This is a genomic window from Arthrobacter sp. M2012083, assembly GCF_000281065.1.
GTDB lineage: Bacteria > Actinomycetota > Actinomycetes > Actinomycetales > Micrococcaceae > Arthrobacter.
Window position 1 is genome coordinate 1 of sequence record NZ_AKKK01000003.1, and the last position, 112220, is coordinate 112220.

The following is a 112220-nucleotide window of genomic DNA, read 5'->3' on the forward strand; positions in this document are numbered from 1 at the left end:
GGGTGGGGTTCAAGGGGGTGGGGGTGAGAGAGGGTGGGGTCCAAGGGGGCGGGGGGTGAGAGAGGGTCCCAGTTCTCCCTACCCCTGGTAGGGAGAACTGATGATGCCAATTCCGGGAACGTGCGAGCCCACTCAGATCAGTTGGGCCGTGTAAGTGAATGTTTTAGGTTTACTTCCTTCTCGACAGCAAAAAACCGGCGGTTCCTACCCCCTGAGGAGTAGTAACCGCCGGCCTTCTACGATCTGGATCAGAAGTGAAGCCTAGGACAGGACGTCCGCGAATTCCTTCTCGAAGAACTGCTTCGGCTTGGCACCGATGACAGTGCTCTTCACTTCTCCCCCACTGAACAGGTACACGGCCGGGATGGAAGTGATGCCATATTCGGCTGCGATGGAGGGGTTGTCGTCGACGTTGAGCTTCACAACGTCAACCTTTTCGCTGTACTCAACGGAGATCTCGTCGAGGATGGGACCGAGCTTGCGGCAGGGGCCACACCACTCTGCCCAGAAGTCCACGATGACAGGCTTCTCGGAAGCCAAGACATCCGTGCTGAAGCTTGCGTCAGTAACGTCTTTTGCGTTGCTCATAACTTTTCCCTTCGTATGGTTGCTTGGATGCAGCTTAGGAGTGCAGGTCTGCGAGGTAGTGCTCTACGTCAAGGGCAGCCACACAACCCGAGCCCGAAGCCGTGATGGCTTGGCGGTAGGTCGGGTCGATGACATCGCCCGCGGCGAAGACGCCCTTGATGTTGGTCCGGGAGCTACGGCCTTCTACGGCGATGGTTCCCTCGGGGGTCAAATCAACCTTGCCCTTGATGAGATCCGTGCGGGGGTCGTTGCCGATCGCCACGAACACGCCAGTGACTGCGAGTTCGGACTCGGTACCGTCCACCAGGTTCTTCAGCTTCAAGCCGGTGACCTTGTCTTCACCCAGAACATCTTCAACGGCGGTGTTCCAGACAAAGTTGATCTTCTCGTGAGCCTGGGCACGGTCACCCATGATCTTTGAAGCCTTGAGGGTATCGCGGCGGTGGACAACGGTAACGGACTTCGCGAACTTGGTGAGGAACAGTGCTTCCTCCATGGCGGAGTCTCCACCACCGATAACGGCGATGTCCTGATCCTTGAAGAAGAAACCGTCGCAGGTTGCACACCAGCTAACGCCGTGGCCGGACAGGCGCTTTTCGTTGGCCAGTCCGAGCTCGCGGTATGCCGAACCTGTGGACAGGATGATGGCCTTCGCCTGGAAGGTCTCCCCCGTTCCGATGGTCACAGTCTTGATGTCGCCGTCGAGGTCCAGCTCGGTGACATCCTCGAACTGGATCTCGGTGCCGAAACGGGCGGCCTGCTTTTCGAAGTTCTCCATCAGGTCCGGGCCCATGATGCCCTCCGGGAAACCCGGGTAGTTTTCCACGTCCGTGGTGTTCATCAGTTCGCCACCAGCAGTGACGGAACCGGCAATGAGCAGAGGCTTCATGTTGGCGCGGGCGGTGTAAACGGCGGCTGTGTAGCCGGCAGGGCCTGAACCTACGATGATGACGTCACGCACCTGCGATGCGCTGTTTTCTGCAATGCTCACGTGGCGTGAACCTCTTCCTTAGTCGATGCTGCGGCTTTCGGGGCAGCCACCTGACTCAACCCCTGTTGCTTTCCAAATATTCCGTTGGAGTTGGGGACCCTAAAAGCCACCATCATTCAGGGTACCGTCTGCAGGCATGCCGAATCGAAGCGGTGACGCCAATGCAGGTAGCAGTAGAGGCCGTTCTGACGGGTTCAAAACGGCCTCTACTGCTACTTCGGTTTGGTTTGGCTACTGGACCGTGACCTCAGCCAGGCGAAGCCCGAATCCGAATCGCGTCTTCGGCGCAGCCAGCTTCGGGAGTGCGCTGATGACTACGATGACGTACTGGGTCTGCGTCGGTGCTGCAAGCGGCATGGTCAGTTCCGGGGACGTGAAGCTGTTGGTGCCAACCAGTTTTGCGCCGTCCATCGCAGGACGATCGTTGGTGTAGACGCTGATGCTACCGCCGGAGCCACCCAACTGGTTCAGCACTACGGACTTGACCTCGGTGGGTTCCTTGAGCTGAACCACAAGCGGCATGTCTTCGAAGAGGCCACCCCAGTTTGCCGAGGCGAATTCCATGTCCGACCAGTAGCTGGCAGCGTTACCGTCAAAGGCCCTCGCAAGGTCCTTGTCATAGGTGGCGGCGAAGGGGAAGTCGCCGAGGCGCGTGATGCCTTCGATTTCCGGCGGTGTGGCCGGGGCCGGAGCTTCAGTGGGCGCAGGCTCCTCGGTTTCCGCGGCGGAAGATTGAGGGGCAGGCGTGCTTTGTGTCGCGGCAGGGGCGCCACTGGGCAGGAGGCTGCCGAGATTGGTCACCGCAAGGACGAGTCCCACCACCAAGACTGCGGCGAGAAGGCCGCCTACCAGCCACCGCAGGGAACGCGGTTCCTTCTCAGGAGCTTCGTCTTCGTAAACGTCCTCGTCATCGTAATCGTCCGTAACAGCCGACGACGCCGGGAAGCTGCTTGCCGCGCGCTCGTACCCGGAGTCGGTGCCCCGGTTTGTTACACCGGAACCAGCAGCTGCACCGGCATCCGAGCCGCTAAAGCCGTAATCCTCTTCGGACCACAGGGAAACCTTCGGCTCCGCAGCAGGCTCGCGGCCGGCAGGCTCGCGGCTAGCCGGCGGTGAAGAGACAGGAGCAGTGGAAACGGGCTGCGACGAAACGGCTTGGGTGGGCGGCTGCGAGGCAACAGCAGGCGACGCTCCGCCCGCGGAGCCGGGGCCGGCAGAACCAGCGCCAGCGTCGGCAGAACCAGCTGCGGCAGCACCGGCGTCGTTGTTCTTGGAACCCGCATGCTTCAGCGCTGCAGCGGCAGCAACACCGGTTGCCCCGGCGCCGGCAGCGGCCGCAGCCAGCTTCCCCGCGATCCCGCTCTTTGTCGAAGAGGGGCTGGACGAAGGCATGGGCGGTACGTGCGGGGCGGTGCGTGCCGGCGCTGCAGGCTCAGGCTCACCGTTGGACTCGGACGGGAGGGGGTAACCGTTTTCGTCGTACTGGATGTACTCGGCGTCGTGCTCATCATCCTCGTACAAGCCGTCATAAGTTTCAGGCTCATAGGTGCGCGGCTGGCCGAAGATCTCACTTCCGAGTGTCTCCGTGAAGAAAGGCTCGATGTACGGCGGGTTGGTGGCGACCACAAGGTCCAGCAGATCCGGGGCGGTGCTGTGGTTGGTGATCAGGTACGTGGTGTTTTCACTGATGCCCAGGTCCAGGATCTGAACGTGGCCGGGCCTCTCCCCAGTGGCTACTTCGCGGGCGCTCTGAGCAACCTGCTCGGCATTTCCTGGACCGGCAACAAGGATGCTCACGGGACGGTTGAGGACCTGGTCCACGCCGTCGAGCACCTGATCTTGGTCATGCGAGGTCAATACATTGGCCGTGACCTTGTAGCGGCCGCCAAGTACTGATCCGACGTCGATCGGGTGGGACACGTGTTCCTCCTAGGCTGTCCGGGAGCTGCGGTCCTGCACATGGCTCCCCCGGCGAGCCGGTTGAGCCCTTTTGCAACTACCTATATTCGTTTCTAGCCTAGCGGATTGAGGCCCGCCGCCCATGTTGGCGCCACCGGCTTACTTCCTGTGGCTGCCCTTGGCGGGGAAGTACGGATTCTGCCCGGCGTCACCTTGGTAGGTGCGCCGACCCGGCAGGGGGACCTGCGGACGGAACTTGCCACCGCGTGCCGTGCTGGGGGTTTCTTCCTCGGGTAGGTAAGTCTTGGGTGCGCCCGGTGAGTCCTCAGTAGCGGGTTCGGCCGTCCGGTGCGGAGCCAACGCCGGACCGGCCCTGAACGAGGTGGCGTCGAACTCGCCGGAGATGCGCGGAATCAAACCGGTATCGTCCGAAACCGTGGCGCGTGCCGGCGTCGTGGGTTCCGGTGCTGCGCCGGTAACCGGTGCCGGTGCGCCCCTACCCAGGCGACCCATCAGCGGACGCAGGAGGTCGCGCAGTTCGGTGACGTGGAAGACGCGAAGAAGGACCAGGTACGCGAGCAGCATGACAGGCCCGACGACGACGACCGTCACCAGGGCGGCCGGGCGGCTGCTCCATGCGAAGCCGTCGGCACGGTAGCTACCCAAAAGCCACAAGGCCCCAGCCCCGGCAAGTGCAGATCCCAGGCCCGCGTAGCCCATGCGGATGTACGAATTGGCGATGCGGGGACCGTCGAGGTGGCCCAGCAGGCGGCGCAGGAACACGACGCTGATCACTACGGAGAGGATATTGCCCAGCGTGTAAAGGATGGCGATTGCGTAAATGATCTGGCCGACGGGCAGGAACTGGATGAAGAATGCGCCCACCACATAGATCACGGCCAGCCACAACTGGACATACAGGGGCGTACGGGCATCCTCGTTGGCGTAAAACACCCTGGACATCATGAAGTTCGCGCTCAGGAACGGCGTGCTGAGGGCAAGGATGGTGAGCGTTTGGGCCAACATGACGCCGTCCTGCGGCTGGCCGCCGGAGAAGAACATGCCCAGCGGACCAGCCAGGGCGAAGAGCGCCAGGGCACCGAAAACCGTGGCCACGGCCATGGTGCGGAGGCCATGGGAAAGGGCGTCCCGCAGTTCATCTTTGTTGCCATCCTGCGACGCGCGTGTCATGCGGTTGAAGAGGACGGTGGCCAAGGACAAAGCGATGATCGAGTGCGGCAGCAGGTACAGCTGGCTTGCGACTTCGAGGACGGCGTTACCGGGCAGGACGGCAGCAGCGGCCGTCTCCCCTGCGTTGTCCAACCGGAGGCGCTCAGCGCCGGGAATGGTGGCGATCCTCATGATGTACAGGAACGCCAACTGCCCGACGGCGGCAGTCGCCAGCGTCCAAACGCTCAGCTTGGCTGCCTGGCCCAGGCCGACTCCGCGCCAGCCGAAGCGTGGACGCAGGCCAAGGCGCAAGCGCAAGACAGGAATGAGCAGGATGGCAGTCTGCGCCACCACACCAAAAGTGGAGAAGCCGGCAATCAGGAGCGTCTGGGTGGGCCCCCAATTGTCCAAAGTATGGGGGTTGTGGATGTTCTCGCCCAGGATCCAAATGAACATGCCCAAGCCCGCAATGGCTACAAGGTTATTGAGGATGGGGGCCCACATGGCTGGGCCGAACGCTCCGTGGGCGTTCAGCACCTGCGTGAGGAGGGCATAGAGCCCGTAGAAGAAGATCTGCGGCAGGCACCAGAAAGCGAACGTGACTGCGAGGGCTTTCTGTTGCTCGGAGTAACCCTGGGTGGTGAGGTCGATGACCAAGGGTGCCGCGAGTGTGACCAGCGCGGTCAACGCCAGCAGCACCAGGACTGCCAGTGTCAGCAGGCGGCTGATGTAGTCCGCGCCTCGGTCCGGTGCCTTGCTGGCCTTGATGATCTGCGGGACCAGGACGGCGTTGAACACGCCGCCGGCTACCAGCAGGAAGATCAGGTTCGGCAGGTTGTTCGCGTTAATGAACGTGTCATTAATCGTGGAGCCAAGGCCGAGGGCGGCGCCGAGCATCCACGTTTTGGCGAAGCCAAGGAACCGGGAAACGAGCGTTCCTGCTGCCATGATGGCGCTGGAACGTGCTTCACCGGACTGAACGGACTGGGTTGTTTTGGCTTCAGACATCGCCTTTATCGTCCCATGTACCCGGGTCAGAGGTGTTCGGGCAGCACTTCCCGTGCCAAATCGGCGATTCGGCGCTCATTCGGGAAGGACAATTTTCGGGCCAGTTCCTGGATGGGGACCCACGCGGCATCCACGGCTTCCTGGTCAGGATCATTCTCAATGGTCAGCTCGCCGCCGGTTGCCCGGAGCAGGAAATGGTGCACGGTCTTGTGGACGCGGTGGCCGCTCACGGTAAACCAGTAGTCGATGCTGCCGAGGGGCGCCAGGATGCTGCCCTCGATGCCGGTTTCCTCGGCGATCTCGCGAACAGCGGCTTCCTCGTTGTTCTCGCGGCCTTCCGGATGGCCCTTCGGGAGGCACCACTCAAGCCGGCCACCCCTGTTAAGGCGGGCGATAATTGCAACCCGGAGTTCGCCGTCGGACGTGTCTACTACAACGCCGCCAGCTGACACTTCCTCCACAGTGGGAAGCGAGGCCTGCACCGGGTGCTGCTGGGCAGGCGCGACGTGTGCACCGATTGCCGACGGCAACGGTGCGTTTGTCCTCCTGCCAGGAGCGCTCGGGATCGGGTTGGCCATGAGGTCCACTCTAACGACTCTTGCCCTCGAGTGATGACCGGGACATGGCCACAAGATGGACTGCAGGAGATGGTCCGTGGACGCATGCCTGATTTCGCATGGAACAGTGGCCCAATGCTGAGCAAAAATCTGCCAAGCTTAAGGGACTATGGCGCACGTATTGGACAGCTCTTCAGTTAACTTCACCATCGATCCGGTGGTGCTCGACCTCGGGCAGCGCTTTGTCGATGCCGGCTTCGAGCTGTCCTTGGTGGGTGGACCCGTGCGCGACCTCTTCTTGGGGAGGACATCCCCGGACCTCGACTTCACCACCGACGCCACTCCGGACCAGACCATCTCCGTCATCAAGAAGTGGGCGGATAATTTCTGGGAAATCGGGCGCGCCTTCGGCACCATCGGTATGAAGAAGAATGGCTTCCAGATCGAAGTCACCACGTATCGGGCGGAGGCTTACGACCCCGATTCGCGAAAGCCGGTGGTGGCGTTCGGCAGCTCCCTGACCGACGACCTGCTGCGCCGCGACTTCACCATCAACGCCATGGCGCTGCGGCTGCCAAGCCTGGAACTCGTGGATCCGTTCGGCGGCGTCCGCGATCTCCACGCGTCGGAGCTCGCCACGCCAGGCGCCCCGGAGGCCTCTTTCTCCGACGATCCCCTGCGCATGATGCGGGCGGCCCGGTTCGCTTCCCAGTTGGGCGTATCGGTTCACGACGACGTTCGGCTCGCCATGTCCCAGATGGCCGACCGCATCAAGATCATTTCCGCTGAGCGGGTCCGGGAAGAGCTGGTCAAGCTCATTAACGGAGCGCACCCGCGGGTAGGCATCGACCTCCTGGTGGACACTGGGCTCGCTGAGTTCGTGCTCCCTGAGGTTTCCGCCCTGCGCCTCGAAGCCGATGAACACCACCGGCACAAGGACGTGTACCAGCACTCGCTGCAGGTCCTTGAGCAGGCAGCCGCATTGGAAACGGGTCCTGACGGCCCCGTGCCCGGCCCCGATTTTGTGCTTCGGTTTGCGGCGTTGATGCACGACGTCGGTAAGCCGGCTACGCGCCGTTTTGAACCGGGCGGCGCGGTGAGCTTCCGCCACCACGACGTTGTGGGTTCCAAACTGACGGCTAAACGCATGAAGGCGTTGCGTTTCGACAATGAGTCCATCAAAGCGGTTTCCCGTCTGGTCGAATTGCACATGCGCTTCTACGGTTACGGCGATGCCGGCTGGAGCGACTCCGCAGTCCGCCGTTACGTGACCGACGCCGGTCCCCTGCTGGAACGCCTGCACCGGCTCACCCGATCCGACGTCACTACGCGTAACCAGCGCAAGGCCGACCGCTTGTCCTTCGCCTACGATGACCTTGAGCATCGCATTGCGGCGCTTATGGAGCAGGAATCGCTGGCGGCCGTTCGGCCGGACCTTGATGGAGCGCAGATCATGGCGCTTTTGGGACTCAAGCCCGGCCCTGTTGTGGGGCGGGCTTACAAGTTCCTGTTGGAGGAGCGGATGGAACATGGACCACTTTCCCCCGAGGAAGCCGAGCGGAAACTCTTGGCATGGTGGGAAGCGCAACCCGAGTCCGCCGTCGTCGAGCCTTTGACCGAAACCGAGGAGTCCTAATTGAACGCTGCCATTTCCCCGCGTCCGCAACTCTGGATCCTTCGTCATGGCGAGACCGAATGGTCCAAGAGCGGTCAGTACACCGGCCTGACAGACCTTCCCCTCACTGTTGAGGGTGAGCAGCAGGCCGTTGAAGCCCGCAAGGTTCTGGAAAGCATCGATTTTGACCTCGTCCTGACCTCGCCCCTCCGCCGCGCCCGCCGCACGGCAGAACTCGCGGGCTACCCGGAGGCCGTCCATGAGCCGCTGGCCGTCGAATGGAACTACGGCGACTACGAAGGCATCAGCTCTGACCTGATCCGCAAGGACAACCCGGACTACCTCATCTGGACCGATGGCGTACCCAACGGGGAGACCCTGGATGAAGTCGCCGCCCGGGCCGACAAAATCATTGGACGCGTCCTGGAATCCGGGATGGACAACGTCCTGATAGTGGCCCACGGTCATTTCTCCAGGATCCTCACCGCCCGCTGGCTGGAAATGGACGCCCGCGAAGGCCGGCACTTTATCCTGGGAACGGCGAAGGTCTGCACCCTTGGTTGGGATAAGCGGACGCCTGCAATTGTGCGTTGGGGACTCTAAAACACGAATTTAGAAAAACTTTTGGTGAAATAGCTAATTTCGCTGGTCAAACTCCTTCTTCATGAGGTAGCTTATATCTTGTTCCCAGAGCGACCCGCCGGGAACAAGGCGCGCATTCCCTGGTTCAGTCAGCCGGGACAATGCCACAGCAGGCTGCTTATCAGCCAGAAAAGGAGGTTGGGAAAAATGATTACTTTGACTAGCGGACGGAAGTTGACCGTCACTGCTACCCCGGCCTCTGCTGATGATCGACGCCATTTTTGCTCTCTGACCCACTCCTGAACTACCGGACCGGCTTGTCGCCGGCGGTGTTTCTTGGCGGCCTTCCTTTCTGTGGATGGCTGAGTAGTCAGTTGTAGGCGCGGACCCACGCAGCATGCCGCGGGTGCGCAGTTTCCCCATAGTTCGGAACCAGCTTCTTGTTGGGTCGACTGCCGGAAGCACGCGCTATTGCACGACGAACCCCTTTGGTTCAGTCCGCAAATCCATTTATTAGCTTCGGCTTTTTACGCCTCATTAGGCCTTGATTTCATTCGAATTCAATAGGCTCTAATTGCTGTGCCTAAATTCCGACTTTTCCTTTACGAAAGGAGGTGAACCATGCGAAAACGCCCCGAAGACATGCGCTTCTACAAGAGTACCGATGCTCCCAAGGACCGCACCCTGTTCAACGGCCAGCTGTTGGACCAGCGCCGTGAAGACGTCTACGTTGTCCTGCACCAGATGGGACTCATCCGCTGATTCCCTTCAGCCAGACCGAAGGAGTTCAGGTGCCACACATTCATGCTGAACCTCAAGGAGCCCACGCGGCTACGCGTGGGCTCCTCCCCTTTAACCCGGTGACCCTCCAACCCCGTCAGCCTCGCAGGACTGTAAGCTCGATCGCATGCAGGAGACGAAGCCTCACCGGCTACAAAAACGTGCCCGCTTAGTGGTTCCAAGCCGCAGCGATGCCCTGCTTCGTAACTTCACGGAACTCGTGGGCGGCCCCTTGGGCAAACACTCCTCGCCCGGGAAGATTTCACCGGCTCCGTTCACTGTGGAACGGGTCCTGATCATCCTCACTGTTGTGGCAGCACTGCTCGGAGTACTCGCAAAGGATTATTGCCGCGTCCGTGGCTGGGAGACTCCCGGCCAGTTCTATGCAACCTGCTATTCCGACTTCCCTGAGCTCTTCCGGAACCGGGGTCTCGGTGAGGGCATATTCCCCTTCTTCACCCAGGGAAGCCTGTTCGAGTATCCAGTGCTCATGGGCATCATCGCCGGTGTGACAGCTTTACTGGTGCCCGGCCAGGGGCTGGGGAACGAACGCCTCCTGGGTTACTTCGACGTCAACGCAACACTTGTAGTCGCGGTTTGGATCGTTACCGTCCTCCTGACTGCAAGAATCAATAGGCGCCGCCCGTGGGACGCCGCCATGGTGGCCGTAGCCCCCGGGATCATTCTGGCCGGATTCATCAACTGGGACATGTGGGCTGTGGGGCTGCTGGCCTTGGGGATGTACTTTTTCTCGAGGGACAAGCTGATCCTGTCCGGCCTTGTCATAGGACTGGGAGCGGCCACCAAGATGTACCCGGTCCTCATCCTTGGTGCCGTACTGGTACTGAGCCTGCGAACCGGCAAGCTACGCGCCTTCTCCATCACCGCTGGAGCGGCCTTAGTATCCTGGTTGGCGGTGAATTTGCCCATCGCAGCGATGAACCCTTCGGGCTGGCGATACTTCTTTGAATTCAGCCAAGATCGCCCTGCCGGGTACAGCTCGCCCTGGTTCGCTTACAACCTGGTGGCGGACAGGGTTCGGTGGGCGCAGGTGGATGGCGCAACCATCAACACGCTGGCCCTGTACCTGTTCGTCCTTGCGTGCGTGCTCATTGGGGCCCTGGCCCTGTGTGCCCCACAACGACCCCGTCTGGCCCAACTGGTGTTCCTGATAGTTGCCGCGTTCATCCTGACGAACAAGGTCTACTCGCCCCAATTCGTCATCTGGCTTATCCCGCTCCTGGCTCTGGCCCGCCCGCGCTGGCGAGACTTCCTCCTCTGGCAAGCCGCCGAGGGGCTGCATTGGGCCGCAGTCTGGATGTATCTGGGCCAAACGACCAGCGGCGGTTCGGTCCAGCACAACATCGATATGTCCTACTACGTGCTGGCCGTGGGCTTACATATGGTTGCAACGGTATATCTCATGGTGCGGGTGGTTATTGATATCTGGGATCCTGCCCAGGATCCACTACGCGCGCATGGCCAGGATGACCCCCACGGCGGACCATTCGACGGCGCCGGGGATTGGTTACGGCTCGACGTTTTCCACCCCTCCCGGTCAGTGCTGCCGTGGCGTCGCCGGGCTACGGTGGAGACTACCGATCCCAAAGCACCCCAGCATATGGAGGTAAACAGCGATGGTTGATGTCGCCGTCGTCGGCGCCGGCCCCAACGGCCTGGCCGCCGCAGTGGTTATGGCCCGCGCGGGCCTGAGTGTTCGTCTCTACGAGGCAGCTGATGCGATCGGTGGCGGGTCCCGGACCAGCGAGTTGATCGAACCCGGCTACCTTTACGATGTCTGTTCGGCCGTGCATCCCATGGCTGTGGCATCGCCCTTCTTCCGCGCCTTTGAGTTGTCGCAGCGCGTGGACCTGAAGGTACCGGAGGTGCAGCACGGCACGCCATTGGACAGCGGAGGGGCAGCCCTTGCCTACCAGTCGCTGGATCGGACGGTGCAGGAGCTGGGTGTCGATGGACCCGCCTACCGTCGGCTACTTGAACCCTTGCTGGATCGGGTGGACGGGGTGGTGGACTTTACGTCCAACCAACTCCTGCGTATACCAAAGGATCCTTGGGCGGCAGCCAGGTTCGGACTGGCGACATTGGATCAGGGGACTCCGATGTGGATGCGCCGCTTCCGGGAAGAAGCCGCTCCTGCACTGCTGACGGGTGTGATGTCGCATGCCCTCGGCTCGCAGCCGTCCCTTAGCTCAACGGGTGCCGGGCTGTTGCTTAGCATTCTGGCCCACGCTGGCGGCTGGGTGATACCTGTTGGTGGATCCATGTCCATTGCACGGGCCATGGCTGATGATCTTACTGCGCACGGCGGAACCATCCACGTGGGTGAACGCGTGAATTCGTTGGATCAGGTCCGGCCGGCGAAGGCCATTCTCTTGGATGTTGCCCCACCAACTTTGGCGCGTTTGGGTGGATCGGAAGTACCCGAACGCTACCGTCGGGCACTTGAAGCATTCCGCTTCGGGAATGCAGCGTGCAAGGTCGACTTCATCCTGTCCGGACCTGTGCCGTGGCGTGATTCCGGACTGGCACGCGCCGGGACCGTCCACGTTGGTGGCTCACGGCGGGCGATGGCGGAGTCCGAGAACCTGGTGGACATGGGCAAACATCCGACGCAACCATATGTCCTGGTATCCCAGCCATCCGTGGTGGATTCGACCCGGGCTCCGGACGGCCGTCACGTTTTGTGGTCATATTGCCACGTACCAGCCAATTCGACGGTGGACATGGCCGAGGCCGTCACGGCACGAATCGAGCGTTACGCGCCAGGTTTCCGGGACGTTGTGGTGGCATCAAAGACCACGACGGCGGCGGAATTGTCCGCGTACAACGAGAACTATGTTGGTGGAGACTTCAGTGCAGGACTGTTGGACTTGCGTGGTCTGGTGCAGCGGCCGGTTGTGTCCAACGTGCCATGGCGAACGCCTATGGAGGGCGTGTACCTGTGTTCCTCGTCGACGCCCCCTGGTCCCGGGGTCACGGGAATGCCCGGGTACCACGCGGCGAGATATGCGCTCAAGGACATGTTCAAGATGCGGGTACCCGGGCTGGGCGTTGGGCTTTAGGTTATGAGTTAGCGGCGGTGAAGCGGGCGCGGCGGTGAGCCGGGCTCTCGATCTCGTCCAGCATGGCTACTGCGTAGTCCTGAGTGGAGATGCTGTTGCCGGCCGGTGAATCCTTTGCAACGGTGTATTCACCGGTGCGCTCACCCGGCTGGATGACGGGAGCGGGAGCCAAAACCGTCCAGTCGATGGTCTCCGGCGTCTGCTTCACAGCTTCGAAAGCCTTGGCGGCAGTAGTGGCCTCGGCCTTGTAGGCCTCGGGGAAGTCAGGGGAGTCGAGTAGGCGGACGCCATCAATCTCCAAGGTGCCGGCGCCGCCGACGATCATGAGGCGGGTTCCTTCGGCATTGCTGTAGGCGGAAGCCATCGCATCGAGCCATTCGCCGTGATCGCCGCCGGTGCGGCTGGGGCCCGTAGCCAGCACGACGACGTCGTGATTCTTCGCGATGGAGGCGAAGGCCTGGGCGTCAGCCAGATCGGCTGCCTGGGCAGCGGCTCCGGGAACCTCTGCGCCCTTGCGGGAGATGGCCGTAACCTGGTGGCCGCGGGTGATGGATTCGTTGACGATCTGGCTGCCGACCATGCCCGTTGCGCCGTACACTGCGATTTTCATAGCTCTCCTTGAGGTTGGTATCCTTGCAATAACCCCAAAGGTATCCACCGGATACTGATAGCTTCAAAGGAACCTAGTTACCTTAGGGATACTGATATCTCGTGGACAATACCGAAATCCCCGGAAACATACTGGACCCCAACTGTCCTTCGCGGGTGGTCTTCCAGCGCATCGGCGATAAATGGGCTTCATTGGTGATTCAAGTGCTCGGTGACGGGCCGGTCCGTTTTTCGGAACTACGCAAAATGGTGAACGTAGTTACTCCCAAGGTGCTGACGCAAACTCTGCGTGCCCTGGAGCGCGATGGGCTGATCACTCGGACCGTCCATGCCCAAGTGCCGCCGCGGGTGGACTATGAACTCACGGCGATGGGTGAGTCATTGCTGCAGCCGCTGACAATGTTGCGCCACTGGGCCGAGAGTCACGTGCCCACCATCCTGGAAGCCCGCGACGCCTATGACGAAGCGCAGGACGAAGCTCTCCTCGGCTCCCCTTAGTTGGATTGCGCGGACGGGACCAGGGCGCGGCTGATTCGTCCGTCCCGCATTGTGGCGACTGCATCGGTGAGCGGTAGGAACTCGGTGTCGTGCGTGACCATCACGGTGGCCGTCTGGAACTCATCGGTTACCTGACGCAGAAGCCGGACGATCGACTCGCTCCGTTCGTGGTCGAGCGCGGCTGTGGGTTCATCAACCAGAAGAACTGTGGGGCTGCCCATGAGAGCCCTCGCAATGTTCACCCTCTGACGTTGGCCGCCGGACAACTGGTGGGGCCTCTTGTGCGCCACGCCGGAAAGTCCGACGACGTCCAGCATCTCCGCCGCCTTCCCCCGCTCTTCGCGCACCCGCTTGCCCCGCAGATGCTCGCGAATCAGCAACTGCTCGACGGCGGTCAGGGCCGGCAGCAGGTTAGGTTGCTGGAAGATGATGCCCACCTTGTCCCGGCGAAGGGCTGTGCGTTCGGCCTCCATGAGCGAGGCGACGTCTTGCCCATCGATGACGACCAGCCCGGCAGTGGGTTTCACCAGAGTCGCGGCGACGGCGAGCAGCGATGACTTACCGGACCCGGAGGGACCAACCAATGAAAGAAACTCACCCCTGCGCACGCTGAGGTTGACGGCATCGAGGGCCTTGAGCGTAGCGCCTCCGTCGGGGTATTCGAGGGAGACGTTGGCGAGGTTCAGCGTTATCACGATATATGCCTTTCTAGGAATGTATTAGTTGCCGCCGAGGGCCAGCAGAGGATCCACCTTGGTCACGTTTCTGACCGCCAGGACCGCGCCAGCCAAGCCAAGGAGGATGATCCCTGCAATGGGTGCCAGCGTGGTCATAGGCGTGATCAGGAAAGGTGCAGCCTGCGCCGCGAAGATACCGCCCGCCAGACCAACAAGACCGCCAACTGAGGCGCCAACCAGCAATACCAGGGCCGCCTGGGCGAGGGCATCCCGCACTACGTAGCCGGACGGTGCCCCTAAAGCTTTGAGCACGGCGATGTCACGTGTGCGCTGCACAGTCCAGACGGTCAAGAAGGCGACGATCACCAAGGCTGAGATGCCGTAAAGAAATGCCTGCATGAGCATGAGTGATCCGTTCTCACTCTTGTACGAGCCCAGCGCCTGAAAAGAGCCCTCGGGATCGGTGCTGACCGTGCCAGCCGCCGTATTGGCTGCGTCGAGGTCAACGGTGGATCCGGCGTCGTGCTTTACAGCGAGGACAGTGGCAGTGCCGGGTGCCGCGTGCGCGATGGTCCGCCAGGTGTCGAGCGTCGTCCACACCACTCCGGTGTGGGAGTACCACTGGTCCTCCACAACGTCCGAGACCTTGAGGTCCGTCCCGCCAACCCGGACGAGGCTACCGGCCTCCAGCGATAGCTCCTTGGCCAGAGTTTCGCCCACGACGACGGTTCCGTCCTCCACAGCAGACGGTGCCAAGGAGCCGCCAAAGACTGCAGCATTCGCCGTGCCGCTCGGAGTGCCACCCCCACCCAAAGACTGGAAGCGCGTCTGGCTGATTCCGAGTGCCTGCGCCGAAGTCACGCCCGGCTGTTCCCGCCAGGTCTCAAGCTGTGCCGTGGAAACCTCGGACTCTGTGTACGACGCCGTGGCCTCACTTCCGGCGGGAGCGCCAAAGACAATCTGCTGAGCGGGCAGGACCTCAATGGCCGACGTCGATTGGTTGCCCAAGCCCGCCGTTAGCCCGGAAAGCATGACGAGCAACAAGGTGATCAGTGCAACGACGCCGCCCATGAGCGCAAAACGGCCCTTGGCAAAACGGATGTCGCGGATGGCGAGAAACATCGGATTCCTTCGATTCAATGCGGGCTTGGTCCCGGCACTATCAACTCTTTCGGGGATGGCTCCAAGGAGCATCGGGAGCCGGGTGGATTACCTGGCGTCGAGGGGTTGAACCGGCGATCATCCAAATGGTTGATTCCCGCCCTGGAGCGCTGAATCCGGGGCGGTTCGCACAACGCCGGGGATACGCTGGGAAGCATGCAGTCTCCCGCTGGCGCCGCCACAATCCTCCGCGTGCTGCGCGTGAGCCTGCATGTCGGTTTCGCGGTCCTGCTGCTGGTGGCAGTCGTTCGTTTGCTGACTGGCGTGGGAACCGCCGGGACGCCCTCGCCGGTGGCACTGACCGCCGGTTTGGGGCTTTCCGCCCTGCTGGCTGCCGTCTATCTCGCCGGAACCGTTCTGGAGAAGCGCCATTCAAGCGACCCCTCGCGGTTCAACCCCTCAAAGTACGCACGCTGGTGGCTTGCCGCGGTGATGCTCTTGTGGTTGCTCCTCCTCCTGGTCAGCAGCGACTTCGCATGGGTGGCGTTCCCGCTCTTCTTCCTGCAATTGCACCTGCTCCCCCGTGGACTCGCGTTACCCGCGATTGCTGTGAGTACTGCCCTTCTGGTGGGCACGCTGTGGTTCCACAGCCGGGGATCGTCCGACGGCGGCCTGCAGCTTTCGATGATCCTGGGACCGGTGTTCGGGGCCGTCTTTGCGGTGGTTACAGGGCTGGCTTACCGGGCACTGTTCCTGGAAGCCGAAAACCAACGCACAGTTGCCGACGAGCTGCGCAGGACACGCGCCGAGCTTGCCCGAACCCAGCACGACGCCGGAATGCTGGCTGAACGTGAACGGATCGCCCGGGAAATCCACGACACCTTGGCTCAGGGCTTCTCAAGCATTGTGCTGATGGGCAGGTCCGCGGAGAAAGCCTTGGAGAGCAGCGATGTGGAGACGGCGAGGGAGAGCTTGAAAATCGTTCAGGACACAGCATCGGCCAACCTTGCCGAAGCGCGGAGCTTTGTGCGCGGCTTGCGTTCACCGGATCTTGAGCAATCGGGACTCGTGGACACGCTCCGACGACTCTGTGAAAAAACGGAGACGGAAGCTGCCGCCCGGGGTTCCGCGTTGCGCTGCCGCTTCGAGCTGGTGGGTGCGCCCGTAGAGCTGCCGAATACGTACCAGACCACCCTGCTCCGGGCGGCCCAGGCTTCCCTCGCGAACGTGTGGGCGCATGCCCACGCTCGGGCCGCCGTCGTGACGCTGTCCTTTCTGGGCGCGGAGGTGACGTTGGATGTTTTCGACGACGGCATAGGTTTCGAACCGTCGACGGCGGCAGGTACAGCGCGTGGCGACGGCACCGGCGTCGGGCTTCAGAGCTTGCGTGAGCGGCTGGCCGCGCTGGACGGCCGCTTGGAGATCGAGTCGGCGCCCGGTGAAGGGACAGTTGTTGCGGTTCGCGTGCCGCTGCCGGCGGATGAAGGTGCTGCGTGAGTGATATCCGTGTCTTGTTGGTGGACGACCACCCGGTGGTTCGGGCGGGGCTGCGGGCAATGCTCGCCGACTTCCCGGGTGTCACGGTGGTGGCTGAGGCGGCGAATGGTGACGCTGCCCTGGTGGAACTCAGCAGGCTGCAAACCCTTGGCGAGCCCGTGGACCTGGTGCTCATGGATCTGCAAATGGGCAGCGGCATGGACGGTGTGACGGCCACGGAGAAGATCAAGGCCGGCGAGGGCGGTAATCCCCCGCCACCCGTGTTGATTCTGACGACGTACGACACCGACGCCGATATCCTCGCCGCAGTGGAGGCTGGCGCCAGCGGCTACATGCTGAAGGACGCCCCGCCGGATCAGATCCGCCAGGCAGTGTTGTCCGCAGCTGCCGGGCAAACCGCACTGGCACCCGAGGTCGCTGCGCGCCTCATGGGACGCATCCGGAACCCCTCACCGGCGTTGAGCGGCCGGGAAGTCCAACTGTTGGAGCTCTTGGCGACGGGAATGAGCAACCGCGCCATGGCCAAGCAACTCTTCATATCCGAGGCCACGGTGAAGACTCACCTAGTGCATATCTACTCCAAGCTCGGGGTGGACAACCGTACGGCAGCCATTGCCGTCGCTACGCAGCGCAGGATTATCCGCGGCCACTGACTCCCCTAGGTGGATAGGCAATTTTGGTGAAACGGTTGACCTTTGGCCTTTTTGCAGTGACGATTAGTGCACGTTTCGCTATGAGTTAGATCACAAACAGTCACTCGTCGAAAGTTGGCCCCACATGTCCGCACCCTCCTTGGGCTTATCCGGCGCTGTCCCCCACAGCTCCGGAGACCGCAGAAAAGGTTCGCTAGCCAGGAAGGCCGCCTCCCTCGGCCTCGCCTCGCTGCTCCTCGCCGGAACCATCCCCGCACTCACCTTTGCCTCAGCTGCCAATGCCGCTCCCGGCGACCCGGCATCCATCAAAACCGTCACCCCCGAAGTCCCAGTCGATGCCGCCGGAGTACCCCTCGGAGCGGTGACCGGGTTCACCCAGTCCGGAAACGTCGTCGACCTTTCCGCTGAAAAGGGCGCCATCAGGGTCACGTTCCTGGACGACGGCAACTTCCGTTTGGAAGCTGACCCCAGCGGAAAGTTCACCGACCCGGCCAACACCGACCAAGGCGACCCTGCCAGGACTGCCAACATCGTGGTGGGCAAGGACAAATTCCCCGGCAGCACGCCCACCGTAACGGATGGCGATTGGCTGGTTTTGAAGACCGCAAAGATCAGCGTCGAGATCAGCAAGGCCACAACCCAACTCCGCGTCCTCAGGGCTGACGGCTCGCTGGTCCTGGAGGAGTCCGCGCCCATCACCTTCGGCGCCAACTCGGCCACACAGCACCTCGCCCAGCAGGACGGCGAGCAGTTCATCGGTGGCGGCATGCAGAACGGCCGCTCCGTCCACACCGGCGCTCTGATCAACATCGCCAAGAACTTCGACTGGGACGACGACGGCTACCCCAACGCTGTGCCCTACTACATGTCCTCCAAGGGCTACGGAGTCCTCCGCGACACGTTCGCCCGCGGCTCCTACAACTTCGCTGGCCAGCCCACCACTACGCATGAGGAAAAGCGTTTTGACGCCTACTACTTCGTGGGTGACTACAAGCAGTCCCTGGGCGCCTACACCACGCTGACCGGCAAGCCGATGATGCCCCCGGTCTACGCTTTGGAGTACGGCGATGCTGACTGCTACAACCGCTCCAACCCGGGCTACTCCTCCTCCGGTTACGGCGATCCCGACGGCGCCAAGCAGAAGACCCCCGACGCCATCAAGACCGCCCGGAAGTTCGTTGAGAATGACATGCCCGCCGGCTGGATGCTGGTCAACGACGGCTACGGCTGTGAATACCAGCAACTTCCTGAAACCGTGAGCAACATCGAGGAAGAAACCGACCTCAAAGTTGGCCTGTGGACGCAGCGCTCTTTGACCAACCAGGAATACGAAGTGGGCGAGGCCGGTGTCCGGCTCCGCAAGCTGGACGTCGCGTGGGTGGGCCAGGGCTACCGCCAAGCGCTCACCGGTTGCGAAGCGGCGCACGGAGGCATCGAACAGTACTCAAATGCCCGCGGCACCTCGCTGATGGTTGAAGGCTGGGCCGGCTCCCAGCGCTGTGGCATGCAGTGGACGGGCGATCATTCAGGAAACCTCGACGCCGTCCGCTGGCAGGTCTCGGCCCTCACCGGCGCCGGCAACTCAGGTTTGGCGTTCACCACCGGTGACGTTGACGGCATCTTCGGCGGCTCTGCTGAGTCGTACGTTCGCGACCTCCAGTGGAAGGCTTTCGCCCCGGCGCTCTACTCCATGTCCGGCTGGGCGGCGACGGACAAGCGTCCGTGGCTCTACGGCGACGAGGCGACTGCCATCAACCGCCAGTACCTCCAGCTCCGCCAGCAGCTCATGCCCTTCATTTACACGCTGGCTCAGGAGTCATCCTCAAGCGGGGTTTCCATGATGCGTTCCATGGCCCTTGAGTTCCCTGACCAGGAATGGTCCTACGGTGCCGAGGCGAACAACCAGTTCATGCTCGGTTCCGATTTCCTTGTGGCCCCGGTCTTCACCCAGACCGATGTCCGCAATGGCATCTTCCTCCCCGCAGGCCAGCAGTGGGTGGATTACTGGACCGGCAAGCTCTACCAGGGCGGCCAGATCCTCAACGGTTACAACGCACCGCTGGACAAGCTGCCGGTCTTCGTTCGTGCCGGTGCGGTGATCCCGCAAGGCATCGTGGCCCGCAACGCCTCGTTGGTTCCGGAAGATTCCATGATCACCTTGGACGTCTACGCCAAGGGCCAGAACACCTTTACTTTGTACGAGGACGACAAGGTGACCCGCGAATTCAAGGATGGCAAGTCCTCCAGCCAGCTCTTCTCCGTGGATGCCCCAGGCACAGGCAACAGCAGCGTCAAGGTGTCCATCGGTGAGCGGAAGGGTGAGTACACCGGCAAGGCGGCGGCACGTCCCTATGAATTGAAAGTCCACGCCGGCGCAGCGCCCAAGGACGTGAAGATTGGCGGCACCAAGCTGGCCCAGCACTCCACGCAGGCAGCCTACGCCGCGGCAACCACCGGCTGGTACTTCGATGAGGCCAACAACGGCACCATTTGGGTGAAGACGGGCTCCATCGCCTCCAACCAGTCCGCCACTGTCCAGCTACAGCAAGCCGGTCCATTGGGCGGCAAGAGCCAAGAGGACGTTGCAGCTGAGGTTCGCGTGACAACCGGCCAGCAGGTTTTCCAGGATCAGGAAACCACGGTCACGGCGGCGTTCGTGAACACCGGAACCAAAGCCAAGACCAACGTCGTCCTGACCCCGATCCTGCCTGAGGGCTGGACTGTGGTGTCTTCCTCCGGCGCAACCGCGGCGAAGGTCGACGGCGGCGCGACGGCCACGGCTACATTCGTCATCAAACCCGGCTCCAGCGCAAAGGCGGGCCAACAGACTGTGCGGGTCTCGGCGTCGTACGTTGCTTCGGACGCGAACCAATCGGTGTCCGGCGGCAACCAGATCTACGTAGCCTTTGGTTCTCTGGCCGCGGCGTACAACACCGTTTCGGTCACCACGGTGGCAGGTAAGGCGCTTGGAAACTTCGACGGCGGCGGGGCCACCTTCGCTGCCGAGCAGCTGGCCGCCGCCACGGTTCCTGCCGGCGGAGTCCGGCCGGGCAGCACGGTGACAGTGGACGCCGGAAAACCGACGCAGGTTGACTACACGTGGCCGGCCGTCGGACCCGATGTCCCCAACTCGGTGGCGTTGTCCGCGCAAACCATTGCCGTCAAGGGCAAGGGAACGCACTTGGCAGTCCTTGGATCTGCCGCGGTGGGTAATGGCACGAGCCCGGTGTTGACCCTGGCGTACTCAGATGGGACCACCGAGCAGCAGTCCATCTTCTTCCCCAACTGGTTGCAACCGTCCGTCCTCAACGGGGCTGTGGTGGCCGTTTCCGAACAGGGACGCAACAATGCCAACGGGCCGTCGCCGGAGTACACCCAATACAAGTACCAGGCTTTCTCCAACATGGTCCGGCTCAACCCCACCAAAGAGCTGGTATCCGTCACCCTGCCCACCGACAGCCGCGTGAAGTTCTTCGATTGGAAGGTGACATCGCAGCCCCTGCCGGATGTGCCGGTTGGTTCTGTATACGCCTCCGAAACGCCGTGGGTTCAGGCTCTGAACGGTTATGGCGTCATCGGGAAGAACGTCGCGAACAAGGACTCGGCATCGTCCCCGGACAAGCCGCTGGCCATCAACTACACAGACCCCGCGACCGGTCAGCAACCCGTGTTCAGTAAAGGATTGGGCGTCCACGCTCCGTCCAAGATCACCTACTATCTGGGTGGCAAGTGCACATCGTTCACCTCCCACGTGGGACTTGAAAGCGGCTTCGGGGGCAACATCATTTTCAAGGTCAATGCCGACGGCGTGAACAAGTACCAGTCGCGCACGTACACACCGGGGTTCGCCCCTGAATCGGTGTCCGTGGATCTTACGGGTGCTGCATATGTGGAATTGGTAGTGGACCCCTCCGGATCCATCAATGGAGCGCATGGTGTCTGGGGTGATGCCAAGTTCACGTGCACTCCTTAGCCTGACTTTGCGGACCGCCGTCGCTCGCCACCTCCGTCCGGGGGTGGTGGGCGGCGGCGTCCGCCTGCTGGCCGGGACAAGAAACTGTCAGGGGAACCGGGCATAATGTCGCAAATGGGGAAATTGAAGAAACATCGTCTTGTCCTTGGTCTTGTATCACTGGTGATGGCTGGCTCATTGACCGCGTGCGATGACGGCCGCGCCGGTGCGGAAGGAGCAGCCAAGCAGCTGGCCTCCTCGCTTGCCGCGCTCGACGTCGGCCAACTAGCTGTTGAGGGCAAGGACGCTGCCGCGGCCAACGATCAACTCAAAGCCGTCTTCGAGGGACTCGACGCCAAGCCGGCGGTCGCATCCGGAGACGTAAAACTCGACGGCGACACCGCAACCTTTCCCCTTAATTACACCTGGAACATTGGCTCGGCCAAGTGGGAGTACAGTTCCGAGGCCACGCTGAAGAAGTCCGGCGACAAGTGGGCTGTCCAATGGACCCCTGCACTCCTGGCTCCGGAGCTCTCCGAGGGCGAGACCCTGTCGGTCAAGACCGTCCCCGCCCAACGCGGTCAGATCCTCGGCGCCGGCGAGGCTCCGATCGTTGAAGATCGGCCCGTCTTCCGGGTGGGCATCGACAAAACCAAGGTTCCTGCAGACCAAACCGACGCTTCCGCCCGTGCCATGGCGGCGCTGCTCGGGCTGGACGCTGAAGAGTACGCCAAGCAGGTTGCCGCGTCAGGCCCGCAGGCTTTCGTCGAGGGCATCGTGCTGCGCGCTTACACTGCGGAAATCACCGAAGCGAAAATCGAGGCCATTCCGGGCGGGTCGAGCATTCCGGACTCCATGGCCCTGGCGCCCACGCGGACCTTTGCGAGGGCTCTGCTCGGCAGCGTTGGCCAAGCCAGTGCCGAACAGATTGAAAACTCCAACGGTGCGCTGCGTGCCGGCGACACCACGGGTACCGGCGGCCTGCAGCAGAAGTACGACTCATTACTGCGAGGTAAGGACGGCGTGGAAGTTCTTGCCACGCCCGAGGCGAAGTCTGAAGGGGAGACGCGAGGCACCAAGGTGTTCTTCTCGTCTCTCCCGTCCCCCGGCACGACGCTCAAAACCACCCTTGACCTGAAACTCCAGCAGTTGGCCGAAGAGACACTGGCCGGTGTTGGACCGGCATCGGCGATTGTGGCCCTCAAGCCGTCCACCGGAGCTGTCCTCGCTGCTGCGTCGGGGCCTGGAAGTAACGGGTACAACACGGCTTTGCTTGGTCAGTATGCGCCAGGGTCCACGTTCAAGATCGTCGATTCCCTGGCGATGTTCCGCAATGGCACCACGCCGGACTCGAAGGTTGAGTGCCCCTCCACGCTGACTGTGGACGGCCGTACGTTCAAAAATGCCGAAGGCTATCCGGAAAGCTCCCTCGGCTCGGTGACCCTGCGGGACGCGTTCGCACACTCCTGCAACACTGCCTTCATCAACGCCCGTGATGCCGTCAGCCAGGACCAGCTCGAATCCGCAGCCCAGGCCCTTGGCGTAGCGGTTGAAGCTCCCAAGCTTGGCGCTGACGCGTTCCTGGGTTCTGTTCCTGGCGCTGCCGAAGGTACCGAGCATGCTGCTTCCATGATTGGCCAGGGCAAGGTGCTCTTTTCCCCGCTCTCTGCCGCGGTCATGGCTGCTTCCGTTGCCAACGGTGCGCCCGTTTCGCCGCAGCTCGTGTTGAACGCCGACGCCGCCCAAAATCAGGCCGACACCCAGGACCCCAGCACCAGTGCCACGCCCACCGAAAGTGGCACCGCATCCCCGTCGTCCGCTTCAGTCAGCGCCGTTCCCGTATCACCGGCGTCCACCAAGCCGATTACCAAGGAGGAAGCCGCTGCGCTCTCAGACATGATGAGGGCCGTGGTTACCTCCGGACACGCTGGATTCCTTGCAGAAGTCCCCGGGACGCCAGTAGGGGCCAAGACAGGTACCGCGGAGTTTGGCAATGACAACCCGCCCAAGACGCACGCGTGGATCGTAGCGACGCACGGAGACCTGGCAGTTGCCGTGTTCGTGGAAGAAGGCGGCCTGGGTGCCACCACCAGCGGACCCCTGCTGAAGTCCTTCCTCACTGCGGCCGGCTGACAACGCTTGGGTGCGGAGCCGTCCGCGCCTTCCAGAGCAACAGGGCTGTTCGTGGGATAGGCCCGAGAAGGGCCAACGCCAGGACCGGTACAAGGAAAAGTCCGACATCGGGAAACTGGCGGACGATGACCGCCAGGTTCGTATCAAACCTGGCGGGTGCATAAACGAAGCACAACCACAGTGCGAATGCATCCAAGCCAAGCGCGCTGAGAACCAAGGCGAGTGGCTTCCACTTCCGGGGTAATGTGCGGCTCCTGAGCAGGATGGAAAGTGCCAGCCACAAACTGAGCAACTCTGCGAGCAGCAACGCCAGTGCGACGGCCCAGCTGTAGCGCTGCAGCCAGTCCTCGTGCACCACTGTGGGCACAGGGGGCTGTCCGTGCAGGATCCGCAAGACGTTGGTATCCACGGCCTTCAGCCGTGAGGGCGCAGAAGTGTCATTGGCGTTGATAAGCAACGCGACGCCAATTCCTGAAGCGGGAATCATTGCCAGGTACGTGTGCGAGTTGCCCCATTCACCCTGGTGTTCCAGCAGCAGCGGCAATTCTCCGTCCGGTGGTTGCCTGGAAGGATCTGCGGACTCTCCAAGTGGACGGCTGAACCACCCCATGCCGTACTCCTTGGAGCCGTCCACCTGCACGCGGGGCTCAAACATCGCATGCACGCTGTGTGGCTGGAGGATGCGGGCGTCGCCGTACCGACCCTGCCCCAGCAGAGCCGTTAACTCGTGGCCCAAGTCCTCGGCGGAGGAGTACATGGTGGTGGACGGCATACCAGTGGCTGGCGCTGGCGCATCCGTCTGACGCCAGACCGAGCCAAACCACAGCGAATATCCGGCAGCAACATTGTCAGCGCGGGCGGCCGCCTTTGTCGGGTGGCTGTGGATCATGTCCAAGGGTTCGAAGACGTGCTGCTTCACATAATCGCCAAAAGGCTGGCCTGAGACGGTTTGAACCAGGAGACCCAGGATGTTGTAGTTTGCGTTGGCATACCCGAAGGCTTCGCCAGGTGACCTGGCCAGAGGGGCCCCTGACAGTGCCCGGACACCTTCTTCCAGGGCTTCTGGATTTTGGGTGTCGCTCCCTTCAAACGCCGTACCCGCCGAAGCCATTCCGCTGGTTTGGTGCAGCAGGTGGCGGACTGTCATCGCGGACGCGCGGCTATCCTTCAACGCAAACCACGGCAAGTACTTCTGGACAGGCTTATCCAACTCCAGCCTGCCCGCCTCAACCTGCTGCATCACGGCAATTGCTGTGAGTGACTTGGTGGTGGAGGCCAGGAGCACAGGCGTCTCAGCGGTCATGGGCCTTCCGGAGTCGTCGGCGCGGCCAAACGCAGCTGAATGCACCTGGACGCCGTGCTGGACAACCACGACGGCGGCACCGGGAACCCCCAGCGTCTCAAGCTGATCTCGGAGGAAGGCGTCCAACGCCCCATAGGCCGATCCGGGGATCTCCGCAGTCGCTGCCGGGATTGCGGTGTTGCCGGCTCCCGGAGGGCCAAGGCTTCCCACCATAGTGGCGGCCAGCAGGCACGCGAGAAGGCTTCGCGATGACCCGAAACCACTGTGCATGCCATCACCTGCCTTGGGCCGATTGTCTCTTCACGGTAGCTCTTCACGGCAGAGGGGGACAGAAAGAAAAGCATTCACCGCCAGCCGGACGTAAGTCCCGGCGGGTACGCAAGCCGGGTATCGCCGTCGAGCACTATTACGCCGCCGTGGGAGGATTGAAACGTGGCCCATATTGACGTTTCCGGCATTGACTACTTCCTCTCCGACGGCACCCAGCTGCTCAATGGGGTGACTTTCAAGGTCCCCGATGGCACCAAGACGGCACTCATCGGACCCAACGGAACGGGCAAGACCACCCTGTTCAAGATCATTTCCGGCGATCTCACCCCCGACGAGGGCGTGGTGGGCCGTTCCGGGAACATGGGCATCATGCGGCAGTTCGTGGGTCAGGTACGTGACGAATCCACCGTCCGGGATCTCCTGGTTTCTACGGCACAGGCCGGCCTCGCCGCCGCTGCCAAGGCCGTGGAGGACGCCGAGCTGGCCATGATGGAGCACGACGACGAGCCCACGCAGATGAAGTACGCGCAGGCGATCGTGGACTGGGGAGACGCCGGCGGGTACGACGTCGAGACCGTCTGGGATGAAGTCTGCATGGCAGCCCTCGGAATCTCCTTCGACAAGGCACAGTTCCGCCGCGCCTCCACGTTGTCAGGTGGCGAGCAGAAGCGCCTGGTGCTCGAAGCCCTGTTTGCGGGTCCGGATGAGCTCCTGCTCCTCGACGAGCCGGACAACTACCTGGACGTCCCCGGCAAACGTTGGCTGGAGGGGAAGCTCAACGAGTCCAAGAAAACCGTGCTGTTCATCAGCCACGACCGCGAGCTGCTTAACAACGCCGCCGGCCGCATCGTCACGCTCGAACCGGGCATCAACGGTGCCGGCGCATGGATTCATGGCGGCGGGTTCGGATCCTACGTTGAGGCCCGTGCGGACCGTAACGCCCGATTCGAGGAACTCCGCAAGCGCTGGGACGAGGAGCACGTGAAGCTCAAGGAACTCGTCAACATGTACAAGAACAAGGCCGCCTTCCGCTCGGACATGGCTAACCGGTATCAAGCAGCGCAAACCCGCCTGGCCAAGTTCCTCGAAGCCGGCCCGCCCGAGGCCTTGCCCATCGAGCAGAACGTCAAGATGCGCCTCAAGGGTGGACGGACGGCCAAGCGTGCTGTGGTGGCCGAGAAGCTCGAACTGACCGGGCTCATGAAGCCGTTCTCCACCGAGATCTGGTTTGGCGATCGCGTTGGTGTGCTCGGATCCAACGGTTCAGGCAAGAGCCACTTCCTGCGCCTCCTTGCCACCGGCGGCACAGACCCCGAGCGCGAGCACCTGCCGGTGTCCGACGTAGTGATTGCCGAAGTGCCCCACGAGGGCACCGTGAAGCTTGGAGCTCGTATTCGGCCCGGCTTCTTTGCCCAGACGCATGTCCGCCCGGATTTGTTGGGCCGGACGTTGCTGGAGATCCTGCACCGCGGCGATGAGCACCGCTCCGGCCTTCCCCGTGAGGCTGCCGCTGGTGCCTTGGATTCGTACGGTTTGGCTGCCCAGTCCGAGCAGAAGTACGAGTCTTTGTCCGGCGGTCAGCAGGCGCGGTTCCAGATCCTGCTGCTGCAACTCTCCGGCGCCACCCTGTTGCTGCTCGATGAGCCCACGGACAACCTGGACCTGCACTCGGGCGAGGCCCTGGAGCGGGCAATCGATGCTTTCGAAGGCACCGTGCTGGCAGTCACGCACGACCGTTGGTTCGCTAAGTCCTTTGATCGGTTCCTGATCTTCGGCTCGGATGGGAAGGTTTATGAGTCTGAGGAACCCGTCTGGGACGAGAAGCGGGTGGAGCGCGCCCGGTAGTTCCGACGCTCTCTCACACAACAGCCCTTTCTGGCCGACGCTCTTGCAGTTGCTGCAAGAGCGTTTCCCTTTAAGCCATGGGATGTGAGAGAGCGTTGGATGCTCAAATGATCACTCACGGTGATTAAATGAGCAATCCTTGCTACGGTTGAAGCATGGGAACTGCTGACCGCCACCGGCTCATTGGCGAGCTGTTGCGCACGCGCGAAGAAGCCACGGTGGATGAACTCGTCCAAGCCACGGGAGCTTCCGGGGCTACCGTCCGAAGGGACCTCGAGATTCTCGCAGCCAACGGAGTGCTGAAGCGAGTCCACGGTGGCGCCCGCAGCTTGCTCGCACGCGGGGACAACCCCGGCTACGGGCAGCGCGAATTGGAAGACCGGGAAGCCAAGGTCCGAATCGCGTCGGCGGTAGACCAGCTGATCAAGGACCGCGAGCACGTGTGGCTGGACAGCGGATCAACGGCGACGGAGATTGCACGGCGCCTGAGCACCCGGGCACTCACGGTCATGCCCATGTCACTGCATGGCGTCGAGGCGCTGGCAAGCAACAAGGATGGCCACGCTCCGGAACTCATCCTGCCTGGTGGCCGCCTCACTCCTGGGGAACAGTCGTTCAGGGGACCCATGACTGAAGCCAACGTTCGCTCACTGAGGTTCGACACCGCCGTCGTAACTCCCTGCGCGCTGAATCTCAAGGACGGCCTGCTGGCCCACGACCTCGAGGACGCCGCCGTCAAGCGCGCCGGCCTGGAATCTGCAACGAGGGTGTTGGTGGCTGCCTCAACAAGCAAATGGAATGCCAACGCGCTGGCACTCGTTGCAGCCATGGACACCGTGGCAGTCATCGTGACAGACCAGGAACCATCCCCCGAAGACCTTGCCCGGCTCAACAAACTCTCCGTGGAAGTTGTGATTGCATGACCACCAACACCAGAAGCACCACCAACGTCAACGCCGCTGCGGTGGCGACGTTCCTGATCTTCGGCATGAACGGTTTGGTCTTCGCCAGCTGGGCTGCCCGCATCCCTGCCGTGACCGAGGCACTCAGCCTGACGTCCGGCCAGATGGGCACTCTGTTGCTTTGCACGGCCGTCGGGTCTTTGTTGGCGCTTCCATCAGCCGGATGGGTGGTGGGCCGGATCGGTACAGCCAATACGGTCCGGATGGCCGGGATCGTGGCGGGTGCCGCGGGTGCCGCCATTGCCTTCTCTTTGATGGCCGCCTCCGTGCCTGGTACGGCGGTTGCCCTCTTCTTCTTCGGTATCGGTATCGGCCTGTGGGATGTGGCACAGAACATTGAGGGCGCGGACGTCGAGCACCGTCTTAAGCGCACCATCATGCCGCAGTTCCACGCCGCCTTCAGCGGGGGCGCCTTCCTGGGCGCATTGATCGGTGCAGGTCTCTCCCAGCTGGGTGTCGGGTTGCCGGAGCACTTGTTGGTCATCGCGGCCATCGCCGTCGCCTTGGCGCTGACGGTCCCCAAGTACTTCCTGCCGCACGAGGTGGAAGAAATACACGACGGCGGCCTGGCGGCGGAGAAGGGTCCCACTGCTTGGCGGGACGGCAGGACGCTGCTTATCGGCGTCGTGGTCCTTGGTGCCACGCTCACCGAAGGCGCAGGCAACGACTGGATCGCGAAGGCTGCAGTGGACGGGCTTGGCGCTTCGGAATCCACTGGCGCGCTGCTATTCGCGCTCTTCGTCCTGGCCATGACCGTCATGCGCTTCCTGGGCGGCAAGGCGATCGACAAGTTTGGACGAGTGAACGTCCTCCGGGCCAGCATGGCCGCAGCTGCCGTGGGCCTGGCCTTGTTTGTGTTCGCCGGAAACGTGATCCTGGCCGGGGTTGGTGCAGCGCTCTGGGGCATCGGTGCCGCATTGGCCTTCCCCATGGGAATGTCGGCCGCAGCGGACGATCCCAAGCATGCAGCTGCACGCGTGTCAGTGGTTTCCACTATCGGCTACATAGCATTCCTGGCTGGCCCGCCGCTGCTGGGCTACCTGGGCGACCACACTGGAATCCACATGGCCTTGCTGGCCATCGGAGCGCCTATTTTGCTTGCCCTGTTGCTTGCCGGCGTCGCGAAGCCTTTGCCGCGCAAATAGTCTGTCCGTCCGCTTGAGCATTCTCCTTTGTGCATATGTCGCGAAAACGCCACCACATCAGCAGGACAATGCCGGCGGCGAGGCAGGCGCCGCCCAGTACGTCGCTCAGCCAATGGGCCGACAGATAGGTGCGGCTGATCATCATGGCGATGACGCCAATGACTGCTATCAGGGCCATCCACCAACGCCCCATCAGGAGGGAAAGCACCAGCAGGAAAGCAGTTGTCGCAGAGACATGCCCCGAGGGGTATGAACCAGTGTCGGTCAGCACCTTCGCGGCTTCCGGCCTGTCCCGACCCACCACGGCTTTGGCAAGCTGCGTTAGTGCCAGCACAGCGATACCGCTCATGGCGGCGAAGAGCGCCGCCATGGGTCGCTGCCAAACGACGAGCGAAATCGCGAGCACCACATGGAAGGCCAGCATCCCCGCGTAGCCGGCCCAATTGAGGACCACGTTCACGCCATCCCAAAAGGGTGAATGCAGGCTGAAGGCGTAGGCCTGCCAGGTGGTGTCCACGCCGTTGAAAGCCGGCTCGCCTTGTCCGGCCATAATCAGCACCCCGGGAACTGCGAACGCACAGAGCAGGAGTACTCCGGGCGTGACCAGCTGCCAGCTGGGAGGTTGACGCGGATGGAGTACACGAATCATCCATTCATCGTAGCCACGGCAGCTTGGCGGCACCCGCAGGCGTTAGTGTGATGGGATGCGAGGCTTCTTGGGCAAAGGCCCCAAACGGGTTGCGAGATTCGATCATTTCCTGGTCCGGGCTGTGTCGCGGCAGCCCCAAGGAGATCACGATGTGTTCTTCCGCGAACTCTCTGCTGCGGCCACCAAAGGAAAATTGTGGTTCGGTATCGCAGGGATCATGGCTACGTTCCCTGGAAAGCCCCGAAGGGCAGCCCTGCACGGGCTCCTTGCTTTGGGCGTTGCCTCCGGGGTTACCAATCTGGTCTTCAAAACGGCGCTGCCGCGGACCCGCCCACTGCCTGAGCACTTGCCTATCTTCCGTTTTGTTCACCCCCAGCCGGTCAGTTCTTCCATGCCGTCCGGTCATTCCGCGTCCGCGGTGGCCTTCGCAGTAGGCGCCGGTATCGTCTCCCCGACGCTGGGCGCCTTGTTGGCTCCCATCGCCGCGGGCGTCGCCTACTCGCGCGTGCACACGGGTGCCCACTGGCCCTCCGATGTGGTGTTCGGTTCCGCCCTGGGTGCGGGAGCAGCCCTGCTGACCCGCAAGTGGTGGCCAGCTCGACCGCCCGAACCGACTCCCCGGCGGACCCCTGCGGAGGCACCGGCAATTGCCGACGGCGAAGGGCTGAGTATCGCGGTCAACGTCCTGGGTGGTTCCTACTCCCCCGAGACAGCGGAATTGTTGAAAGTCATATTCCCTAAGGCCTATATACGGGAGATTGCCGAGGGCGAGGACGTCGCGGCCGAGATCGATGCGGCGGCAACCCGGCCAGGCACCGCTGCGCTTGGTGTCTGGGGCGGTGACGGAACGGTTGGCACGGCCGCGGCCGCCGCCGTCGAGCATTCACTACCCCTCCTGGTGCTTCCGGGTGGAACCCTCAACCACTTTGCCCGCGACCTCGGCACCAGCTCGATCGACGACGCGATAGCCGCTGTGACCAAAGGACATGCAGCGTCCGTCGACCTGGGACATGTGGTGGTGCAGCGGGGCCTTCCTGAGGCACCGGAAACCTCGGAGTTGGCCATGTTGAACACCGCCAGCGTAGGCGTGTATCCCAACTTGGTGAGGCGGCGGGAGCGGCTCCAGCCTGCCATGGGTAAACCTCTGGCCGGTTTGGTGGCATCACTGCGTACGTTCGGCGTGAACTCCCCCACCACACTCCTGGTGGATGGGGTGAAGCACAAGCTCTGGATTCTCTACCTGGGCCGGGGCAGGTTTTATCCCAGCGACCACGCACCGCTTCGCAGGCCGGTGCTGGACGACGGTGTCTTCGATCTGCGCATGATCACCGCGGACGAGCCGTTCGCCCGGGCGCGATTGCTCTGGGCGGTAGTGACCGGCACCGTTGCCGCCTCCAAAGTCACCCACTTGACGGAGGCCACCACCATCACGGTGGAGGCTATCGGGCAACCATTGGTCCTGGCCGTTGACGGGGAGCCGAAGCCGGGGGTTCGGAGTGCCATCTTCACTGTGAAGCCGCGCGAGCTCACCGTGTATTCGCCGCTGCCGGCGGACTGAAGCAACTGCTTTGAGGGTCATCCGCGAGGACTACCCTGACTGAACCCTGAATCATCCCTGAGACAGGCGATTTACCTCCCCTCCGTGAGTAGCGTTGTAGGTACATTCAAAACTCACTTGCACACACATGTGCTCCGAGGAGGGAACGCTTCCATGATCGAAGCAAAAGGCCTGACCAAGGTCTACGGCGAGAAGACCGCCGTTGGCGGCGTCAGTTTCACTGTCCAAGCCGGACGGGTGACGGGCTTCCTGGGCCCGAACGGTGCCGGCAAGTCAACCACAATGCGCATGATCATGGGACTGGACGCTCCGACGTCGGGCTCTGTAACGGTGAACGGTGAGCCCTTCGCCCAGCACAAGGCGCCGCTGCGAGAGATTGGTGCACTCTTGGACGCCAAGGCTGTCCACACGAGCCGCACTGCCTACAACCACCTTCTCGCCATGGCAGCGACGCACAGCATCCCCAAGAGCCGGGTTCGTGAAGTCATCGAAATGACCGGCCTGGGTGATGTTGCCAAGAAAAAGGTCAAGGGATTCTCACTCGGAATGGGCCAGCGCCTCGGCATTGCCGCCGCACTGCTGGGTGATCCGCAGACCATCATCCTGGACGAGCCGGTCAACGGCCTCGATCCTGAAGGCGTGGTCTGGGTTCGCAACCTCGTCAAGTACCTGGCCTCAGAAGGCCGCACAGTTTTCCTGTCCAGCCACCTCATGAGCGAGATGGCACTGACGGCAGATCACCTGATCGTGATCGGTCGTGGCAGGATCATCGCCGACGCACCCATCGCCGAAATCATCACCGGCAAGGGCCACGCACGTACCCGTGTCCGCACCGATCAGCCGGAACGCCTCATGCAGCTCCTTGCCGGAACCGGTGTTTCCGTGGAGGTCCACGAACGCGAACTGCTGGAGGTTTCAGGCCTGGATCCCCGCGGCATCGCCCGCGCCGCCTTGGACAACCAGGTCATGCTCTACGAGCTGACGCCGCTCCAGGCAAGCCTGGAAGAGGCTTACATGGAACTGACCAAGGACGAGGTCGAATACCACTCGCACATCACCACCGGGGCCTCGGTTCCCGCTCAGGCCGGAGGGAAATAGACATGAGCACCACCACTTTGGACCGCAAGTCCATCCGTAACTCCGTCGGTCCCGGACCGGCGTTCCACCGCGTACTCAATTCCGAATTCATCAAGTTCCGCACGTTGATGTCCACGCTGATTCTCCTGGCCTCCACGGCACTGGTCATGGTGGGCTTCGCAGCCCTCGCGGCATGGGGAACCGGACAGTTCGCCGAGCAAGCCACGCAAGACCCCCAAGCTGCAGCAGCCATCGCGGCCCAGGGCGGAGACCTTGCCGTCACCATTCCCACCTCAGGCATCGCGTTCGCCCAGCTCATTCTCGGCTCCCTGGGCGTATTGCTTATGAGTTCCGAGTTCACCACCGGCATGGCCCGCTCCACCTTTGCTGCCGTACCCAGGCGGCTGTCACCACTCCTGGCCAAGCTCATAGTCGTGGTTGTGAGCGCTTTCCTGTTGACTGCTGTGTCCACCTACATCGCGGGGCTCGTGTCGCTTCCCATTGTTGACAACTACGGCCTCAAGCTTGATCTGGGCAGTTCGCAGTCCATCAAGCTGCTGCTGGTCAACAGCATTTATGTTGCCGCCGTAGCTGCTATTGGCATGGCCTTGGGAACGATCATCCGCAACTCCGCAGGTGGCATTATGAGCCTGGTGGGTATCTTCTTTGTCCTGCCTATTGCTTTCCAGCTCATCCCCGGCGACTTCTTCAAGGAAGCCAGCAAGTACCTGCCCACCAACACGCTTAACCCAATGACCGCCGTCGAGCATGTCCCGGACACGCTGGAAGCGTGGCAGGCTGCGCTGGTCTTGGGCGCCTGGGTGGTTGTACCGGTGGCCCTGGCCATGATCCTTCTCAAGAAGCGGGACGTCTAGGACGGGTTGCCGTCTAGGCTCAATTCATGATTGAAGCACCACAGGTGAGGGACGCGTCAGCCACCACAGCTGACGCGTCCTTCGCTGAAATTGCCCAGCGCCGCAGGGGCCGGATCCGGCGCTACTTCTACAAGCGGCCCCGTGCCATGGATGCCGTGGTGATCCTTTGCTACGTTCTGTTGGCGTTGCCCACCATCATTACCTCGATCATCGATGGCAAGTGGCTCGTGGTGGCAATCCTGCTGCTGATCGCCATCGCGCTGATCTTCAGGCGGCAGTTTCCGCTTCAGGTGGTGCTCGCCGTCGCGCTTCTGGAAATTGCCGCCACCATCCTGAACCCCTGGGGATCGAACGTTTCTGCGGGTCTTTGGTTTGCACTCTATGCAGTGGCGTCCCTAAGGAAGCGTGCGCTGACGCTGGTGGTCTTTGCCGCAGCCAGCCTGCCCCTGAGCCTTCTCTACTTGTTCATGTGGACGAGTCCCAGCGAGATGGACAACCTGCAGGACGTCCCTGAAAACTTCCACCTCATCAACAACATCGCCACTGCCGTAACCATCATGCTCTCCAACCTCCTGGCCACGGGCATAGGCATTTCGGTACGGCAGCGCAGGGAACATGAAGCGGAAATCGCGGCGTGGGCCGCGCGGACAACGCAGCTCGGCAAGGTCACCGAGCGCAACAGGATCGCCCGCGAAATGCACGATGTCGTGGCGCACTCGCTGACAGTGATGATCAGCCTCTCGGATGGGGCTGCCGTAGTGGTCAAGAAGGACCCGGAGCGGGCCGGCGACGTCCTCGGCGAACTGTCCCGCACGGGCAGGGCCGCGCTGGCCGATATGCGCAGGGTACTCGGGGTTCTGCGGGATGACTCCGGGCGACCGGCACCGCTGACGCCCCTTGAATCAGGGCAGAACCTGGCCAAACTCTTGGACGGTTTCCGCACCGCCGGACTGCCGCTGCACTACGCCCATACGGGTCCGGGCCTCCCGGCCGACCCCGCCTTTGAACTGACCGTCTACAGGATCGTGCAGGAGTCGCTGACCAACGTCCTGCGGTACGGACGTTCGCTGAGCCGCGTTGACGTGCACGTGGCCCGCGACGGCGATTTGGTCACCATTGACGTGCTCGACGACGGCCGCGGAACCCGCGAGGGCAGCAACGAATCCGTGGGCAGCCTGGGGACCGGGCAGGGCATTGCGGGAATGAATGAACGTGCCGGAATCTATGCTGGAATCGTTACTGCCGGTCCAGGAAAAAGGGGAGGTTGGGCAGTCCATGCCGAGCTCCGCTGGAACGGCGAAAAGGGGGAATCATGACCGAAGACAACATCAAAGTGCTGCTGGTGGACGATCAACCACTGCTGCGGATGGGCTTCCGGCTCATTCTTGAAGGCCAGGAAGACTTCCACGTTGTGGGCGAGGCTTCCGATGGGATTGAGGCCGTGCGCCAGGTGGAGGCCCTGCAACCGGACGTCGTGCTGATGGACGTACGCATGCCCGGCATGGATGGCATTGAAGCAACGCGTCGGATCTCGGATTCAGGCTCCGATGCACGGGTCATCATCCTGACCACTTTCGACCTTGATGAGTACGCCTTCACCGGGCTACAAGCCGGGGCCTCCGCTTTCCTGCTCAAGGATGTTGCTCCCGCTGAGCTGGTCCACGCAGTGCGACTGGTGGCCAGTGGCGATGCAGTGGTGGCGCCGCGTGTCACCCAACGGCTGCTGGAAACGTACGTTCGCGGCGCCGTCGTGCCCGGTCATTCACCGAGTCCGCACCGCGATCCGCTCTTGGACGAGCTCACGCCACGGGAAACGGAAATCCTCACCACTATCGCGGAGGGCCTCTCAAACGCTGAGATCGCCCACAAGTTCTTCCTATCCGAGGCCACAGTGAAGACCCACGTCCGCCGGATCCTGAGCAAGCTGCAGCTCCGGGACCGGGTGCAGGTTGTGGTCTACGCCTACGAAACCGGGCTCGTGGTGCCGAGCAACCCGGACTACTGACACTCAGTCTGCCCTCCGAATAGCTTGCTACCAAGCGGGCCGAAGGAGTAGCGGCAACCCCAACCTAGCGTGCGTTATATACATTCATAAATGCATTTAACGATCATTCAGGCTCGATTCTGTGTTACCTTCGTCACTACAAGCGCCGCTTCGGCTCCGTACACCGAACGTCTCGGCGCGCCGTTCGCACCTGTCACTTAACGGAGACAAGACATGGAATCTTCTACACCCCTGAAACTGGACTATCCATCCGATCCCCTTCCGGCCCCGGTGGAAACCGGCCTGCGCCGGTCAATGGGACCACGGCACCTGATCATGATCGCAATGGGAGGCGTCATTGGCTCAGGCCTGTTCCTGAGCTCCGGTTACACGATCTCCCAAGCAGGCCCCCTGGGCGCAGTCATTGCCTATCTTGTGGGAGCCTTTGTGGTCTACCTGGTGATGGCCTGCCTTGGAGAGTTGGCCGTTGCTTACCCGGTCTCCGGCGCCTTCCACATTTACGCTTCACGTTCCATCGGTCCGGCAACAGGCTTCGCCACCGCTTGGCTTTACTGGCTCTGCTGGGCCGTGGCAATCGGATCTGAGTTCACAGCCTCCGGATTGCTCATGCAGCGTTGGTTTCCAGACGTTGAGGTCTGGGTGTGGTGCCTCGTCTTCGCTGCGATGCTGTTCGGGTTCAACGCCTTTTCCTCCAAGTTCTTTGGAGAATCCGAATTCTGGTTCTCGATCGTCAAGGTGGGGGCCATCATTGCCCTGATCGTCTTCGGCGGGGCTGCCCTGTTCGGCTTCCACCCATTGTCGGAGTCCAACAACCACCCGTTCCTCTTGGAAAACTTCAACACCTCGGGTGGTCTATTCCCCAACGGCTTTACCGGCGTCCTGGTTACTGCCCTGGCCGTCTTCTATGCCTTTTCCGGCTCGGAACTCATCGGCGTAGCGGCCGGGGAAACCAAGGATCCAGCCAAGAACATCCCCAAAGCGATGCGCAGCACCGTCATCCGCCTCCTGATCTTCTTTGTGGGCGCCATTGCAGTTATCGCGGCTACTGTGCCCTTCGACCAGGTAGGTCTGGACGAGAGCCCTTTCGTCACGGTCTTTTCCTCCGTTGGTATCCCCTTCGCAGCGGACATCATGAACTTTGTCATCATTACCGCGCTTTTGTCCGCCGGGAACAGCGGTCTGTTCTCCTGCGCGCGCATGCTCTATTCGCTGGCAGATGAAGGACATGCTCCTAAGGCCCTCAAGAGGCTGACTCGACGTGGAATACCCCTTATTGCCCTTTCAGTCAGCATGGTGGGCGGGATGGCATCGCTGGTCAGCAGTGTGGCTGCACCGGAGACCGTCTACCTGGCCCTTGTTTCCATCGCCGGCTTCGCCGTGGTTGGCGTATGGATGTCCATTACCGCATCCCATTTCTTCCACCGCAGGGCTTTTGTCCGCAATGGTGGGCGCGTGGTGGATTTGGCTTATAAGGCCCCGCTTTTTCCCCTGGTGCCCATCTTGGCCTTTATGCTCTGCCTGGTGTCTTTGGTGGGTATAGCTTTTGACCCTTCCCAGATTGCCGCCCTGTACTTCGGTGTTCCCTTCGTGGCCGCCTGCTACCTGTTCTTCCACTTCCGGTACGGCCGGAAGTCCAGGGCAAAGCGGCCCGCTTGATCTGACTCCTTCACCAAAGCTTCGCGGCCGGGCGAGTTGTCCGGCCGCGAAGCGTGTTTGCTGGCAAGCCGCAATGACCTTGCGCTAACGCGCGCGTGTGAGAATTGCGTGAACGCTTGGTGGAAGGAGCGGTTTCGTGGATGTGTCACCAGAAGCGTCGTCATTGGCGCAGGGCCTTCGTCTTGTTCGCTTGGTAACGGACCGCGAGAAGCAGGGCCGCCAACTCTTGGGAGTGTCGCAGCTGGCGGCGGAGCTGGACATGGAGCAGAGCCGGGTGTCCCGGTTGGCTCAGGAGCTGTGTGAGCTGGGACTGCTCGATCGCGTAGACCGCGGTCCGTTTCGGACAGGACCGCGGTTCTTCAGTCTCGCTGCCGCCCTCAATACCGGTTGGGTTCTTCAGTCACGTGCTGAGCTGGAGGAGCTGGTGTCTGCTTTCGATTTGAGGGCCCGGCTCTCGGTGCGCGACGGCGTCAGGGTTCTCTTGTTGCGTTCGTCCACCAATAACTCGGTGCTGGGTGGGTTCGCAAAGCCCGGCATGGTTACCCCGGTATGGTGCACGGGTTCAGGGCGCGCATTGCTGTGGGATCACTCAGCCGCCGAGTTGGAGTCCTTGCTCAGCGAGGTCAATTTCATTGGTGTCGGAGGTCCGGCTGCAGCGCATTCGGCAGCGGAGGTCGCAGGACTCATGGAACGCGATCGACCCCAGGGTTTTGTGCTGGCCGCCGAAGAGTTTGAACACGGAGTATGGGAGTTGGCTGTCCCTGTCCGCGAAACGGGCGGCCGAATTGCGGCGGCCCTCAGCGTCCTGGGAAGCCGGTCAAGCCTTGAGGCGGCCGCTCCGGAGATTGCTGCGGTTCTCCAGGCCGCTTCAATGAGGCTGGGTGCGGGGGCAGAGCTCGCTGTTCAAGGTTGAATGAGGGGCGACACCCGCCCGCCCACCTGGACCTCAAGCCACTCACGCCACGAGCCGAGCGCTATGGCGAATGCCTCCCGTTGGGGTTCGATGCGTGCTTTGGGCCCAACGATCTGCAGCGCTGCTGCAACGTCCCCCTTGAAGTCCCTGATCGGGGCGGCCAGTGAATAAAGTCCTGGCTCGGCTTCCTCATCAACAATCGAGTAGCCCCGGGTGCGCGCTTTGTTGAGCCGTTTCAGGAAGTCGTCGACGGATACCGGCGTATTGGGCCCGTGCTTGACGAACTCCACCTCATCAAAGATCTTCCGTATCTCAGCGTCGTCGGCATCCCAAAGGAGTGCTTGGCCGGCGTCACTGCAGTAGGCGGGGTAGGGGCGGCCAAGCCATGAACCCACCAGATTGGCACTGTCCGGAACTTGCTCGCCGATGGTAACCGTGCTGTTTCCGCTGAGCACGCCCAGAAAGCAGGCCTCGTTGGTTTCGGACGCCAGGCCCTCCAACGCAGTGAGCCCGTCAGTTTTCAACCGTTGCTCAGTCACCAATTGAGCGTCCGTCAGGATGGACCAGTCCAAGCTGTATTCCCGCTGGCCAGTACGCCTGAGGAAGCCTTCCTGCTGTGCACCTTTAAGGCTCCGCGACACTTGGCTACGGTCCCTGCCCAGGCGGGCTGCGATGTCAGCCACCGTGCCGCCGTCGAATCCCTCGGCATGGCGTGCCCCCACTGCAAGGAGGGCCATCATTCCACGGCCCATGCTGGAGGTCTTTGACATGGATCGATTCTAGCCACCCGGCTAAGGCATGAGTGAAAGTGACGGACAGGTTTAGTGGATGGAGAAGACCCTGGCCGGGAAGCCGCTTCCCTCAAGCGGCTTTGCCCACGTTGCGATGAGAACGGCCCCCGCCTCAGGAACCTGATCCAGGTTGGCCAGTAGTTCGATCTGCCACTTGTCCTTGGCGAGGACGTAAGTTTCCAAGCTGAAATCCTGACGGGAGGTGGCCATGCCAGGGTCGGTGTCAGTTTGTTCATGGCCGACGGCGGTGACTTGGCACTCTTCTAACAGGTACTCCAGGACGTCCCGGGACCACCCGGGAGTATGGCTTATTCCCGCGTCGTCGACGTTCGCCATGGCCGCGGTGTCCGGCCAGCGGCGGCTCCATCCCGTGCGCAGGGCTACGAATGCACCTGCCGGGATGGCGCCGTTACGCGCTTCCCACTGGCGGATATCCTCCATGGTCGGCGTGGCGTCCGGATCTGCCAGGACCCGGTTGGTGATGTCCAAGACCACCAACGGCAACACCATGTCCTCGACGGGAAGCTGATCGAGCGTTCTCCCTCCACGGACAAAATGCGACGGCGGATCCACGTGGGTGCCCCATTGGCCCACGATCGAATACCTGTGGGCAGTGAACCCATCGCCCTTTTCCACATCGAAGAGGGTCTCCCTGGACTCGTCCGGGAATGCCGGAAAGTGGGGCTGGCCCGGATGAAAGGCATGGGTCAGGTCCGTGAAAGTTCTGTTGAGGAGAAGTGGCGCCAAGTCCTGCCATAGCGGGGCGCTCATGATGCCAACCGCGTTTCGACCTGAACGGCGCTGCTGGAGACGCTCAGTGGTCCCGAGACTTCGATGACGGGAACTTCCCACGGGTGGATGTCGACTATTCGTTGAACGAGTGCTTGGACAGCGGACTCATCCAGGGAGTCGTCAAAGTAGGTGGTGAACACGAACGTGGGTGAGATCGTGCGCTGGCCTACGGTGCCAAGCGTGGGGTTGGCGCCTTCGGCCACGGTGAAACCTTCGAAGCCTGCGGAAGACTCGAAAACGTGGTGATAGTTACCGAAGCCGCCCAGTTCGGGTGTGGCCTCTAGTTCATCCAGCAGGGATGTGATGCCTACATCCGTGTTCAATGCCTGGAGGTCGCCGCCTGCCAGTTGCGTCATCGTGTCCGCTGCAATGGGCCAGTGAATGCGGAGCTTGCGCACCGCTTTGAGTTCGATGTTCATGGGGGAGCCTTCCGTCAGTGGGTCTTCGAGATATCGTGCCACGAGGTGATGAGCATTACAAGCATATTGAAATGTTCATATTGCACATAGTGCCCGCATTTTCACAGTCACAGCACAGTTTCCCCATGTACAACCCATAGGCGCGGCGCGTTTGATGGATGCATGAATACTCCTCACCCCAACCATGATCGGGGTCTTGAATTCGATCTCTCCACGCTCCTGAGTCGACGTCGCAGTTTGGGGGTTCTCCTGGGTGCCGGAACGGCCGCAGCCCTCGCGGCCTGTACGCCGGGTACGGCAGGCGGCAGTGCATCGCCGTCGAGCACGGCCACAAATACCGCTTCGGCAGCAGAAGGCACGACGGCGGCCGCGTCGCCTTCCGCTACGAGCACCGTGACCCGTGCCTTCGCGGAATGCGGAGTGGAGATCCCGGAGGAGACTCTTGGGCCCTACCCGGGCGACGGTTCCAACGGACCCAACGTGCTGGAAGCGTCCGGAGTGGTCCGTCGCGATATCAGGTCCAGCTTTGGCACCTCCACCACCAAGGCCGAGGGCGTGCCGCTGACAGTGACCTTGACGCTCCTGGACAACGCGAATGGTTGCGCTCCTCTGGCCGGTGCCGCCGTGTATGCCTGGCACTGCGACAAAGACGGGAAGTACTCGCTTTACGATTCGGGCCTCGAGAATGAGAACTACCTTCGTGGCGTCCAGGAAGCCGACGCCAACGGGCAACTCACCTTCAGCACCATCTACCCGGGTGCCTATAACGGCCGCTGGCCCCATATTCACTTTGAGGTATTTGAGTCCATGAGCAACACAACGGCTGGCGGACAGGTGCTCGCGGTCTCTCAAATCGCCCTCACTGAGACGGCGTGCAAGGCGGTCTACGCAAGTTTCGGCTATGAGTCCAGTGCCCGAAATTTCCCGAATACCACCCTGACCTCGGATAACGTCTTTGGCGACGATGGCGGAATATACCAGCTGGCGACTATGTCCGGTTCAGTCGCGGGCGGTTATACGGCCGCGCTGAACGTCACCGTCTGAACCGCCCAGCAACCAAAGCGGGGCTAGACTCGGGGGCATGCCTTCGAATGCCACCGCAGCAGTTGACCACATCAAGGACCTGGGCGAGTACGTATCGGCGTCTCCGTCGAGCTTCCACGCGGTGCACGAGGCGGCGCGGCGGCTGGACGCCGCAGGCTTCACCGCGTTGGATGAATTGCAGCCCTGGGACGGCGGAGCAGGCAAGTTCCATATCATCCGCGATGGTGCGCTCATTGCGTGGGTGACCCCCGGAAACGCAGGCCCAACCACTGGTTTCAATATCCTGGGTGCGCATACCGACTCGCCGTCATTCAAACTCAAGCCGAAGCCAACCACCGGTAAATTCGGCTGGCTACAAGCGGGGGTAGAGGTATACGGCGGCCCCTTGCTCAATTCCTGGCTGGACCGTGAATTGCAGTTGGCCGGCCGATTGGTGCTGCGTGACGGCAGTCAGCACTTGACCGCGACGGGTCCACTCCTTCGCTTCCCGCAGCTTGCCATTCACTTGGACCGCGGGGTCAACGACAACGGGCTGCACCTATCCAAGCAGCAGCATATGAACCCCATCTTCGGCCAGGGGGACCCTGCCGGAGAGGACCTCTTGGGACTGCTCGCCTCACGTGTGGAAGGCATCACCGTTGATGCTGCGGACATCGGTGGTTACGACGTCGTAGTGGCGGACACGCAGGCGCCGGCAGTTTTCGGGGCCAAGGGTGAGTTCTTTGCCTCCGGCCGCTTGGACAACCTTTCATCCACACACGCGGGCCTGGTCGCGTTGATAGCGCACGCCTCTACTGCGCCCACGACCGGTCCGATCGCCGTCCTGGCTGCGTTCGATCATGAGGAGATCGGCTCCAACTCGCGCTCCGGTGCCTGCGGACCCATCCTCGAGGACGTTTTGGTGCGCATCTCCGACGGACTGGGGGCCTCAGCGAGCCAAAGGCGGCAGGCCATAGCGGCGTCGTTCTGTGTTTCGGCGGACGCCGGCCACGCTGTCCACCCGAACTACGCGGAGAAGCACGATCCCGCGAACAGGCCGGTGCTGAACGGGGGTCCGCTGCTCAAGATCAATGCCAACCAGCGCTACGCCACGGATGCTACGGGCGCGGCTTTGTGGGCCCGGCTCTGTGATGAGTCCGGCGTTCCGTATCAAGAGTACGTTTCCAACAACGACCTCCCGTGTGGTTCCACCATCGGGCCCCTGACTGCTACCCGCCTCGGCATCCGAACGGTGGACGTGGGTATCCCGCTCTTGTCCATGCACTCCGCGCGCGAGCTGTGTGGCGTGGAGGACGCGAAGAGTCTGGCGACTGTAGCTGAGCTGTTCTTCCGAACACCGGCCTAGCCAGAGCCTCAAGCAGTCATTTCAGGGGTATTACAAAAGTTTCCTATAGGAAACTTTGGATTCCTCAAGGTTTACATTTTGTGCGCCCATCTCTTTTCATCCCGCGCAATTTGTTCAGCTGCACAGGATGCGCGTCGGGGTAGGAGGTTAACGTGAATTAGTCATGTGGCCCGTGGCACACCACTGCGGCCAACCTCAAAACCTAAAAGGACGGCGCCGATCCATGCACGCTGACCAACAGCTTTCAAAGTCCCTAAAACCAAGACACTTGTCCATGATCGCCATCGCCGGCGTCATCGGGGCAGGCCTGTTCGTTGGGTCCGGGGCCGCTATCCAGCAGGCGGGACCGGGCATCCTGGTGGCCTACCTTGCTGCCGGCCTCGTGGTCATCCTCGTCATGCGCATGCTTGGTGAAATGGCCGCAGCCAACCCTGAGACCGGTTCGTTCTCCACCTATGCTGACAAGGCGTTGGGCCGTTGGGCCGGGTTCAGCATTGGCTGGCTCTACGCTTGGTTCTGGATTATCGTGCTCGGCATCGAAGCCACTGCCGGTGCGGCCATCATGCATCGCTGGGTGCCGGGTGTTGACCAATGGGTCTGGGCACTCATTCTCATGGTGCTCCTCACGCTGACCAACCTCGGCTCGGTGAAGTCCTACGGCGAGTTCGAATTCTGGTTCGCGTCCATCAAGGTAGCGGCAATCGTCATCTTCCTGCTTGCCGGAATCGTCGCCATCCTCGGCTTCATGCCGGGCGTCTCAGCGCCGGGCGTAGCCAATCTGCTGGAGCAGGGCGGCTTCATGCCCAACGGTCCCGGCGCAGTCCTAGCGGGCATCCTCGTGGTGGTTTTCTCCTTCTTCGGCGCGGAGATCGCAACCATTGCTGCCGGTGAATCAGAGAACCCGGTGGACGCCGTCAAGAAGGCCGTGAAGTCCACTGTGTGGCGCATCCTGATCTTCTACATCGGCTCCATTGCCATCGTGGTGACCTTGCTGCCTTGGAATGACGCCTCCGTCGCCAAGAGCCCGTACGTTGCAGTCATCGAGCTCTACGGAATCCCGGGCGCCGGCACCATCATGGACATTGTTGTCCTCACCTCGGTGCTCTCCTGCTTGAACTCGGGCCTGTACACCGCCAGCCGCATGCTGTTCTCGCTCTCGCAGCGCGGCGACGCGCCCAAGTCCTGGATGAAGATCTCCAAGCGTGGCGTGCCCGCCGCGGCAGTGCTCGCTTCCACCGTGGTGGGATTCCTCACCGTCGGCGCGAACTACATTGCCCCGAACTCGGTGTTCCTGTTCCTCGTGAATACCTCGGGTGCCATCGCATTGTTTGTCTGGTTGGTCATCGCAACCTCGCAGCTCATTCTGCGCAGGCGAATGGGCGCGGCAGCCAAGGATCTCGACCTCAAGATGTGGTTCTTCCCGTACCTCACGTGGATCGCGATTGGCGCCATCGTGGCACTCATCATCGGTATGGTCATCATCGAATCCACCCGTGAATCGCTGTTCCTGTCGCTGGCCTTGGCTGCGGTTGTAGTGGGCATCGGCGTGCTTCGCTACCGCAATAAAGGCAACACGCCCGCCACTCCGGTGCTTGGCGGGGAAGCCGAGCGCGCCAAGATCGGTTCCTGACCGCCGTCGCTTGTTCTGCAGCGGGACAGCCGCCGTCATTGCTCGACGGCGGCTGTCCCGTTTCGCTTTATTGTTCGGCTTGCTCATGGCGTTTCTTGTCGGCCTGCAGGATGCCGTCCCGGACGCCTGCACGAACCACGAAGTACAGGAAATAGAGGGCGATCGCTGAGAAGACAACGGTCAGGACCAGGGCGTTAAGGGGCGTGGCATCCATGGCCCCAACACTAGTGGTGGGCTCCCGGGGCAACAGGAATCCACGGATTGCCGTTCTTCGTGTTAGGGTTTTTGACGCTGTCAAGGAGAATAACGAAACACGTTCTCCTGATCACCTTGCGCGGGTGGCGGAATGGCAGACGCGCTAGCTTGAGGTGCTAGTCCTCGAAAGGGGGTGGGGGTTCAAGTCCCCCTCCGCGCACAAAGAAACCCCCGGAAGTTGATCTTCCGGGGGTTTTGACGTTCCTGGGACTCGTTCCGGGCTACAGGCGCCCCGTTAAGCCGTCCCGCTTTAGGCGCCCGGTCGCGGAGCAAACATGATGACGCCCACCCCAACCAGGCATATGGCGGCGCCGATGACGTCCCAGCGATCCGGGCGAAAGCCATCAATGAGCATGCCCCACGCAAGTGAGCCGGCGATGAACACGCCGCCGTAGGCCGCCAGGACCCGACCAAAGTGCGCGTCCGGTTGGAAGGCCGCGAAGAACCCGTAGATTCCCAACGCCACGATGCCTAGTCCTGCCCACCACCAGGCTTTTCCTTCGCGCACGGACTGCCAGATCAGCCAAGCACCGCCGATCTCTGCAACGGCGGCCAAAACGAAGAGAATGATGGACTTCAGGACGGTCATTACCCCAGTATTCCGTGCTGCAGGGCACCGTTATCCACATACGTAATCCGACCGGTTCCAGTCCACCGTCCCGCCGAATAGCTTTGAGTGCAGGAGATGCACTAAGATATTGAAGTCTGTGTTACGCCCTCTTGCCGTGTTTTCGGCCGGGGAGCGCCAACGCAGCATCGCAAATGAACCTCCTGTTACGGAAATACCGTAACCGCTTAGCCCAAAGGAGGTGGGTTCACATATGCGTCCTTACGAATTGATGGTAATCATCGACCCCGAGGTCGAAGAGCGTACCGTAGAGTCGTCGCTTCAGAAGTTCCTCAATGTCATCACCACCGATGGTGGAACCATCGAAAAGGTAGACATCTGGGGCCGTCGCCGTCTGGCGTACGACATCAAGAAGAAGTCCGAAGGTATCTACGCCGTGGTGAACTTCACCGCAGCACCGGCTACCGCCAAGGAACTTGATCGCCAGCTGTCTCTCAACGAGACGATCATGCGCACCAAGATCATCCGCCCTGAAGACCAGAAGGTCGTTGCTGAGTAATCAGCCCCTTCCAGATCTTTACCCCGAAGGAACGAACAAGGAGGCAGTAGATGGCAGGCGAAACCACTATTACGGTCATCGGTAATCTCACCAATGACCCCGAGCTGCGGTTTACCCCGTCTGGCTCAGCAGTAGCGAACTTCACCATCGCTTCTACTCCCCGGACCTTTGACCGCCAGTCCAATGAGTGGAAGGACGGGGAAACCCTGTTCCTCCGCGCATCGGTATGGCGCGAAGCAGCCGAGAACGTGGCGGAGTCCCTCACCAAGGGCATGCGCGTCATCGTTTCCGGCCGTTTGAAGAGCCGTTCCTACGAAACAAAAGAAGGCGAGAAGCGTACCGTTATCGAGCTTGAGGTCGACGAAATCGGCCCGAGCCTGCGTTACGCAAACGCCAAGGTCAACCGTACCCAGCGCTCCGGCGGTGGGCAGGGCGGCTTCGGTGGCGGTAACGCCGGTAATTCCGGTGGCTTCGGAGGTGGCGCTCCTGGTGGAAACCAGGGCGGCGGCAACTCCGGTGGAACCTGGGGCGGCAACCAGCCCGCACAACAGCAGGATGACCCTTGGGCCACGCCCGGTGTCAGCAATGCTGGCGGCTGGGGCAACGGCCCGGATTCCGAACCTCCCTTCTAAACACCAAATAAACGTCCGACGCCGGACGCTCGCCGGAAGTGCCGAAAGGCACCATGGCGACAACCGCCGTCGAACACCACCATCCCGTGGATCAATATCCACGGGCTCCATAGAAAAGGAGCTCCACGATGGCTAAGGCTGAACTCCGTAAGCCCAAACCAAAGTCCAACCCCTTGAAGGCCGCTGACATCACTGTCATCGACTACAAGGACGTAGCATTGCTGCGCAAGTTCATCTCCGACCGCGGAAAGATCCGCGCTCGTCGCGTCACTGGCGTTACCGTTCAGGAACAGCGCAAGATCGCCCAGGCAATCAAGAACGCCCGCGAAGTTGCTCTGCTGCCTTACTCCGGCGCTGGCCGCGGCTAAGGGAAGGGATTAACTAACATGGCAAAGCTCATTCTGACCCACGAAGTAACCGGTCTCGGTGCTGCTGGCGACGTTGTGGAGGTCAAGGACGGTTACGCACGTAACTTCCTGCTGCCCCGCGGCTTCGCTCTGACCTGGACCAAGGGTGGCGAGAAGCAGGTTGAGTCCATCAAGGCTGCTCGCGCCGCTCGTGCGCACGCTTCTGTTGAAGCTGCACAGGCACAGGCCCAGGCTCTGTCCTCCAAAAAGGTCAAGCTCGAGGTGAAGGCCGGCGAGTCCGGTCGTCTCTTCGGTACCGTCAAGCCTGCTGATGTCGCTGCTGCTGTTGAGGCCGCTGGCCTCGGCGCTATCGACAAGCGCAACGTTGAACTGCCGAACCACATCAAGTCTGTCGGTTCGTACACGGCTAACGTTCGCCTGCACGAGGATGTTTCTGCTGTCATCGACCTCGAGGTCGTAGCAAGCAAGTAGTCTCTGACTGCACCTAAAGACCCCCGCTACCGGATTCCGGTGGCGGGGGTCTTTTTCTTTGCGGGGAAACCTAGGGGGTGTGCAACTCCTCCATAACGTGCTTGTAGCCGGTGCGAATCATTTCGGCCAGGACGTCCCTATCCACGTCGTCCAGCTTGTTCACGTACAGGCACGCGGCGCCGGTCTTGTGCTTGCCGAGTTCGGGAAGGAGCCGGTCAGCGTCCGCACCGTAAGTCAGCCCGTACAGTGCCAGGTTGGCCTTGCGCGGTGAAAAGCCGACGGCGGCGGCGTCACCTTCCCGGCCGGTGGCGTACTTGTAGTGATAGCTGCCGAAGCCGACAATTGACGGGCCCCACATCACAGCTTCCTGGCCTGTGATGTCGCGCATCATTTCCAGCAACTCGAAGCCGTCCTGGCGTCGCTGAGGATGCTCCACCGCGGCCAGGAATTCGTCCACGGATACCTCCGTGGGCTGGGTCTTGTTCTCTGCCATAGGGGTAGTGTCGCAGACGGGGGACGGGTGCGTCAGCACAAACCGGCCAGCACCCGATGATAGCCTTCAGCGATGACTTCAGAAGCCCTGCGCATCCGCCCGTTCCACCAGGTGGACGTCTTCTCCGAGGTGCCTTACCTTGGCAACCCACTCGCCGTCGTCGTGGATGCCGAAGGCCTCAGCACTGAGACGATGCAGCACTTCGCTAACTGGACCAACCTCTCCGAGACCACGTTCCTCCTCCCGCCCACAGTCCCTCAAGCCGACTATAAGGTGCGGATCTTCACCGGCAGTGAGGAGTTCCCTTTCGCCGGTCACCCCACGCTCGGTTCAGCGCATACGTGGTTGCAGGCCGGGGGAGTGCCCAGGACTGACGGCGTCCTGGTTCAGGAATGCGGGGCGGGTTTGGTGCGGGTAAAGCACGACGCCGGTCGATTGGCTTTCGCTGCACCACCGCTGACCCGCTTCGGCCCGGTGGATGACGATGTTCGGGCGCAGCTCGCTGCCGGCCTGCAGCTGCCCGGAGATGCCCTGCTGGATGCATCGTGGTTGGTCAACGGGCCCACATGGGTGGGCGTTCTCCTGGGTTCAGCAGAACTGGTCTTGGCCATCGAGCCGGACCTCGCAGCCATGGGCGACCTCAAGGTCGGGGTGATTGGCCCACACGAGCCGGGTGCCGGCGTCGACTTTGAAGTTCGCACTTTCATACCGGGCGACGCCATGGTGGAGGACCCGGTGACAGGCAGTTTCAATGCCGGTGCAGCTCAGTGGCTGATTGGCAGCGGCCGGGCCCCTGACGAGTACGTAGCCGCCCAAGGTACTGTCCTAGGCAGGGCTGGCAGGGTCCACATCAAAGCCGAAGATGGCGAGATTTGGGTTGGTGGAGCGTCTGCCACGTGCATCGAGGGTACGGTGCATCTCTAGGTTCCGGTCACATGCGTAACCTCAACCGCAAGGAGAATGACGATGACTGAGAAGCCTCCAACAGTGGACGCGTACATCTCCGCCCAACCTGAGGCCACTCAGCAGATCCTTCAGGAAATCCGCCGGACCATGCACGCCGCTGTGCCGGATGCCGGGGAGATGATCAGCTACGGCATTCCCACCATCACTATCGGTGGGCACTACGTGGTGTACTTCGCTGCCTGGGCGCACCACATTTCGGTGTATCCGGTGCCTCGGGGTGACGAAGGTTTGGCCGCGGAGATGGCCCCGTACCTGTCCGGCAAAGGGACGTTGAAATTCCCGCTGGCCAAAGAAATTCCCTTGGACCTGATAGCCAAAGTTGCCGCCCAACTGGCGGCGGGGAAGAGATAAAGGTCCCCGACTTCTCCGTTGGGGGCTATCGTGACAAACTCAAGGAGCTGGACAAACACATGAGAGCTGGCCGCCCCTACATCGCGCACTCCACCCGGCACCTGATTGACGCCCAGCGCATTGGGTAGAAGTTAAGCGGGCGCACCTAGGAGGAGCAAGTATGGATTCTGCACGGACCTTTGAGTCGATTGTCATCATCTTCAACCCCAACAGCACTGGGGACGCGCCTGAGTTGGCGCAGCAACTGCACCACCGGCTGAAGGAGCTGCTCACGTATCAGCCCGAAATCACACTCCAGCCCACTGAGCATGCCGGGCATGCCGTGGATCTGGCACGGAACGCAGCATCGAAGGGCGGTGATGTCCTTGTGGTCTCGGTGAGTGGCGACGGAGGCTACAACGAGGTGGTCAACGGCGTGATGCAGGCCGGGAACCCGAGGGCTGTCTGTGCGGTCAGGGCTGCGGGCAACGCGAACGACCATAGCCGGATCATCGCGACTAAACCCTTGGAAGAGGCCATCGCGGAAGGGCATGTCCATAACATCGACCTTCTCCGCATTCACACAGGCCAAAAAGAGAATGAGCCCCTTGAATACGCCCATTCCTATATCGGATTCGGCCTCACCCCGGTGGTTGCCACTGAACTCGAAAAGGGCAGCAAAGGTGCTCTCAAGGAAATGGTGACGGTGATCCAGACCTTCTCCAAGTTTGAGCCCTTTGGCATTCGACTGGCTGACGGGAAGCGCCGAAAGTTCGACAGTCTTGTCTTCGCCAACATCAACGAAATGGCCAAGTACGCCACGTTAAGCGAAGCAGAGGACCACCCCTCGGATGGGAAATTCGAGGTGATCGTCTTCCCGCACATGCCCAAGTGGCGCACTCTCCTGACTGCACTGAAAGCCACCACCCAAGGGCTGGGCGACCAGCCGAGTGTGAGTAGCTACGAATTCACTACGCTCAAGCCGCTGCCGTACCAAATGGACGGCGAAGTGAAGTCCGTGGAGGCTAACGTCAAGGTCAAAGTGGAGTGCGCTCCCCGCGCCCTGGCCACCCTCGGTTAGGCCGTTAGCCTGCGCAGGCGGCAGTGACGAAGTCGTAGATTCGGCCGCGCAGCCCGTTCGGCGCTGCAATCTTGAGCACGCCTATCCTTTCACCGATGGCGACCCTCAGTGGCAAGAGGGTACCCACCTTGTCCTCAGCAACAGCATGCGGATCACAACGGGCGGGCCGGAGCGTCAGTGGCAGCTCTTGCTTGGCCGTGCCTAGGAGGACATTCCTGGGCCAAGGGGCAGCGGGGGATTGGGCCAGTAACGTGGTTTCGTCGATCCCCTCAATAGTGAGGCTTTGCGCGTCGGTTCCCGGCGTGGCTGGAGTGATGATGAGGCGTACGACGGCGGTGCGACCGTCAGCGGCCACCTCAAGTCCCGGATCCAAGACGATTGTTGCGACGGCGGCTGCTTCCGCTGCGATGCATAGCTCCTCAGCGTTCCTGGGCAGGACGCCGAAGGGGTCGGAGGCGCTGGTGTTTTCCACTACAGGGTCCTTGCCAGGTGCTGAGTAGGTGATGCTGGCCTTAAGCTCGGTTGAATCATCGGCTGACGTCTTGCACGTGGCTGCGGGCAGCGCAGCGGGAAGGCTTTTGGGCTGACGGGGTGGTAACTCAAGACTGCCCGCCGACGGCTCCCAGGAAATGTCACCTTCGAACAGCGTGGATCGCAAGCGGGCTTCGGTGATGGTCAGGGGCGTGTCTGTGGTGTTGGTGAGCTGTATCTGGATGGCTTGCTTCCCGTATTGATCCCGCGATTGATTGACCTCCACGGTGACGGGGCGGGAACTCCCGCTGGTGGGCTCCGAGACTGGAACGCCCGAGCCACATCCGGCCACGAGCGTCAGCGTCACAGCGGCCATACCCACAGCGAAAGAATGCCACCGCCGGCTCATCATGCGATCAGTGTAGGGGCGCGGCCAAGCTGCGCGGTACCACCGCCGCCCGGAACTCGCCGCAAGCCCCGAGTCTTTGGATATGCTCGTCGAAATCGTAAAAAACGAAAGGCGACACTGATGTCATTCCAGGCCTACCTCGACGCTATTGAAGACAAAACCGGGCTCACCCCGCGGCAACTGGTCGAAATTGCGGAAACCAAGGGATTCAAGGACCCATCAGTTAAGGCCGGAGCCATCCTTGAATGGCTCAAATCCGATTACGACCTTGGTCGTGGCCACGGAATGGCACTGGTGCACGTCATCAGAAAGGGGCCAAGGATCGATAGCAAGCACGTGGGATCGGACGGGACCCACCGCGACGATTCGGACACGCTCTGGCTGGATGGCAAGGCCAGTAGGCCAACTCCCTGAAACATGTTGGCGAGCCAACACTAAGCATGCTTAGCTTAGGGTCGAGCCATTTCTTGATGTGCACGCAGAGAGGAACACCATGTCTACCGTGACGCAGCTGTTCAAATCCCCTGCCGCTGACATCTGGAAGGTAATTGAAGACGGCTGGCTCTATTCGGGCTGGGTTGTGGGTGCTTCAAGAATCCGCGCCGTGGACGAGCAATGGCCGCACGTGGGCGCAAAATTGCACCATTCTGTGGGCTCTTGGCCTTTCCTTATTGACGACAGTACCCAGGTGACAAGCATGGAACCCGGCCAAAAATTGGAGCTGCTCGCAAGGGGGTGGCCCTTGGGCGAGGCAAAGGTGCTGATCACCCTCGAGGACCTTGAAGGCTCTCAATGCCGCGTCTCCATCGCCGAGGATGCCGTGCGTGGGCCAGGAAAATTGGTGCCCAAAGCCCTACGGGATCCAATGATCTCCGTACGAAATCGGGAGACCCTTAGGCGTCTGGAACTTATGGCTGCGGGCGGGGCTGGCCGGACGACTCAGTTGCCTCCGGCGGAGGCCGGCTGACTAGCCGAAGGAATGACCCAGTCGAAGGCTTCAGCTTTGGAACGAGCTCCCTGGGCTGCCTTGGAGCGGTTCGGTTCACCCAGTTCGACCAGCAACTTTTCGGAAAGTACCACCAGCTCCGCGAAGACGTCCGGCGTGAGCCACCCGGGACGGGTTGCAAAGAGGATGTCTTCGCTGGAGGTATTGCCGCTGGCTCCTGGCGCGAACGGGCAGCCGCCCAGACCACCCAGGGCACCGTCCACCATGGCAGCACCGGCTTGAATGGCGGCTAGCGTGTTTGCCACTCCCAAACCCCACGTGTCGTGGCCGTGATATACGATCCTGCGCGCAGGTGACTCATTCCGCACACGGGTGATGAGCCGGGCAACCTGCGCGGGAATGGCCTGCCCCAACGTGTCGCAGATGACAATGTCGGTGGTGCCCTCAGCGCGAGGATCGTTCGCGATGGAGAGGATGCGCTCCTCCGGAACGTAACCCTCAAAAGGGCACGTGAAGGATGTGGCAATGCACAGCTGGATCCGGCCGTTCACTGCGCGGGTATACTCGACGGCCTCTGGCAAAGCGGCCAAGCTCTCGTCAGTGCTGCGCCCTATGTTCGCCTTGTTGTGCGAATCCGAGGCGGACAAACAGTACTGGAAGTTCCTCGCACCTGCGGCTGACGCTTTGGCAACGTGACCTGGTGTTGCCACCCAAATCCAGCATTTTTCCAGTTCCTCGGGGGTGAGGGCCCGGACTACTTCCAGGGTGTTGGCCATGGTCGGTACCAGGTCTGCGCGAGCCATGGAACCCAGCTCGATCGCGGGCACTCCCAGCCGCAGCAGTTCCCGCACTGTCTCGATCTTCTGCTCTGCAGGTAGGAGCTTGCCGGTGAGCTGGAGCCCATCGCGCAGCGTGACATCCCGCAAGAGAACGTTGCCCAGCGTTGAGGCAAGGGGGCTTTCAAAGCGGTTCATGATCGGAGGGCCTCCTTGCGGCCGGAAGCCGCATCGATCTGGGCGGCGTCCATGTTCAGGAGCCCGCCGAGGATTTCTTGCGTGTTTTCGCCCAGGTCCGGGCCCAGGTTCCGGATGGGCAGGGACTGGTCCCCGATCACCGGCACAATACCCGGGAAGCCGACGCCGGGAAGGACTTCCTCGCCTGTGGACACGTCGAACTTTTGGATCATGTTGCGCGCGGCGTACTGGGTGTCCGTGCTGATATCGGCCGCGGTGTAAATGGGGCCGGCGGGGACACCGGCGGCTTCGAGGGCTGCAAGGGCTTCAGCTCCTGATAGCGTCGCTGCCCACTCGCCGATTGCCTGATCCAGTTCTTCGCGCTTTGCCCAGCGCCCGGCATTTGTTTGCAGGGAAGGGTCCTCTGCGAGGTCCGGGCGGCCGATGGTCTGCATGTATCGCTGGTAGATCGAGTCGCCGTTGCCGGCCACCACGATGCTCGCACCGTCATTGCACACGTACGCGTTGGATGGAGCAATGCCCTCCATGCGGCCACCAACTCGCTGCCGATCCACACCGTACGCTTGGTAGTCCGGGATCAGTGATTCCATCATGGAGAACATGGCCTCGTTCAGCGCGACATCGATGATGCGCTCGGTGAGCGGAACAGCGCCAGCCGAGTCCCGGCGTCGTGCTTCACGCTGGTACAGGCTCATCATGGAGCCGAAGGCGGCGTACAGGCCCGCGATCGAGTCCCCGATGGAGACGCCCACACGCACCGGCGCGCGGTCCGGGTCACCCACCAGGTTGCGGAACCCGCCATAAGCTTCGGCGACGGCGGCGAAACCTGGCCGCTCGGACAATGGCCCGGTCTGCCCGAAGGCAGAGATGCGGGTGACGATCAGATCCGGATTGGCTTCATTAAGGACCTCCGGGCCCAAGCCCCATCTTTCCAAGGTGCCGGGGCGGAAGTTCTCCAGCAAGATGTCGCACTTGGCCGCCAGTTCCAGCACAGCCTGCTTGCCTGCCTCTGTGCGCAGGTCCAGGACAACGGACTTTTTGTTGCGGTTCAGCGTGCGGTAGAGCATGGATGTGTTGCCCTTATGCAGGCGCCAGTTGCGCAGTTCGTCGCCGGTACCGGGCCGCTCCACTTTGATGACCTCAGCTCCGAAGTCGGCAAGTAGCCGGCCGGCCGTGGGCGCGGCGATGTAGTTTCCGAGTTCCAAGACCCGGACGCCGTCCAGAGGGGCGATTGTTTGGTGTGTCATGGTCTTCCTTCGTCCGTGTTGGGTAGGCGGCAGGCGGGGCCGGTCAGAACAGCAGGCTCATGGGCAGGATCTGCAGGATCGCCACCACGGAGGCTACGGACACTCCCATCGTGACCGATTTGAGTGCACTCCTCACACTCTGACCCAAAAGTGACTGCAGTAGCCAGAACGTGTTGCTGGTGAACCAGAACGGCAATGTCTGACACAGGGAAATCCGATCGTTTGGCCTTTCGCGCCGAAGGCTGAGTCACGTGCGCACCGTGAGTCCCAAACTAAGTTAACAACATGACCTTCGTTATTCGCCCGGCAATCCAAGCTGATGTACCTGGCATCCTCGCCACAGAATTGGATGCCGGACGCACTTCACTTGCGCATGCTGAGCGATTCACAGCGAGTATTAGCGCCGCGATCGACGACCAGGCACGTGTCGTCGTCGTCGCCGAAGTGCAAGATGACGCTAATGCGGGCGGAGGGACCGCCGTCGTAGGTTGGGCGAAAACGCACTATTGGCACTACGGCGACGGGTCTGCGTGGTCCGGTCATTACTTGGGCGGGGTCACCGTGCGGCCGGATTTTCGGCGCCTTGGAGTGGCTTCGGAACTGACGGGGGCCCGTATGGCGTGGATTTGGGAACGGGCCGACCACGCTTGGTATGTGGTCAATTCGCTGAACGTGGCGTCGCTGGCTTTGCACCGGAAGTGGGGATTTCGTGAGGTGGCTCGGGGACCGGGATTTCATACGGTAACGTTCGACGGCGGCGAGGGGGTCCTGCTGCAGGCGGCGCGGCCGCTGTCCTGACCCTCAGGGACGCCCTTCAGCCTTAACATGGTCCTCAGATGCGCCGACCGGGGGAGTGTGTGATGGGGCCTTTGGAATCAATCCAAGCGAGCACGAGGCAAAGTGAGCCAGCCCGAAAGGGACTGCCTTCGAAGATTCGGCGGAAGCAGTCTCCGCGGCAACGGAAACTCGAGTTGGCGATTCTGCTGGTGCTGATCGTCGCCCTGGCACTGTCGGCTACGCCATGGCCTTCGGCAATGCTGATCCGAAGTGTTTTTGAACGCGGGGCGCAGGCAACGATAGACGAAATGACGCCGTACGTTCCGGATGCACCGCTGCAAACCCGGGCCGGCGTGGTGTACAAGCCCGGTTCCACCTTCGATGTCTTCAGTCCTGCAGGCACTACTGCGCCACTTCCCACTGTGGTGTGGATTCATGGCGGCGCTTGGATTTCCGGGGCCCAGCGAGATGTGAATCCCTATCTCCAGATCATCGCGGCCGAGGGTTACACCACCATTGGCATGAGCTATCCGATTGCGCCCGAGGCCACCTACCCCACGGCTGTGGGTGACATCAACGAAGCCCTTGCCTATATCAAGGCCCATGCCGCCGAGCTGAACGTGGACACCAGGCGCATCGTCCTGGCCGGGGACTCTGCCGGCGCGCAACTCGCGAGCCAAATGACCACTCTCACCGTGAACCCCGAGTATGCCAATCTCATGGGAATCCAGCCTGCGCTGCAGAAGACGGAACTGGCGGCCACCATCCTGCATTGTGGCGTCTATGACCTTCGGGCTATGGCCGACCTCAGCGGAATCGTAGCCTGGGGATTCAAGACGTCGCTGTGGGCCTACACGGGCACGAAGGATTGGTCCGCCACCTACGCTGGCGCGACCATGTCCACCATTGACTTTGTGACCGACGACTTCCCGCCGACGTTCATCAGCGGCGGCAATGGCGACGGGCTCACGTGGCTGCAGTCTGTTCCCTACAGCAACCGGCTAAAGGACGCGGGAGTCCCGGTGACCGAGCTTTTCTGGCCGGCTACGCACGAGCCGGAACTGCCGCACGAGTACCAGTTCCACCTGAACTTCGACGAGGCGCGCGAGGCGCGGGACAAGACCTTCGACTTCCTCTCCACGCACGCCCAGAGGCAGTAGGGCCCACCCGCTCCATCCGGGAATACTTCGGAGCATGGCCCTGTTCACTGATTTAGATGCAAACGCATGTAAGCTGGAAGAACGAGCAACAGGAGAATGCCATGGAAACCCGCCGCATTACCGTACTTTCCGCCGGACTCGGCGTCCCGTCGTCGAGCCGCTTGCTGGCTGACCAGCTGGCCGCCTCCGCTGAGCGGCAAATGCGCGCGGCAGGGTACGACGCCAAAATTGACGTTGTTGAACTGCGCGACCTCGCAGTGGACATCGCCAACAACTTCGTCACCGGCTATGCTGCGCCCCGCCTCGCGGACGTGATTGCCGGCGTCGAGGATTCCGATGCCATCATCGCAGTCAGCCCCGTCTTCAGCGCTTCGTACAGTGGTCTGTTCAAGTCGTTTATCGACGTCCTGGATCCCAAGTCACTGGACGGCAAGGCCGTTCTGCTGGGTGCCACGGGCGGCACCGACCGCCACCAGATGGTCCTCGACCACGCCATGCGTCCGCTGTTCAGCTACCTGCGCACCCGGATTGCGGCCACCGGCGTCTTCGCGGGGCCACAGGACTGGGGAAACACCGACGACGGCGGCTCGCCCCTTTCGTCGCGAGTGGACCGGGCCGCGGGTGAACTCGTGCAGCTGCTCAGCGGCCCTCAGCCGCGCCGCAAGAACGACTCGCTTGAGTCCCTGCCGTTCGAGCAGCTCCTGGCAGGGATTTCAGCGGGCCGGTAGTCCCTGACCACGCGTGGCTAATCCCGGTCCGTGGTATGCCCGAACTTATTGCCCGGTCCAATCGTTGGGGCAAACATGAAGTGTCCTGTGGATTCCATTGACCTGGTGATGAGCGAACGAAGCGGCGTGGAGATCGACTACTGCCCGCAGTGCAGGGGTGTGTGGCTGGATCGTGGGGAGCTGGACAAGATCATTGATCGCGTCGCAGCGGAAACCATCCCGGCTCCGGCCCGGCCCGCCGTCGCGCCGGCCCAACCGCCTATTGCGCCGCCGCCCATCTACAATCCCTTTGAGTCGCGGCCCCAGCAGCCGCGGTACGACGATAGGGACAGGCGCGACTACGACCGGAGGGACAACGATCGCCGCGACGGCTACGATCGCGACCAGTACGGCCGTAAGCGCAAGAAGAAGGAAGGTTTCCTGGGCGACTTGTTCGATTTCTAGTAGCTAGTCGTCCAAGAGCTCAATGAATTCGCGGGCCTGCTTGATGTTGATGTCTGAGTGGCGCGTCAAAGCAAGCGCCGCGCCCTCTACGTCACCGCTCTTTGCCAGCGTCCGGATTCGGCCGTAGATCTCGTCGTTGAGCATGTTGCTGCTCACTTCCCGGGTGACGTCGCCCTTGCTGACGATTGCCCTGTACCTGTAGGGGAAGCGTTCGGGTTCATCGTCGTCGTCGGCCAGCAAGTCTTTGGGCGGAGCCTCCGGCGTGAACGGCTGGGGGTGCGCCGCCAGCGCGCCCACGGCGTTTCGCGACGCCCGCAGGCCTTCGCCTGTCGCCTGCAGGTAAAGCTTGATAGCCGCCATGCCCTGGCCCTGCGCGATCAGCGAGTAGAGCTGTCGGTGCTGTTCCTGGTTGAGCTTGGCCGCGGATTCCTTGGCGAGTTCCACCGGATCCTTGGGGGCATTCGCCACTGCAAGATCGGCCTTGCTTTCGGCGGAGCGCTTGGTGAACGAACGAATGAGTAAAAGCACTCCCGCAATGACCGCGATGAGGATCAGGAGCGGGATGAGGATGGAATCCATGGCGTTGTCAGAGCCGATCTACGTAGTTCTTGGCGGTAAGTAAATCCGAGTGGGTGGCCTGGCGCAGGACTTTGATGGCCTCGATCTTTTTCCCGCTCCGGACCAGGTTCTGTAGCTCGAAGGCGAGCTGCGGGTTCAATTGACCATTTGGAAGTACGGCGGGCTGCTGTCCCGTTTGGCTCCCAGGGCGCCCGGTCTGGGCTTGGATGGGGGTCCTGGCGTTCTCGGCCTGTTCCCTTTGGCTGGCCACATTCTGGCTCGGTTTGGTGGTGGCTTCGATTCGGGCGCGGAGGGCCAGCGCTTCCTGCACTTGGGACGCTTGGTGCGCAGCGGAACGTGCTGCTAGTTCACGCTGATACTTCTCTGCATCCGAGAGGCCCGTGTCGCGCGGTTTGAAGGCCGCAGTGAGCGCCCACAGCAGGCCCACGAGGACAAGAAGCGGAAGGACAATCGTCAGTACGTCACCAAAGTTCATCCCCATGCTTAGAGCTTATGCCAGAAGTTGGTTATCCACAGCACATTCCACTTCCGGCATAGGCTTCTGAGAGAGCTGTGTCAAATTAAGGCCGCATTTGTTAGATGCATCACAATTTCGGCATGTTTAGCATGATTTACCCCGCCCGTAGGACCCGGCGGCGCGGGGCTTCTGTGGATTAGTTCCGCCCAAATCTTTCTTGGGTCCACAGCGTGTGAAGAGTGTTTCCGCAGGTCAGAGGCTATTTTCTCCTAAAAGAATTTCTCTATCCACAGGGTAACGCACAGTCTGTGCACAACGTGGAGCTTGTATTCCACAGGTTTTCCACAGGGGGTATCAGGCTCCTGCTGTAACGTGTCTGAAGTGCCCATTTTGGGCATGAATATCCCGCGCTGGGTTTCCTGGGCTCCCGTAATGGCACTGCTTGTGGCGGGTCCACGGAACCGATTGTGGATAACTTGTGGATATGGCTATTTTGTCGGACCTCCCTGCCATCGTGGGATGCGTCAGGCGGACCCAATAGCCACACTGCGCTTTACGGGCCGCCAGGGCATTACACCCCTGCAGCGGTACATAAATGGAGGACGGCTTTGTCAGTTACGCACTTGGACTCAATCGAGGGCTCACGCGCTTCGGACTCGAGCCGGAAACCTCCCCAGGACATACCTGCTGAACAGTCGGTGCTCGGCGGCATGATGCTGTCCAAGGACGCCATTGCCGATGTTGTCGAAATCGTCCGTGGGCACGACTTCTATCGTCCAGCGCACGAGACCATCTATGAGTCCATCATTGATCTCTACGGCCGCGGCGAACCCGCCGACGCCGTCACAGTCTCAGATGAGTTGACCAAGCGTGGTGAGATCAACCGGATCGGCGGTCCCGCTTACCTCCACGAGCTCATCCAGACTGTCCCCACGGCGGCCAACGCCGGCTACTATGCCGAGATCGTAGCGGAACGCGCAGTGCTGCGCCGACTGGTCAACGCCGGCACCAAGATTGTCCAGATGGGCTACGGCCAGGACGGGGAAGTGGAAGACCTCGTCAATCAGGCCCAGGCCGAGGTGTACGCGGTAGCTGAGAAGCGTACTGCGGAGGACTACGTGGCGTTGAAGGACGTCATGGAATCCACCGTGGATGAAATTGAAGCGTCCGGACACCGTGGCGAAGGCATGACGGGCGTTCCTACCGGTTTCTACGAGCTGGACGAGTTGACGCACGGACTCCACCCCGGCCAGATGATTGTTATCGCGGCCCGTCCTGCCGTGGGTAAGTCCACATTCGCACTGGACTTTGCCCGGTCTGCGGCCATCAAGAACAATTTGGCCACCGTCATGTTCTCCTTGGAAATGGGCCGGAACGAGATCGCCATGCGTCTTCTCTCCGCAGAAGCGACCATTGGCTTGCAGGATTTGCGCAAGGGCACCATCAAGGACGAACAATGGTCCAAGATCGCCACCACCATGGGCCGCATGAACGACGCTCCGCTGTTTATTGACGACAGCCCCAACATGTCCCTCATGGAAATCCGTGCCAAATGCCGCCGCTTGAAGCAGCAGCACGACCTCAAACTCGTCATCCTCGACTACCTCCAGCTCATGAGCTCCGGTAAAAAAGTTGAATCACGCCAGCAGGAAGTCTCTGAGTTCTCCCGTGCCCTCAAGTTGCTTGCCAAGGAGCTGCAGGTTCCCGTCATCGCACTGTCACAGCTGAACCGTGGTTCCGAGCAGCGCCAGGACAAGCGACCCATGGTGTCCGACCTCCGTGAATCCGGCTCAATCGAGCAGGACGCCGACATGGTCATCCTGCTCCACCGCGAAGATGTCTACGACAAGGAATCGCCCCGCGCCGGGGAGGCAGACATTCTGATCGCCAAGCACCGTAACGGTCCCACCAAGGACATTGTGGTTGCCTTCCAGGGCCACTACTCACGCTTTGCCAACATGGCGGGCGAAACAGGTGCCGGGGGAGGCGGGTTCTAGGAACCCGCAGGAAAACACCCTCCCACGGACAATTCACCCGCGCGTTCGGGGGTGAATTGTCCGTAAGAGGGTGTTCGCAGCGACGATGTTGCCGGAATAAGGCCGGGGTATAGGGTAAAGCTTCATGGCGTTGAGACTTGTTCAGGTGAATTTCAAAGCACGGGATGATTCAACTCTCGGGCAGTTTTGGGCTGAGGCTCTCGGCTGGGGGGTCTCCAGCGAGGGACCCGGTGTGACCAACGTTGAGCCCCTGGGTTTCACTTGGCCGGACCCGTCAGCTGTCTGCGTTGACGTAGTGACAGTTCCGGACCCGGAAACAGTCAAATATCGCGCGCACCTCGATCTCGCTACCACTTCCGCGGCTCATCAAAAGGAGCTGGTGGCGCGGCTCAAAGAGCTCGGCGCTACACCGGCCGATGTAGGCCAGGGAGATGTCCCCTGGACGGTCTTGGCGGATCCCGAGGGTAACCTGTTCTGCGTTCTGGAGCCCCGTCCGATCTACCAGGACACAGGTCCCATCGCCACTGTGGTGGTCAACTGCACCGATCCGCGGGCCATGGCCGACTTCTGGAGTGGGGCGATGGACTGGACCCTGCACGAAGTGAACGACGACCATGCGAGGCTGCGTTCGTCCGAGGGGGTCGGGCCATATTTGGAGCTGCTTCGCACGCCGGACCCTGACACGCTGCCGAACCGCATCCATCTCGACCTAATGCCGTATCCCGGTGATGATCAAGCCGCTGAAGTAGCCCGGCTACATACACTGGGCGCGGCTAACATCGACATCGGCCAAGGCGATGTGCCGTGGCGTTGCCTCACGGACCCTGAAGGCAACGAGTTCTGCGTCCTGACGCCTGGCTGACAGGAGGCCTCGTAACCCGGCCGCGTCAAGCGGCTGTTAGCTGCCTGACGCCTTCAACAGGTGATCAGGCAGCCGGTTTCCCGGTGCCCGCCCGCGGATTTCCAAGAGTTCACGGGCGTGTGCGTGCAGCTTCCTATCCTCCTCGGAAACTGGCACCCACGAGGGAATCGGTACGGCAGTCCCGGTTTCGTCGCGCGCCACCATCACAGTGAGGCAATAGGTGGTCAGACTCATTTCGCGGGTCTTGGGATCACCGGAGCGTACGTGGACTGCGATGTGCATGCCCTTGGCCCCGGTGTAGACGAGGCGCGCCTCTACTTCGACGACGTGGCCAATCAGCAGGGGCCGGTAGAAACGGACGCCCCCGGAGAACACGGCCACGGTGTCCTTGCCGCAGTATCTGGAGGCGCAAACGTACGCTGCCTCGTCGATCCACTTCATCACGATGCCACCGTGGACCTTGCCGCCCCAGTTGACGTCAGTGGGGGACGCCATGAACCGTAGGACAACACGCTCGGCGGTTCCGGCGTCGGTATATTCCTGGGCGTTCATGGCGTTGACGATCTGCTCGCGGACCTCGATGCGCGCCAGCGCGTGGTCCCGTGCCTCCACTTCTGAAGGCGTGGACGGCTCAAACTGGGGAACAGGAATCGGCTTGCCGTCGGGTCCAACGGCCACGAAGATCACCATGCACTGGCTATGCATCGTCTCCGGCCCGCCCTTGGGATCGCGGGAGCTGACCACCGTGTGGATGTGCATCGAAGAGCGGCCGGTGTAGACGATGGTGGAGGTCACTTCCACCATGTCGCCGCTGTTCACGGGATCCGTGAAGTGGATGTTGCCCACGTACGCGGTGACGCAGTACGACTTCGACCAGCCAACTGCTGCTGCGTACGCGGCTTTATCCACCCACTCCAGGACGGTGCCGGCGTCGACTGACCCGCTGTGGCCTACGTCCATGGGAGCCGCGAGGAAGCGGAGGGTCACTGAATTGGCGGCATCATCGCTCATGCTTGGAATCTTACTGTCGCCAAGTTTCTGTTACGTGACTAAGTCCGATTACCGGCGCTGGATGCCGAGGGTGGCGATCAGGTCCTCATGGAGTTCGAACCAGACCCGGTGGAAGGAATCCCGGTCGGTAGCTGTTAGCCAGGCTGTGTCCCGGACAGCGTTCTTGAGTGCCCCCAGCAGGCGCTCGGAGTAGCCCTCGAACCGAGGCAACAAACCGCTCACCTGTGCTTCGAGTAGACGCCAGGACGCCAAGGCGCCTATCAGGACGTCCATGGCGTCTTCACCCGCCGGAGATTGCAGCTGAATGGCGCTGCAGGCACCCACGACACCGGTGTTGATGTCTGTGAAATTGTCATGCACCGTCAACACCGCGTCCCGTGCATCGGCGTGGTCCAGTTCATCGGCCAGCAGCCGCTCGTTCTCAATTCTCCCGAGACTCGACAGTGACCAACCGCTGGTCCCCGCGAAGGTGCTGTGTGAAACAAAGCCGTTCACGCCGGCGTCGATGAGCTGGGACTCTACCAAACCGGGGTCTTGCGAGAAGCGGGCCGCCACCGCTTGGGTATCAGCGAAGCCGAGGAGGCGGACCGCATGCAAGGTGAGGAGCGTCATTTGGTATCCATCAGGGTCACTGTTCCCCGGGACCCGTCAATGGCCAGGGGCCCTCCGTCAGCGAGAAGGTTCAGCGCGTCCCGTACACCCAGTACGGCGGGGATCCCGAACTCCCGTGCAACTATCGCGGCGTGCGACAACATTCCGCCGCTCTCGGTGACCACAGCTGAAGCCATTCCGAACAGAGGCGTCCACGCGGGATCAGTAGTACGGCATACCAGAACCTCGCCGGACTGGAAGTGGGTGAACTCGTCGGGACCGTGAATGAGCCGGGCATTGCCTCGGGCTGTACCAGTGCTGGCGCCGACGCCGGTGAGGATGGTCATCATCAGGCTATTTCTACTACAGAAAACACTGCCCGGGCACCTCTTGCTGAAGTGGCCGTGTGCCCAGCTGGGACACCGCAGTCGGGACGCTCTTTCACATCCCGGCCCCTAAACTCCGAGCCCTCTCTCACTTTCCTGGAGAAAGTGAGAGAGGGCTCGGCTGAAGGGCTTGTTAGGTGCGAGAGCGTTGGGGGGTGGCGCTACGCGAGGACGCGGAGTTTCGATCCCGAGCGGCCGAACAGTGCGGCGTCGGCAGAAAGCTTGCCCGCACCGGCCAGTGCCAGGGCCAAAGCTGCGCCTGCGAAGAGCAGTACAAGCTCGTATCCGCCGTTGCCGACAAAAACGCCGGCCGGAGCGTGCACCAGGAACAGTGCACCGAGCATGTTGACGGCCAGCAAGGCTGCAAAGACGCGGGTCAGGATGCCGATGATCAGGGCAAGGCCACCCACGAGTTCAAGGGTTGCCACGATCGGTGCTACTGCCGATGCGGCCGGGACTCCCATCTGGGTGAACGAGGCCTGGGTTCCGGCGATAGTGAATTCGTTGAACTTCTGCCAACCGTGCGCGGCGAAGAGAAATCCTGCGATGACGCGCAGGATGGTCAGGGCTGTGGTGGTCAAGCTGGACTTGTTCATACCTTCAACCATTCCTCAGGAAGGTTGAAGTGTCAACTAAATAAGGCGGTTTATGACCTATATCCCAGCTACCGGGCTTGCATCCGGCGCCTGCTGCGTGGCTTCGCCTGGAGCCACGGCTGCAGCAGTCGGGTAGTGATCGGCAGGAAGAGGTAGGTCATCAGCGGCGTCAGGATCACGATATTCAGCAGCACCGCGAATACCAGCGGCCAGTCCTGAGTCAATGGGTGCAACAGGAAGTTGGCCAACAGGCTGAGCGGGAAGAATGGCAGGAAAATGCTGATGGCCTGCTTCCAGCGAGGCGGCACAATTGTTTCGGGCACAACCACCGAAACGTCTCCGGGCCGCGAGAACCATCCTTCGATCCCCGTGTGGCGCTCCACCCGGGTGGTCTCCATCATGTCCCTGGCACTATCGATCCACCAGCGACGCTCCTCGGAGTCCTCCCACGCCTGCAGTGAATCGGCGTCTGCGAAGCGGTAAAGCATGTGCCATTCAGTAGAGTCCACCCCATTGCGTACCCACCCGGATCCCAGATATCCAGGCCATTCGCGGGCGAGTTCCTGTCCGGCGTGGGCCCAGGCATTGGCCTGCCGGGTATAGCCGGGAAGGATGGTGCGGGCGACGGAAACGGTGACGGGATGCTCATGTGACACGGCCCAAATGTACCCGGCCTGCGGCGGACTAGGCTTGTTTAGTGCCTCAAACCACAACCGCCCCCGCCCGCTCCAACGCCCGCGAGATCCTGCGCCTGGCCGTCCCGGCTTTCGGTGCGCTCATCGCCGAGCCCCTGTTCCTGCTGGCTGACTCTGCCATTGTGGGGCACCTGGGCGTCGATCAGCTTGCCGGTGTGGGACTTGCGTCCACCATCCTGCACACCGCTGTGGGGTTGATGGTCTTCCTGGCGTATTCGACGACGCCGGCAGTCGCGCGAGCGATCGGTGACGGTAAGTTGGGGAAGGCTTTGGCAGCAGGGCGCGACGGCGTCTGGCTGGCGCTGCTGCTCGGGTTGGCGCTCGCTGTGGTCGGCTTCGTGGCGGCCGAACCGTTGGTTGGCTTCATGGGGGCGACCGGAGAGGTTCAGCAATTCGCCGTCGACTATCTGAGATGGTCTATGCCCGGGTTGGCCGCGATGCTCCTCATCTTCGCCGGCACGGGAGTTCTTCGCGGGCTCCAGGACACTCGGACGCCGCTAGTTGTGGCGACTGCGGGCTTCGCCCTGAATATTGCCCTCAACCTGTTCCTCGTCTATGGGTTGAACATGTCCGTGGCGGGTTCGGCCATCGGTACCAGCATCGCGCAGTGGGCCATGGCAGCCGTGTATCTGGTGATGGTCAGCCGGAATGCGCGGCAACACGGGGTGTCCCTGAGGCCCGACTGGCATGGCGTCCGGGCCATGACCAAGGTGGGCTCGTGGCTCATGCTGCGTACGCTGAGCCTCCGCCTCGCCATCCTGGCGACCGTTTTAGTGGTGACCGCCCAGGGTGCCGTAAACCTGGCCGCCCACCAGCTTGCCATGACCATTTTCTCGTTCCTTGCCTTTGCCCTGGACGCGCTGGCGATCGCCGCACAGGCCCTGATCGGCAAGGAACTTGGCGCCCGGAACGCCCAACGCGTCCGTGAATTGACCCGCACCATGATTCGCTGGGGCCTCGGATTCGGCGTGATCACCGGCGTGCTCCTGGCGATCGCGGCCCCGTGGGCCGGCTATCTCTTCACGTCCGACTCCGGCGTCCGATCAGCCCTGACCATCGCCCTTTGGGTCCTCGCGGTGGGACAGCCACTTGCCGGTTACGTCTTCGTCCTGGACGGTGTCCTTATCGGCGCAGGCGACGCACGCTATCTGGCGATTGCCGGCGTCGTAAACCTGGTGGTCTACTTGCCGTTGCTGGTGGCAATCCACCAAACAAAGCCCGACGGCGAAGCTGGGCTGCTGTGGTTGTGGGCCGCGTTTGCCTTGGGCTACATGCTGGCCCGGGGTGTGACTTTGGGGCTGCGCGCACGGACCGATCGGTGGATGGTGCTGGGTTCGCACTAAACTGGACGGGTGACTCTCCCAGCGACTCCTCCCCAGACTCCTTCTGCTCCCGCGGACGGACTCTGGAAACCCGTGCTGATCCGTGCCACGGTTGCACTGGTGTTCGGCGCGGTCACCATCTTCTGGGCTTCGCCGTCCGTGCACGTCCTGGCGTGGGCTGTGGGGCTGTATTTGCTCGCGACTGCAGCTGCTGTGTGGATGTCCCGGGCTCTGCCAATGGCTGTTCCACTGGTTGTTGCGCTCGGAGGCATCGGCGCATTGGTCACGCAGTCTGACCAGGGCGTTGCCCTCGCGGCCATGTTTGCGCTGCTGGTGCTGGGCCTCCTTGAGCTCGTCCATGGTCTGCGGAAGCGGGACGTGTTGGCGCGTGATTGGCTCATTTCGGGTGTAATCGCCGTAGGCACTGCCGTGATGCTGCCGTTCTTTACTTCGCTGGGCGCACATGCGCTGCTGGGCGTGGCTGGTGGTGGGGCCATCATTTCCGGCGTGCTGTGGATCCTCTCCGGTTTGACGCTACGGCACGATGCCAGGAACGGGGCAGACGGCCCTTCCCGGAACACTGCGCCCGGCGCTTCGCCTGAGGCCGTAAACTAGTAGCTGGACGTTCTACTCTTTGTAGAACTTTTGCAGACCGGCGGATACGAACCGCCATCATTGGAGGAATGATCGTGGCAGACCAGACACCAGGAGAACCGCGCAAGATGCGGACCTCGGTCAAGGGACCCCTCATGTTCTCCGCGTTCTTTGCAGTACTGGCCTTCGTTGCCGTGCTCATCTTCGCCTCCGGCGGTAGCGCTCGCGCGCCACGCTTCGACCTCGCTTTCACGGGTGCAGGCATCGCATTCATCGTGAGCCTCGTTGTGGCGGCCATGCTGTCCATGAGCCACAAGGAGAATGCCGACCACCTCGGCAAGGGCTCCGGCGTCAACCTCAGCTCCAAGCGTCCCGGCCACGGCCGCCCGGGTGCCCCGGATTCCGAGACTGAAACGCCCGACGCCGGCCACTAACCTTCCCGGTTCGGCACTCCACTGCCGTGCAGCGCGCCTTGAGCGGACGTGTGCTGACTAGTTCCTGGTATTGCGACGGTTCCGGACGAACAGGAGTCCTGCGCCGACGACCAGGAGTGCTCCGGCTGCGTAGGGCGGTGCCGTTCACGTTGACCTTCTGGAGCGTCATTTCGCCCCACTTGGTCACGTGCCTGCGGGATTCAACGCGATGCCTGGGGTATTACTCGCCTTCGGCGGCCTTCCTGGCGCGGTATGCAGCGACGTGGGCTCGGTTAGCGCAGTTTCCTGTGTCGCAGTAGAGCTTGGAGCGGTTGCGGCTGAGGTCCAGCACGACGGCGTCGCAATCGTCCGCGGCGCACACCCGCATGCGGTCCATTTCCTTGCTTCGGATGACGTCGATGATGGCCATGGCAGCTTCGGTTCCCATTCGGTCCGACAGTGGAGCTTCCGGGGTGGTGGCGTGGAGGTGCCAGTCCCAGTGGTCATGTTTCACGAGTTGAGGGAGAGCCTTGGCGTCGGCAAGCAGCTTGTTGACGGACTTTGCGGCTGTGTCCTCGTCAGCGCTCCAGAGTGCCGCCAATTCGCTGCGCAGGCGCTTAATGCTGCTCAGTTCCGCTGGAGTGTTCACCCGTGAGCCGGTGAACTCTTCGGCGTCCAGGAAGGAGTCGAGATCCTCCACGGTCACCAGTAATTCCCCGCCATTTGCGGCCGTGTTGATCAGATTGACGACGCTACGAAGGGCAACCACGGTGTCAGGCGCAAAAAGCACTTTGACTCCTTACATGTTTCGAGAGTACTGTCATGACCATAAGCCCACTTTACTCCTGACAGGAGGCTGCTGTGTCAGCTCCAACGACGAAGGCTGATGCAAAGAGTTTCCTGGCATCAGGACTCGGCATCGCACTCTTTTCTTCCGCTGTTTTCGGCACGTCCGGCTCGTTTGCCAAGTCGATGCTTGAAACCGGCTGGTCACCCGGCGCCGCTGTTGCCGTGCGCCTCACTGGTGCCGCACTGATATTGGTGATCCCCGCCGTCGTGGTACTCCGCGGCCGGTGGCACCAACTCAAGGACAACTGGCTCACCATCCTGCTGTTCGGGCTCATCGGAGTTGCAGGGTGCCAGCTCTTTTACTTCAATGCCGTGGCCCGCTTGTCCGTGGGCGTAGCACTGCTGCTTGAGTATCTGGCCCCGGTGATGATTGTCCTGTGGCTCTGGATCGCCAGCCGACGGCGGCCGCGCGCGCTCACTGCTTCCGGCGCCCTGTTGTCCCTGGGCGGACTGGTCCTGGTGCTGGATCTGACGGGTGCTGTGAAGGTGGACTTTATTGGAGTCCTTTGGGGTATGGCCGCCGCCGTCTGCCTGGTGATCTACTTCTTCATCACTGCCGAGGAGAATGACAGCCTCCCTCCGCTGGTGCTCGCTTCAGGTGGGCTCTTGGTGGGCGCCCTGGTCATGTGGCTCGTGGGACTGCTGGGGCTGCTGCCGATGACCTTCAGCACCGACGACACTACGCTGGGGCCGTGGACCACTCCGTGGTGGGTTTCCGCCGTCGGGCTCATCATTCTGGCCACCGTGCTCGCGTACGTTTCCGGCATCATGGCTGCCCGCAGCCTGGGTTCCAAAGTGGCGTCCTTTGTGTCCCTCACCGAAGTGCTGTTTGCGGTGGTTTGGGCCTGGCTGCTCCTGGGTGAACTGCCCGGCCCCATTCAGCTGCTGGGCGGCCTCCTCATTGTGGGCGGCGTGGTCCTGGTCCGGGTCGATGAGCTGCGGGGAGATCGTAGGGCGGACATTACTGCCCACGAAGCGGCCCGCGTTCTGGATCACCCGAACGACGTGGAACCCGTCCCCTCCGGTCATGTCGCCAAGGCGCCCCGCAACTAAACTGCCCACAACAGCGAAAACCCCGGACGCCGATGCGTCCGGGGTTTTCCCAACTGTCTTAGTTGGAAGCCTGCTGCTGCTGCTCAGCGTTCTTCTGAGCGCGATCGCCGGCTTCGCGAAGTGCGTCGGCAACCTTCTTCAGGTTGGAAGCGTGCTGGCTGTCCCATTCGCCGCGGAACTTGTCAGCGTCCGGGCCCTTCCAGTCGGTGCCGTCAAGTGCACCCTTGAGCTGTGAACGCTGCTGCTCGATGTTCTCGGCACCGGCCTTCAGCTTGTTACCGAGCTGACGAAGCTGATCAACATCTGCACCCCAAATAGCCATGAGATTCTCCTTCATTTTTTCGGACCCGAGCTCTTCGGCATCCCCAGCGGCCTCCGGCTCATCCGGAAGATCCAATAGCTAAAACCTATCCCGGGAATCCAAAAACCGTCGATGGGCACCCCTCCCCATGTAGCACTGCCCATAGTTAGCATGGGGTTATGTGCCGCAATATCAGGACCCTGCATAACTTCGAACCGCACGCTACGAGCGCCGAAGTGGAGGCCGCTGCCCTGCAATACGTGCGCAAAATCAGCGGTTCCACCAAGCCCTCCAAAGCCAACGAGGAAGCCTTCGCGGAGGCTGTCCACGAGATCGCGCACATTACGCAGCATCTCCTGGACTCCTTGGTGAGCCACGGCCCGGCAAAGAACCGTGACGAGGAAGCCGCCAAGGCGAAGGCCCGGGCCGCGGTCCGTTTCGGAGCCGCGTAGCCCGGGCCACCACCGCCCCTCAGTGGGGTCTACTTCCCGAACGAGCGCAGTCTCAGCGAGTTCGCAACTACCAGCACCGAGCTGGCTGCCATTGCTGCGCCCGCGATCATCGGGTTCAGGAATCCAAGCGCTGCCACCGGGATGCCAATCGCGTTGTAGAAGAACGCCCAGAAGAGGTTGGTCTTGATGGTGGACAGAGTCTTGCGGGATAGCTCGATTGCCTGCACCAGCTGACCCAGATCACTACCCATCACGGTCAGGTCCGAAGCTTCGATGGCAACGTCCGTTCCAGAACCCATCGCTATACCGAGGTCCGATTGCGCCAGGGCTGCGGCGTCGTTGACACCATCGCCGGCCATGGCAACCGTGGCGCCGGACGCCTGGAGCTTCCGGACCGCCTCAACTTTGCCCTCCGGCAGTACGCCGGCGAACACGTCTTCCGGTGAAATCCCGACGGCTGCAGCCACTTGGGCGGCTACTGCGGCATTATCGCCGGTCAGCAGGATGGGGCGGATACCCAAGTCCTTCAACTTCTGTATCGCTGCTGCGGAGCCGGGCTTGATGGTGTCGCTCAGGCTAACGATTCCTGCGGCCTTGCCGTCCACTGCAACCCAGATGGCTGTTGAGCCTCCGTTTTCTTCTGCCGTCAAGGCTTCCCGTTGGTTCGAATCGAGCGTAATGCCGTTGTCCTCGAGCCAGCCCGAGCGTCCGACAACCACGGTCTTTGATGCGCCGTCCACTGTAACGGTTCCCCTCACGCCGCCGCCGGGAGCGGAACTGAAGCCATCAACACGAGGGAGGGTGCCGGCGTCGGGCATGGCGTCCTTTGCCGCAGCGGCAATCGCATGGGCGATCGGATGCTCAGAGGCTGATTCAACAGCGCCCGCCAGTGTTAGGACGGTGGCCGGGGCGTAGCCATTGAGGCCCACAGTGTGGTCCACGGCGAGCTTGCCGCTGGTCACAGTGCCCGTCTTGTCCAGCAGGATGGTATCCACATGGCGGGTGTCCTCAAGGACCTGCGGGCCCTTGATGAGGATGCCCAGTTGAGCTCCGCGGCCCGTCCCCGTCAGCAGCCCGACGGGAGTTGCCAGGCCCAAAGCACAGGGGCAGGCGATCACCAGGACGGCAACAGCTGCCGTGAAGGCCGCGTTGAGGTCGCCCGAGAAGAACAGCCAAAGGATGAACGTGAGCAGGGCAATGACCAGCACGATCGGAACGAAGACGGAGCTGATCCTGTCCGCGAGCCGCGCAATGGGTGCCTTGCCCGTCTGTGCTTGGCTGACCAGGCGCCCCATCTGAGCGAGCGTGGTATCGGAGCCCACGCGGGTGGCCCGGACCAGTAAACGACCGGAGGTATTGATCGTGGCGCCCGTCACCAGGCTGCCCGGTCCAACCTCCACCGGCACCGATTCGCCAGTAACCAATGAGGCGTCGACGGCGGATGCACCGTCCGTGACCACGCCGTCGGTGGCAATTTTCTCGCCGGGGCGGACAATGATGACGTCATCTACGAGGAGCTGATCCGCCGGGATCTTCTGTTCCATGCCATCCACGAGAATCGTTGCATCCTTGGCTCCCAGGTTCAGCAGCGCCTTGAGCGCGTTGCCGGCTTTGGCCTTGGCGTTCGCTTCAAGGTAGCGGCCCAGAAGCAGGAACGTTGTGACCACCGCGGCAACCTCGAAGTACAAGCCGCCGCCGGACATGTTTTCCATGCCAGGGTGTTCAGTCATGCGGGGATCCACCAAGAGTTGCCATGCCGAGTAGAGGTAGGCAGCGATGACGCCAATGGAGACGAGCGTGTCCATGGTGGAGGCGAAGTGCCGGGCATTGATAGCGGCTGCCCTGTGGAACGGCCAGGCCGCCCAGCTCACCACCGGTAGGGCCATCGCACCCACAACCCATCCCCAGTTGGTGAACTGCAAGGCGGGGATCATCGAGATCGCGAACACCGGAATGGTGAGGAGCGCCGCGACGATCAGGCGTGGGCGAAGGGTTGAGGCAGCCGGGCCGTGTGCCATGTGGTCTTCGTGCTCGCCGTGCTCGCCGTGGTCGGCTTGGGCGGCGCCGTGCTCTGCATGCTCGGTCGTGCCTCCCTGAGACGCATGCTGCTGCACGCCGCCGGCTTCGCCGCGTGGCATCGTTACAGCGGCGCCACGTTCGTGGGTTTGTTTGGTGGAGGTGTGTCCGTGGGCCGCGGGGGCTTGGCGGACCGTGGCTTTGTAGCCCGTCGCGTTGACGGTGTCCACAATCTGCTGATCTGTCACGGTTGCCGGGACTGTGACGTGGGCTGATTCGAGGGGAAGGTTGACGCTGGCCTCCACGCCTTCGAGCTTGCCCAGTTTTCGTTCCACTCGATTGACGCACGAGGCGCAGGTCATGCCCTCAATGTCCAGTTCGATGACCCTGTGTGCGGGTTGGTTGAAAGTCTCCTGGCTACTCAAGAGGACTCCTAAGCTTCGTTGGCTACCACCAGGTAGCCGGCTTCTGCCACGGCCTCGCCAATTTCAGACGGCGAGAGCTCCTTGGTTGATGTGATGGTCACGGTGGACAGGCCACCGGGATTGAGATTCACGGCCACGTCTTCGACGCCGCTGAGTGACTCCAGTTCTTCGCTAACGCTGGAGACACAGTGGCCGCAGGTCATACCCGAAACGTTGACGTTGGTGTGGATGGTCTGGCTCATGGCGCTCTCCTTGGTGATGAGTTGAATGGTGTGGTGATTGTTGGCGGAATTACCGCAGCAGGCGCCCGATGGCATCGGTGGCCTCCTTTACTTTGGCGTCGATCTGTTCGGCGCGGGCTTCGGGGTCGGGCTCGGAGGCGGCACCCACCACGCAGTGGCCGATGTGCTCTTCTACGAGTCCCAGGCTGACTGCATGCAGGGCCTTGGTGGCAGCTGCTACCTGGGTGAGGATGTCGATGCAGTATTTGTCGTCCTCCACCATCCGCGCGATACCGCGGACTTGCCCTTCAATCCGTTTCAAGCGTTTGAGGTACGCGTCCTTGTTGCTGGTGTACCCGTGGGGTGCGGGGTGCTCCGGATCCATGTCGATGATGGGTGCATCCGGATGGCTCATGCTCAGGTCTGGCGTGCTCATAAGTCGAAGCTATACCCATAGGGGGTATCCAGTCAAGTACCCCCTGGGGGTATCTGCGGAAACGTAAGCCTTTGCCCCGCGCGGTCGCCGGGAAAGCAAAGGACTAGACCAAACTGGGTAGTAGGTATAGACCAAATTGCTCAAAAATTGGATTCTTGTTTTGCAATGCAAACCTTTTGGCAAATGTGCTTCCGCCCACACCGGCCCGTTCATAGTGTTTGGTCTCATAGCCGCGGAGGGGGAAATCCCGCGGAACCCGACTTTCTCCTTGGAGGACACTTGAAACTCGCACGCTCCGCAGCGGCCATAGCCATCGCAGCGCTCGCCTTGACCGCTTGCGCTCCGCCCACCTCAAACAACGCAGCCTCCAGTTCGGACGAGCAGACCGGCACTGTCCGCGTCTGGCTCTTTTCCGAGGTCAACCAGGATCCCAAGTCTGCGGTGGTCAAGGAAGCCGTTGCTGAATTCGAAGCGGCACACAGCGGCGCCAAGATCGATGTCCAGTACATTCCCGTCGACAGCCGCGCCGAGCGATTCAAGGCGGCCTTCAACGATCCTTCCAGCGCGCCGGACGTAGCTGAGTTCGGTAACACCGACCTTGCGAGCTACGTGGCGTCCGGCGGACTGGCCGACGTCACCGAGGACATCAAGACCTGGGACGAGGCCAAGGACCTGGATGGGAAAATCCTGGATACCACTGAGATCGACGGCAAAAACTACGGTGTCCCGTGGTTCGTTGGCGTTCGCGCCCTCTACTACCGCACGGACCTCCTGCAGCAGCTCGGCCTCGAGGTTCCCAAGACCTTGGATGAGGTAGAAACCGTTGCCCGTGCCGTCCGGGCAGCGAACCCGGACCTGCTGGGCATCTCCGTGGGTGGCGCAGCGCAGTTCTCGGCCATGCCTTACCTGTGGGCCAACGGCGGTGAGATCGCCACGAAGGAAGGCGAGACGTTCGTTTCCGGACTGGACTCCGCTGAGTCGCGGGAAGGCGTCGCCGCCTACACGCGACTCCTCAAGGACGACATCTGCCCGGCCCAAACCTGCGCGGAGTTCGGTGGAAATGCCAGTGTCCAGCAGTTCATTGCAGGTAAATCGGCCATGACCATCGGCGGCGACTTCAACTACAAGGCGGTCGCGGCCAGCGCCATCAAGGACAAGTTCGCCGTGGTTCCCGTTCCCGGTAAGACTGCCGGCTCCATCGCACCGGCCTTCGCCGGCGGTAACAACCTGGGTGTCTTCAACAGCAGCGAACGCCGTACCCTCGCCGCCGACTTCGTGAAGTTGCTGGCCAGCAAGAAGTACCAGCAGAAGATGTTCGATTCCATGGGCAACCTCCCCACCTTCAGCGACGTGCAGAAGACCGTTGCGGAGAACAACAAGCAGGTGGAACCGTTCATCAACACCCTCGGCTCCGGCACCAAGTTCGTCCCTGTCACTGAAAGCTGGTCAACCATCGACGCCCAGGGCGTGTTCACCGGCATGTACCAGAAGGTGGTCACGGGCAAGGCCGACGTCAACGCCGCAACTACCGAGGCTGCAGCGGCTATGAACACGGCATTCGGGTCCAAGTAATGCGCTGCGGCCCATCACAAAGTCCAACAACCAAAGGCGCATCATGACAGCGCTCACCCCGGTTCTGCCTGAGACACCGCAGGGCGGTACGCCAGGCAAAGGCCCAACGACGGCGACCCGCAAGTCCAGGCGTTTCACCTACGGAAAGCGCGGTCTGGAGCCCTGGCTCTATCTTGCCCCGGCCTTCATCGTCCTGATCGCACTGCTCGGCTACCCGATCTTCCAGCTGATCAACGTCTCCCTTTACGACTACCGTCAGGCGCAAGTCAGCGGCAAGGCACCCCTGAATTTTGTGGGTCTGGAGAACTACCAGAAGCTCTTCGCCGATCCGCAGTTCTGGACTGTTCTTGGCAACACGGTGGTCTTCGCCACTGCCTGCGTGGTCTTCACCTTGCTGGTGGGCAGTTCGCTGGCGGTGCTGGCCACCAGGCTGCGCCCGTGGGTCCGCTCGATGCTGTTCGTGGTGTCGCTCGGCGCGTGGGCTACCCCGGCCGTCACGGGCAGCGCGGTGTGGTTGTTCCTGTTCGAGCCCACCCTGGGCCTGGTCAACAAGACGCTCGTAGCCATCGGGTTGACGCAGTTCGAGGGGTACTCCTGGACCTACGACAAATGGTCGGCTTTCGGGCTCGTCGCCAGCGAAGTGGTGTGGTGCTCGTTCCCGTTCGTGCTGGTCACGGTCTACGCCGGGATCCAGGCGATCCCCACGGAAGTCATTGAAGCCGCGAGGATCGACGGCGCTTCCATGCCCAGGATTGCGCGCAGCATCATGCTCCCGATGCTCAGGCCAATCGTGATCGTGGTGACCATTCAATCCATCATTTGGAACTTCAAGATCTTCTCGCAGATCTACATCATGACCAACGGTGGTGGGATTGCCGGACAGAACCTGGTGCTCAACGTGTATGGCTACCAGCAGGCCTTCGCCGCCAGCCTCTATGGCCTCGGTTCTGCGCTCGGCGTGATCATGACGGCCCTGCTCATGGTCATCACCTTGGTCTACCTCCGGATCCTCAAGAGAACAGGCGAAGCCCTATGACCGCCGTCGACGTTGCCTCAGTCCCCCGCCGAAAGACCCCAACGGACGCTCCGCAGAAGCTGCGCAAACAAGGCAAGCGCCGCTTCGGCGCGGACGCCGCGGCGATTATCATCGCCCTGATTGTTGCCTTCCCCTTGTTTTGGATGGTGCTGTCCGCGCTGAAACCCAAAACCGCGCTCGACGCCGGTGACGCGGCACCGTACACGCTGGAACCGTCGCTGGACTCGTTCGGACGCGTCCTGGGGGTGAACAACTTCGGCCAATACTTCCTGAACAGCGTGATCGTGGCCCTGGTGGTTGTGGTGCTGTCCACCGTCCTGGCGTTCCTCGCAGCCGTGGCCCTGACCCGCTACAACTTCAAGATGCGCACCAAGCTGCTGATCATCATCCTGGTTTCGCAGATGGTGCCTGTGGAAGCCCTGACCATTCCGCTCTTTTTCCTGCTGCGCAATGCCGGTGAGGCCATCCCGTTGGTGGGCCTGAACCAACTGGGCTCGCTGGTGTTGGTCCATGTCGGCTTCAGTATTCCGTTCGCCATCTGGATGCTGCGTGGTTTCGTGGCCGCTGTTCCGCTGGAAGTCGAGGAGGCTGCCCGTTTGGACGGCGCCAGCAGCTTCCGCTTTGTCCGCTCCATCCTGTTCCCTTTGGTGGCGCCGGGTGTGGTGGCATGTTCAGTTTTCTCTTTCATTTCCACGTGGAACGACTTCCTGTTCGCCAAGACCTTCATCATTTCCGCCCAGGAGAATCAGACGCTGCCCATGGCTTTGCTGACGTTCTTCAAGCCCGATCAAAACGATTGGGGAGCCATCATGGCCGGCTCGGTCATCATGACCATTCCCGTGCTGATCTTCTTCGTATCGGTCCAGCGCAAGCTGGTGTCCGGACTGGCCGGGGCGGTGAAGGGATGAGCGCGGCTCACCAGTTGATCCCCGCACCGTGGTCCTACTCTGCGGGCTCGGGCGAGTTGGAGCTCGACGCCGGCACTTCCGTGGGTGCCGACCCTGAACTGCGCGGTCCTCGCCGCTGGCTCACCCGGGCTTTGGGCGGAGCTACGGGTTGGGACCTGGCTCCCGCGCCTGCTCGTGAGGCGGGCATCCGCCTCCTGCTGGACCCTTCGCTGGACGCCGAGGCCTACCGCTTGGAGGTGAGTGACGCCGTCGTGATTTCTGCGGGTGGCGCCTCTGGCGCTTTCTACGGTGCGCAGACGCTCTTGCAGTTGTTGGGACCAGCGGCGTTGAGGCAGGCTCCTGTTGTTGCTGTTGAGGGATGGTCGGTTCCCCGTGTGTCTGTGGAGGACAAGCCGCGATTCGGCTACCGCGGGACCATGCTGGATGTCGCGCGGCACTTCATGCCCAAGGACAACGTGCTCCGGTTCATCGAGGTGATGGCCATGCACAAACTCAACGTCCTGCACCTGCATCTCACGGATGATCAGGGATGGCGAATCCACATAAATCGCTATCCCAAGCTGACGGAGATCGGGGCGTGGCGACGGGAATCATCGCTTGGTTCCTGGCGCGCAGGCGTCTTCGATGGACGCCCTCACGGCGGCTTCTACACACAGGACGACCTTCGGGAGATCGTGGCCTTCGCCGCTGACCGGCACATCACCGTCATCCCGGAGATCGACGTTCCGGGCCACAGCCAAGCTGCCATCGCGGCGTATCCGGAGCTCGGTGCGGGCCCGGCTGATGGTTCATCTCCTGTGGAGGTATGGACGCGGTGGGGCATCAATGAGACCGTCTTGGAAGTCTCCGAAACCTCGCTGGAGTTCTACCGGAATGTCCTGGACGAGGTGGTGGAGATCTTCCCCTCCCCGTGGATAAGCCTGGGCGGCGACGAAGTGCCACTCACGCAATGGCTGGCGAGTGCACAAGCACAGGCAAAGGCTGCAGAGTTGGGCTTGGACGACGTTTCCGGCTTGCACAGTTGGTTCGTCGGGCAGCTGGCGTTGCATCTGAAGCACCACGGCCGCGCCACGTCCGTGTGGGACGAGATCGGCGACGGCGGCCTTCCGGACGGTGCGCTTGTGGCGTCCTGGCGCGGGTACGAAGGCGGGATTGACGCCCTGCGCAAGGGCTACGACGTTGTGATGTGCCCCGAGCACAAGCTGTACCTCGACCATCGCCAAGCCGATGGCGACGACGAGCCTGTACCCGTGGGCTTCGTGACAACGCTGCAGGCTGTCTACGAGTTTGAGCCGTTGCCAGGAGTAAACGGCACGGAATTCCCCGGCCGTCTCCTGGGTGCCCAGGCCAACATCTGGAGCGAGCATCTGGATTCACCCCGCCGCGTGCAGTTCGCAGCGTTCCCGCGCCTCAGTGCCATCTCCGAAGTGTTCTGGTCCAAGCCGGAGGGCCGGGACTACGATGAGTTCCTGACCCGACTTACTGGTGCGCATCTGGCGCGCCTTGAGGCTATGGGCGTGGAGTACCGTCCCCTTGCAGGGCCGGCACCATGGCAGCAGCGGCCGGGTGTGGAGGGTTGGAAACGAGATTACGACGCCGAGCAACTCGTGAGGAACTGAGTGAATACTGAAGGCAAGGATGCCCGTAATTCCTCGGCATCGCTTCGCAAGGCGCTGGCTTTGTTGACTGTAGTGGCCGAGGAGCCTGGCAACGGCGATGGGCTGGCGCTCGTGGAGCTGACCCGGCTGTCCGGTTTGAACAAAAGCACGCTCTTGCGTTTAGCTGCCCCGTTGCTGGAGGAAAACCTGCTGGAGCGTGATCACGAGACAGGCAAGTTCCGCTTGGGCCACGGCTGTCTGCGGCTTGGCCAGTCATACCTTGACCGGGTGGATCTGCGCAGCGTAGCCAACGGAGAGCTCAGGAGCCTGATGCGTGCCACGGAAAGCACCTGCCACTTGGTGGTGCTTTCCGGGCACGATGTGGTCTACCTGGACAAGGTGGAGGATGAGGCGACGGTGCGGATGGCTTCGCGCGTCGGCGCCACCATGCCGGCGTACTGCACTGCCGTGGGCAAAGCCATGCTGGCGTTCAGTCCGGAGGAAGTCGTAGGACCGATCCTCGCGGCGGAGCTCCACCCGCTGACGGAGAAGACCATCACGGACCCTTCCCTGCTTCGCGCTGATTTTGAGACCATCCGCCGGCGCGGCTATTCCATAGACGACCGCGAGAATGAACCGGAAGTACGCTGCGTAGCCGCTCCGATTTTCGGCCACGACGATCACGTGGTTGCCGCACTATCCGTATCTTCGTTGTCCTCCCGGATGACTGCCAAGCGCGTCCGGGAGGTCGGGCCCATGGCAGCTGAAACCAGCCTCCGGATCTCCGCCAAGCTGGGCTCGCGGCGGGCAAGCGCGAAACTGGCGAAGCTCGCGTGAGTATCAGCGCATCGGACTACTTTCGCGCCAAGCTGCAGTGCGAGATTGATGTCATGGAGGTGGCTGAGTCCCAACCCGGCTCATTGATTGTGGTGGATACACGCCGGCAGTCCTCATGGGACCACGGACATATTCCCGGTGCCGTACATATTCCCACGGCGAACATTCCTTCCATTGCCCCGGAACTCATTCCGGCCGGTTCCCAAGTAGTGGTCTATTCCTGGGGGCCCGGGTGCAACGGAAGCACGTTCGCTGCGCTCGCCTTCGCTGGACTCGGCTACTCCGTGAAGGAGATGATCGGTGGAATGGAATACTGGATCCGGAACGGGCTCCCGGTGGAAACAGCTGGGGGGACCGTGCAAAGCAGGCCGGATTCACTGGTGACAGCACACACGTCCTGAAGTGAAACGGGGGAACGATGGCGGTTTTCGTCCTGATTCACGGTGGTGGTTCCACCGCATGGGATTGGCATCTGGTCAGCCCGCTGCTCGAGGGATCCGGGCATGGCGTCGTGGCAGTTGACCTGCCCATCGAAGACAACGACGCCGGACTCGAGGACTATACCCACGCGGTGACGGACGCAGTTGGCGATGCTGAGCACACCATTGTGGTTGGGCACTCGCTGGGTGGCTTCACGGCACCATTGGTGTGCGAGGAACTCCACTCCGACGGCCTGGTGTATCTCTCGGCGATGATTCCCATGCCTGGCGAGACCTTCGGTGACTGGTGGACGAACACCGGGCACGACCGGGAGACGATCCCCGATGACGCTTTCTTCAATCTCGTGCCTGATGAGTTGGCTCGCGAAGCCACCGAAAGGGAACGGGACCAGCAAGGCGCTTGGATGTCAGAACCGTGGCCTGGCCGTCATCCGGACGTTCCCACCTTGGCGATTTTGTGCAGGGATGACCAGTTCTTCCCAGCGTCCTTCATGCGGCGACAAGTACAACAGCGGCTTGGAGTTGAACCGGTCGAGATCCCAGGGGGCCACTACGTTACCCTCAGCCATCCGGACGCTGTTGCGATGGTACTCACCGACTTTGCTGAAAGGACCGCGAGGGCACGCTGAGGAACCAGTCAGGCAGGATCGATGTCGGTTCGCTTTGCCCGGACAACATCCTTGGCGTCGGTGACCTCCGACGGCTGGGGAGCGGGGGCGAACAATGCAATGGGGGGTGCGGCGGTACTGCAGTCCAGATCCGGAAGTGTAACGACGCTGCTGATCCGTTGTTGCCCTTCCGCGAGTTGTTCCATCCGGAACATCACGCCCGAGGCACTCAATTCATCGGGCACCTCACCTGTTTCTGATGCCCAACGCACCAAACAACCATGCACCTCGGCAGTGCCGGGAACCGGGCCCGGTTGGACCTTCATGGGGAGGAAAGGATCAGGCCCCGGCCGGATGTCCGGGCGACGTTTCTGTGCGACATCGTTCAACGGAGGCCTGGAAATGCGGACGCGGAGTTCCAAGCCGGTGGTCTCCACCAACTCGGGCAGGGTGAAGTCCGTAATATTCTGTGCCACAGCCTGGGCCTCGAGGGATTTGCGCGCCGCCATGACCCACGGGTCAGCCTCAAGGGGCTCGCTCGGCGCAGCTCCTTGCCATTCGACCGCCGGATAAGGGGGTGCAGGCTTCTTTTCCTCCCGGCACGCCGAGAGACCGCCAGCTACAGTGACCAGCAACAGCGATGCAGCAACCGCCTTGAAATAGCGCGGCCGGGATGTCCTTGCATCGCCCATGATCAACCACCTTTGTTTGCGTTTTTTCGCCTGTCGAATCTATCACGGGCGGATCGGTGGACCAGGTTCAGCACGGTACAGCGCATAGGCTTGGATCATGCTGAACCTGGTCCTTGGACTTCTCTTTGCGGGGCTCTTCCTTGCCTCGTTCCAGTCCGACCGGCGTCGGCTCCGAAACGGGGTGTTCCTGCTGGTGGCGGCATGGTTCCTCCTGCAGGCCCTTCTGGAGTTCCTCATAGACCTGAACCCGTGGTTCGAATGGTTGAACCTGGTGGTCTTGGTAGTCCCGGTGGTGAGCATTTTCGTCTTCGCCGGTTTCCTGATCGCCAACGGCATCACGATGGTCCGCAGGGAAGGCCCCGGCATCACCAGCTTCCTGCCGATCGCGGTGGGACTAGCAGTGTTCCTCGCCCCGGTAGTCGCCTTCCTTTTTGTGCTGAGCGGGCAGCCGGTGTTGGCCGGCATTGCTGCTCTGGCCTTCTTCCTCTGCTCCTACCTCGGTTGCGCATTCGTGGTGTTCCTGGGATACGCGGTGGTGTATTCCCGAATGCGTTTCAGCCCGAACCCGGCGGCCGTTATCGTCCTCGGCTCCGGCCTGATCAACGGCAAGGTCCCGCCGTTGCTCGCCGCGCGCTTGAACAAGGCGTTGGAAATTTACGACGGCGGTACTCCTGCCAAGCCGGTCCTGGTACCTTCCGGGGGGCAGGGTTCGGACGAGCCGCGGCCGGAGTCCACCGCCATGAAGGAGTACCTGGTGGCAAAGGGCGCGGCTGCCACGGACGTGCTGGAGGAGAACCAGGCCACCACTACCCGCGAGAACCTTGCCTATTCCGTTGCTCTGCTGGCAGACAAGGGTATTCAGGGGCCCTTGCTTGTGTGCACCAACAACTACCACGTACTGCGCGCAGCACTATTGTCCCGTCGGCAACGGATCAACGCCGAGGTTGTGGGTGCTCCCACAGCCAGATACTTTGTGCCCAGTGCCTTCCTTCGGGAGTTCGTGGCCGTGATGAGGGACAACCGCCTGACCAACGTTATTCTTTGCCTGCCGATGTTCGGGATCGCCCTGCTCATCACGGTCGCGCTGCTGAACTCTCCGGTGGTGTAGCTTCCCAGGGCTTGGGGACCCCGGTGGTGAAGGCGTGGCTCCACCCGGTGATGGAGCCAGCGGCGAAGACGTATCCCGGCTGGGGTTCCGCTGTGACGGTCACAGTGCCGGCAGGCTTCCTGTAGCTCCCGGCCGCGACTTCCTTTCCGTCAATCAGGTACGACACACCCGCGACGAAGGGAATGGTGTATTCATCCTGCCCGTGACCAGGGCGGTCACTAAAGGTGACGGACGCCGGCGTCGCCGTTTCGTAGCTCAGACCGAAGCCCAGCGGCAACAGGACGCCGTCGCCATCGGCTTCAGGAACGTTGACCGGCAGCTTGCCGCTCGGGTTGATCGCGCCCGAAATGGCGCGGACGGCACCGTGGAAGTTAACCTCCTTGACCCCATAACTGTTGAGCACGGCGTCGGCACCTGGGAACACACTGATGTCGTAGGGATTTCGCGTGGCCACAACGATGACCGGCGTCCCAGTGGCTGCCAGTTCCGCAACCATCTGTTGCTGCGCAGCGTTGCTGGTCGCGTTGTACGAAGCGAAGACGACGGCGTCGGCGTGGCCGGCGGCGGCTACGGCACGCGCGCGGTAGGCCGCGGACGGCGAGGCCCCATCCTCGTAGTCTTCCGTCACCGCGAATCCCTGATCCTGAAGCATTGGACCGACGAGCTCCGGCCATGCTGAACCGGCACCCACCATGAGGACTGAGCTGCCCGAAGCGAGCGGCAAAACCTGGCCTTCGTTGCGTAGCAGCGTGACAGCACGCTCGGAGATCAACTTGGCCGTAGCCAGGTTCGCTGCGCTGCCCACGAGGGTGTCCACAGCGGCGGGGTCGGCCAAGGGTTGCTCGAAGACCCCGCGCTTGACCTTCCATTCAAGGATTCTTCTGACTGACTCGTCCAGGCGGGCTTCGGTGATCTGGCCGGATTCGACGGCGGCGCGAACCCCAGCGAACGAGGCGCCCACATCCGGGGAGTTGAGGAGGATGTCAGAGCCGGCCTGGATCGCCTTTACTGCGATCTCTTCTTGAGGCCATTCGGCGGCCATTGCCGCCATATCCAGGGCATCCGTTGTCACCAAACCCTTGAAGCCCATCTCATCCCGAAGCAAGCCCGTGAGTACCTTGTGCGACAGGGTGCCGGGCATCTCCGCGTCAATGGCCTCCACAATGATGTGAGCCGTCATAACCATATCCACGCCGCCATCAATTGCGGCTTTGAACGGCTTGAGATGCTGGTTGAGGGTCTCGCGATCGTAGGTGACAGTGGGCAGTCCATAGTGTGAATCAACCGAGGTGTCGCCGTGGCCGGGGAAGTGCTTTGCGGCTGCACCCACGTTGTGTGCTTGAATGCCTTCGATCTGGGCGACGCCGAGTGCACTGACTAGCGCAGGGTCTTCACCCATGGAACGGATTCCAATGACGGGGTTGTCAGGATTGGAGTTGAGATCCAGGACCGGTGCGAAGTCAACGTTGATACCCATGGCACGCATTTCGGAGCCCAGGATTTCACCTTGCGCCTTGGCGAGATTTGCGTCTGCTGTGGCGCCGAGGGCCATGTTCCCGGGGAGCACTGTGGCCGGAGGCCCGATGCGGGCAACCAAACCGCCCTCCTGGTCAATGGTGACCGCCAGCGGGATGCCGTTTCCGTCCTCCCGCATTGCCGTTTGCTGCAGACCGTTGGAGAGGCCCGCGACCTGCTGGGGGTTGGCGGTGTTTCCGGACCAAGCGAAGTAGAGGACACCGCCGAGGTTGTACTTTTCCACCACTTCCGCGGGCGTATTGACGCCATACCGCTCTTGGTTCTTTGCTGCCATGGAGGTGTCGTCGGCCGAAGAACCGTAAACATGCGTCCAGGTCATCTGGCCGATCTTTTCGTCCAGCGTCATGCCGGCGATCATCGCCCCGATATCCGGAGAGGCGGCGACCGTCGTCGGACTTCCCGTGACGGGTACGGCCGCAAATGCCGTGCCCGCGCCAGCCAACACCCCCGCGCCCGTCATCAGGAGCGCAGTGGCGGCCGCCGTCATGAGTGAAGTTTGTTGTCTTTGCATGTGAATCCCAATCCCATCGTCCTTGTTGCGGTTGAGGCTTGCGAGTGTCTGTAGGACTAGCGCTTGCCGTTGTAGAGGAGGTACTCGCGGGTGTCGCGCACGAATTGGTTCAGTTCGGACCGCCAGCTGTCCACGATCGTCTTGGCGTCAGCACCGGCGTCGAGCTGTTCAGCAAAGCGGGCCGAGCCGCTCAGCAGGCCCATCCACCGTCCGCCGTCGCCACGCCAGCCGAAACCGGGGTACAGGCGCTTGGCTTCCACCAGCATGTGGGTTCCCACTTCAAGTGCTTCGACACGGGTGGCGTCGGTGATGTGGATTTGGACCCCACCACAGATGAGGCCCTGGTTCTTGGAGAGGGTCGGCTGGAAGTACGCTTCGCGGAAGGTGACGCCTGCAAGGCCCTTGCTGTTCAAGGCCTCCGCCCAGCGGTAGTCCACGTAGGGTGCGCCGATGAGTTCAAACGGCCGGGTGGTTCCGCGCCCTTCCGACATGTTGGTGGCTTCGAAGAGGGCTGTGCCGGGGTACACGGTGGCGGTTTCGGGTGTTGGCATGTTGGGGCTGGGCAGGATCCACGCGGCCCGGTTGTCCGGTCCCGTCATCTCGCGGTGCCATCCCTGGGCCTCCACCACCTGAAGGTCTTGGATGGGTGTGAGGCCGGCGGCCGGAAGGTGAACGGTGTTGAAGTATTTGGCGAGCTCGCCCACCGTCATCCCGTGTTGGAGCGCGATGCCCAGTTGGCCGACGCCGGATTCGAACCCCTTTTGCAGGACCGGTCCGCGGGCTTGACCCCCGATGGGGTTCGGGAGGTCAAGGACAACAAACGTGGCTCCGGTCTTCGACGCCGCCTGCATGGCGCCCCACATGGTCCAGATGTAGGTGTAGAAGCGTGCGCCGACGTCCTGGATGTCGAAGCAGATGGTGTCCACACCGGAGGCTTCGAAGAAGCGGACGTAATCGGCAACAGTGGCGCCGTAGGAGTCGTAGACCGTGATGCCGGTCCGAGGGTCCACGGATGTTCCTTCGCTGGCGCCGTCCTGCGCGGTCCCCCTGAAGCCGTGCTCGGGTCCGAAGACCGCTCCGACCTCCACACCTTTGGCCGCCATGTCATCCACGATTGAGCGGAAGTTGGCGAGGACGCCGGTGGGGTTGGTGATGACTCCCACCTTGCGGCCGGTGAAAATGCTCCAGTCATTGCTGGCGGCCACATCGGCGCCGCTGGTTGGAGGTCCCGGCCTCCCCGGCCGGACTTGCTTGGGACTGGCAGTTGCGCTGGGGGTGAAGGGCGCCACGACGGCGGCAGCGGCCGCCAGCCCCGATGCGTGGAGCAGCTTTCTACGGTCGAGTGCCATCAAGAAGCCTTTCGAAAGGGAGCGAGGAGCATGACAAGTTTTGTGACTTTCCTTACATCGACCGTATTCGCCGCCCGGTAATGCGTCAATGACTTACCTTTGGGTGGATGCCTGTGTAACTTAATGACAAGGCCTTGGACCATGGCCCGGGGCCGGTACCTTGGGTCGGGTTCGACCCGTCGGAAGGAAACCATGCTGGAAGCGCCGGGAAACGCAAAGTTGTCCCGCACTGTTTTGGTGCGGATTCGCTCTGTCCTGCCGGCGTTGCGCCCCTCGGAGCGCGCCGTGGCCGAGTTGGTCTTGTCGGATCCATCCCGGGTTGCCACCATGTCCATCGGCGATTTGGCTGAGGAGTGCGGAACCTCCACTACCTCGGTGGTCCGGTTCTACAAGAAGGTGGGCTACGGCGGCTACCCGGATCTTCGCCTGGATCTTGCGCGTGAAACTGCCCGTGAGAGTGTGGCACACAGCGTTCCGGCCGAGGTATATGAAGACATCAACACCGCAGACTCACTTCAAGACATTGTCTCCAAAATCGCCTTCAACGAAACCATGTCCATCGCCGATACTGCCCAGGTGCTGGATGTCGAACAACTGGCTCGGGCCATTGACGTGGTGTCCGGCTCACGCAAGATCGACATCTTCGGCGTGGGAGCGGGAGGTTTGGTGGGCCAGGATCTGCAGCAAAAGCTGCACAGGATTGGCAAGGTCTCCTTCGTATGGCCCGAAGTGCATGCCGCTCTCGCCTCAGCGGCACTGCTGGATTCCGACGGCGTTGCTGTCGCCATCTCGCACTCAGGCGCCACCTCGGACACCATCGATTTCCTGAAGGCGGGCAAAGCGGCCGGAGCCGCCACCATCGCGATCACCAACCATGCCGACTCACCACTAGGCGGAGTGGCTGACATTGTGTTGACTACGGCAGCCCGCGAGACCCCTTTCCGCCCGGGGGCCATGGGTAGCCGGATAGCGCAGATGATGCTTGTTGACTGCCTGTTCGTGGGCGTCGCCCAGAAGTCAAATGAGGTTTCCATTGACGCGCTGCGCAAAACACACGCAGCTGTCCAAAGCCGGAAGTTGCGCCGGGGCAACTGACAAGCGCACTGCCCGTCCGGGACAGCCTGCAGCTACTGGACAGGTTCCGCCTGTTTGGCCTCGCCTCTCACGTCACTGGGCCTCAGCATGGAGTCTGAATTGATCGCAAGAATCCCCGACAGCAGGGCTGCCAGAAGGATGGAGCCAAAGGCCATGAATGACGAGACGCCCATAAGGAACGTGGCAACTGCAAGGCTGAGGGGACTGGATACAGTTTCAAGAAACTGGACTGCCGTCATGGTCTTGCCCAGGTCAGACGAGGGAATCTGCTGATGGATGAGGGATGTGCGTCCCACCGTCCATGCGATGCCGCCAGTACAGACGACGAAAAGGGCGCTTGCCACGGCAATCCACGACGGGATAAAGAAGAGCAAAGCCCCTGCTGCCATCAGCCAGGAGGACCGTTGCATCATAATGTTTGGGCGCCAGTCGGACAACAAACCTGACAGAATCGAACCGCAGAAGAGGCCCGCAGCTGCTGCTGCGCCGACAATTCCTACTTCCGTGGTGGAACCCTTGAGGCCAACGGAGGTCTGGAAGATCGCCAATGTGGACAATGGAGCCGACAGGAAGCCGACGAGGACAACTGTCCCGGCAAAGCGCCACCAGCCATGGATTTGGGTCAGTCTCCGGTATCCGGCAGAAAGTTCCTTGAAGAAACCCGGCCGGTCCGGCAGGCTGCTCGGGCGCTCCGGCCATGGCAGGAAATTCATGATCAGGGCAATAACCGTAAACGACGCAGCGTCAACAGCCAGCAACCACCACGGACCCCAGACGGCGCTCAAAGCTCCACCAATGGCCGGACCCACGATGGAAGCTGAGGTCCACGCGGTGGATACTGCGGCGTTGAACTTCGCCGTGCCGTCACCGTACATCGTCGGGATGGCCACGAAGGTGGCTGTCCGGGCGAACATATCGAGGCTGCCGCGTAGGAATGCGCCTAGAACGAGGACCCAAAAGGGTGTGTGCCAAGGGCCTATCAGCAACGCCATGGCAGCAACAACCAGTGCTTGACCCCAATAGCCAATGTGGGTCATGGCACGGGGGGACATACGATCTGCGAGTCCGCCGATGAGCACTCCGGGAAAAGCCTTCGGAAGTTGTGATGCCACGGCAACGATGGACATCTGGGCAAGGCTGCCGCTTGTCTGCAGGACTATGAGCGGCAGTGCGATGTTGTACGCACCGCCACCCAACGAATTCACCCACATTCCCGTGAGGTGCAGGCGCCTCTGCCATGGCTTTGCTAATGACACTTCAGATACCTCGGGATGAATGGAGAATGGTGACAAGATCCGGCTGCTTTTCCACTGAGGTGAGAAGCCATTGCATTGCGGGAGCCTGCCAAAAACTGATATTCCACGTGCGGGCAATGACTATGTGAAAGATGGTGGTGCAGCAGGGAACTACAATCCGCCACTTGCCGGGAAGAATGAGCGCAAGGGGGAGCGCGACTAATTCAAGAAAGGGAATTGCGCGGGTCAGCACACGAACCGGCAGCCTGTATCGCTCTTGGGCAAACGGGTGGGTATCCGAGGCCGACAGGTGCGAGTGATAGATATGGTTGGCATCGCCGCGCCTGACCCAAGCGTCATAACCGTGGAGGAGTTTGGACAAGCCGGCCTGCGTGTAGGGCAGGTACAGCGCAACCCGTGAGACCGATAGCGGCAGGCTCGGGGACTGGGAACTGCCTGGCTTGGACACCTGACTGATGACTAGTACCGCTTCAATGAACGTGTCATACGGCCAACGGCCCGGTAGGGAACGGGCATCCAAAGCTCGTGTTCCCAAGAAGGTTCCCAACGCTGCCCGCCGAATCCAGGAAGAGGGCTTCGCGCCGGGGTTTCCACAAACCTCGCAGGCCGCCGCGGCGGCCATCAGTAGTCCGGCTGCCGCACGTCGGCTCTTCCAGGCGGTCCTGTCATCAGGCGTGCTGTCCACCGCTGATTCCTGTGAAGCAACTGCGGCTCGATAGTCACGGGAAGCAGCCGGGCCGGGGCGGAGCGTCAGCGCCAAAGCGGCAACGACCCACACCGCCGCATTGCGTACATGCTGAAGTTGGACTGGTCTACTGCGAAGTTGGCGGAACATAGCTGTACACAATTTCCTTTTCCTCAGGCATTCCCCGAACAGTAGTTGCCACCAGGATGTCCATCCTCAAGGGAAGGTCGGGCAGGTGAGCGGGGGCTCGAACCTCGTCAAACGGTCTCCACGCGTTGTTTCGTAGCCTCTGGATGATTCTCTGGCAGAGGACGTTCTTTGGTTGGTCATCCTCACCCATGAAGATGCTGGCGAACACTGCCCCGGCCCGGAAGAACTGGGTTGGAAGGCAGTTTGCCGGGCTGCAGGCAACGGCTGTTCCATCAGGCATGTGAAATTCAACTGCGAATCTTGAGACGCGGTCCCGGAACTTCGCATTGAACATATTGTTTGACGCGATTGGCCAGAAGTTTCTGTTGGCCACCGTTGCGGCGACCGAGGCGACTACATAGGCCCCCGCCACAGCAACGAGCGTCGTGCCCTTGTGGCAGTCAGGCGCACGCAGCACAGCGGCCATTCCTGGCAAAATCCTCGAACTCCGATGCCAACTCCAGGGAGTCAAACACCAGCCTCCTGCCGTCAAGATTGGTGGATCCGGTAAGCAGGTAGCGGAACACTTCCATGGCAGCAATGGACGCCACGATGGAGTTCAGTGGCCCAAAGCTTGGAGCCTGGTATGAGCTATTGAGATTTGTGGTGGAGAACGATGCCTTTGATTTGGTCCTGCCGTCGTTATCTGTCGCTGCGCATTGCAGGCAGGGTGTGATGCCTGGCCGTACTACCGGGCCTACCACTCCACGCGTATCTTGATATCCGGCGCAGGTGAAAGGTGTGCCGGTAGCGATGGACGCCTGGTTGGACCACTCGAGCACTTCCTGGGGCGTGTCGGCGGAAACCACAACGAAGTCTGAGTCCCGAAAAACAGGTAAGAGATCTTCCACTCCGGAGATCATGGAGGCGACTTCCACCGTGTTGACGTCGGGGGCCCTGAGGTGAAGGTTTCTTGCAGCGGCCTGGATTTTGGGGGAACCGATATCTTGGGCCGTGAAGAGGTACTGCCGGGTCAGGTTGCTTTCTTCTACAGTGTCTCCGTCGACCAGGACAATGGAACCTACGCCTGCTGTTGCAAGTTGCATGGCCACGTTTGTTCCGATTCCACCCACGCCGATCAGCGTGACCTTTCGGTTGCGCAGCAGATCGCTGGCCCCGGGGCCGGTGCTGTGTGCGAGTTCAAAGTACAGGTCATGGCGGCTGTACCGGCCGGAGAGGTCGAACCTGTACGGCACCAGAATCTCGGCCTCGATAAGTTCATCGACGATCGCTCCGGAGCCTTCGCCCAGCAGGAGTTGGGCCTTGCCTCCCAAGTCGTCGAGTGTCCGTGGCTGTGAAGCGAAGCTGAGTAGTTCAGCCAGCCCGTCTGGAGCGTCCTCGATTTCGATCGCGTTGGGCGGTGCCAATCCGATCTGCACGGCCGTTTCCGTGGTGATGACCGGTAGCGACTGCTTGAGCGAGTAGGTTACGGCTGCCAATTCTTGCCTCCAATGATGAGTGGGGACCACGCGGTGCGTGGCCCCCACTATTTATTCTTGGTTTAGTTGAACACGAAGTTCAGCTTGGAACGGCGCTTGGCCAGTCGCTTGAGCTTAAGCACTTGAATCACTCCTTTGTGTTTATAAACTTGTTGGACGGAATGAATCTACGACACTTGTCATCGATATGACAAGTTTGTCGATTATTTTTCTGCGTGTCGCTTCGGGTGTCCCCGCTAAGGGGTGTGCGGTATAGAGTCGAGGGCATGTTTGAACTCGTCCCGCCGAATGTTGCCTTCCATCAGTCGTTCCTTGAGTCGCACCGTGAGTGGGCTGGCGTCCATCAGGACGGTGCCGCCGTCTTCATGGCGGACGACGTCACCAGTCCCGAGGGCTTCGCGGCTTGGGTGGGCATGTTATTGGACGCTGAAAGCGCGCCTGAGAAGGACGGAATTGTGCCGTGCACGTACCTCTGGATCACGGAGGGCCCACGCTACGTAGGGGCGATTGCGTTCCGGCACCATCTGACGTCGGCTCTCCTGAACTCGGGCGGGCACATCGGCTATGGGATTCGCCCTTCGGACCGCAGGAGGGGGGCGGCGACCTGGGCCCTGCGGGAACTCCTGTCCCGTTTGGCTGCGCAGGGCGAGCTGGGTGGGGCTCTGCCGGATCGTGTTCTGCTGACCTGTGATGACGAGAATTCGGCGTCGATTAGAACTATCGAGGGTTGCGAGGGGCGGCTCGAAGACAAGCGGACGGGTGAAGATGGGCGGCTTTTCCGCCGGTACTGGATTGACCTGGGAACACCTGCAGAACATTCCATCCAGTAAGCCTCGACGTCGGCACTCACCGTACGTGCCGACGTCGTGCTTTCTATTCGGTGACCTGGTCCTCCACTACCGGGTCCTTCAAGAGAAGTGCCGTGCCTTGGAAGGCTGGCAGTTCCAGGAAGAAGCTGTGGAGGTCATCCACTTGGCTGACGTCTTCGCCGCTGAACAGATCGTGGACGGTGGAGCCCGGCACAAGGTGCGACGACTGGATGCTGCCCGCAATGTCCTGGTCCGAGAAGTTCAGGACCGTGACCTGTAGTGCTCCGTCGGCGAGCTGGTTGACCAGAACCAGTAGCCCTCGGTGGGAAACGTCGGGCACGTCCAGGAGCGTGCTGGTGGCGATTCCCGACTCTTCCCGCACGGTCAGGATCTGCTGGAGTCGTCGGGCGTAGGAGTTGGGGTCCTTCAGCTGCTCGGGCAGCGGACCGTAGAGGCTCCGGGCGCGGGGCATGCCGGCCAGGGAGGTTTTCGCGTCCGGGCTGGTGCCCATGAGATCGTGTGCGCCACGGTTGATCCAGCGGGTATCGCCCTGCGACGTGAGCTCGCGGACCGTCTCGCGGTCAAGCGCTGTGATGCCCGTGAGGTCCCAACCGGAAAGTGCGAAGACCCCAGGCTGCAGCGCGTTGTACATGGACAGGAGCACGTGGGCGTCCCGGACCTGTGCTTCCTGCTCCTCGCTGATGGCATCCTGATCCTTGATGCCAAGGGCCGCCATGATGAAGCTGACCGTGGTGCAGGCAATGCCGTTGGTGGTGAACACCGCGTTGTACGGTCCGTTCTCCCCCGTGAGCCGTTCCCGCATGGTGTTCTGGACCTTTTCCGCCACCTCGGCGCCGGTGAGCTCCTCACCGGCAAGTTCGAAGACGTCGTCCCTGTGTCCCGCGGCGAAGTGGAGCAGCTCGTAGGTCAGTTCGTCGTGGTTTTGGAGGGCATGGACCAACGATGCCTGGTCCACGCCGATCTCCATGGAAAGCCGTAGTGTCAAGCGCAGGAACTCTGTATCTCCGATGACCAGGGCGTAGTGATAGGCGGGCCTGGTGATGAAGTCGTAGGAGAGGTCCGGCCCGGACTCGGACTGGGTTTTGATGTCATCGATGGTGAGGTTGAGTTCCTGGAAGGAGAATCCGCCCACCTTGCGGATCATGGAACCAATCAGCTGGTTGGCCGCCTCGGACAAGGGGTGGCCCTCCGACCAGCCCGGTTCTTCCTCGGCGCTCTTCTCCACGCCCAGGAACCCGTTGGCATCAAGCCGGAGGGCGCCCGTTCCCAGGTCCAGCAAAGAGTGCAGGGCATCGCCAACCACAAGGCGCATGCCGGCGAACGTTGGGTCCAGCCAGTTGATGGAAGGCTGGCCGGCCTTGAAATAGTGCAGATAGACCCACCGGCGGGTCTTGCCCGTGGTGTCGATGATGGGCTTGGTGGCGCTCCAGTTGGTTTCCTTGACGCCGGGTTCGTAGAAGATGACGCGCTGCAGCCGGCCGATGATGTAGCCGGCCTTTTGCAGGGCCTCCTCAGCTGCCGGGCTGATGTTCACCGAATCCTCACCCTCGGGGACCTCGGGCAGCAGGTGCCAGTCCTCTTCGGGAATGTCCACCATGTGATAAATGCCGGGGTAGTCCCGGAAGTTCATTTCGGCGAGCCGGAAGTCCGCGCCCTTGCCGGTGTGCCCGGGAACGATGTCGTCAATGACGGTGCCGCCGTGGTCATTGGCCACCTCGCACATCTGGCGGAACTCTTCCTCGGTGCCGAAGGCGGGGTCGATCGCCATGCTGATCCGGTCAAAGTGGCCGTCCACGCTGGGGGTCTGGGACCAGCCGCGGATGCCACCGGCCAGCTTGACCGGTCCGGTGTGCAGGCCCCGGATGCCGATCTCGCTGAACGCGTCCCAGAGTGCGGGATCGCCCAACGCCGAAAGGAAGGACTGTCCGTCCTTGGTGATGAAGGACAAGGGGTAGGCCGTGAACCAGACGGGTGCACGTTCCACGGCTGCGCGCGGATTCGGCCTGGCATAGGAGTTCTGCCACATGCTGGCCTGCCCGGACAACTGCCGGGCCATGGTGTTGGCGTCGCCCAACATGGATTGGTTCCTGAGCCAGTCCACGTAAGTGGAGTTCAGGCCGTCGAATTCCAAGGAGGGCCGGGCTGCGAAGAATTGCCGCCTCCGGGCGATCGGCCGCAGTGCCTTGGGGCGAGCTGGATAGAACTGTTCGTCAAACGTGATTTCCGCTGGTTCGCTTGCGGTTTCATCGGGCGTTTCCTGTGGCGTCTCCTCCGGATTTTCTTCCGAAGTTTCGCTGTTTTCTGACACGCTCTCGTTGACTGCAGGCTCCCGCACAGTTTTCTCCTTTACGTGGTCGCCGCGTCAACGCCGACCGTCCGAGGGGGTCGTTCAAGAGGTCACGTACCCGGGCTTGCCCGGACTATTCATGCTAGTCGGGGGAGCCTGCCGTTTGTCTAACCCGGGAACAAGTAAGTCTCGTTATTATCTGCTGGGTTGACGTTGGCGGCGCTGCGGCTTAGCCACAACAAAGCCCGACGTCGGCACTCAGGTGAGTGCCGACGTCGGGCTCCAAAGGGTTGGGTGTGGGGATATTAGTAGCGCCAAACCACCGTGTAGGCGTAGCCGTTGCCGTTCCTGACGCACCCTTCCACCAGGCGCACGTAGGAACCAAACCCAGGCCTGGCGGCATCCAGGTTCGATTCGCACGATGCTTTGGTGTGAAACCAATAGACATAGGTGCTGGCCGCCTCGGCGGGGGCGGCCAGGGCAATTCCTCCACCCGCAAGAATGGCGGTAGCCGCAAAGACGGATGCAATTTTCTTTTTGAATTTATTCATTTCGATAGACTAAGCAGCGGGGTGGAGGCAGTCAACGGTTCCCGGAACCGCCAAGGACCCTACCGATCAACAGCCGGGAGCCGGTACCGTGACTCGTGGAGATCGGAGAACAATGAAAATCGTCGTGATCGGCGGCAGCGGCCATATCGGGTCCTTCCTTGTCCCCAGGCTCGTGCGGGGCGGCCACGAGGTCATCAACATTAGTCGTGGGACCAGTGCGGCATACGTTGATGCGCCCGAGTGGCAGCAGGTCCGGCAAGTCACTGCGGACCGCCACCTTGAGGACCGGGAGGGCACCTTCGGTGACCGGGTCGCGGACATGCGTGCCGACGTCGTGGTTGACCTGGTGTGCTTCACGCTCGAATCCGCCACGGCTCTGGTGAACCGGCTGCGCGGCGAGGCGGGGCATCTGCTGCATTGCGGGTCGATCTGGCGTTATGGTGCCAGCCGGAAGCTGCCCATCTCAGAGGGGGCGGACTCCACCGCGGAGCCGCTGGATGAATACGGCATCCAGAAGCGCGATATTGCCCGGATGCTGAAGGATGAGACGGCCTCCGGAGGGCTGATAACTACGTCGCTGCACCCCGGCCACATTGTGGGTCCCGGATGGCATCCCGTGGGTCCGCTCGGAAATTTCGATCCCTCTGTGTGGCAAAAGATCGCGGCCGGACAGCCACTGCAGATTCCGGGAGGTGGCACAGAACTGATGCACCACGTCCATGCCGACGACCTCGCGCAGGCCTTCGAGAAAACAATCCAGCGCCGCGAAGCGGCCGCCGGCGAGGACTTCAACATTGTTGCTCCGTCCGCCCTGACAGTTCGTGGCTACATGGAAATCGCGGCGTCGTGGTTCGGGCGGGAGCCCCACTCGGAGATGGTCAGTTGGAAGGACTTCCGCGAAACCACCACGCCCGAACATGCAGACACGAGCTGGGCCCACCTCTCCCGCAACCACTGCCTCACCATCGAAAAAGCCAGGTCGCTCCTGGGCTACGCCCCCCGCTACGAGCCGGAACAGGCCGTTCGTGAGGCGCTGCAGTGGCTTATTGGGAACAACAAGCTTCAGGTTCAGACTTCCCTTATAACCACGGCGTAACGCTCGCCGACTGGACTCGCCTATTGGTGTCTGTACAACAGCCACCTCAACCCCGAAGCTTAAGGAGCAGAGGGGGAGCATCCATGTTCAAGGCGGCCAACAAAGGAGTGACGGACACCAGGCTCGACCACGCTTTCTTCGTCATGGGCGGAGTCGCCGCAGTATGGCTTGCATTCTTGTTGGTGGGCGAGAGCTTCCAGCTGGGGTGGGGGCAGGTGTGGTTCTACGTGGTGTTCTGGGCGTTCCTTGCCTACCTGCTGCTCCCACGGCTCCACCGGATCCTGACCACCATCTACGTACCGGGCTATTTCATTGGCCGGGCACGGACCAGCGACGGGCTCTTGGGCGACCCGGTCAACGTCGCCTTGCTGGGCGCCGAGCCCCAGATCCACGCCATCATGGAGTCTGCTAAATGGACCAAGGCCGACGACGTCACTTTCGCCAGCAGCCGGCGCATCATCAGCTCAACTATTTTCCGGCGTAGCTACTCAGAGGCGCCCGTCAGTCCGTTGTATCTCTTCGATCGGCAGCAAGACTTCGCCTACCAACAGGAAGTGGACAACAACCCCGGAAAACGTCACCACGTCCGCTTCTGGCGTTGCCCCGAAGGCTGGCTCCTACCGGGTGGACACAAAGTGGATTGGCTTGCCGCCGGAACCTACGACCGCAGCGTCGGATTCTCTCTGTTTACGCTCCAGATCACGCACAAGATCGAGCAGAACACGGATGTGGAGCGCGACCACATCGTTTCAACCGTTTCGGCTGCGGAACCAGCTGTCTCAGTCCAGGTCATCAAGGACTTCTCCACCGGATACCACTCACGCAACGGTGGCGGGGATTCAATCTCCACTGACGGCGACCTCCCCATCGTCGATGCCCGGAGCGTCCTGGTGCCCGCGGACCAGCTGCCTCGCCGCACAGACAGCAGGGACCGGCGGCCCGCGCCCATCATTGTGGGTGCCGCCCTGGTGGTGGCGAGATCCATTGCGGCCTTCGTCCTTGCCGTCACACTGTTTACATCATCGGACCTGGCCACGGATATCAGCACCGATGGCGAGGCCTTGGACCCGCAAGCCACGACGGCGCTCGTCACCGTTATGGGGCTGGTGGTGTTGGTCTTCGGCTTGGGTGAGGTTTTCCTGGCGTGGCGAATTTTCCTGGGCAGCAACGGGGCGCGGGTGATCGCGATGGCCCTGAGTTCCATCTCCATCCTGGTACAGGCCATCGACTACTCGACAGGGACCGCGAACCTCACCCTGGAAGCCGGCCTCGCCGGTCTGGCCTCGGACATCCTGGTGCTGTTGGCACTGTCCAGCCAACGGGCCAGGGTCTACGCCAAACGGCAGCGTGTGCCGGCGGTCCCGGTGTCGGTGGTAAGCCGCGGAGGGGTCAATTCGTAACGGGCTCCCGGTCCGCCCCCGCTTCGAGGCCGCGTCCCCACCACAGTCCGGTGCTGCCGTCGTATATGACACCCAAATTCGTGGGAGACGCAGCAACGGGCTGGCGACACCCGAATATGGGTGTCTCCAGCCCGTTGGCGTGGCGCTAAAGCATCTGTGTGGCGGGGAGTTACGCAGTGACCGCCAGAGCGTCGATCTCTACCAGCATGACCTCGTGCGGCAAGTCCACGAAAACGGTGGTGCGGCTCGGCAGTTGGCCGCTGGGCACGTTCTCGCGGATGAACTCGCCGTAGACCTCATTCATGGCGGCGAAGTCGTCGCGGGTGGTGAGGTAGACGCGGAACATGAGGACGTCTTCAACGGAGGATCCGCCGGCTTCGAGGATGGCCTTGACGTTCTCCAAGGTGCGTCGGGTCTGGACACGGACGTCGCCCTCGCCGATGTACTGGTTGGTGGCGGGGTCCATCGGGCCCTGGCCCGAGACCTGGAACATGCCGCCCTTCTTGATGCCCTGCGAGAATACGTGCGCCGGGGCGGGTGCGTTTTCGGTCAGTACTACGGTCTTTTCACTCATGCTGAGTTCCTTTCGTGGCTGATCCAGCCGAGGTCGTTGGAGATGGCCTCGGTGCTGGCTTTGAGGTCGGGCAGCAGCTCAAGCAAGCCTTCATAGCTGAGCATCACTACCGGTACCGAACAAGAGGCTGCGGCAACAACGGCGCCGCTCGCGTCGCGGATGGGGGCCGCGATGCAGTGCACGAAGGCTTCGTGCTCAGCGTTGTCGTGGGCCCAGCCCTGTTCCTTGACCTGCTCGAGTTCGGCCAGCAAGGCCTCCGGCGAGGTCAGGGTATTCTCGGTAACTTTCACGTAGTCCAGCCCCGCGGCGATCTTTTCCTGCCGACTGCGCGGCATATCGGAGAGGAGGACTTTGGACACAGCGGCCGAGTGCAGCGATGCAGTCAGGCCGATGCGCGAGTACATGCGGACGGGGTGGTGCGACTCGAACTTGTCGATGTACACCACCTCATCCCCTTCAAACGCGGCGAGGTGCACAGTGTGCCCGGTTCGGCCGTTGAGTTCGGCCAGGTGCGGATGCGCCACTTTGCGGATGTCCCGCTGCTCCAAAGCCAGCGATGACAGTTCAAAAAGCTTGGAGCCGAGCATGAACCGCTGGTCTTCGTCCCGCACCACGAAGCGCTTTTCTTCCATGGCGTGCAGGAGCCGCATCACGGTGGTTTTGTGGACGGCAGCCTTGGACGCGAGCTCGTCCAGGGTTGCTGGCTTTGCGGCGAGTTCGCCGAGCAGGTCGATGGCTCGCATGAGGCTCTGGCTCACGATGTCACGCTCCGGTTCTGGTGTTGAATTGTCCGTCTTCAACATGGATAGCAGCCCACGCGTCATCCGAAGAATCGAGAATGGCTGCGAGCTCGGCGGCGTCGGGCAGCGGGCCGCGGTCACCCTGGACCGTGAGGGTGCACGCAGCTGCCACATGCCCGCGGCGAAGGCTCTCCTTCTGGCCCAGTCCGAACAGCATCCCGCTGAGGTAACCGGCGGCGAAAGAGTCGCCGGCGCCAACGGGCTCGACGACGGCGACGGACAGTGCGGGCACCTCTTCACGAGTGCCGGTCCGGTCCAAAGAAATGGCGCTGATCGCCTCGTTCTTGATGACCAGCACCTTCGGATCCGGCATCATGCGGCGAAGTTCTGCTTCGTCGGTGGTGCCGAAGGCGTGTTCGGCTTCGTCTTTTCCCACGAGCACGACGTCGGACAGGTTCGCCAGCCGCTGCAGGACGGACCTGTCCTGGCCTGCCCAGAGGGCTTCGCGCCAGTTGACGTCGAAGCTGATGATCCGGCCACTGCGAGGTGCGGTGAGGATTGCTTCCAACAGTGAAAGACACTCGGGGGAGAGGGCAGCGGTGATTCCGCTCAGGTGGATGAGTGCTGCGTTCTCAAGCAACGAGGTAACGGCGGGATTGGAAAGCGTGTCCCGTCCCATGGCCGACGCCGCGGATCCTTGCCGGTAGTACAAAACCGAACTCCCGCCGTCGGGGTCCGAATCCTGCGCCGGGACCTTGACGTAAAGCCCTGTGGGCAGGGACTCGTCCACCTCCACGCCTGCGGTTCCCACGCCGTGATCCTGAAGTTCGTGCAGGATACGGGTGCCGAAGCCGTCGTGGCCCACCCGGCTGATCCAGTGCGCGTCCAGGCCCATGGCGGCCAGGCCCATGGCGACGTTGGATTCCGCGCCGCCGATCCCAAAGTGGAGTTCCGTTGCCAGGTGCAGGGGGACGGCGTGGACAGGGGTAAGCATGGCCATGGTTTCGCCCACGCATACAGCTGAAAGCATCGTTCTCCCACTAGTTCGTGCGCTTCTCAGCGGCCTTGACTCTCGATCCGCCACCATGTTAGACATATCACCAGCAGGTTTGCAACCACCGTTGCAAAATACGCAACGCATCAGAATTACCTAACAACCCCACAACGCAGCTTCAAAAACGCAGCACCGCGAAGGGAATGAACGCGTGAACACTTCCGAAGCCATCTCGGCATCCGCCGTGTCGGGCCTGGCTGAACGCCGTCTCGACTGGCGTCACAAAGCTGTGCCCGCAACGGCGAACGGCACCACCCACGCGGACTTCCTCGCCGCCAAGCACACGCTCGCTGACCTCCAGACGCCGCTGCTCACCCTCGACGCCGGAGCGCTCCGCGCCAATGCCGACCGGCTGGCCGACTGGTGCAGAGACCACGGCGTCCTGCTCGCCCCGCACGGGAAGACCACCATGTCCCCGCAGCTCTGGACCGAGCAGCTCAACCGCGGCGCCTGGGGTATTACGTTGGCGAACTTCGCACAGCTCCGTGTGGCCCGCGAGTTCGGTGTGAGGAACCTGCAGCTCGCCAATAGCCTCACGGATCCGCACGCCATTCAATGGGTTGCCGGCGTTGCCACGCCGGACGCGCCGATCCTGTCCTGGATCGACTCCCTGGGGACCGTGGAAGTCATCAACCGAACGCTCGCCGGCAGTGATGCTGTGCTGGAAGTCCTGGTGGAGCTCGGCGCGCAGGGTGGCCGAACCGGGGCCCGGACTGTGGAAGCGGCCATGGAGATTGCCCGCGCTATATCCGAATCACCCAATCTGCGTCTGGTGGGCGTCAGCGGCTATGAAGGCTCACTCGCGCACACGGCGGACGACGCCGGCCTGGCCGCCGTTCGTGGCTACCTCGCCCAGATGCGGCTGCTTCACGAGGAGCTCCTCGCCGCAGGCCTGTACGGTTCAGGCCGAGTGATCATTACCGCCGGTGGCAGCGCCTACTTCGACGACGTCGTCACGGTCCTCGCCCCCGCCATCAGCACCGGTGCCGAACTTGGCGGACCTGCCGTGGACCTCATGATCCGCAGCGGCGCCTACATCATCCATGATGACGGTTTCTATCGCGGAATCTCGCCGTTTTCCCGCGAGGGTAACCGACCCTTCAAAGCCGGGATGTACGGCTGGGCACGGGTTGTTTCACAGACCGAACCCGGCCTCGCCATTCTCGACGCCGGGAAACGCGACCTCCCGTTCGACGAAGGCCTGCCCGAACCGCAGTTCATCGGACCTGTCCTGGGTGGGGCAATGGAGCCACTGCTTGGCGCCGAGATCACCTCGGTCAACGATCAACACAGCTTCATGAGCTACGAAGCGTCCACCACCACGGTCCGTCCCGGCGACGTCGTCCGACTGGGCCTCTCCCACCCGTGCACCGCGTTCGATAAGTGGACCGTCATTCCAGTGCTCGCGGACAGCGGGTCCACCGAAGGCCCGGGTAACCAGACCGTCGTCGACCTCATCCATACCTTCTTCTAGGACCATGCCATGAAGACCCTCATCAGCAATGCCACCTTGGTGGATGGAACGGGAACAGGCCGGCGCCGTGCGGACGTCCTGCTGGACGGCGCGGTGATTGCCGCCGTCGTCGACGCCGGAACCCTCGACGCGGCTTCCCTCACGGGGGCCGGCGCGGACCGTGTGATCGATGCCACGGGCCTGGTCCTCAGCCCGGGCTTCATCGACATGCACGCACATTCGGACCTGCAGCTCCTGGTAAACAGGGACCACTACGCCAAGCTCAGCCAGGGTGTCACCACCGAACTGCTGGGCCAGGATGGCCTGTCCTACGCGCCCGTGGACGATGCCACCCTGGCCGGTGTCCGCGAGAAGATCGCCGGCTGGAACGACAATCCTGCCGATTTTGACTGGAACTGGCGGACAGTTCGGGAGTACCTCGACCGGCTCGACGCGGAAGAAAACGGCGGCCGCATCGCCACCAACGCCGCCTACCTCGTTCCCCAAGGAACCGTCCGGGCCATGGTGATGGGCTTCGCGGAAGGCGACCCCACGCCGGAGCAGCAGCGGCAGATGCAGAACGTCATCCGCACGGCGATGGAGGAAGGCGCGGTGGGAATGTCCTCAGGCCTGACCTACACGCCTGGTATGTACGCACAAACCGAGGAACTGGCTGGACTCTGCCGGACCGTAGGCGAGCTCGGCGGTTTCTACGCGCCGCACCATCGCTCCTACGGCAAAGGCGCACTGGGTGCCTACGCCGAGATGATCGGGCTGAGCCGCGACACGGGCTGTGCGCTCCACCTCTCCCACGCCACCATGAACTTCGCGGAAAACAAGGGCCGCGCCGGGGAACTCCTGGACCTGATCGACGAAGCCCTGGACCACGGCGTGGACATCACCCTGGACACCTACCCATATCTCCCCGGTGCCACCACGTTGAGCGCGATCCTGCCGAGCTGGGCGTCATCGGGTGGGACAGAGGCAACGCTGGCGCGGCTGGCCGACCCGACAACCCGAGCACGCATCAGGGAAGCCGTGGAGGTCTACGGTTCCGACGGCTGCCACGGCGTGGTGGCCGAGTGGGACACCCTGGAAATCAGCGGCGTGCAGAACCCGGCGCTCGCGGGCTACGTCGGCAGAACCATCAGGGACATCGCTTCAGGGACCGGCCGGGAGCCGTTCGACGTGTTCGCGCAGATCCTCACGGAAGACCGCCTCGGCACCGGCATCCTTCAGCACGTGGGCCACGAGGAAAACGTCCAGGCCATCATGAAGCACCGCACGCACACCGGCGGCAGCGACGGACTCCTGGTCGGCGCCAAGCCTCACCCGCGAGCCTGGGGCACGTTCCCGCGCTACCTCGGCCACTACTCAAGGGACCTCGGACTCTTGAGCCTCGAGGAAATGGTCCATCACCTCACGGGCCGGCCCGCCGCACGACTCAAGCTCCATAACAGGGGACTTGTCCGGGAAGGCTATGCGGCCGACGTCGTGCTTTTCGATCCGGAAACCGTCCGCGACGAAGCCACTTTTGAGAACCCACGCCAGGCCGCCAGCGGCATCCAGTACGTCTTCGTCAACGGCACGGCAGCGATCTACGGCGGCAAAGCCACCGGTGCCCGCGCAGGCCGTGCCCTTCGTCGCACCAGCGACGGCCTCACCAGAGAAGGACAGCATGACTCCTGAACAATTCCTCCAGCAGCTCGAAGCCGACCGCACCCTCGCCGTGGTCCGCGCCCCGTCCATCACGGACGCCGCGGATCTTTGCCGGGCACTGTCCGACGGCGGCATCCGCAGCGTCGAACTCACGTACACCACCCCGGATGTGCTCAAGCACGTCCAGCGCGCGGCAGAGACGGCGGCGGATCATGGCGCCGCCGTCGGAATCGGCACCGTGATGACCGCTGACCAAGCCCGTGCAGCGATCGACGCCGGTGCCCAGTTCCTGGTGACGCCCGGCCTTCGCCCCGAGGTGGCCGCCGTTGCAGTCGCCGCCGGCATCCCGTTCAGCCTCGGCGCCATGACCCCCACGGAGGTGGCGCAGGCCTTGGATCTTGGCTCGTCCGCCGTCAAGATTTTCCCCGCCCGCCAGCTCGGCCCGGCGTACTTGAAGGATCTGCAGGGCCCGTTCCCGGGCATCCGCTTGCTGCCTTCGGGGGGCATCGACGCCTCCAACGCCAAGAGCTACCTCGACGCCGGTGCTGCCGCAGTCTGCTGCGGCACCAGCGTAGTCCCACCCGCAGCCGTTGCTGCAGGTGACTGGGCAGACATCGCGGCACGTGCCGCAGCCTTCACCGGCACCCTCAAGTAGGACTTACCCAGAAAGACTCGTTATGACTGAATTCCTTGAATGGCTGCGGCACGATACCGCCGGCCTGCTCCTCCTGGCAGGTGCCGGCATTGCCCTCCTGCTGTTCCTGATCATCAAGGTCAAGCTCGAACCGTTCATCGCCTTGGTGGGGACCGGTGTGATCGTGGCCCTGGTGGGTGGTATCTCCGTGGAGGCCTTGGTCGGCTCGGCCACCAAAAGCAGCGACGCCCTCATTGAGAAGGGCTTCGCCGGCATCCTCGGCCACATCACGGTAATCATCGGCCTCGGTACCGTCCTCGGTGCCATTCTTGAGCGGTCCGGCGGTGCTGAGGTGCTGCTCGGAAGGCTGGTGAAGATCTTCGGCGAAAAGGGCACTCCGTTGGCCATGGGTATCACCGGCTTCGTGCTGGGTATCCCCGTGTTCTTCGACATCGGCATCTTTGTCCTTGCCCCGCTGGTTTACGTCGCCGCAATCCGTGGCGGCAAGTCGCTGGCCCTTTACGCCCTGCCGTTGCTCGCTGGACTCTCCGTGACGCACGCCTTCCTTCCTCCGCACCCCGGCCCCGTTGCTGCGGCCGGACTGTTCGGCGTGGATCTCGGCTGGATCATCCTCATGGGCCTCATCTGCGGTATTCCTGCATGGTTCGCTTCGGGCATCCTGTGGGGTACCTGGATCGGCAAGCGCGTCATGGTTTCCGTCCCGGAGGATCGGATCGTCCCGGAGTCTGAGGAAGCCAAGGGCCACGAACCGTCCATCGGGCTGGTACTGCTGGCCATCGGCTTGCCCATGATCCTCATTCTCGGCGGCACGTTCGGCAATATCTTCGCTCCCGCAGGCACATTCCGCGACATCCTCCAGTTCTTCGGCAACCCGGCCATTGCGCTGACCGTCGCCGTGCTCCTGGCAATGTGGCTCCTGGGAATCCGCCGCGGCATGACCTCCGCCGAACTCAGCGAAATCACGGGTTCCTCGTTGCGTCCCGTGGGCATGATCCTGCTGGTTGTTGGCGCGGGCGCCTTCTTTGGTGCCGTCCTCTCCGCCACAGGCGTTGGCAAGGCTGTGGCGGATACGTTGTCCCAGGCCGGGCTTCCCATCATCCTTTCCGCGTTCGTGATCAGCGCCGGCATGCGCATCGCCCAGGGCTCGGCCACCGTTGCAATCGTGACCACCGGCGGCATCCTGGCCCCCAGCCTCGCCTCCGGGTATTCGCAGCCGCAGCTCGCGTTGATCGTAGTGGCCATATCCTCGGGCTCCATTATCGCCAGCCACGTGAATGACGGCGGATTCTGGATCATCTCCAAGTACTTCAACATGTCAGTCAAGGACACCCTGAAGACATGGACCGTGTTGGAAACGGTGCTCTCCATAGTGGGGTTCGGTATGGCGGCGTTGCTGTACACGTTCGTCCGGTGACCTGACGGCAGCTGAGGTGCCGTCAGGTGACCTGACGGCACCCGAGCCAGGTGGCGGCGTCGTGCGCTTCTCCCTGCGAGCTGTACCGTGGCCACCCACATTGAAATGACAACGGCCTCGACACGCCTAAGAAAGGGTGTGTCGGGGCCGTTTTTGCGTCAAAGAAGGTGGTGGCCGCACGTGGAGCAACCGTCGCTTAAACAAAGAGCTCCGGAGTGCGTTATTGGGGGATACGCACTCCGGAGCGGTCTTTGAGCAGGGGCTCTCGCCATCCTGCAGTAATTACTCTACGTGCCGTGCGACGCCTTCGCCACCACCTCGAATAAGTACTTTCGCTTTAGTTTTTATGGGCAGCTTCATGCCTCTTCTTTTGGGGCACAATCAGCACCGGACGCCGCTGGTGATGACTCAGCCAGGCTGCCACCGAGCCGTTCAGGGCTTCGGAAATCCGGTGCCCCAGTCCAGGTTCGGGGGTCCCTACGATGATCATTGACGCATCGATATCCGCGGCCAAGCGGCCCAGTGCGCGGGCAGGGTCACCGGCAAGCAAGCGCAAAGTCCAATCTGCCGTACCGCCGTCCATGGCCTCCGCGATGGCCTTTCCAAGATCACCACGGACGGCCGCGACGTCCTCGTCATCTTTTTCGGGATGCAGCGACATCCGGTGTGTCTCGCGCGAGGGGTCCCACTCCACCAGGTAGCTGGCCTCATCCACATAAGCGCAAACCAGCGGCACGCCCATCTGTTCGGCGAGGGTCCTGGCAGTTTGGAGGACCTCCACATGCTGATCCGGCAGCACTCCTACCACCAAGGGGATCCGTCCGCTGAAACCTTCCGCAGCCATACCCTTATTGTTGCGCTGCGGCGCGTGCTTGAACAGCTACTTGGGCTCACCGGGACCCTTGTAGACGTTCCTGACGCGGCCTAGGGTTAATCCGGGTCCACGGCCCATCCGAAGGAAGGCGGTCCGCGATGGAAATCTACATGTGGTGGCTCGACTTGCACTTGGACAGCAAGGAGTGGTTGCGCGAAAACCTGCGTGCCGAAGAACTGCCGCTGCAGGTGCTGCAGCACATTGCCGAGGCCGGCGGGCCTCATCCGGACAAGGTCAGTGGTGTGTTGACCGTTGCGGATTGGGACTTCATCGAGACTCAGTCGGAGTTCGTGGACTGACGGAGTTCGTGGAGTTACGGGGTCTGTCCTCAGCGGGATGGCGGTTCCCCGTGAACCCGCTAGGCGCAGCCGGCGGCTGGCCGAGCAGCCGAGACGATGACCTGTGCGGCAGTGTCCGGACCAAGCGAGGGGCTCTCTTGAGTTTGGGCCACCGCCGGCGCGGGCCTCTGCTTGGCGCGCATCCGGAGAAGGGCTACGGCTGAAATCAAGAACCAAGCCACATTCGTCACTACGGAGGGCCATGCTCCATGGAGCGTGCCGTTGACGATGAAGGCGCACGAGCCAAAGAGATTCACGGTCTGGAAGGTGCTGCCTGCCTGCAACCAGCCCATGGACACCGCCATATAGCCGCCGAGCATCGCCACCGCACCGGCCCAACCGGTAATTTCGAACAGCAGTTCCATGGGAGTCCTTTCAGGATTTGGGCATTCCGAATGAAGCCGACGGGCGGTGTTCGATCCGGGATGGGGGCTTGATTCGATAGTCGGTATTGGGCGACTGAACCGTGCTTTTGAGTCAATATTGAGTGAGGAAGCCCTTTAGTTCAATTGCAATATTCTGAAGCCGGTGTTTAGGAGTACTTAACATGGAGATGGACCCGCGCCGGCTGCTCGTGCTTCTTGCGGTCGCGCGCACTGGAGGTGTCCTTGCGGCAGCTGATGAATTGCGGATTACGGCCTCCGCAGTGTCGCAGCAACTGAGCAAACTCGAGAACGAGGCAGGGCAGGCGCTACTCCTCCGCACCCCCAAAGGCTCAGTGCTCACCCCCGCAGGCCTGGCAATGGCAGAGGCAGGGGAAGAAATAGAACGGGCGCTCAACGTGGCCCGGGCCCGGATGCAAAGCGAAGTCAATATCGCGGGGGTGGTGCGGGTGGGCGGATTCACCAGTTTCATGCGCACGGTGGTGATCCCGCGCCTTCCCGAATGGCGCAGCCAATACCCCCAGTTGCAGATTCAGATCGTTGAGGACAGCTTTCCAGCCCTGATGCGGCTGCTCCGGCAGCGCCAGCTCGATGCTGTTGTGATTGAACAGGATTCGACGGCGGCAGAGCAGCGCCCGATGGCGGCCGGAATGGTCCAGGAACCCCTGCTCGATGAGCCGTGGAAGCTCGTGGTGCCCGCTGGAAGCCTGCTCGGCACGGACAACATTGACCTGAGCCGCTTGCACTTGCCGTGGCTGGGAGTCGAGCCATCGGCAGCCAACACCGCAGTACTTGGGCGCCTGCGTCACTCGACGGGGGCCCGGATTGAGACTGTTCATCAATACCACGACACACTCACCGCGCTGGCACTCGTTGCTGCTGGTGAGGGAGTTGCGATTGTGCCCACCCTGGCACTGACGGGCGTCGTCCATGACCAGGTGGACATCCTGGATGTTCCCGGCTTGGGGACCCGGCACATCGCCTTGCGACGGTTCGATCGGAGAAAAGCCGCGAGCCTGCCCTTGGACACAGTGGCCCGCCTGCTTCGTGAGTCGGCGGCCGTGTTCGACACCCGTTCGGGTTCCTGACCTGTCCCGTCTTGAAGGCGGGACAGGTCAGGCATCAGCTAGTTCAGCGCAGGCGTGTCAGTAGGGATCACGCCCGAACCATAGAGGTCCGTGGCAAGGTCCCGAAGTGCCCGCAGAGCTACCCGCTGGGTAAACGGACCATAGGAAACGCGGGCCACACCGAGTTCCTGAAGCTCGGCAGCCGGTAGGGCGCCGGGGGCACCGATCACGGAGAGCTTCCCGTGTCCGAGGCCTTCAACCAAGGGCTCGATGACCTCACGGGTCATGGCACCCGGCACGAAGACCAGCGAAGCGCCGGCGTCAAGGAAGGCGCGTCCCCTGGCGATGGCATCCTCGATGCTGTCCTTGAGTGGACGGTCCCCACCCCGGGCAATCGCGTCTGTGCGTGCGTTCAGCTGGAACGCGATGCCTTCGTCCGCGGCGGCTGACATGATGGCTTGCACGCGGGCAACGGCTTCGTCGAAAGGCCGCAAGCGGTCCTCAACATTCGCCCCAACCACGCCGATCCCAATCGCCCGGCGGATGGTCTCGGCAGGGTCCTCGTAGCCGTCGTCCAGGTCTGCGGTGACCGGGTGGTCCACGGCGTCGACAATTCGCTTGACCCCTTCCAGCGCAACGTCCAACGGCATGGTTCCGTCGGCATATCCAAAGGCTGCAGCAATGGAATGCCCTGCTGTGGCAATGGCCTTGGTCTCAGGAAGTTCTGCAACAGTGCGGGCACTGACGGCGTCCCACACATTCACCACGCTCAGGATTTCCGGCGCCTCGTGCAGGGCTTTCAGCTGGTGTGCACGCGCGTTGGTGTTTGCTTCAGTCATCGTTGCTCTCCATCATCGTTGTTCTCAGTCATCCACGTATGGGAACTCTCAGTTGCCATCCCCTGTGGAAGTCGGCCTCGAGGGACAACTCCCGGTCCCGCAGCATGGTGCCCATCGCGTCATCGGCGATGACCACCCGATGGTTCACCGCGTCCAGGAGCGATTGGGAGCGGGCAGGACGGGTGACAGCATCAATATCGAGTGCAAAACGGGCCATAAGAACAGGTTAGGGGTGAGGCCCGACACTATGCGCCGTATGTCCATGTACTACGGGCGCTGGTGAACTAAGGCAGTGAAATTTCCACGGGGTCTGCGCCGACAACCCTGTTACGTCCCTGGGCCTTGGCGCTATACAGCGCGGCGTCCGCCACTTTGATCATGAAACCCAGGTCTGGAGCCTCAGTACCAATGGACGTGACGCCATAGCTGACGGTGGGAAAGGGCAAACCTTCCGGATCTTGCATGGCGGATAGGCGGTGGCTGATCTCCGACGCGATGGCTTCGGCCCGCTGTTGCGTCGCCCCGGGCAGGAACAGGATGAATTCTTCTCCGCCGTATCGCCCAACAAGGTCGGTTGACCTAACCGAAGCGGTGCAGGCCTCGGCAAAGGCACACAAGGCGGCGTCCCCGGCCGCATGTCCGTGTTCATCGTTGACGGCTTTGAAGTAGTCGAGGTCGGCCAGGATCAAGGCGCCACCTCGTTGGGAGGACGGACCTGCCAGTTCCTTGGCAGCCAGGCCAAGGAAGGCGCCCCTGTTTAGCAGTCCGGTGAGATGGTCCCGTTCGGCGCGTTCCCTGAGTTTTGTGATCAGGTGGTTATTACTGAGCGCGTTCAGGGTGAAGGACAGCGACACCAGGAGAATCAGGTGCACCAGGGCCGCCGGCGCGTAGCCGAAGATGGTTCGGAATGAATTCCCATCAGGTCCTTCCAGCACAAACGTGATTGCCCGGCCCAGGTAGTAAAAGGAGGTAAGTGCTGCTGTGAGGGCCAGGAACTTGGTCGCCCGGGAATGGGTTGATTTCGCGAACCACAATTCTGCCGCAGACATGCCGAGTCCTGCCGCCGTCAGGCTCAGATAGACCAAACCACCGGACCAGAGGCTGGATTCCGCGGTGTCCATCACCGACGCGGCGTAGGTGATCAGTGGCGCGGGGACCAACTGCCAAGCGCTGACTTTACGGTCCCGAAGTTTTCGTGCTCCTGCCCAGATGCTGAAAGCTCCGGCGACCACCAACGCCTTGCCGGGCGGATTGGCCCACGCCAGTGCGGCGGTTCCGTTGAGCAGGAAGGCGCAATTTCCGGCAAAGAAGAGGCACAGGGCTACCCGCCACCAATCGGCGAACGGTGAGCGGAGACGTCGGGAGGAGACACAGGAGAGAACCATCAGGGTCAGGATGACGGCCCCCAGGACCATTCTTACGGAGAACGGGTCCAGGACTACCGCTCCCTCTTGCATAGAGACTGCAATCATGGCTCGATCCTGCTACCGGCCGACCACCGCTGGATTCCCTTTTGTTGGTCTCATGGCTCTTTGACCTCGCAAAACATATATCCCCCAGTAAGTTGTTGCGGCCTCTTGACCGCGAACCACAGTCAAGCACGTTTTTTCCAATCAGTGGACAACGGCCGCCACATCAGGGGGAAAAGTTTTCTTTCGATTTTCGCGTCACGATTCGGAGTTTGGCCACACTGTAACCGTTAGGAGGCTTTTGCCCGGAAACCGGACTATCCACATAGGCCCAAAAAACCGTTGCCACCCATACGCCCTGATGGTTCGATGGGGATCATGGCTACTGCAGAGAGTTATGTCATCGCGATCGGGACCAAGAAAGGCCTGTGGCTGGCAACCAGCCCGGACCGCAAAGAGTGGTCCCTCTCCGGCCCGCACTTCCTGATGAGCGAGATACCCAGCATCGGGATAGACACGCGGAACGGCAATACCCGAATCATGGTTGGCGTACGATCCGAGCACTGGGGGCCCACAGTGGCCCACTCCGACGACCTTGGCGCCACATGGATCGAGCCCGAGCAGGGCGCCATTAAATTTCCGGACGGCACAGACGCCGCGCTGGAACGCATCTGGCAGATCCACCCCGACGCAGACTCCCGGCCCGGCGTCGTCTGGGCCGGTTGTGAGCCCATTTCGGTGTGGAAATCAACCGACGGCGGCGAACACTTTGAGCTGAACCGCGGACTTTGGGACCACCCCCACCGCAGCGAATGGGGTGCCGGCTACGGCGGAGCGGCCGCGCACTCCATTGTGGTTGATCAGTCAGGCGAGAAGGTCCACATCGCCATGAGCACGGGCGGCGTTTACAGATCGCTCGACGGCGGTGCCTCCTGGGAGCCCCGCAACAAGGGAATTTCGGCCTACTTCATGCCGGATCCCAACCCCGAGTTCGGCCAGTGCGTTCACAAGATCGCAGCGGATGCCGCCGTCGGGAATCGTTTGTATGCGCAGAACCATCACGGGGTTTACCGCACGGACGATGGTGGCGAGAACTGGGATTCAATCGCGGATGGGCTGCCGGCGGATTTTGGATTCGTCATGCTGACCCATCCGCGTCGCGAGGGCACCGCTTGGGTGATCCCGTTGAAAGCGGACGGCGAACGCATCCCGCCGGACAGCAAGCTCAGCGTCCACCGCACAGACGATGCCGGCGCAACGTGGAAAGAACTGCACGCAGGCCTGCCGGACCACGAATACAACGCCGTGCTCAGGGACGCCGCTTCCGTGGACACCGCCGAACCGGCTGGCGTGTACTTCGGCACCCGCGGGGGCTCCGTGTATGCCAGTGCTGACGAAGGCGAGACATTTACTGAAGTGGTGTCGCACTTGCCGGACGTGCTCTGCGTGCGTGCCGCCGTCGTGGTTGGCACACCGGCAGGCACCGAGGAAAAAGCCAACGCCCCGGTGCTTGGGTAGGCCGGTCGTGGCTGACTTTACGGTCCTGCTGCCTGGCGTCCTGCAGCCCCTCGTCGGCGGACAGTCCTATCTGACTGCGTCCGCCGACGGGGCTGTGACCGTTGGACAGTTGCTGGACTCGGTAACCGGAGATTATCCGGTGCTGGCCAGGCGTTTGCGTGATGAAACCGGGGCGCTGCGCCGCTACGTGAATATTTACGTGAACGGTGATGAGATCCGGCGTGTGAAAGGTCTTGATACGGAGGTTGCGGCTGGCCAGGAGGTTTTGATCATCCAATCCGTGGCCGGCGGCTGAGAGGGGTTTGGGGTCAAGCCGGATCAGGCGACGCGCCAAACACTGCATTCGTCAGTATTGATTGCTTTCCGCATCCCGGAGGCGTGGTCCATGATCCACACCACGCCGATTCCCGGCGCGGTTTCCTGGACGCGTCCGCGGCGGATCACTACGTCATCGTAAGCGGGACCTACAGAAAGGCGGGCTTCGATCTCGTCTCCGCGGTGGAGCTGGCTGATAGCACGTATACGTGTTGTGTGGGTGGTGGCTTCCTTCAGCATGGTTTCCTCCTGGCTGGAGCTGGTGCCTGCACTTGCCGGCTATTCCAGTGTGGCGCGGCAATGTTGCCACGGTATTTCGGCCCGGTTAGGGTCCCGTTAGCATTCCGGAATGGTTGGGTTTCCACGTGGCCAGCCCCGCCTGCCGGGCTCGCTGCCTGCCCGGTTGTAGCCTGATCACGGTTGTTGAGTCTCACAGCAACCACAGGCTCCGTCCCCGGGGAGATCGAATGGGTGTGCTACGGCGAACAATCGCGTTGTCTACGGGCTTGGTGGTGTTTGCTACCGGCCTGTTTTTCGTACAAACCCCCGCGACGGCGGTGCCGTTGCCCGGGCCGGACAACCCAAATGTCCAGTTCGTGGAGGGGACCCCGCACTCGGAGCATACGTTCGAGGTTCCCCCCGAGCTCGCCACGCCATTCAACACCGCGCCCGACGCCGGCCCCGCAGCGGTGGGACCCAGCGGCGACATCCGGGTACGGCTGGTCACTGCCAAGCTGGCGGACAACACCAATACGGTGTCCATGTCTGGCGCTGAACAGGCTGTTGCCGCGTCCAGTAACTACTGGAAAGCGATGACAGCCAACAAGCTGTCAATGACGGTGAACACCAAGGTTGCCGGCCACCAATCCAAGGCGAAGTCCACGGATAGCTACAGCACCATCATGTCCATCATCACCAGTGAACTGAATTGGTCGGCAAGCCCGTACACGGCCCTGGTTATTTTCATTCCTACGTCCACCCTGTCCGGAAACGCCCTCGGAGCCGGATACAGCAGCGGAAGCTACAGTGGCCGCGTCCTCCTGCCGCAGATCAGCGGGTTCACGAACAACGTGATGAGCCACGAGTTCGGGCACGTCATCGGCCTCATGCACGCGGACGCGTTGCAGTGCGGCAGCGGGGCGTCCGACGTCGGAGTCGACGGTAGCGGACGATTCACGGATCCTTCCTGCTACATCCGGGAGTACGGCGACACCACGGACATCATGGGCGCAGCCCAATTTGAATCACCCGTGATCAGCAGCTCGCTGTGGGACTACGCAGGATTGGGCCGTGGTGATGAAATCCGTGATGTCGGCGTCGCTACGGGCGCTAAGACCTACACGCTCAAACCGTGGGGCGGAACAGAAGCACAGCGTGCCATCAAGTTCACCGATCCCATCAGCAAAGAGGTCTACTACCTGGAGTTGCGGCAGGCTGCAGGGTACGACAGTTACCTTGATGACTCGGGAAGGCCGGCCGGAAACAGGGGCGTCAAGATCGTCCAGCGCGGCGGAGCCACCATCGCTTCGTCCCTGATCCTCATGCCGTCCACCAAGCCGTTCCCGGAAACCTGGTACGCCAGCAACCACGCATGGCAAGCCGGCAGCACTTTCACCACCTATACCGGCACTCAGGTGACCATCAATTCGGTGTCCACCTCGTCGGCGTCGGTCACTATCTTTGCCGATCCCAAGCTCACGGCGAAAATCCGCTTCTCGGCGGGAGACTTCGACGGCGACAGGCTCGCCGATGTCCTCTCCCGCGAGGCTGACGGCTCCCTGATGCTCTACGCCGGCCTGCCCGGCAACAGGCTTGATAATCCCCGAAGGATCGGCTCGGGGTGGAACATCTTCGACGCCATCACCGGCATCGCGGACTTCAATGGCGATCGTCGAGGCGACATCCTGGCGCGCACCAGCGACGGTGTCCTCTGGCTGTATCCGGGTGACGGAAATGGCGGTTTTCTCGCCAAACGGCAGGTCGGATCCGGTTGGCAGGGCTTTTCGAACCTCATTGGTGTAGGGGATTTCGACGGCGACGCCCGGCCCGATGTCATGGCCACCAAGCCGGACGGCACGCTCTGGCTCTACCCCAGCGATGGACAGGGTGGTTTCCGGACATGGTCGCAGATCGGCACGGGTTGGAACGGCTTCACCAGCATCACCTCCGACGGTTCCTTTGGCGGCGCCGGAGCAGGACTGCTCGCACGGGCAAGCGACGGCACTCTCTACCTATACCCCGGCAATGGTTGGGGTGGTTTCGCGCCGCGCATCGCCGTCGGAAGTGGTTGGAACGCCGTGGGCGAGATCGTGGGCGGGCAAGACTTCACGGGTGACACGCGCTCCGACGTCCTGACGGTGACATCGGCGGGAACCATGCGCCTCTACCCGGGCAGCGGCTCAGGTTTTGCCGAACGCCTGGCCATCGGGGCCGGGTGGAACCAGTTCAGCCAGGTGTGGGAGGCGGGAGACTTCGACGGCGATGCTGTCGCTGACGTTCTGGCGCGCGGCACCGACGGCGTCCTGTGGCTTTACCCCGGCAATGGTTCCGGCGCTTTCCTGCCGCGAGTCCAGGTGGGGTCGGGCTGGGGTGCGTTCAATTCGGTCCTCACTGCAGGCGATTTCGACGGCGACGGCCACCCGGACCTTGTGGCGCGGGCTGCTGACGGGGTGTTGTGGCTGTATCCGACGGATGGTCGTGGTCAGTTCCTGGCCCGTAAGCAGATCGGAACGGGGTGGCAAGGATTCACTCAAATGCTCGCACCGGGTGATTTCTCAGGTGACGGCAAAGCGGATCTCGTAGCGCGGGCTGCCGATGGAAGCTTGTGGCTCTACCCGGGTAACGGCGTTGGAGGTTTCCAGCCTTGGCGGCAGATCGGCACGGGGTGGAACATTTTCAACTCGGTGATGCAGGGCGGCGACTTCAACGGTGATGGCCGGGAAGACATCATGGCCCGCGGAACCGATGGCGCGCTCTGGCTTTACCCGGGCAACGGCAACGGAGGCTTCCTGGCCCGCGTAGGCATGGGGGCTGGATGGAACATGTTTAGTTCCTTCGCAGCCTTGGGTAATGCCTTTACCGGAACGGGTAATCCTTCC

Annotated in this window: 113 protein-coding genes, 1 tRNA gene and 1 pseudogene (1 of these 115 running past the window's edge); 65 read left to right on the plus strand and 50 right to left on the minus strand. The window is 62.0% G+C overall.

Features of this window, described 5'->3' with window-relative positions; genetic code table 11:
• Positions 1–261 precede the first annotated feature (261 nt).
• The 5 genes from trxA to A477_RS0101285 all read right to left on the minus strand — a co-directional run bounded on the left by trxA (position 262) and on the right by A477_RS0101285 (position 6186).
• Positions 262–588, minus strand: a complete 327-nt coding sequence (gene trxA / locus A477_RS0101265; RefSeq protein WP_017197235.1) for a thioredoxin — start codon at positions 586–588, stop codon at positions 262–264.
• A 34-nt stretch (positions 589–622) separates the two neighbouring features.
• Positions 623–1579: a thioredoxin-disulfide reductase gene (trxB, locus tag A477_RS0101270; RefSeq protein WP_017197236.1), complete on the minus strand. Its 957-nt coding sequence runs from the start codon at positions 1577–1579 to the stop codon at positions 623–625.
• 231 nt (positions 1580–1810) lie between these two features.
• Positions 1811–3499, minus strand: a complete 1689-nt coding sequence (locus tag A477_RS0101275) for an ABC transporter substrate-binding protein (RefSeq protein ID WP_017197237.1) — start codon at positions 3497–3499, stop codon at positions 1811–1813.
• A gap of 138 nt (positions 3500–3637) precedes the next feature.
• Positions 3638–5656 (minus strand): murein biosynthesis integral membrane protein MurJ, encoded by a 2019-nt coding sequence (murJ, locus tag A477_RS0101280; RefSeq protein WP_017197238.1) that lies wholly within the window; start codon positions 5654–5656, stop codon positions 3638–3640.
• Between the two features lie 26 nt (positions 5657–5682).
• Positions 5683–6186 (minus strand): NUDIX hydrolase, encoded by a 504-nt coding sequence (locus A477_RS0101285; RefSeq protein ID WP_026005276.1) that lies wholly within the window; start codon positions 6184–6186, stop codon positions 5683–5685.
• A gap of 196 nt (positions 6187–6382) precedes the next feature.
• Here A477_RS0101285 and A477_RS0101290 point away from each other — a divergent pair, with 196 nt between their 5' ends.
• From A477_RS0101290 to A477_RS0101310, 5 genes are all read left to right on the plus strand, one after another.
• On the plus strand, positions 6383–7849 hold the full coding sequence (locus A477_RS0101290) for a CCA tRNA nucleotidyltransferase (RefSeq protein WP_017197240.1): 1467 nt from the start codon (positions 6383–6385) through the stop codon (positions 7847–7849).
• A complete protein-coding gene (locus A477_RS0101295; RefSeq protein ID WP_017197241.1) occupies positions 7850–8431 on the plus strand; it encodes a histidine phosphatase family protein in 582 nt (193 codons plus the stop codon).
• A gap of 600 nt (positions 8432–9031) precedes the next feature.
• Positions 9032–9172, plus strand: coding sequence for a hypothetical protein (locus tag A477_RS23425; protein WP_017197242.1), 141 nt, complete (start codon positions 9032–9034; stop codon positions 9170–9172).
• Between the two features lie 145 nt (positions 9173–9317).
• Complete coding sequence (locus A477_RS0101305; RefSeq protein ID WP_020372775.1) at positions 9318–10835, plus strand: glycosyltransferase family 87 protein; 1518 nt, start codon at positions 9318–9320, stop codon at positions 10833–10835.
• The gene (locus A477_RS0101310; protein WP_017197244.1) at positions 10828–12273 is read left to right on the plus strand and encodes a phytoene desaturase family protein; all 1446 of its coding nucleotides are present in this window, start codon (positions 10828–10830) and stop codon (positions 12271–12273) included. The genes A477_RS0101305 and A477_RS0101310 overlap by 8 nt, the downstream gene beginning before the upstream one ends.
• A gap of 1 nt (position 12274) precedes the next feature.
• On the opposite strand, the gene A477_RS0101315 is transcribed toward A477_RS0101310, so the two are convergent.
• Positions 12275–12883, minus strand: coding sequence for an NAD(P)-dependent oxidoreductase (locus A477_RS0101315; RefSeq protein ID WP_017197245.1), 609 nt, complete (start codon positions 12881–12883; stop codon positions 12275–12277).
• Positions 12884–12984: 101 nt separating this feature from the next.
• Here A477_RS0101315 and A477_RS0101320 point away from each other — a divergent pair, with 101 nt between their 5' ends.
• The gene (locus A477_RS0101320; RefSeq protein WP_017197246.1) at positions 12985–13380 is read left to right on the plus strand and encodes a winged helix-turn-helix transcriptional regulator; all 396 of its coding nucleotides are present in this window, start codon (positions 12985–12987) and stop codon (positions 13378–13380) included.
• On the opposite strand, the gene A477_RS0101325 is transcribed toward A477_RS0101320, so the two are convergent.
• Together A477_RS0101325 and A477_RS0101330 are read right to left on the minus strand one after the other, a co-directional pair.
• Positions 13377–14075, minus strand: a complete 699-nt coding sequence (locus A477_RS0101325; protein ID WP_017197247.1) for an ABC transporter ATP-binding protein — start codon at positions 14073–14075, stop codon at positions 13377–13379. The two genes, A477_RS0101320 and A477_RS0101325, sit on opposite strands and share 4 nt — an antisense overlap.
• 24 nt (positions 14076–14099) lie before the next feature.
• Positions 14100–15179 carry an ABC transporter permease gene (locus A477_RS0101330; protein WP_026005277.1) on the minus strand — a complete coding sequence of 360 codons (1080 nt, stop codon included), beginning with the start codon at positions 15177–15179 and terminating at the stop codon, positions 14100–14102.
• Positions 15180–15374: 195 nt separating this feature from the next.
• On the opposite strand from A477_RS0101330, the gene A477_RS0101335 reads away from it, so the two are divergent.
• The 4 genes from A477_RS0101335 to A477_RS0101350 all read left to right on the plus strand — a co-directional run bounded on the left by A477_RS0101335 (position 15375) and on the right by A477_RS0101350 (position 23393).
• On the plus strand, positions 15375–16655 hold the full coding sequence (locus tag A477_RS0101335; protein WP_017197249.1) for a sensor histidine kinase: 1281 nt from the start codon (positions 15375–15377) through the stop codon (positions 16653–16655).
• Positions 16652–17308 carry a response regulator gene (locus A477_RS0101340; protein ID WP_017197250.1) on the plus strand — a complete coding sequence of 219 codons (657 nt, stop codon included), beginning with the start codon at positions 16652–16654 and terminating at the stop codon, positions 17306–17308. The genes A477_RS0101335 and A477_RS0101340 overlap by 4 nt, the downstream gene beginning before the upstream one ends.
• A gap of 124 nt (positions 17309–17432) precedes the next feature.
• The gene (locus tag A477_RS0101345; protein ID WP_017197251.1) at positions 17433–21281 is read left to right on the plus strand and encodes an NPCBM/NEW2 domain-containing protein; all 3849 of its coding nucleotides are present in this window, start codon (positions 17433–17435) and stop codon (positions 21279–21281) included.
• 114 nt (positions 21282–21395) lie between these two features.
• Positions 21396–23393, plus strand: a complete 1998-nt coding sequence (locus A477_RS0101350; RefSeq protein WP_026005278.1) for a penicillin-binding transpeptidase domain-containing protein — start codon at positions 21396–21398, stop codon at positions 23391–23393.
• Here the strand turns inward: A477_RS0101350 and A477_RS0101355 are convergent.
• Entirely contained in the window at positions 23377–24966 is a 1590-nt protein-coding gene (locus A477_RS0101355; protein ID WP_017197253.1) for a serine hydrolase domain-containing protein, read from the minus strand. The genes A477_RS0101350 and A477_RS0101355 overlap by 17 nt on opposite strands.
• A gap of 162 nt (positions 24967–25128) precedes the next feature.
• On the opposite strand from A477_RS0101355, the gene A477_RS0101360 reads away from it, so the two are divergent.
• The 3 genes from A477_RS0101360 (at position 25129) to A477_RS0101370 (ending at position 28918) form a co-directional block, all read left to right on the plus strand.
• Positions 25129–26811: an ABC-F family ATP-binding cassette domain-containing protein gene (locus A477_RS0101360; RefSeq protein ID WP_017197254.1), complete on the plus strand. Its 1683-nt coding sequence runs from the start codon at positions 25129–25131 to the stop codon at positions 26809–26811.
• Positions 26812–26966: 155 nt separating this feature from the next.
• Positions 26967–27734: a DeoR/GlpR family DNA-binding transcription regulator gene (locus A477_RS0101365; protein WP_017197255.1), complete on the plus strand. Its 768-nt coding sequence runs from the start codon at positions 26967–26969 to the stop codon at positions 27732–27734.
• Positions 27731–28918: an MFS transporter gene (locus A477_RS0101370; protein ID WP_017197256.1), complete on the plus strand. Its 1188-nt coding sequence runs from the start codon at positions 27731–27733 to the stop codon at positions 28916–28918. The genes A477_RS0101365 and A477_RS0101370 overlap by 4 nt, the downstream gene beginning before the upstream one ends.
• Here the strand turns inward: A477_RS0101370 and A477_RS0101375 are convergent.
• On the minus strand, positions 28863–29567 hold the full coding sequence (locus tag A477_RS0101375; RefSeq protein WP_017197257.1) for a phosphatase PAP2 family protein: 705 nt from the start codon (positions 29565–29567) through the stop codon (positions 28863–28865). The two genes, A477_RS0101370 and A477_RS0101375, sit on opposite strands and share 56 nt — an antisense overlap.
• A gap of 55 nt (positions 29568–29622) precedes the next feature.
• On the opposite strand from A477_RS0101375, the gene A477_RS0101380 reads away from it, so the two are divergent.
• The 7 genes from A477_RS0101380 to A477_RS0101410 all read left to right on the plus strand — a co-directional run bounded on the left by A477_RS0101380 (position 29623) and on the right by A477_RS0101410 (position 37651).
• Entirely contained in the window at positions 29623–31125 is a 1503-nt protein-coding gene (locus A477_RS0101380; protein WP_017197258.1) for a bifunctional phosphatase PAP2/diacylglycerol kinase family protein, read from the plus strand.
• 153 nt (positions 31126–31278) lie between these two features.
• Positions 31279–32223: an ABC transporter ATP-binding protein gene (locus tag A477_RS0101385; RefSeq protein WP_017197259.1), complete on the plus strand. Its 945-nt coding sequence runs from the start codon at positions 31279–31281 to the stop codon at positions 32221–32223.
• A gap of 2 nt (positions 32224–32225) precedes the next feature.
• Complete coding sequence (locus A477_RS0101390) at positions 32226–33077, plus strand: ABC-2 transporter permease (protein ID WP_017197260.1); 852 nt, start codon at positions 32226–32228, stop codon at positions 33075–33077.
• 26 nt (positions 33078–33103) lie between these two features.
• A complete protein-coding gene (locus A477_RS0101395) occupies positions 33104–34393 on the plus strand; it encodes a sensor histidine kinase (protein ID WP_017197261.1) in 1290 nt (429 codons plus the stop codon).
• Complete coding sequence (locus A477_RS0101400; protein ID WP_017197262.1) at positions 34390–35082, plus strand: response regulator; 693 nt, start codon at positions 34390–34392, stop codon at positions 35080–35082. The genes A477_RS0101395 and A477_RS0101400 overlap by 4 nt, the downstream gene beginning before the upstream one ends.
• Positions 35083–35295: 213 nt before the next feature.
• Positions 35296–36738 carry an amino acid permease gene (locus tag A477_RS0101405; RefSeq protein ID WP_017197263.1) on the plus strand — a complete coding sequence of 481 codons (1443 nt, stop codon included), beginning with the start codon at positions 35296–35298 and terminating at the stop codon, positions 36736–36738.
• A gap of 136 nt (positions 36739–36874) precedes the next feature.
• Positions 36875–37651 carry an IclR family transcriptional regulator gene (locus A477_RS0101410; RefSeq protein ID WP_017197264.1) on the plus strand — a complete coding sequence of 259 codons (777 nt, stop codon included), beginning with the start codon at positions 36875–36877 and terminating at the stop codon, positions 37649–37651.
• On the opposite strand, the gene A477_RS0101415 is transcribed toward A477_RS0101410, so the two are convergent.
• Genes A477_RS0101415 through A477_RS0101425 form a run of 3 tightly spaced genes read right to left on the minus strand, consistent with a single transcriptional unit; the run spans position 37642 to position 39653 of the window.
• On the minus strand, positions 37642–38421 hold the full coding sequence (locus A477_RS0101415) for an IclR family transcriptional regulator (RefSeq protein WP_017197265.1): 780 nt from the start codon (positions 38419–38421) through the stop codon (positions 37642–37644). The two genes, A477_RS0101410 and A477_RS0101415, sit on opposite strands and share 10 nt — an antisense overlap.
• A 51-nt stretch (positions 38422–38472) precedes the next feature.
• Positions 38473–39213 (minus strand): cyclase family protein, encoded by a 741-nt coding sequence (locus tag A477_RS0101420; RefSeq protein WP_017197266.1) that lies wholly within the window; start codon positions 39211–39213, stop codon positions 38473–38475.
• Complete coding sequence (locus tag A477_RS0101425; RefSeq protein ID WP_017197267.1) at positions 39210–39653, minus strand: hypothetical protein; 444 nt, start codon at positions 39651–39653, stop codon at positions 39210–39212. The genes A477_RS0101420 and A477_RS0101425 overlap by 4 nt, the downstream gene beginning before the upstream one ends.
• Positions 39654–39815: 162 nt before the next feature.
• On the opposite strand from A477_RS0101425, the gene A477_RS0101430 reads away from it, so the two are divergent.
• The 3 genes from A477_RS0101430 to A477_RS0101440 all read left to right on the plus strand — a co-directional run bounded on the left by A477_RS0101430 (position 39816) and on the right by A477_RS0101440 (position 43672).
• Positions 39816–40697 (plus strand): intradiol ring-cleavage dioxygenase, encoded by an 882-nt coding sequence (locus A477_RS0101430; RefSeq protein ID WP_017197268.1) that lies wholly within the window; start codon positions 39816–39818, stop codon positions 40695–40697.
• Between the two features lie 37 nt (positions 40698–40734).
• Positions 40735–42042 (plus strand): M18 family aminopeptidase, encoded by a 1308-nt coding sequence (locus A477_RS0101435; protein WP_017197269.1) that lies wholly within the window; start codon positions 40735–40737, stop codon positions 42040–42042.
• 223 nt (positions 42043–42265) lie between these two features.
• A complete protein-coding gene (locus A477_RS0101440) occupies positions 42266–43672 on the plus strand; it encodes an amino acid permease (protein ID WP_017197270.1) in 1407 nt (468 codons plus the stop codon).
• Positions 43673–43739: 67 nt separating this feature from the next.
• On the opposite strand, the gene A477_RS23430 is transcribed toward A477_RS0101440, so the two are convergent.
• On the minus strand, positions 43740–43886 hold the full coding sequence (locus A477_RS23430; protein ID WP_017197271.1) for a hypothetical protein: 147 nt from the start codon (positions 43884–43886) through the stop codon (positions 43740–43742).
• A 118-nt stretch (positions 43887–44004) separates the two neighbouring features.
• On the opposite strand from A477_RS23430, the gene A477_RS0101450 reads away from it, so the two are divergent.
• Positions 44005–44087, plus strand: a tRNA-Leu gene (locus A477_RS0101450).
• Positions 44088–44177: 90 nt separating this feature from the next.
• On the opposite strand, the gene A477_RS0101455 is transcribed toward A477_RS0101450, so the two are convergent.
• Positions 44178–44516, minus strand: a complete 339-nt coding sequence (locus tag A477_RS0101455) for a YnfA family protein (RefSeq protein ID WP_017197272.1) — start codon at positions 44514–44516, stop codon at positions 44178–44180.
• A 232-nt stretch (positions 44517–44748) separates the two neighbouring features.
• Here A477_RS0101455 and rpsF point away from each other — a divergent pair, with 232 nt between their 5' ends.
• The 4 genes from rpsF to rplI all read left to right on the plus strand — a co-directional run bounded on the left by rpsF (position 44749) and on the right by rplI (position 46525).
• Positions 44749–45054 (plus strand): 30S ribosomal protein S6, encoded by a 306-nt coding sequence (rpsF, locus tag A477_RS0101460; RefSeq protein WP_011776755.1) that lies wholly within the window; start codon positions 44749–44751, stop codon positions 45052–45054.
• A gap of 50 nt (positions 45055–45104) precedes the next feature.
• Positions 45105–45686 (plus strand): single-stranded DNA-binding protein, encoded by a 582-nt coding sequence (locus A477_RS0101465; protein ID WP_011776754.1) that lies wholly within the window; start codon positions 45105–45107, stop codon positions 45684–45686.
• Between the two features lie 128 nt (positions 45687–45814).
• A complete protein-coding gene (rpsR, locus tag A477_RS0101470) occupies positions 45815–46054 on the plus strand; it encodes a 30S ribosomal protein S18 (RefSeq protein WP_003800144.1) in 240 nt (79 codons plus the stop codon).
• Between the two features lie 18 nt (positions 46055–46072).
• Positions 46073–46525, plus strand: a complete 453-nt coding sequence (gene rplI / locus A477_RS0101475) for a 50S ribosomal protein L9 (protein ID WP_017197273.1) — start codon at positions 46073–46075, stop codon at positions 46523–46525.
• A gap of 70 nt (positions 46526–46595) precedes the next feature.
• On the opposite strand, the gene A477_RS0101480 is transcribed toward rplI, so the two are convergent.
• Positions 46596–47018, minus strand: coding sequence for a DUF1801 domain-containing protein (locus A477_RS0101480; RefSeq protein ID WP_020372776.1), 423 nt, complete (start codon positions 47016–47018; stop codon positions 46596–46598).
• 72 nt (positions 47019–47090) lie between these two features.
• On the opposite strand from A477_RS0101480, the gene A477_RS0101485 reads away from it, so the two are divergent.
• The 3 genes from A477_RS0101485 to A477_RS0101495 all read left to right on the plus strand — a co-directional run bounded on the left by A477_RS0101485 (position 47091) and on the right by A477_RS0101495 (position 49395).
• Entirely contained in the window at positions 47091–47942 is an 852-nt protein-coding gene (locus A477_RS0101485; RefSeq protein WP_017197275.1) for a PhzF family phenazine biosynthesis protein, read from the plus strand.
• 42 nt (positions 47943–47984) lie between these two features.
• Entirely contained in the window at positions 47985–48335 is a 351-nt protein-coding gene (locus A477_RS0101490) for an iron chaperone (RefSeq protein WP_017197276.1), read from the plus strand.
• 160 nt (positions 48336–48495) lie between these two features.
• On the plus strand, positions 48496–49395 hold the full coding sequence (locus tag A477_RS0101495; protein WP_017197277.1) for a diacylglycerol/lipid kinase family protein: 900 nt from the start codon (positions 48496–48498) through the stop codon (positions 49393–49395).
• Positions 49396–49399: 4 nt separating this feature from the next.
• On the opposite strand, the gene A477_RS0101500 is transcribed toward A477_RS0101495, so the two are convergent.
• Entirely contained in the window at positions 49400–50278 is an 879-nt protein-coding gene (locus tag A477_RS0101500; protein ID WP_237715693.1) for a hypothetical protein, read from the minus strand.
• A 117-nt stretch (positions 50279–50395) separates the two neighbouring features.
• On the opposite strand from A477_RS0101500, the gene A477_RS0101505 reads away from it, so the two are divergent.
• Both A477_RS0101505 and A477_RS0101510 read left to right on the plus strand, forming a co-directional pair.
• Entirely contained in the window at positions 50396–50689 is a 294-nt protein-coding gene (locus A477_RS0101505; protein WP_017197279.1) for a DUF4287 domain-containing protein, read from the plus strand.
• A 79-nt stretch (positions 50690–50768) separates the two neighbouring features.
• Complete coding sequence (locus tag A477_RS0101510) at positions 50769–51242, plus strand: SRPBCC family protein (protein WP_017197280.1); 474 nt, start codon at positions 50769–50771, stop codon at positions 51240–51242.
• On the opposite strand, the gene A477_RS0101515 is transcribed toward A477_RS0101510, so the two are convergent.
• Both A477_RS0101515 and A477_RS0101520 read right to left on the minus strand, forming a co-directional pair.
• On the minus strand, positions 51215–52195 hold the full coding sequence (locus A477_RS0101515; RefSeq protein ID WP_017197281.1) for a hydroxymethylglutaryl-CoA lyase-like TIM-barrel protein: 981 nt from the start codon (positions 52193–52195) through the stop codon (positions 51215–51217). The two genes, A477_RS0101510 and A477_RS0101515, sit on opposite strands and share 28 nt — an antisense overlap.
• Positions 52192–53442 carry a CaiB/BaiF CoA transferase family protein gene (locus A477_RS0101520; protein WP_017197282.1) on the minus strand — a complete coding sequence of 417 codons (1251 nt, stop codon included), beginning with the start codon at positions 53440–53442 and terminating at the stop codon, positions 52192–52194. Before A477_RS0101520 ends, A477_RS0101515 begins: the two co-directional genes overlap by 4 nt.
• A 285-nt stretch (positions 53443–53727) precedes the next feature.
• Here A477_RS0101520 and A477_RS0101530 point away from each other — a divergent pair, with 285 nt between their 5' ends.
• From A477_RS0101530 to A477_RS0101545, 4 genes are all read left to right on the plus strand, one after another.
• Positions 53728–54240: a GNAT family N-acetyltransferase gene (locus A477_RS0101530; protein WP_017197284.1), complete on the plus strand. Its 513-nt coding sequence runs from the start codon at positions 53728–53730 to the stop codon at positions 54238–54240.
• Positions 54241–54413: 173 nt separating this feature from the next.
• Entirely contained in the window at positions 54414–55379 is a 966-nt protein-coding gene (locus A477_RS0101535) for an alpha/beta hydrolase (RefSeq protein WP_017197285.1), read from the plus strand.
• A 101-nt stretch (positions 55380–55480) separates the two neighbouring features.
• Complete coding sequence (locus A477_RS0101540; protein WP_026005282.1) at positions 55481–56107, plus strand: FMN reductase; 627 nt, start codon at positions 55481–55483, stop codon at positions 56105–56107.
• A gap of 87 nt (positions 56108–56194) precedes the next feature.
• On the plus strand, positions 56195–56551 hold the full coding sequence (locus A477_RS0101545; RefSeq protein WP_017197287.1) for a zf-TFIIB domain-containing protein: 357 nt from the start codon (positions 56195–56197) through the stop codon (positions 56549–56551).
• Positions 56552–56554: 3 nt separating this feature from the next.
• Here the strand turns inward: A477_RS0101545 and A477_RS0101550 are convergent, their stop codons facing one another.
• Both A477_RS0101550 and A477_RS0101555 read right to left on the minus strand, forming a co-directional pair.
• The gene (locus A477_RS0101550; RefSeq protein WP_017197288.1) at positions 56555–57130 is read right to left on the minus strand and encodes a hypothetical protein; all 576 of its coding nucleotides are present in this window, start codon (positions 57128–57130) and stop codon (positions 56555–56557) included.
• Between the two features lie 7 nt (positions 57131–57137).
• Entirely contained in the window at positions 57138–57605 is a 468-nt protein-coding gene (locus A477_RS0101555; RefSeq protein WP_017197289.1) for a hypothetical protein, read from the minus strand.
• Between the two features lie 590 nt (positions 57606–58195).
• On the opposite strand from A477_RS0101555, the gene dnaB reads away from it, so the two are divergent.
• Both dnaB and A477_RS0101565 read left to right on the plus strand, forming a co-directional pair.
• The gene (gene dnaB, locus A477_RS0101560; RefSeq protein ID WP_017197290.1) at positions 58196–59584 is read left to right on the plus strand and encodes a replicative DNA helicase; all 1389 of its coding nucleotides are present in this window, start codon (positions 58196–58198) and stop codon (positions 59582–59584) included.
• Between the two features lie 124 nt (positions 59585–59708).
• Positions 59709–60446 (plus strand): VOC family protein, encoded by a 738-nt coding sequence (locus A477_RS0101565; protein WP_017197291.1) that lies wholly within the window; start codon positions 59709–59711, stop codon positions 60444–60446.
• 36 nt (positions 60447–60482) lie between these two features.
• Here the strand turns inward: A477_RS0101565 and A477_RS0101570 are convergent, their stop codons facing one another.
• From A477_RS0101570 to A477_RS0101590, 5 genes are all read right to left on the minus strand, one after another.
• A complete protein-coding gene (locus tag A477_RS0101570) occupies positions 60483–61457 on the minus strand; it encodes an acyl-CoA thioesterase (protein WP_017197292.1) in 975 nt (324 codons plus the stop codon).
• Positions 61458–61505: 48 nt separating this feature from the next.
• The gene (locus tag A477_RS0101575) at positions 61506–62069 is read right to left on the minus strand and encodes a hypothetical protein (RefSeq protein WP_017197293.1); all 564 of its coding nucleotides are present in this window, start codon (positions 62067–62069) and stop codon (positions 61506–61508) included.
• Positions 62066–62398, minus strand: coding sequence for a PEP-utilizing enzyme (locus A477_RS0101580; protein ID WP_017197294.1), 333 nt, complete (start codon positions 62396–62398; stop codon positions 62066–62068). The genes A477_RS0101575 and A477_RS0101580 overlap by 4 nt, the downstream gene beginning before the upstream one ends.
• A 197-nt stretch (positions 62399–62595) precedes the next feature.
• The gene (locus A477_RS0101585) at positions 62596–63030 is read right to left on the minus strand and encodes a DoxX family protein (protein WP_017197295.1); all 435 of its coding nucleotides are present in this window, start codon (positions 63028–63030) and stop codon (positions 62596–62598) included.
• Positions 63031–63098: 68 nt separating this feature from the next.
• Positions 63099–63686: an antibiotic biosynthesis monooxygenase gene (locus A477_RS0101590; RefSeq protein ID WP_017197296.1), complete on the minus strand. Its 588-nt coding sequence runs from the start codon at positions 63684–63686 to the stop codon at positions 63099–63101.
• Positions 63687–63727: 41 nt separating this feature from the next.
• Here A477_RS0101590 and A477_RS0101595 point away from each other — a divergent pair, with 41 nt between their 5' ends.
• The 3 genes from A477_RS0101595 (at position 63728) to A477_RS0101605 (ending at position 66075) form a co-directional block, all read left to right on the plus strand.
• Positions 63728–65068, plus strand: coding sequence for an MATE family efflux transporter (locus tag A477_RS0101595; protein ID WP_017197297.1), 1341 nt, complete (start codon positions 63728–63730; stop codon positions 65066–65068).
• Between the two features lie 9 nt (positions 65069–65077).
• A complete protein-coding gene (locus A477_RS0101600) occupies positions 65078–65662 on the plus strand; it encodes a DUF308 domain-containing protein (RefSeq protein ID WP_026005283.1) in 585 nt (194 codons plus the stop codon).
• 68 nt (positions 65663–65730) lie between these two features.
• Positions 65731–66075, plus strand: a complete 345-nt coding sequence (locus A477_RS0101605) for a hypothetical protein (protein ID WP_017197299.1) — start codon at positions 65731–65733, stop codon at positions 66073–66075.
• 57 nt (positions 66076–66132) lie between these two features.
• On the opposite strand, the pseudogene A477_RS23935 reads toward A477_RS0101605, so the two are convergent.
• Both A477_RS23935 and A477_RS0101610 read right to left on the minus strand, forming a co-directional pair.
• Positions 66133–66201, minus strand: a pseudogene (locus tag A477_RS23935) (LPXTG cell wall anchor domain-containing protein); the annotation flags it as partial.
• Between the two features lie 94 nt (positions 66202–66295).
• Positions 66296–66844 carry a CGNR zinc finger domain-containing protein gene (locus A477_RS0101610; RefSeq protein WP_017197300.1) on the minus strand — a complete coding sequence of 183 codons (549 nt, stop codon included), beginning with the start codon at positions 66842–66844 and terminating at the stop codon, positions 66296–66298.
• A 71-nt stretch (positions 66845–66915) separates the two neighbouring features.
• On the opposite strand from A477_RS0101610, the gene A477_RS0101615 reads away from it, so the two are divergent.
• Complete coding sequence (locus A477_RS0101615) at positions 66916–67956, plus strand: EamA family transporter (protein ID WP_017197301.1); 1041 nt, start codon at positions 66916–66918, stop codon at positions 67954–67956.
• A gap of 58 nt (positions 67957–68014) precedes the next feature.
• On the opposite strand, the gene A477_RS0101620 is transcribed toward A477_RS0101615, so the two are convergent.
• Positions 68015–68278 carry a WXG100 family type VII secretion target gene (locus A477_RS0101620; protein ID WP_011776688.1) on the minus strand — a complete coding sequence of 88 codons (264 nt, stop codon included), beginning with the start codon at positions 68276–68278 and terminating at the stop codon, positions 68015–68017.
• Positions 68279–68436: 158 nt separating this feature from the next.
• Here A477_RS0101620 and A477_RS0101625 point away from each other — a divergent pair, with 158 nt between their 5' ends.
• Entirely contained in the window at positions 68437–68709 is a 273-nt protein-coding gene (locus A477_RS0101625; RefSeq protein ID WP_017197303.1) for a DUF2277 domain-containing protein, read from the plus strand.
• Positions 68710–68738: 29 nt separating this feature from the next.
• On the opposite strand, the gene A477_RS0101630 is transcribed toward A477_RS0101625, so the two are convergent.
• The 3 genes from A477_RS0101630 to A477_RS0101640 are packed head-to-tail and all read right to left on the minus strand — an operon-like array spanning position 68739 to position 71807.
• Positions 68739–71150, minus strand: coding sequence for a heavy metal translocating P-type ATPase (locus A477_RS0101630; RefSeq protein ID WP_017197304.1), 2412 nt, complete (start codon positions 71148–71150; stop codon positions 68739–68741).
• Between the two features lie 8 nt (positions 71151–71158).
• Entirely contained in the window at positions 71159–71392 is a 234-nt protein-coding gene (locus tag A477_RS0101635; RefSeq protein ID WP_026005284.1) for a heavy-metal-associated domain-containing protein, read from the minus strand.
• A gap of 49 nt (positions 71393–71441) precedes the next feature.
• Positions 71442–71807 (minus strand): metal-sensitive transcriptional regulator, encoded by a 366-nt coding sequence (locus tag A477_RS0101640; protein ID WP_017197306.1) that lies wholly within the window; start codon positions 71805–71807, stop codon positions 71442–71444.
• A 279-nt stretch (positions 71808–72086) separates the two neighbouring features.
• Here A477_RS0101640 and A477_RS0101645 point away from each other — a divergent pair, with 279 nt between their 5' ends.
• The 7 genes from A477_RS0101645 to A477_RS0101675 are packed head-to-tail and all read left to right on the plus strand — an operon-like array spanning position 72087 to position 78827.
• Positions 72087–73379, plus strand: coding sequence for an extracellular solute-binding protein (locus A477_RS0101645; protein WP_017197307.1), 1293 nt, complete (start codon positions 72087–72089; stop codon positions 73377–73379).
• A gap of 43 nt (positions 73380–73422) precedes the next feature.
• Positions 73423–74415, plus strand: coding sequence for a carbohydrate ABC transporter permease (locus A477_RS0101650; RefSeq protein ID WP_017197308.1), 993 nt, complete (start codon positions 73423–73425; stop codon positions 74413–74415).
• Entirely contained in the window at positions 74412–75323 is a 912-nt protein-coding gene (locus A477_RS0101655; protein WP_017197309.1) for a carbohydrate ABC transporter permease, read from the plus strand. The genes A477_RS0101650 and A477_RS0101655 overlap by 4 nt, the downstream gene beginning before the upstream one ends.
• Positions 75320–76942 (plus strand): beta-N-acetylhexosaminidase, encoded by a 1623-nt coding sequence (locus tag A477_RS0101660; RefSeq protein WP_017197310.1) that lies wholly within the window; start codon positions 75320–75322, stop codon positions 76940–76942. Before A477_RS0101655 ends, A477_RS0101660 begins: the two co-directional genes overlap by 4 nt.
• On the plus strand, positions 76943–77758 hold the full coding sequence (locus tag A477_RS0101665; protein WP_017197311.1) for an IclR family transcriptional regulator: 816 nt from the start codon (positions 76943–76945) through the stop codon (positions 77756–77758).
• Positions 77755–78159 carry a rhodanese-like domain-containing protein gene (locus tag A477_RS0101670; protein WP_017197312.1) on the plus strand — a complete coding sequence of 135 codons (405 nt, stop codon included), beginning with the start codon at positions 77755–77757 and terminating at the stop codon, positions 78157–78159. Before A477_RS0101665 ends, A477_RS0101670 begins: the two co-directional genes overlap by 4 nt.
• A 17-nt stretch (positions 78160–78176) precedes the next feature.
• Positions 78177–78827 carry an alpha/beta fold hydrolase gene (locus A477_RS0101675; RefSeq protein WP_017197313.1) on the plus strand — a complete coding sequence of 217 codons (651 nt, stop codon included), beginning with the start codon at positions 78177–78179 and terminating at the stop codon, positions 78825–78827.
• An 8-nt stretch (positions 78828–78835) separates the two neighbouring features.
• On the opposite strand, the gene A477_RS0101680 is transcribed toward A477_RS0101675, so the two are convergent.
• Positions 78836–79498: a hypothetical protein gene (locus A477_RS0101680; RefSeq protein WP_017197314.1), complete on the minus strand. Its 663-nt coding sequence runs from the start codon at positions 79496–79498 to the stop codon at positions 78836–78838.
• Between the two features lie 97 nt (positions 79499–79595).
• On the opposite strand from A477_RS0101680, the gene A477_RS0101685 reads away from it, so the two are divergent.
• Entirely contained in the window at positions 79596–80606 is a 1011-nt protein-coding gene (locus A477_RS0101685) for a YdcF family protein (RefSeq protein WP_017197315.1), read from the plus strand.
• Here the strand turns inward: A477_RS0101685 and A477_RS0101690 are convergent.
• On the minus strand, positions 80572–82629 hold the full coding sequence (locus A477_RS0101690; RefSeq protein WP_017197316.1) for a glycoside hydrolase family 3 protein: 2058 nt from the start codon (positions 82627–82629) through the stop codon (positions 80572–80574). The two genes, A477_RS0101685 and A477_RS0101690, sit on opposite strands and share 35 nt — an antisense overlap.
• An 80-nt stretch (positions 82630–82709) precedes the next feature.
• Positions 82710–84002: an exo-beta-N-acetylmuramidase NamZ family protein gene (locus A477_RS0101695; protein ID WP_017197317.1), complete on the minus strand. Its 1293-nt coding sequence runs from the start codon at positions 84000–84002 to the stop codon at positions 82710–82712.
• 192 nt (positions 84003–84194) lie between these two features.
• On the opposite strand from A477_RS0101695, the gene A477_RS0101700 reads away from it, so the two are divergent.
• On the plus strand, positions 84195–85097 hold the full coding sequence (locus A477_RS0101700; protein WP_017197318.1) for a MurR/RpiR family transcriptional regulator: 903 nt from the start codon (positions 84195–84197) through the stop codon (positions 85095–85097).
• A gap of 32 nt (positions 85098–85129) precedes the next feature.
• Here A477_RS0101700 and A477_RS0101705 read toward each other — a convergent pair whose 3' ends face one another.
• From A477_RS0101705 to A477_RS0101720, 4 genes are all read right to left on the minus strand, one after another.
• Entirely contained in the window at positions 85130–86353 is a 1224-nt protein-coding gene (locus A477_RS0101705) for an MFS transporter (RefSeq protein ID WP_157367016.1), read from the minus strand.
• Position 86354: 1 nt separating this feature from the next.
• Entirely contained in the window at positions 86355–87038 is a 684-nt protein-coding gene (locus tag A477_RS0101710) for a hypothetical protein (protein WP_237715695.1), read from the minus strand.
• A 127-nt stretch (positions 87039–87165) separates the two neighbouring features.
• Positions 87166–87468, minus strand: coding sequence for a hypothetical protein (locus A477_RS23215; RefSeq protein WP_157367017.1), 303 nt, complete (start codon positions 87466–87468; stop codon positions 87166–87168).
• A gap of 160 nt (positions 87469–87628) precedes the next feature.
• A complete protein-coding gene (locus A477_RS0101720; protein WP_017197322.1) occupies positions 87629–88666 on the minus strand; it encodes a TOMM precursor leader peptide-binding protein in 1038 nt (345 codons plus the stop codon).
• Between the two features lie 266 nt (positions 88667–88932).
• On the opposite strand from A477_RS0101720, the gene A477_RS0101725 reads away from it, so the two are divergent.
• Positions 88933–89496, plus strand: coding sequence for a GNAT family N-acetyltransferase (locus A477_RS0101725; protein WP_017197323.1), 564 nt, complete (start codon positions 88933–88935; stop codon positions 89494–89496).
• Between the two features lie 43 nt (positions 89497–89539).
• On the opposite strand, the gene treS is transcribed toward A477_RS0101725, so the two are convergent.
• Both treS and A477_RS0101735 read right to left on the minus strand, forming a co-directional pair.
• Positions 89540–91831: a maltose alpha-D-glucosyltransferase gene (gene treS / locus A477_RS0101730; RefSeq protein WP_017197324.1), complete on the minus strand. Its 2292-nt coding sequence runs from the start codon at positions 91829–91831 to the stop codon at positions 89540–89542.
• A 257-nt stretch (positions 91832–92088) separates the two neighbouring features.
• Positions 92089–92334, minus strand: coding sequence for a hypothetical protein (locus A477_RS0101735; RefSeq protein ID WP_017197325.1), 246 nt, complete (start codon positions 92332–92334; stop codon positions 92089–92091).
• A gap of 112 nt (positions 92335–92446) precedes the next feature.
• On the opposite strand from A477_RS0101735, the gene A477_RS0101740 reads away from it, so the two are divergent.
• Together A477_RS0101740 and A477_RS0101745 are read left to right on the plus strand one after the other, a co-directional pair.
• Positions 92447–93430 (plus strand): NAD-dependent epimerase/dehydratase family protein, encoded by a 984-nt coding sequence (locus A477_RS0101740; protein ID WP_017197326.1) that lies wholly within the window; start codon positions 92447–92449, stop codon positions 93428–93430.
• An 83-nt stretch (positions 93431–93513) separates the two neighbouring features.
• Positions 93514–94830, plus strand: a complete 1317-nt coding sequence (locus A477_RS0101745; protein ID WP_017197327.1) for an LssY C-terminal domain-containing protein — start codon at positions 93514–93516, stop codon at positions 94828–94830.
• Positions 94831–94999: 169 nt separating this feature from the next.
• Here A477_RS0101745 and A477_RS0101750 read toward each other — a convergent pair whose 3' ends face one another.
• The 3 genes from A477_RS0101750 to A477_RS0101760 are packed head-to-tail and all read right to left on the minus strand — an operon-like array spanning position 95000 to position 97174.
• Positions 95000–95404, minus strand: coding sequence for a RidA family protein (locus A477_RS0101750; protein WP_017197328.1), 405 nt, complete (start codon positions 95402–95404; stop codon positions 95000–95002).
• Positions 95401–96207 carry an IclR family transcriptional regulator gene (locus tag A477_RS0101755; protein WP_017197329.1) on the minus strand — a complete coding sequence of 269 codons (807 nt, stop codon included), beginning with the start codon at positions 96205–96207 and terminating at the stop codon, positions 95401–95403. The genes A477_RS0101750 and A477_RS0101755 overlap by 4 nt, the downstream gene beginning before the upstream one ends.
• Positions 96167–97174 (minus strand): sugar kinase, encoded by a 1008-nt coding sequence (locus A477_RS0101760; protein ID WP_017197330.1) that lies wholly within the window; start codon positions 97172–97174, stop codon positions 96167–96169. Before A477_RS0101760 ends, A477_RS0101755 begins: the two co-directional genes overlap by 41 nt.
• A 175-nt stretch (positions 97175–97349) precedes the next feature.
• Between A477_RS0101760 and A477_RS0101765 the strand changes: the two genes are divergently transcribed.
• Genes A477_RS0101765 through A477_RS0101780 form a run of 4 tightly spaced genes read left to right on the plus strand, consistent with a single transcriptional unit; the run spans position 97350 to position 102379 of the window.
• The gene (locus A477_RS0101765; RefSeq protein WP_026005287.1) at positions 97350–98672 is read left to right on the plus strand and encodes an alanine racemase; all 1323 of its coding nucleotides are present in this window, start codon (positions 97350–97352) and stop codon (positions 98670–98672) included.
• Positions 98673–98681: 9 nt separating this feature from the next.
• A complete protein-coding gene (locus tag A477_RS0101770; RefSeq protein WP_017197331.1) occupies positions 98682–100340 on the plus strand; it encodes an N-acyl-D-amino-acid deacylase family protein in 1659 nt (552 codons plus the stop codon).
• On the plus strand, positions 100330–100965 hold the full coding sequence (locus tag A477_RS0101775) for a bifunctional 4-hydroxy-2-oxoglutarate aldolase/2-dehydro-3-deoxy-phosphogluconate aldolase (RefSeq protein WP_017197332.1): 636 nt from the start codon (positions 100330–100332) through the stop codon (positions 100963–100965). The genes A477_RS0101770 and A477_RS0101775 overlap by 11 nt, the downstream gene beginning before the upstream one ends.
• Before the next feature lie 22 nt (positions 100966–100987).
• Positions 100988–102379, plus strand: a complete 1392-nt coding sequence (locus A477_RS0101780) for a GntP family permease (protein WP_017197333.1) — start codon at positions 100988–100990, stop codon at positions 102377–102379.
• Positions 102380–102716: 337 nt separating this feature from the next.
• Here A477_RS0101780 and A477_RS0101785 read toward each other — a convergent pair whose 3' ends face one another.
• Positions 102717–103223, minus strand: a complete 507-nt coding sequence (locus tag A477_RS0101785) for a universal stress protein (protein ID WP_017197334.1) — start codon at positions 103221–103223, stop codon at positions 102717–102719.
• Positions 103224–103351: 128 nt separating this feature from the next.
• Here A477_RS0101785 and A477_RS0101790 point away from each other — a divergent pair, with 128 nt between their 5' ends.
• Entirely contained in the window at positions 103352–103552 is a 201-nt protein-coding gene (locus A477_RS0101790; RefSeq protein ID WP_011776649.1) for a hypothetical protein, read from the plus strand.
• Between the two features lie 59 nt (positions 103553–103611).
• Here the strand turns inward: A477_RS0101790 and A477_RS21875 are convergent, their stop codons facing one another.
• Positions 103612–103956: a CBU_0592 family membrane protein gene (locus tag A477_RS21875; protein WP_017197335.1), complete on the minus strand. Its 345-nt coding sequence runs from the start codon at positions 103954–103956 to the stop codon at positions 103612–103614.
• A gap of 182 nt (positions 103957–104138) precedes the next feature.
• Here A477_RS21875 and A477_RS0101800 point away from each other — a divergent pair, with 182 nt between their 5' ends.
• Complete coding sequence (locus A477_RS0101800) at positions 104139–105062, plus strand: LysR family transcriptional regulator (RefSeq protein WP_017197336.1); 924 nt, start codon at positions 104139–104141, stop codon at positions 105060–105062.
• Positions 105063–105100: 38 nt separating this feature from the next.
• On the opposite strand, the gene A477_RS0101805 is transcribed toward A477_RS0101800, so the two are convergent.
• From A477_RS0101805 to A477_RS0101815, 3 genes are all read right to left on the minus strand, one after another.
• On the minus strand, positions 105101–105880 hold the full coding sequence (locus A477_RS0101805) for an isocitrate lyase/PEP mutase family protein (RefSeq protein WP_017197337.1): 780 nt from the start codon (positions 105878–105880) through the stop codon (positions 105101–105103).
• Positions 105881–105908: 28 nt separating this feature from the next.
• The gene (locus A477_RS23220) at positions 105909–106097 is read right to left on the minus strand and encodes a hypothetical protein (RefSeq protein WP_017197338.1); all 189 of its coding nucleotides are present in this window, start codon (positions 106095–106097) and stop codon (positions 105909–105911) included.
• 67 nt (positions 106098–106164) lie between these two features.
• A complete protein-coding gene (locus A477_RS0101815; protein WP_017197339.1) occupies positions 106165–107352 on the minus strand; it encodes a GGDEF domain-containing protein in 1188 nt (395 codons plus the stop codon).
• 306 nt (positions 107353–107658) lie between these two features.
• Between A477_RS0101815 and A477_RS0101820 the strand changes: the two genes are divergently transcribed.
• Together A477_RS0101820 and A477_RS0101825 are read left to right on the plus strand one after the other, a co-directional pair.
• Entirely contained in the window at positions 107659–108807 is a 1149-nt protein-coding gene (locus tag A477_RS0101820; protein WP_017197340.1) for a WD40/YVTN/BNR-like repeat-containing protein, read from the plus strand.
• A 7-nt stretch (positions 108808–108814) separates the two neighbouring features.
• Complete coding sequence (locus tag A477_RS0101825) at positions 108815–109102, plus strand: MoaD/ThiS family protein (protein ID WP_017197341.1); 288 nt, start codon at positions 108815–108817, stop codon at positions 109100–109102.
• 23 nt (positions 109103–109125) lie between these two features.
• Here A477_RS0101825 and A477_RS0101830 read toward each other — a convergent pair whose 3' ends face one another.
• Positions 109126–109362 (minus strand): hypothetical protein, encoded by a 237-nt coding sequence (locus A477_RS0101830; protein ID WP_017197342.1) that lies wholly within the window; start codon positions 109360–109362, stop codon positions 109126–109128.
• 227 nt (positions 109363–109589) lie between these two features.
• Here A477_RS0101830 and A477_RS0101835 point away from each other — a divergent pair, with 227 nt between their 5' ends.
• Positions 109590–112220, plus strand: partial view of an FG-GAP-like repeat-containing protein gene (locus A477_RS0101835; protein ID WP_026005289.1) — the 5' portion only. The gene runs 90 nt beyond the window's last position; 2631 of the gene's 2721 nt are visible here — the first part of the coding sequence; its start codon is at positions 109590–109592; the stop codon falls past the right edge of the window.

Coding starts and splice junctions, on each gene's coding strand:
- A477_RS0101640 (WP_017197306.1), bottom strand. CDS start 71,807: ATGAGCACGCCAGACCTGAGCATGAGCCATCCGGATGCACCCATCATC.
- A477_RS0101315 (WP_017197245.1), bottom strand. CDS start 12,883: ATGAAAATCGCAGTGTACGGCGCAACGGGCATGGTCGGCAGCCAGATC.
- A477_RS0101580 (WP_017197294.1), bottom strand. CDS start 62,398: ATGATGACCATCCTCACCGGCGTCGGCGCCAGCACTGGTACAGCCCGA.
- A477_RS0101575 (WP_017197293.1), bottom strand. CDS start 62,069: ATGACGCTCCTCACCTTGCATGCGGTCCGCCTCCTCGGCTTCGCTGAT.
- A477_RS0101540 (WP_026005282.1), top strand. CDS start 55,481: ATGGAAACCCGCCGCATTACCGTACTTTCCGCCGGACTCGGCGTCCCG.
- A477_RS0101385 (WP_017197259.1), top strand. CDS start 31,279: ATGATCGAAGCAAAAGGCCTGACCAAGGTCTACGGCGAGAAGACCGCC.
- A477_RS0101655 (WP_017197309.1), top strand. CDS start 74,412: ATGACCGCCGTCGACGTTGCCTCAGTCCCCCGCCGAAAGACCCCAACG.
- A477_RS0101400 (WP_017197262.1), top strand. CDS start 34,390: ATGACCGAAGACAACATCAAAGTGCTGCTGGTGGACGATCAACCACTG.
- A477_RS0101370 (WP_017197256.1), top strand. CDS start 27,731: ATGACCACCAACACCAGAAGCACCACCAACGTCAACGCCGCTGCGGTG.
- A477_RS0101530 (WP_017197284.1), top strand. CDS start 53,728: ATGACCTTCGTTATTCGCCCGGCAATCCAAGCTGATGTACCTGGCATC.
- A477_RS0101330 (WP_026005277.1), bottom strand. CDS start 15,179: ATGTTTCTCGCCATCCGCGACATCCGTTTTGCCAAGGGCCGTTTTGCG.
- A477_RS0101570 (WP_017197292.1), bottom strand. CDS start 61,457: ATGAGCGATGATGCCGCCAATTCAGTGACCCTCCGCTTCCTCGCGGCT.
- A477_RS0101290 (WP_017197240.1), top strand. CDS start 6,383: ATGGCGCACGTATTGGACAGCTCTTCAGTTAACTTCACCATCGATCCG.
- A477_RS0101350 (WP_026005278.1), top strand. CDS start 21,396: ATGGGGAAATTGAAGAAACATCGTCTTGTCCTTGGTCTTGTATCACTG.
- A477_RS0101830 (WP_017197342.1), bottom strand. CDS start 109,362: ATGCTGAAGGAAGCCACCACCCACACAACACGTATACGTGCTATCAGC.
- A477_RS0101310 (WP_017197244.1), top strand. CDS start 10,828: ATGGTTGATGTCGCCGTCGTCGGCGCCGGCCCCAACGGCCTGGCCGCC.
- A477_RS0101555 (WP_017197289.1), bottom strand. CDS start 57,605: ATGAACTTTGGTGACGTACTGACGATTGTCCTTCCGCTTCTTGTCCTC.
- A477_RS0101650 (WP_017197308.1), top strand. CDS start 73,423: ATGACAGCGCTCACCCCGGTTCTGCCTGAGACACCGCAGGGCGGTACG.
- A477_RS21875 (WP_017197335.1), bottom strand. CDS start 103,956: ATGGAACTGCTGTTCGAAATTACCGGTTGGGCCGGTGCGGTGGCGATG.
- A477_RS0101815 (WP_017197339.1), bottom strand. CDS start 107,352: ATGATTGCAGTCTCTATGCAAGAGGGAGCGGTAGTCCTGGACCCGTTC.
- trxA (WP_017197235.1), bottom strand. CDS start 588: ATGAGCAACGCAAAAGACGTTACTGACGCAAGCTTCAGCACGGATGTC.
- A477_RS0101745 (WP_017197327.1), top strand. CDS start 93,514: ATGTTCAAGGCGGCCAACAAAGGAGTGACGGACACCAGGCTCGACCAC.
- A477_RS0101455 (WP_017197272.1), bottom strand. CDS start 44,516: ATGACCGTCCTGAAGTCCATCATTCTCTTCGTTTTGGCCGCCGTTGCA.
- A477_RS0101675 (WP_017197313.1), top strand. CDS start 78,177: ATGGCGGTTTTCGTCCTGATTCACGGTGGTGGTTCCACCGCATGGGAT.
- A477_RS0101380 (WP_017197258.1), top strand. CDS start 29,623: ATGCGAGGCTTCTTGGGCAAAGGCCCCAAACGGGTTGCGAGATTCGAT.
- A477_RS0101800 (WP_017197336.1), top strand. CDS start 104,139: ATGGAGATGGACCCGCGCCGGCTGCTCGTGCTTCTTGCGGTCGCGCGC.
- A477_RS0101635 (WP_026005284.1), bottom strand. CDS start 71,392: ATGAGCCAGACCATCCACACCAACGTCAACGTTTCGGGTATGACCTGC.
- A477_RS0101345 (WP_017197251.1), top strand. CDS start 17,433: ATGTCCGCACCCTCCTTGGGCTTATCCGGCGCTGTCCCCCACAGCTCC.
- A477_RS0101785 (WP_017197334.1), bottom strand. CDS start 103,223: ATGGCTGCGGAAGGTTTCAGCGGACGGATCCCCTTGGTGGTAGGAGTG.
- A477_RS0101565 (WP_017197291.1), top strand. CDS start 59,709: ATGGCGTTGAGACTTGTTCAGGTGAATTTCAAAGCACGGGATGATTCA.
- A477_RS23425 (WP_017197242.1), top strand. CDS start 9,032: ATGCGAAAACGCCCCGAAGACATGCGCTTCTACAAGAGTACCGATGCT.
- A477_RS0101780 (WP_017197333.1), top strand. CDS start 100,988: ATGACTGAATTCCTTGAATGGCTGCGGCACGATACCGCCGGCCTGCTC.
- A477_RS0101700 (WP_017197318.1), top strand. CDS start 84,195: ATGCTGGAAGCGCCGGGAAACGCAAAGTTGTCCCGCACTGTTTTGGTG.
- A477_RS0101435 (WP_017197269.1), top strand. CDS start 40,735: ATGCCTTCGAATGCCACCGCAGCAGTTGACCACATCAAGGACCTGGGC.
- A477_RS0101505 (WP_017197279.1), top strand. CDS start 50,396: ATGTCATTCCAGGCCTACCTCGACGCTATTGAAGACAAAACCGGGCTC.
- A477_RS0101770 (WP_017197331.1), top strand. CDS start 98,682: ATGAAGACCCTCATCAGCAATGCCACCTTGGTGGATGGAACGGGAACA.
- A477_RS0101465 (WP_011776754.1), top strand. CDS start 45,105: ATGGCAGGCGAAACCACTATTACGGTCATCGGTAATCTCACCAATGAC.
- A477_RS0101375 (WP_017197257.1), bottom strand. CDS start 29,567: ATGATTCGTGTACTCCATCCGCGTCAACCTCCCAGCTGGCAGCTGGTC.
- A477_RS0101550 (WP_017197288.1), bottom strand. CDS start 57,130: ATGGATTCCATCCTCATCCCGCTCCTGATCCTCATCGCGGTCATTGCG.
- A477_RS0101685 (WP_017197315.1), top strand. CDS start 79,596: ATGCTGAACCTGGTCCTTGGACTTCTCTTTGCGGGGCTCTTCCTTGCC.
- rpsF (WP_011776755.1), top strand. CDS start 44,749: ATGCGTCCTTACGAATTGATGGTAATCATCGACCCCGAGGTCGAAGAG.
- A477_RS0101605 (WP_017197299.1), top strand. CDS start 65,731: ATGATCGTGGCAGACCAGACACCAGGAGAACCGCGCAAGATGCGGACC.
- rpsR (WP_003800144.1), top strand. CDS start 45,815: ATGGCTAAGGCTGAACTCCGTAAGCCCAAACCAAAGTCCAACCCCTTG.
- A477_RS0101440 (WP_017197270.1), top strand. CDS start 42,266: ATGCACGCTGACCAACAGCTTTCAAAGTCCCTAAAACCAAGACACTTG.
- A477_RS0101500 (WP_237715693.1), bottom strand. CDS start 50,278: ATGATGAGCCGGCGGTGGCATTCTTTCGCTGTGGGTATGGCCGCTGTG.
- A477_RS0101510 (WP_017197280.1), top strand. CDS start 50,769: ATGTCTACCGTGACGCAGCTGTTCAAATCCCCTGCCGCTGACATCTGG.
- A477_RS0101305 (WP_020372775.1), top strand. CDS start 9,318: ATGCAGGAGACGAAGCCTCACCGGCTACAAAAACGTGCCCGCTTAGTG.
- A477_RS0101625 (WP_017197303.1), top strand. CDS start 68,437: ATGTGCCGCAATATCAGGACCCTGCATAACTTCGAACCGCACGCTACG.
- A477_RS0101365 (WP_017197255.1), top strand. CDS start 26,967: ATGGGAACTGCTGACCGCCACCGGCTCATTGGCGAGCTGTTGCGCACG.
- A477_RS0101735 (WP_017197325.1), bottom strand. CDS start 92,334: ATGAATAAATTCAAAAAGAAAATTGCATCCGTCTTTGCGGCTACCGCC.
- A477_RS0101415 (WP_017197265.1), bottom strand. CDS start 38,421: ATGTCAAAGACCTCCAGCATGGGCCGTGGAATGATGGCCCTCCTTGCA.
- A477_RS0101490 (WP_017197276.1), top strand. CDS start 47,985: ATGACTGAGAAGCCTCCAACAGTGGACGCGTACATCTCCGCCCAACCT.
- A477_RS0101395 (WP_017197261.1), top strand. CDS start 33,104: ATGATTGAAGCACCACAGGTGAGGGACGCGTCAGCCACCACAGCTGAC.
- A477_RS0101620 (WP_011776688.1), bottom strand. CDS start 68,278: ATGGCTATTTGGGGTGCAGATGTTGATCAGCTTCGTCAGCTCGGTAAC.
- A477_RS0101425 (WP_017197267.1), bottom strand. CDS start 39,653: ATGAACATCGAACTCAAAGCGGTGCGCAAGCTCCGCATTCACTGGCCC.
- A477_RS0101515 (WP_017197281.1), bottom strand. CDS start 52,195: ATGAACCGCTTTGAAAGCCCCCTTGCCTCAACGCTGGGCAACGTTCTC.
- A477_RS0101355 (WP_017197253.1), bottom strand. CDS start 24,966: ATGCACAGTGGTTTCGGGTCATCGCGAAGCCTTCTCGCGTGCCTGCTG.
- A477_RS0101405 (WP_017197263.1), top strand. CDS start 35,296: ATGGAATCTTCTACACCCCTGAAACTGGACTATCCATCCGATCCCCTT.
- A477_RS0101775 (WP_017197332.1), top strand. CDS start 100,330: ATGACTCCTGAACAATTCCTCCAGCAGCTCGAAGCCGACCGCACCCTC.
- A477_RS0101695 (WP_017197317.1), bottom strand. CDS start 84,002: ATGGCACTCGACCGTAGAAAGCTGCTCCACGCATCGGGGCTGGCGGCC.
- A477_RS0101725 (WP_017197323.1), top strand. CDS start 88,933: ATGTTTGAACTCGTCCCGCCGAATGTTGCCTTCCATCAGTCGTTCCTT.
- A477_RS23215 (WP_157367017.1), bottom strand. CDS start 87,468: ATGCCTGATGGAACAGCCGTTGCCTGCAGCCCGGCAAACTGCCTTCCA.
- A477_RS23220 (WP_017197338.1), bottom strand. CDS start 106,097: ATGGCCCGTTTTGCACTCGATATTGATGCTGTCACCCGTCCTGCCCGC.
- A477_RS23430 (WP_017197271.1), bottom strand. CDS start 43,886: ATGGATGCCACGCCCCTTAACGCCCTGGTCCTGACCGTTGTCTTCTCA.
- A477_RS0101485 (WP_017197275.1), top strand. CDS start 47,091: ATGACTTCAGAAGCCCTGCGCATCCGCCCGTTCCACCAGGTGGACGTC.
- A477_RS0101790 (WP_011776649.1), top strand. CDS start 103,352: ATGGAAATCTACATGTGGTGGCTCGACTTGCACTTGGACAGCAAGGAG.
- A477_RS0101805 (WP_017197337.1), bottom strand. CDS start 105,880: ATGACTGAAGCAAACACCAACGCGCGTGCACACCAGCTGAAAGCCCTG.
- murJ (WP_017197238.1), bottom strand. CDS start 5,656: ATGTCTGAAGCCAAAACAACCCAGTCCGTTCAGTCCGGTGAAGCACGT.
- A477_RS0101335 (WP_017197249.1), top strand. CDS start 15,375: ATGCAGTCTCCCGCTGGCGCCGCCACAATCCTCCGCGTGCTGCGCGTG.
- A477_RS0101760 (WP_017197330.1), bottom strand. CDS start 97,174: ATGCTTTCAGCTGTATGCGTGGGCGAAACCATGGCCATGCTTACCCCT.
- A477_RS0101660 (WP_017197310.1), top strand. CDS start 75,320: ATGAGCGCGGCTCACCAGTTGATCCCCGCACCGTGGTCCTACTCTGCG.
- A477_RS0101480 (WP_020372776.1), bottom strand. CDS start 47,018: ATGGCAGAGAACAAGACCCAGCCCACGGAGGTATCCGTGGACGAATTC.
- A477_RS0101495 (WP_017197277.1), top strand. CDS start 48,496: ATGGATTCTGCACGGACCTTTGAGTCGATTGTCATCATCTTCAACCCC.
- A477_RS0101390 (WP_017197260.1), top strand. CDS start 32,226: ATGAGCACCACCACTTTGGACCGCAAGTCCATCCGTAACTCCGTCGGT.
- A477_RS0101755 (WP_017197329.1), bottom strand. CDS start 96,207: ATGTTGAAGACGGACAATTCAACACCAGAACCGGAGCGTGACATCGTG.
- rplI (WP_017197273.1), top strand. CDS start 46,073: ATGGCAAAGCTCATTCTGACCCACGAAGTAACCGGTCTCGGTGCTGCT.
- A477_RS0101420 (WP_017197266.1), bottom strand. CDS start 39,213: ATGAGCGCCCCGCTATGGCAGGACTTGGCGCCACTTCTCCTCAACAGA.
- A477_RS0101690 (WP_017197316.1), bottom strand. CDS start 82,629: ATGACGGCGGCCGCCACTGCGCTCCTGATGACGGGCGCGGGGGTGTTG.
- A477_RS0101750 (WP_017197328.1), bottom strand. CDS start 95,404: ATGAGTGAAAAGACCGTAGTACTGACCGAAAACGCACCCGCCCCGGCG.
- A477_RS0101680 (WP_017197314.1), bottom strand. CDS start 79,498: ATGGGCGATGCAAGGACATCCCGGCCGCGCTATTTCAAGGCGGTTGCT.
- A477_RS0101740 (WP_017197326.1), top strand. CDS start 92,447: ATGAAAATCGTCGTGATCGGCGGCAGCGGCCATATCGGGTCCTTCCTT.
- A477_RS0101520 (WP_017197282.1), bottom strand. CDS start 53,442: ATGACACACCAAACAATCGCCCCTCTGGACGGCGTCCGGGTCTTGGAA.
- A477_RS0101430 (WP_017197268.1), top strand. CDS start 39,816: ATGAATACTCCTCACCCCAACCATGATCGGGGTCTTGAATTCGATCTC.
- A477_RS0101820 (WP_017197340.1), top strand. CDS start 107,659: ATGGGGATCATGGCTACTGCAGAGAGTTATGTCATCGCGATCGGGACC.
- A477_RS0101585 (WP_017197295.1), bottom strand. CDS start 63,030: ATGAACAAGTCCAGCTTGACCACCACAGCCCTGACCATCCTGCGCGTC.